The organism is Bradyrhizobium sp. HKCCYLS1011, assembly GCF_051167795.1.
In the GTDB taxonomy this organism is placed as follows: domain Bacteria; phylum Pseudomonadota; class Alphaproteobacteria; order Rhizobiales; family Xanthobacteraceae; genus Bradyrhizobium.
Genome location: NZ_JBNPTT010000003.1, coordinates 455,242 through 569,314, shown reverse-complemented (window position 1 = coordinate 569,314; position 114,073 = coordinate 455,242). Strand labels below are relative to the sequence as shown.

Sequence of the window (114,073 nt, the reverse complement as noted above, 5' to 3'; positions counted from 1 at the left end):
GGCGCCATGGCGCCGCCGGCTTCGTTCGCGAGCGCCTGATCCGGCTCGGCATTCCGCTTGCGGTGTATTTCTTCGTGCTGTCGCCCCTCACCAAGGCCCTGGCGCAAACCGCAAACGGGCGCTCCTTCCCTCGTGTGTTCGAATACGTCTGGGCGCATGGACAGCTCGAGCCCGGCCCGTTGTGGTTCGCCCAAGCCCTGCTCATCTTCGCTCTGGCCTGGCTGTTGTGGCAGTGGGTGCGTCCGCCGGCGCTAGCGATGGAGACGCGCGCGTTTCCGTCCAATAAGATGCTGCTGGCGGCTGCGCTGTTCACAGGTGTCGCGGCGTTCCTGCTGCGCCTGGTCTGGCCGGTCGGCGTCAATGTCGCCTTTCTGCAGCTCGGCTATTTCGCGTCCTACATCGTCCTGTTCGCCGCCGGCTGCGCCGAGGCTGACGGCCGCTGGCTTGAGCACATCCCCGATGCCCAAAGGAAAACATGGCTGCGAATGGCCCGGATCGCGCTTCCGATCTTTCCCCTGGCCGGATACGTCGCGCTCAGATTTCACCTGTTGACCGGACCCGCTGAGGGCGGCCTGAACCCGCAGGCGGTGCTTTATGCGTTCTGGGAGCCGTTCGTGGCCTGGGGATTCATCCTCGGGCTGCTGGCGCTGTTCCAGAGGCGCTTTGCGCAATTGAGCGGCCCATGGAAACACCTGGCCCGCCGCGCCTACCTCATCTACATCATCCATCCTCCGATCCTGGTCGGCGTCGCCCTGGCCTGGCGCGATATCGCAGCCCCTGCCCTCGTCAAATTCGTGGTCACCGGCACCATTACCTGCGCGCTTTGTTACCTCGTCGCGGGCGTTCTGCTGCGCGCACCGCCGGTCGCGCGCGTCGTGTAATCGACACGCAGGCCGCCTCGCCTGTTCGCCGGAATCGGCGCGATCCCCCGTTTAACGCCTATCGAATCGGAGGCGTTCATGGGGCAGGCCGCGCTGGATCAGCTGCTGCTGCAGGCGGCCGGGCACTACAATGCCGGCCGGTCGCAGCCCGCGAGCGCGCTGTGCGCCGACATCCTTGCCGCGGATCCCGGCCATCTGCCGACACTCCATCTTGCCGCCGTGATCGCCTTCGCCGCAGGCCGCATGGACGACGGCCGCGCGCTGCTCGCCCGCGTCTTCCAACGCGATCCGAACCACGTGCCGGCGCTGGCGACGCTCGGCGATGCGCTGGCCGTCAAGGGCGAGCATGAGGCTGCGACCACCGTATTTCGCCGTGCGGTGACCCTGCGGCCACGCGACGCGGCGCTTCACGCCAAGCTCGGCGTGGCGCTCTCCGAATGCGCCCGCTTTGCCGAAGCGGACGCCGTCTACCGCCGCGCGCTTGAGCTCGATCCGACCCTGGTTCAGGCGCGCTTCAATCTCGCGACCGCGCTTGCCGCGCAGCGGCGCTTCACCGAGGCCGAGCAAACATACCGCGCGGTGATCGCGCGTGATCCGTCCCACCAGGGCGCCCTGATCAATCTCGGCAACCTGCTCGCTGATCAGAACAACCCGGAAGCCGCCGTGGCTGCCTATCGCCAAGCCCTGAACGACAGCGATGAACGCGCGCTCTCGGCCAGTGATGTCGCCGCCCTGACCAATCTCGCCTCCTGTCTGTGCGAGCTCGGCCGGCTCGACCAGGCGAAAGCGAGTTGCGAGCGTGCCTTGGCGCAGGACGCGAACTACGCGCCTGCTCATACCAATCTCGGCATCATCCTCGACGCACAAGGCCGGTTCGAGGACGCGGTCGCCGCCCATCGCGGCGCGATCGCGGCAGACCCCAATTATGCGAAGGGTCATGCCAATCTTGCGGTCGCGCTGCGCATCACCGGCGCACTCGAGGAGGGACGCATGGCGTCACAGCGCGCCGTGGCGCTCGACCCCGATGATCCCGAGATCCGCTTCAACCATGCCCATGTCCTGCTGATGAACGGCGAGCTGGCCCGCGGCTTTGACGAGCTGCGCTGGGGTCGCAAATGCAAGGGCTGGTCGGACGGCTACCCGGCCTTTGCTGAGCCGGAATGGAGCGGCGAACCGCTCGCTGGCCGGACGCTGCTGCTCTATGCCGAGGCCGGGCTGGGCGACACCCTGCAGTTCGTGCGCTACCTGCCGATGCTGCGCGACAAAGGCGGAGAGATCGTGCTGCAGGTACAGCCTGCGCTGGTGCCGCTATTGCCCGCCAATACGGACGTCACGGTGATTGCCCGCAGCGAGCCATTGCCGCGCTTCGATCTGCACCTGCCGCTGATCGGCCTGCCCAGAGTGTTCGGCACCACGCTCGACACCATCCCGGCCGATATCCCCTATCTGCATCCGGATGTAACCAAGCTGGCGCACTGGCAGCGCATCCTCGGCAATGAGCCGTCGCTGAAGATCGGCGTGGTGTGGGCCGGCAATCCCCGTCACAAGGGAGACCGGCTGCGGTCATTGGCAGCCGAGCAGCTGCTGCCGCACCTTCTGGTGCCGGGCGTCAAGCTCTACAGCCTGCAGAAGGATCTGCGCGCAACGGACGCTCCAGCCGTGACGGCGACCGGCGCGACCATGATCGATCTGGCGCCGCAGCTCGATGATTTTTCCGATACGGCCGCGGCGGTGGCGGCTCTCGACCTCGTCATCACCGTCGATACTTCGGTGGCGCATCTGGCCGGCGCGCTCGGCCGCCCGGTCTGGCTGCTGCTGCCTTATGCGCTCGATTGGCGCTGGCTGCGCGATCGCGAAGAGACGCCCTGGTATCCGACCATGCGCCTGTTCCGGCAGCGCAGACCGCTGGCCTGGGACGATGTCATCGCCCGTGCATCTACGGAACTCGCTCGCGTGGCTTGCGGTGAGCGCGAATTGCTGTCGCCGCCATCCAGACGCGCGTCAATCGTGGTCCCGAAAAGCAGCGAGATCATCGCGCTCAGCGACGATTTTTCGCAACCGAAGACCCGGGAATTTTTCTGAAGCTCCGCCGTTCTCAGCGAGCGTCGATTCTGTTACTGAACTTGACGAGCGACTGATCGGCCGGTTTCGGCCCCTCCGACGGCGCAATGCATGCCGCCGGCTCGGCGCGAACAGCCCATGCTCACTCCGTCGCTCGTTCGAAGCAGACGACGGCCATCGACCACGCGCTTCGAACATGGATCTCACCCGCATGGCGCCCATCCAATACATCGTCGAGGGTGGACACCGGCTGAAGGGCGCCATCGAGCCGTCCGGCAACAAGAACGCGGCGCTGCCGATCATTGCCGCGGCCCTGCTGACCGAGCACCCGGTCACGCTGGACAACGTGCCGCGCATCCGTGACACCGAGACGCTGGTCGAGCTGATCCGCTCGGTCGGGGCCGCGGCCGAATGGCGCGGCCGCAATCGGCTGGCGATCCATGCCAAGGAGATCCGCGCGGCCGATCTCGACCCGGATCTGTGCGCGCGCATCCGTGCCTCGATCCTGCTTGCCGGTCCCCTGCTCGCGCGCTGTGGCCAGGTGGCGCTACCGCCACCGGGCGGCGACGTCATCGGGCGGCGCCGGCTCGACACCCATTTCCTGGCCTTCGAGCAGCTCGGCGCCTCCGTGACCGCGACCGACCGCATCGAACTGCGCGTCTCGCAACTGAGGGGCGCCGACGTTTTCCTGGACGAGCCGAGCGTCACGGCGACCGAGAACGCGCTGGTCACCGCGGTCGCCGCGCAGGGCACGACCTATCTGCGCAATGCGGCCTCCGAGCCGCACGTGCAGGATCTCGCGCATTTCCTGGTCGCGCTTGGTGCCAATATCGATGGCATCGGCACCAATACGATGACGATCCACGGCGCCAGCACGCTGGGACAGGCGAGCTACGCCATCCAGCCCGACCATATCGAGGTCGGTTCGCTGATCGGGCTGGCCGCGGTGACCCGCTCGCCGCTGCGCATCGTGCGCGCCGGCGTCGACCATTTGCGCTCGATCCGGATGGGCTTCGAGCGGCTCGGCATCGTCTGCGAGGTCGCCGGCGACGACCTGATCGTGCCATCCGACCAGACGCTCAAGATCAAAGACGATTTCGGTGGCCATGTGCCGAAGCTCGAGGACCAGCCCTGGCCGGCGTTTCCCGCCGACCTGATGTCGATCGCGATCGTCACCGCCACGCAATGCGACGGCGTGGTCCTGATGTTCGAGAAGATGTTCGAGTCGCGGATGTTCTTCGTCGACAAGCTGATCTCGATGGGCGCCCGCATCGTGCTGTGCGATCCGCATCGCGCCGTCGTCGCGGGGCCGAGCAAGCTGCGCGGCGCCTCGATGGTCTCGCCGGACATTCGCGCCGGCATGGCGATGCTGCTCGCCGCCGTCTGCGCCGAGGGCACGAGCACGATCAACAATGCCGACCAGATCGAGCGCGGCTATGAGCGCATCGACGAGCGGCTCAACGCGCTCGGCGCCAGGATCACCCGCGTGCCGGAGCGGGCACGGTAGACGTCGCCGGATCGCTGATGGTCGCTCCAGCGTCATTGCGACCGCAGCGACACAATCTAGACGTCCGTTTCTAAAGTCTCGGTCCTATCGATACAGCCCCAGCTGTCATCGTCCGCGAAGGCGGACGATCCAGTACGCCGTGACGTCTCTGTTCGATCTCTTCTGCCGCGGAATACTGGATGCTCCGCCTCCGCGGAGCATGACACTGTTGGAGATGGCGAGAGCTAAATCCACTCGACAGCCGATTTCATGGAAACGATGTTCTAGAATCCCACTGCGGAGACAGCCTGGATCGCTTCGCGCGCAATGACGAACTCATGGAGCACCCATCAAACTCGTCATGGCGCCGCGCGAAGATCGGACGATGTGTCGCAGTCCGTATGAATTTGCCCTCTCCCCTTGCGGGAGAGGGCGTGTAGGAATGAGCCGCGAACGCGGTCGGGTGAGGGGTATGCCTCCACACGGGTTGTTGCCGAGAGATACCCCTCACCCGACCGCGTGCGCGGATGGGCCGGCGATGCCCTCTCCCGCAAGGGGAGAGCGCGCCGTATCGCATCGCGCAGAGCGCCGGATGACCATCACATGTGAGGCTCACTGCACATGACCATCAGCGAGATCACTCCCGATGTCGACCGTGCCCGATGGCTAGCCGGCGCAGAGTTCGCCGACGCCTTTCGCATCACGATTGCCGGGGCCGCCATCGATGCCCGCACGGCCGCAGAGCGCATGCTCGGCCACCCGCCGCCCTGGATCGACGTCCTTGTGAAGCTGCGCAATGTGCTGGTCAGGCCCTTCGGCCTGAAGACGTCAGGTGCGGACCCGCGGAGCTCGCGTCCGATGATCGGGATCTTTCCGATCATCGACCAAACGCGGGAACGGCTGGTGCTTGGCTTTGACGACCTGCATCTGGATTTTCGGGTCGTCATCGATGTCGCGTCCCGTAGCACGGCCTCCCAGGTAACAGCGACCACCTTGGTGCAGACGCATAATCTGTTGGGCCGGTGCTATCTCGCGATCATCCTGCCGTTCCACCGACTTGTCGTCCGTACGATGCTGCGCCAGGTGGCGTAGGCTCATATTTGCGCCGGCGGCCTGCGCGGAAACACTCAATTCCACAGTCTGATCAACCGCGTGGATCAAACGAGACTTCGCGCCGGAATTTTCGACTTGCAGAAATTCCGAAAATCAGAAATATTGTGCCGGTCCTGCCCTCATGAGAGGGGCGCTTCGCGATCGTCACGAACGTTGAGGGCGGGATGCGGTGGACGTGGTGGCCTGCAGCGGGATCATCCTGCGGACGAACAGGCGACTACGTACGGTCAAGTCGCGCGGTCCTGATACTCCGACGCTAGTATCAAGTTCGCGACGAGGTTCGCCTCGCGCGGATGACGGTGGCCAGAAAGCCCGGCGCACCGGGGAGAACGCGAAGCAGCCGTTAAAGCCATCGCGCAGGGAATGCCGGGATCATCCGGCTGGACCTGTGGTTCCTGCCCCGTGCACTTCTTCACGCACGGGGGCCATGGGTATCAGTCGATACCCGGCATTCCCTGCGCCCTCTTCCTTCCGGGAGGGTCATGCTGATGCAAAACTCGAACGCGAGAGGCGTGGCGAGAACGCGGACTGGTGTCCGACGTCACGTGGTGAGATGCACCCGCGCGCTGGAACGACATGCTCCCGCGATGCACGGCGCGACCAAAAACTGCTATGATGACGATCATGACCTCCTCTGCCGGGACCAACCACGCGCCGCCAGCCGCGGCGCCGCACAGCTCTCTTGCGCATGAACTCTGGGAGACGATCCGTCTCGCCGCGCCGATGGCGCTGACGCAGCTGTCGCAGATCGCGATGATGTCGACCGACCTCGCTTTCATCGGCCGGCTCGGCGGGGAAGCGGTTGCGGCTGCGGCATTGTCCGGCACGATCTACTTCGTCAGTTTCACATTCGGCATGGGCCTGATGTCCGCGGTAGCACCGCTCGCTGCACAGGCTTTCGGTGCCGCGGAATCAGCGTTGGTGCGCCGGTCACTCGGCGCGGGCTTGTGGGCTGGGCTGCTGGTTGCGCTGCCGATCATGGTGATCTCGTTGAACGGAGAAGTCATCCTGATTGCGCTCGGCCAGGCCCGGGGCGTGGCACATCTGGCGCAGGACTATCTGCTTGGACTGGCCTGGGGCGTCGCGCCGGCGCTGTGGTTCCTGGCCCTGCGCAGCTTCATGGGCGCCGTCAACCGGCCGGAGCCGGTGCTCTGGATCACGCTGGCCGCGATTCCCGTCAATGCGCTGCTTGTCTACCCGCTGCTGTTCGGCCATTGGGGCCTGCCGCGGCTCGGACTGACAGGCGCTGGCCTCGCCACCTCGCTCGTCAACCTCGCAACATTCGCCATCGCGCTGTGGTTTGCGATCCGCAAGCCGCCGTTCCGCGACTATCACGTCCTGACGCGGCTGGTGCGCATCGACTGGCGACTGATGCGACAGCTCGTCGTCATCGGAGCGCCGATCTCACTCGCCTTCCTGCTCGAATACGGCCTGTTCTCCGCCGCCTCGCTGCTGATGGGGCTCATCAGCACGACCGCGCTCGCCGCCCACCAGATCGCGCTTCAGGTCACGGCGATCCTGTACATGATCCCGTTCGGCATCAGCATGGCCGCCACCGTGCGGGTCGGCCATGCGGTGGGGCGCAACGATGTCGGTGGCATCAGGCGCGCCGGCGCGATGGCGATGCTGCTCGGCTTGGGTCTCGCCGCCCTGCTCACGCTTATCGTCGTCGTTGCGCGGCTTTCGATCGTGCATCTGTTCCTTGGTGCAGGCATTGCCGACGCCGAGACGACCGGCGCCTTGGCCGCCACGCTGCTGCTGATTGGCGCGAGCTTCTTCATCACCGATGCGTTGCAGACCATCGTGGTCGGCGCGCTCCGCGGCATCAAGGACACCCGGGTGCCGCTGCTGTTCGCCATCCTGGGCTATTGGGTGGTCGGCTTCCCGGCCTGCTACCTGCTCGGCTTTCACACGCCGCTCAGCGCGGCCGGCATCTGGATCGGACTGTCCATCGGCACCGCCCTATATGCGAGCCTGCTGATCCTGCGCTTTGTGAAGCTGAGCGGTTAGATGTCACGCACCGGCCGTATCGGTCGACTCCTCGGTGCGTGCCGGCTCCTTCTTCGCCCGCGGCGGGGTATCCGACCACTCGGCCACGACACGCTCGAGATCGACCAGGTTCTGCCGCATCTGATCGAGCGAGAAGCCGAGCGCAAAGAAACGCTCGGCGGCGTCTGCCGGCAGGCCGCGCGTCAGGCCCTCGCTGCGCAGCAGCGCGACCTGCTCGGCATAGGTATTGACGGCAACATGCACAGGCCAGATCGCCGGCGGGTGAGTGCCGGCCCGCAAGGCAGCGGCACAGCCGCGCAGATAGGAGGCGATCGCCTCGCTGACCTTGGCGACCGGACCGGCGAGCCGTGCCTGCAGCTCGGATGGCAGCGGCACCACGCTGGCGCGGCCGATCATCACCACATCATGGCGCAGCCGCAGGATGGTGCGCAGCAGCGGCCCGGTGTCGGCGCCCGACGACAGCCGCGCCGAGCGCTCGCGTTCGGCCTCCGCGCCGGTGGCGTTGAGCTCCACCAGCGCGGCACCGATGCCATCCTGGATCCGATGCAGCGCGTCATTGTCGCGGCCACGCGACAGGCCGGCCAACAGCTCGGTCAATGCGGCCGCGATCAGCTCCATCAGCCGTCCGGCAGCGCTGCGGATCTGCACATGGGCGCGCGACGGCAGCACCAGGAACGACACCGCGAGTCCCGTGAAGGCGCCCACCGCCACCTCGAAGACGCGATCAACCGCCGAGCCCACCGGATCGAGATGGCCCATGGTGGGCACCAGCAGCACGATGACGGCGGTGACTGTGGCCGCATTCAGGCTCGGATTGAGCGCCGCAATGAAGGCAAGCGGTGCGACCGCCAGCACGAGCAGCGCCAACAGCTGCAGCTCGCCGGAATGCGGAATGAAGACGCCGATCGCGCCGCCATAGAGTGCGCCGCCGATGGTGCCGAACATGTAGTCGCGCGTCGCCTTCAGCGATCGTCCGACGCTGCCTTGCGTCACGATCAGCGAGGTCAGCACCGCCCACAGCGGCAGCATCAGATGCAGGGCGCTCGCGATCGCGAAGGCCGCCGTCGCGGCAACCGTGCCGCGGATGGCGAGTGCCAGCTGAGCTTTCCTGGCGCGCAACCGGCCGAACAACATGGAGAGAGCCATCATGCTTTCCGCTTGAGACAACAGACCGGCGCCAACGCAGATTCGGCATGGCAGCCTCTCGCCACGCCGAAGCCGCTTGAACTGGTGAATCGCCACGCCTACCCTGCCGGCAACACGAGGAAACACGATGGCCCAGGAAACCGCAACACTTGCCGGCTATGTCGCTGCGCTGAATTACGACGATATTCCTCCGGAGGTCCTGGACCGCGCCAAGGTCCTGACGCTCGATTTCCTCGGCAGTGCGATCCGAGCCCGGCGCGAGGCGGAATCGACGCCCTCCGTGCTCCAGATGCTTGCCGCATTGAAGCTGGACGCCACGGGCGAAGCCACCGTGTTCGGCGATTCCAGGACCTGGACACCGGCGGTCGCTGCGCTTCTGAACGGCACCATGGGCCATTCGCTCGATTTCGACGACACCCATGCAGATTCCTCGCTGCATCCGAGCGCGCCAGTGGTGCCGGCTGCGTTCGCCGTCGGCGAAATGGTCGGCGCCTCGGGCCGCGACGTGCTGACCGCGATCGTTGCCGGATACGAAGTCTGCTGCCGTCTCGGCAACGCGCTCGATCCGACCTCGCATTATGCTCGCGGCTTCCATCCCACTGCGACCGCCGGCACCTACGGCGCCGCCGCGGCCGCGGCGAAATTGTTCGGGCTCTCCGAGCAGCAGATCATCTCAGCCTTCGGCGTCTCCGGCAGCCAGGCCGCGGGCTCGCTGCAGTTCCTGGTCAATGGCGCCTGGAACAAGCGCTACCAGGTCGGCGCCAGCGCGATGAACGGCGTGATCGCGGCCACGCTCGCGAAGAACAATTTCGTCGGCGCGATCGAGTCGGTCGAGGGCAAACATGGCCTGCTGGTCGGCTATACCGACACGCCGCATCCCGAGAAGGCGGTCGCGGCGCTCGGCGCGGGCTATGAGACGATGAAGATCGGCGTCAAGCCGTATCCGAGCTGCCGCTACACCCATGCCGCGATCGATGCGCTGATCGCGCTCCGGCGCGAGCACAATCTGACGCCTGATCAGGTCAAGCGGGTCGAGATCGGCCTGCATCGCAACGGCATCACCCTGACCGGCGATGCCGCCACCAAGCGGCATCCGAGCTCGATCGTCGGCGGCCAGTTCTCGATGTTCTTCACCGGCGCGCTGGCGCTCGACCAGGGCCGCTTCGGCTGGGACGACTACAATCGCCTCGGTGATCCCGCGATCAACGCGCTCGCCGACAAGTTCGATGTGGTGCAGGACGACCGGCTGGAGATCGGCCGCAGCCATCCGTTCGGCGCGCGCGTGGCGATCACCACCGAACATGGCGTGCACGAGCGTCTGCATGGCGATCCCTCGGGCGAGCCGACCTCGTTCCCATCCGCGCAGGCGATGAGCGAGAAGTTCCTGACGCTGGCACGGCCCGTGCTCGACGGCCGCGCGCAGAAATTTGCCGACGCGATCCTGTCGCTGGAGCGGTTCGATCGCGTGGCGCAGGTGACGGAGCTGGGAAGGCAGTAATTGACCTCACTCTCGTCCCGCCACCTTCGTGTCCTTGGTCGCCGCGACGACATCGCGCACCAGCTCCGAGACGCCGTCAACATCGAGCGGCCAGTTCACGGTGCGGCCGAAGCGTGCGATCACCAGATGCTCCGATGGGATGACGATCACATATTGCCCGAGCGTGCCCTTGGCCAAGAACGCATCGCGCGGCCAGCCATGTGCGATGCGATGACGCGCGCCAAAACTGTCGTCGCGATTGGTCCAGAAGCCCGCACCGATGCCGACGAAGGCATTCGGCGTCGGCGTCGCCGAATAGTCGACCCAGCCCTCGGGCAGGATGCGCCGGCCACCAACTACGCCGTCATTGAGATAGAGCAGGCCGAAGCGCGCCCAGTCGCGCGCCGATGCGAGCATCTGGCTGGATCCTTCCGGCGTCCCGGCCGCATCGAATTCGAGCGTCACGTGGTGCATGCCGAGCGGATCGAACAGCTCGTGATGTGCAAAGCGCAGCACGTCGGCCGGCGTGCCGCCGCTGGCGTTCCGAAGGAGCTGCGACAGGATCAAATAGTTGCCGTCGTGATAGTTCCAGGCCGTGCCCGGCGCGGTTTCCAGCGGCATCGTTTCCGCAAACGCCGCCATGTCACTCTCCGCGAACTTCATGCGGTTGATCGGCTCCAGCGCCGACAACAGCGTGGCCTGCAGCGAGCTGCCGAGCGCCAGACCAGCCGTGTGACGCAGCAGCTGATCGACGGTGATGAGGCGGCGCGGATCGTTGGCATCCTGCCATGCGGCCACCGGCGCCGGCGCATGCAGCGCAAGCTTGCCTTGGCGCACCAGCACGCCGATCAGAGCCGATATCACCGATTTGGTGGCGGAGAAGCCGAGCAGCCGCGTATCGATGCCGACGCCCTCGGCATAGCGCTCGGCAATGATGCGGCCGTCCTTGACCACGACGATCGCGTGGGTGCGCTTGAACGGCGGCTCTGCGGGTTCGGCGAAGGCGCGATCGACCGCGGCCGCAAGCGCCGGGGTTGTCGGAACAACAACGGATGGTGGCCCGATCTCCGGCAACAGCGCCGGCTGCGGCGCCTCGGTGGCGGGCGGCGAGAGATCGACGCCATCGCGGTGATCGAGATGACAGCCGAGGCCATCACGATAGACCGCGTGGCTGCGCCCCATGCCGAGCAGGGTCACGGTGACGTCCTTCGCAGTCGCGTCGATTTTGGTCTCCATTGCCCAGGTGATCAGCCCGGTGCCGGGCATCGCGTCCGTGGTCTCGGTGAACACCCGTTGCGGGTCGAGGCCGGAGACGAAGGTCTCCGCGCACACGACGCTGGCGACGAAGCCGGTGGCGACCTTGGGCACGTCGCGGGCACGGGCTGCGCCAAAGACGACGGCGCTGAGGACGATGGCGGATGCAGCAACGAGGAACAGGCGGCGCTTGGTCATGGAGGTCTCCGGCATGGGTTGAACCGCGCCGAGAGAAGCCGGACACGGCGAGGCCCGCTCGCCGCAGTCGAAATCGAGCTGGCCAAAACCCTCAAGGCGCCAGCCGATTCTGGAATCTGCTCATGATTTCAATGACCGGCCGATCAGGCCGCCGAAACCTTCAGCCGCCGGTATTCGGTCGGCGTCAGGCCCGTCACGGCCTTGAAGGCACGATTGAACGGGCCGAGCGACTGGAAGCCGGCATCCAGCGCGATGGTCGTCACCGGCACATCGGCCTGCGCCGGATCGGCGAGCGCCGCCTTGGCCTCCTCGATCCGGTGATTGTTCAGGAAGGCGTTGAAGTTGCGGTAGCCGAGCCGCTGGTTGATCAGCCGCCGCAGCCGGTATTCCGGGATGGCGAGCCGGGTCGCCAGCGTCCCGATCGTGACATTCTCCTGGCGATAGATGCGCTCATCGGCCATCAGCCGCATCAGCGCGTCGACCAGCTTGCGCTCGGCGAGATTCGGGATCGCGGCTTCCGCCACCGCGGCCGACGGCGCTTCCGGCGCGAACACGTCGCCCGCCCTGACCTGGAGCAACATCAGCGCGAAGGCAGCAACCACGATCAGAAACATCCCCGCGTTGACCACATTGGCAAGCTCCGACGGACCGCTGCCGGCGGCAGCGATCTGCAGCAGCGCGTTGACGCCGCCGTAGGCCACCGCCGCGATCATGACAAAGGCGCGAACCCGCCGCCGCCCTTCGACGAGGTCAGCCGACCAGGTGCGGATGGTCTGCGCCAGCGTGAGAGCGACGAAGCCGAGCGCCAGCAGATTGTTCGCGACGATGACGAGCCGCGCGTGACCGGCAGGAACCAGCACGAGACAGCTGATCAGGCTGAAGCCGAAGGTCGCAAGCCAGATCAGGAGATGCGGCCAGCGCAGCGCAAAACCATCATCGAACAGCGCTCGGCAGAATAGCCAGAGGACCACGATGTCAGCTGTCGCCAGCGCGATCAACGGCTTGAAGGGGAGCGACGGCGCCGCCGCGGTGCCGATGTCGAGGGTCGCTGCATGCGCGGCCGATCCCAGCGCCAGGGCGATCGCGAGCCGTCCGACCACCTGCCTGCCGAGATCGCGCCACAGTGACACGGCGACCACTGCGAGCAGCGCAATCGCTGCGGCGCGGAGCGCAAGATCGAGGCTTTCGAGCGGCATCAATGCGTGTCCATTTTTCAGCCGTGGAACTCTAGGTCAGGGCGTCCATCCATTCAAATCGCCGCTATGCCGCCGCGACGCGATGCCCTGCCGGTGGCCATGTAAAGCTGCTAAGCTCACCCCATCATATCTCAGGAGGATTCCATGAGCTGGCAACCATCGAACGATCCCGTGCTCGGCGATCCCCTCAGCTGCGATGCGCTGGAGCTCGTGATCGTGCCACGCACCCGCGATCTCGGTGACGGCTTTGCCGTGCGCCGCGCGCTGCCGCATGGCCAGCGGCAAATGGTCGGGCCGTTCATCTTCTTCGATCATTTCGGCCCGGTGCAGTTCCTGTCCGGCAAGGGCATGGATGTGCGACCGCATCCGCATATCGGGCTTGCCACCGTCACCTATCTGTTCGACGGCGCGATCATGCATCGCGACAGCGAGGGCAACATCCAGGAAATCCAGCCCGGCGCAATGAACCTGATGACCGCCGGCCGCGGCATCGCCCATTCCGAGCGCACCCCGGACCTGCAGCGGCAGAACGGCCAGAACATGCTGGGACTCCAGAGCTGGATCGCGCTGCCCGTGGAGGCCGAGGAGATCGCACCGAACTTCCAGCACTATGCCGCCGATGCCCTGCCTACCGTGCAGGACACCGGCTTCGCCGCGCGCGTGATCGCGGGCAAGGCGTTTGGCAAGAGCTCGCCGGTGTCGATGGTGTCGCCCTGGTTCTATGTCGAGGTGACAGCGCAGGCCGGCACCAGCGTGCCGCTCGATCCCGATCATGAGGAGCGCGCGATCTATCTGGTCGACGGCGAGATCGAGATCGCGCGCGAGCGCTACGCGGGACCGCGGCTGCTGATCTTCCGTCCCGGCGACGCCATCACGGTGCGCACGATCACGCCGGCCCGGATGATGTTCTTAGGCGGGGATGCGCTGGAGGGCCCGCGCCACATCTGGTGGAATTTCGTCTCCTCGAGCAAGGAGCGGATCGAACAGGCCAAGCAGGACTGGAAAACTGGCCGCTTCGCGCCCGTGCCGCAGGAGCACGAGTTCATTCCACTGCCGGAATAGGCTAAAGGGAGCACAGCGCTCCCCGACCGAAAGCTACGTATGATGACCACGCTTCTCGCCAGCAATCTGCCGCTTCCCAAGCTCGGACGTGGCAAGGTCCGCGATATCTATGCCGTCGGCGAGGACCGCGTGCTGCTGCTCACCACCGACCGCATCTCGGCCTTCGACGTCGTCATGGCCGAGACCATTCCGATGAAGGGCGCGGTGCTGACCCAGATCTCTGCCTTCTGGTTCAATGAGCTCGAAGGCGTGGTGCCGCATCACATGATCACCGCCGACACCGACCAGATCATCGCCGAGGTGCCGGCGCTGAAAGACCACCGGGACGAGATCCGGGGCCGCGCCATGCTGTGCAAGCGCACCACCGTGTTCCCGATCGAATGCGTGATTCGCGGCTATCTCTCGGGCTCGGCCTGGAAGGAATATGCGACCCAAGGCACGCTCGCCGGCGAGAAGCTCGCCTCGGGCCTGGTCGAGAGTGAGATGCTCGAACCCGCGATCTTCAGCCCGGCCACCAAGGCCGAGACCGGTCATGACGAGAACATCACCATCGCGCGGATGCGCGAGGTGGTCGGCGACGACGTTGCTTATCAGCTCGAAAGCATGACGCGGGCGGTCTATACGCTGGGCGAAAAACTCGCCCGCGACCAGGGCATCATCATCGCGGACACCAAGTTCGAGTTCGGTCGCGACCGGGACGGCCGCATCATCCTGATCGACGAGGTCATGACGCCGGATTCCTCGCGCTTCTGGGCGGTCGACGCCTATCAGCCGGGCCAGCCGCAACCGAGCTTCGACAAGCAGCCGCTGCGCGACTATCTCGATGCCGAACGCCGCGCCGGCCGCTGGAACGGCGAGGCACCTCCGCCGCCCCTGCCGCAAAGCGTGGTCGACGCGACCAGCAAGCGCTATCTCGAAGCCTACCGGCGGGTCACCGGCAGGGAGCTTGCGATCTGAGCCGGCGAGCGGCGCTTCCCAAAGCTTCTGGTCTGATCTCCCAGGCCAATCTGCATTTGTCATAAAACTGCAATTTGTGCGTCATCTTTCGGTCGCTACCACTGCGGCCGGGGTTGTTGAGGGCATTTTCAGCATGACGAGTTTATCGGTCGACGCCAATCCGGCGCCGCGGCGGGGATTTGACGACGTGTTCGGCGGGTTGGCCGCCAGTGTTCTGACCATCACCTACGGCCTCTCCTACGCGCTCCTGATCTTCGCCGGCCCGCTGGCGCCCTATCTTGGCCAGGGACTCGGCATCACCTTCATCGTCTCGGCGGCGGTGGCGATCGTCCTGGCGCTCGGCAGCTCATTGCCGTTTGCGATCGGCGCGCCCGAGAGCTCGACGGCCGCCGTGACTGCGATCCTGGCTTCGTCGCTCGTCGACCGTATCGTCGCAGTCGATCCGAGCGCACCCGTGTTCGCACCTGTTGTCATCACTTTCGGCCTGACCAGCATCGCCACCGGCGCCATTCTCTGCGGCTGCGGCATGACCCGACTCGGGCGCGCGATCCGCTATGTGCCCTATCCCGTGGTCGGCGGTTTCCTCGGTGCCACCGGCGCTTTGATCGTGTTCGGCGCCATCAGGGTGATCACCGGCCAGCGGTTGCAACTGGCATCGCTCGGCTTGTTCGCCAATCCGCAGACCGGCTATGAGCTTGCGGCCGCCTGCGCCATGGCCCTCCTGCTCTATTCGACCTGGCACCGCTCGCGCAATCCGTTCGCGCTTCCGGTCATCCTAATCGCGGCCACCCTGGCCGCGCACGTCGCGTTCTGGCTTGCCGGCATCTCGCCGATGGACGCGCAGGCGCTGGGTTGGACCTTCCAGCCGCCCCCGCACGTCTCGCTGGTCTGGAGCTGGAACCTGCATGATCTCGGCCAGTACCCGTGGCGAACCTTGCCCGACATGTCCGGCGACCTGATCGCGGTCACCTTCGTCACTGCGGCAAGCACGCTGTTCAATACGGCTGGGATCGAGGTCGCGACCCATCGCGAGGCCGAGATCGAGCGCGAGCTCACCGTTACCGGGATCGCCAACCTGATCACGGGTGCACTTGGCGGCTACACCGGCTGTGTCTCGATCAGCCGCACGATCCTGAACGTCAAGGCTGGTGGCAGCGGGCGCCTGTCCGGCGCGATGGTCGCCGCCATCTCGGTGCTGATGCTGGCATTCGCGCCGCCGCTGCTTGGTTACATGCCAAAATTCGTGCTCGGCGGCCTGCTGCTCTATCTCGGCGCCGATACGCTGCACCGATGGGCTGTGCAGTCGCGGCGCCGATTGTCACGCACCGAATATGTCTCGCTGCTCGCGATCATCCTGATCATCCTGCAATGGGGCTTCATCGCCGGTGTTCTGAGTGGCGTCCTGATCGGATGCATGGCATTTGCGCTCAGCGCTTCGCGCATCAATCCTATCAAGTACAGCTTCGACGGCACTGAATATCGTTCCTCGCTGGATCGCTCGCGTGACGATCAGGCGCTGCTTGCCACGCATGGCAGCGAGATCCAGGGGCTCAATCTGCAGAGCTATCTGTTCTTCGGCTCCGCCAATCGGTTGTATCAGCACGTCAAGGCGCTGCTGATGCGCCGGACTGAATGCCGATTCCTCGTGTTCGACTTCAAGCTGGTGACGGGAATCGATTCCTCGGCCGCCTACAGCTTTGCCCAGATCAAGCGGGTCGCGCAGGAGCGCGGCATCAAGCTGGTGCTGGTGCATCTGTCGCCGGCAGTCGAGCGGGCGCTGCGGGCCAGCGAATTCATTACCGCCGACGTCTCCATCGCCCCCGAGCTCGATCACGGACTCGAACGGTGTGAGAACGCGATCATCGCGCGGCATCGCGGGCGCGAGCAGGACGAGGCGGATTTGCGCGACTGGTTCGGCCAGATTCTGGGAAGCCACGACGAAGCCGCAGAACTGATGCATCACTGCGAGCGGCTGGAAGTGGCCGCCGGCAGCACGATCGTGCGCGCCGGCGATGCCGCGTCCTCGATGCACTTCATCCTCGAGGGGCGCGTCGGGGTGATGATCCCGGCTGAGCATGGCGGCACCACCCGGGTGCGCAGCCTCGGGCGCTATACCACGATCGGCGAGATGGGGCTGGTCGCGCACGCGCCGCGCAGCGCCACGATCCAGGCCGAGGCCGACAGCGTGCTGTATGTCCTGACCACGGGGCAATTCGATGCCATCACCCGCAACCAGCCGACACTGGGACAGAAGCTCCTGATCTATTTCGTCACCGTGATGGCCGAGCGGCTGAACTTTGCCAACCGCACCATCGCCGTGCTGCGGCGATAGCGAGCCGCTCTCCGAGGCAACGTATCTCCTCCTCCGGCGTGGGACTTAGCCCCGGACCGCGCGCGCCGAGCGCCGTTGTGTTCACCCGGCTTCCGCCGTTTTGCGCCGGGCGCCGCTGCGGACGACCTGCTGCTGCCGCCCGGACGATACGAGCCGATCGAGAATTTGAAGCACTTCCGACCTGGTATCGATGCGCTGCGCCTCGTTTGCGAACGCGGCCGCCTTGTTGCGATAGGCCGGCTCGTCGAGGACCCTGCGGACCGCCGAACGCAGCGCGTCTGATGTCGGCGTGTTGGTGGCGAGATTGATGCCGACGCCCGACCAGGCAACACGCGCGCCAACGTCGCCGCGATCGGCCACAGTGCCCGCGGTCACGACCGGCACGCCGAAGCTCAGGGCCTGGTTGAGACTGCCATAGCCGCCATTGGTCACGAACGCGTCGATCTTGGACATCGCCCATTCGAACGGCAGATATTCGGCGACGCGGACGTTCGCAGGCAACTGGTCAGGCAGCGCATCGCGTGAACGGCCGCCCGTGGTCAACATTACCAGGATGTCGGGCTGATCGGCGAGCGCTGCGAGCGTCGGCAGCAGCAGCTCGCTGAAATCATGATTGGTCAAGGTGCCCTGGGTCACGAGCACCACCTTGCGCGACCCGTCCAGCTCGTGCGCCCAGGACGGCACCGGCGCCTGATTGGGCGTGATCGGCAGCGGACCGACGAACCGGACCGATGACGGAAGCTGGCGGCGCGGGAATTCGAAGCTCGGCACGGTGAGCTGCAGATAGGCATCCGGCAGCTCGACCATCGCGTCATACAGATTCATATGCAGCGGCGCGACACCGATTTTGCCGAGATATTCGTTGAGCCTGTCGCCCACCGGCCCAAACACCATCTCATCGTATTTCCGTGCAAGCGCGTCGTAGTCCGACCGTTGCTGATCACTGGTCGCGAGAGGCGCACCGGCATCGCCCGGTGCACCATCGTCACGAGCTGAGATCAGATAGGTCGTTCCCAGCAGCACGATCGGCGGCCGTTGCGCGCGAGGGCCGAGCAGCAGCGGCAGAACCCCGCACATCAGATGGTCGCCGAGGATGACATCGGCGGGGAAGTCCCGCAGCGTCTGCTTGATGCTCTCATATTGCGGCAGCATGAATCCGAGGAACGGGCGCTCCAGGATGAAACGCAACATATCGGGTCCCGGCGAGAGCTGCAGCAGTTCAGGAAACAGGGTCGACACATCCCTCGTATCGATATCGGCGGCCGGCAGGAAGCTGCGAAACCGCGCGCCGATGCTCTCGATACGATCCTGCAGGAAGCTGGACGACAGGCCTACGACCTCATGCCCCCCGGATATCAGGATGCGTCCGACACCCAGCAGAGGGTGAAGATGACCCATCGCTGGCGTAGAAACGAGCAGAGCTTTCATGGCGGCCTCCGGTGCGTTGACGTGACCGAGTCGCCGGTCCGGGCCAAGCCATTCCGACCAATCACGCGAGGCGAGAAGGCTGGCTGCAGACGATTACATCTCGGCTACCGCGCAGCAGACAAATGGCTGCAGCCGTAACACGCAGCGCGCATGGTTACGGATGCAACGCAATATCCGCGAATGGAGACCGAACCGAAATACGCGGCTGACAGCTTCACTCGGATGATCACTGTCGATGCTCGGGACCATCGTGCCGATCGGTCCGCCAGGATGAAGCCTGCGGAGTTTCCGGATGCTTTTACGGGGCACTGCGTTGCATAAGTCCGTCGCTCCGGCGCCATCGATTCTGCTACTCGGCTTCATGGCGAGTCTGCCCGGCTTTGGAGTCGACATGGCGTTGCCGGCGCTCGCCGACACCGCGGCTTCGCTTGGCGCTTCCGCACATGGCGCGAGCCTCGCCATCAGCAGCTACATGGCGAGCTTCGGCATAGCACCGCTGGTCTACGGGCCAATCTCCGATCGATATGGCCGCAAGCCGATCATCCTGATCGGATGCGTCGTCTTCATCTTGGCCAGCATCGGCTGCGCGCTGGCGCCATCGCTTCCGATCCTGTTGGGATGCCGGGTGATCGCGGGTCTGGGAGCAGCGGCCATGGCGCTCGCCATGGCGATGGCCCGTGACGTCTATGACGATAGCGTGTTCCGGCAAAAGCTCTCCACCATCGTCGTCGCGATCTACGTGTCGCCCATCGCGGCTCCGATCGCCGGTGCCGCCGTGCTCGCGCTTGCCGGCTGGCGAACGATATATGTGGGACTCGCTACATTGGGGATGCTGTTGCTGGTTGGTGTCTGGCTTGGCCTTCACGAGGGCTCCAAGAGCCGCCAGCCGGGCCGGCTCCGCATCCTGGCGATGATCAAGGACTATGGTCGCGTGTTGTCCCATCCGGCCTGCCGCTCCTATCTGCTGGCGAGCGCGACATCGTTTGGCGCCGTCGGGGCCTATGCGACGGGCTCCGCACTCTTCTTCATCAAGGCTGCGGGGATGAGTCCTAATCAGTTCAGCCTGATCTTCGGGTTGACTTCGCTGGCCAGCGCCGCTGGCGCCGTTCTCGACAGCCGGCTGGCCGCGCAGGGGATCGCCTCGCTGTATACCGTCGCCGGCGGCCTTGCGATTGTGGTGCTGGGATCCACGATCCTGACCGCGATGACGCTGGCCGGTTGGACGCCGATCGCCGTCACTGTTTCCTTGTTCGTTGCAATGACGTTCAGTGTCGGCGGGGCCGGGCCTGGCATCATGCAGGGCTCGATGCAGCAGCTTCCGGAGCTATCGGGCACGATCAGCGCGGCCGGCAATTGTCTGGCGATGGTGATGGGCTCGTTGTCCAGCGGGCTGGCCGCGATCTTCTTCGATGGAAGAACCTTGCTGTCGACGACGGTCGCAATGCTGTTGTGTTCGACGCTCGCGCTGCTGTCGTTCCTGGCCGCGGCGCGCGGAACGACCAAGCCATGCAGCGTACCCAGCTGAAGAGTCCCCGTCAGAGTTCTCGCCCATGAGCAACGTAATCGAACCGCACCCTCTCGGGTCCGACCAGGCTTTCTGGTGGCTGCTGGATCAGAACCATCCTGCCCATGTGGCCATGGTGGCGGAAGTTGTGGGTCCGACGACGATCGAGGACTGGCGAGGTGCATTGCAAGCGGTGCAGCGGCGTCACCCCAACCTATGCGGCAAGATCGTCGCGGACGATCGCGGCAGGCTCTGGTTTCATCATGTCGCCGATGCGCCGATCACGCTTCGCATTGCCGAGGGCGATCCGTCGACGTGGGATTCGGAGCTGCAGCGGGAGCTCATGACGCGCCTCGACATGCATCAAGCGCCGCTGGCCAAAGCGGCGTTGATCCATCGCAGCGATCGGTCGACGCTCATTCTCTCGATCCATCACGCTGTGGCGGACGCCAAATCGATCCTGTTTGCGGTCCGTGATGTACTCCTGGTGCTATCGGGCCAATCGGTCGAGCGGTTGGCACCGGTCGCCTCGCTGACCAGCCAGCTGTTCAAAGATGGAGGTGCTCGCGGGCTGGACGCCGCGCCCGAGCCTGCTTCGCCGCCATCCCGCATGAAGCCGGACATCTTCCGGAGCTTCGCCGGCGAAACTCCTGAGATCGCCCGCCTGACATTGAACCCATCCACCACCGCGGAACTGCGCAAGCGCGCCAGGGTCGAGCGCACCACGGTTCATTGCGCGCTCGTCACCGCGGCGGTCATGGCCGTGCGGCAGATTTCGCTCGAGTTGCGGAATGCGCCGATCACGATCATCTCGCCCAGCGACATGAGACCGCTGCTCGGCGCAGGCGAGGAGGTTGCTCCACTGGCTGGCGGCGCCGCCTTGACGATGCAGCCGGGTCAATATCCGGATGATTTCTGGCAGGCCGCCCGCGCCGTCCGCGAGGATCTTGTCCCGCCTCGCACGATCGAGCAGCTCGCGCAGGCGTTCAGTTCCACCGAACAACTGATGGCTACACGTCCGGGCCTGCAGCAGCTGATCGATTTGTTCGCAAGCAGAGGCGGGCAGAAGATCAGCATCAACAATCTCGGCGCAGCTCCATTCAAGGCCGAGTTCGGCCCGTTTGCGCTGAAAGCTCTGTGGGGGCCGGCGCTGCTGGTGGGATACGAAGGCGAGCGGCTAATCTCGGCCGCGACCATCGATGGATCGCTCAACCTCCTTCACGTGAGCTACACGCCAATCCCATCCGTTCTTGAGCTCACGCAGCAGCATCTCATCGCCGCGTGCGCAGCCGTGCCGTCATGAGCGCAGCCGAGGCGCCCACATGCTACGCGCGGCGAAGTGTCGCTGGGCGAGAAGTTTAACCGGCCGTTAACTAAGGTCGCCCTACCTGAATACTCTGAAACAATCAGAAACATCCGGAAAAGACGTTCAAGTCTTTGCAGCGCACATGACCGTCGTTCAAAGCACCAGCCAGATCTCTCCCGCCATGGAGCGGGTCTATCACCAGAGCAATCTGCTCGGTGAATGGAAGGGCAGTTGGACCGCCAACAATCAGGCCGTCAGCTTCAAGGTGGTGAACATCCGCGGCGCCCAGGCCACAATTGAATACACCCACAACGGACGCACTGAGCGCGGCATCGGCAAGGTCAATGGCGCAACCATCGACTTCGGCAATGTCACGCTCGGGACAAAAAACGGCAAGACCGCGGTGCTGCTGTTCTCTGCCGGCGGCGGCAAGGCGACCGCCACCCTCGAGAAGCAGGCGCCCGCCGGCGAGCAGAGCAACCTCACCGGCAGCTGGGCCGGCTATTCGGCCGACAACGGCAAGAGCGCCAGCTTTCGCGTGCTTTCCGTCAGCGGCAACGAGGCACAAGTCAGCGTCACCACCGATGGCATCACGCGCCAGGGGACCGGGATCGTCTACAAGAACGTTATCATGTTCGGCCAGTCGCAGATCTCGACCGACGACGGCAAGAACGGCAATGTCATCTACCAGTTCGGCAATAAGTCCTACATGGTTCCGGTGACCAAGCTCCCGCCGTTGGCCTGAGCTCACATGCCTGCCATCAGACTTTTGCGCTCGGGCGCATGGAAACTTCTCGGTACCATCTTTGCAGATGGCGAAGATGCGCGGGCGGTTCGAGCCTCGCCCGGGCCGCGAAATCGACGGTCACCATGGCGCTGATGTCCGCGATCGTAAAGTTCGGGCCACAGACGAACGCATTGTCAGCCAGACGCCCGTCGAGCCATGCAAAGAAATGCTGAAGCCGAAGACGTCCTCGCTCCGCCAGCGCCGGAATCTGTTCGAGCGGCAGCGGGCCCGGCAGGGCTTTTCCCTTCAATCCGGGAGCGGCATTTCGAAACGCTTCCTGGACTGCGTAAATTCCATCCCACTCGATCCGCCGCACCCAGCATTCGATGAGGGCTCTTTCCTCTGCGCTGCGTCCCATCAGAGCGGGCTCAGGGTGGAGCTCTTCGAGGTAACGGCATATCGCAATGATGTCGGTAATCGCAGCGCCGCTATCGAGTTCGAGCACCGGAACCGTGCAGTCGGGATTCAGGGCGCGAAAGGCGGGCATGAACTGTTCGCCATTGCGCAGATCGACCTGCACGGTCGGCAAGGCAAGACCTTTCTCGGCAAGGAATATGCGTACGCGACGAGGGCTGGGGGCCGTGGCACAGTCGTAGAATTTCATGGGGCGCTCTCTCCGCCGGATGCCTGATCTATGCCCTAGTGTCGTAGCTGGGCTCGGCCCGACGATCCACGTCTTTGCAAGCCTTGAAAAGAAGACGTGGACGCCGGGCCTTAGCCGCGCCGAAGCAGCTTCGGCCCCGCAGGGCCGTCAAGCCGAGAAATGACACGAGACCCATTAGCTCATCAGCCGCGCTCTCGTGGGAGCGGCCATAGACGGCGCTATCGCCCTCAAACCCCTGCCATCATCACATATTTGATCTCGAGATATTCCTCGATGCCGTGATGTGAGCCTTCACGACCAAGGCCGCTTTCCTTCACGCCGCCGAACGGCGCGACTTCGGTGGTGATCAGGCCGGTGTTGACGCCGACCATGCCGGACTCTAGCGCCTCAGCTACGCGCCAGACCCGGCCGAGATCGCGGGCGTAGAAGTAGGATGCGAGACCGAACGGCGAGGCATTGCACATCGCGATCACATCCGCCTCGTCCTTGAAGCGGATCACCGGCGCCAGCGGGCCGAATGTCTCTTCACGCGCGACCAGCGCATCGGCCTTCACGTTCGACAGCACGGTCGGCTCGAAGAAGGTGCGACCGAGCGAGGAGCGGTTGCCGCCGGTGACAACCTTGGCACCGCCGCCCACCGCATCGGCGATGTGGCGCTCGACCTTCTCCACCGCTTCCGCATTGATCAGCGGTCCCTGCACCACGCCGGGCTCGGTGCCGTCGCCGATCTTCATCGCCGCCACCTTGGCCGCGAGCTTCTCGACGAAAGCGTCGTAGATCTTGTCCTGCGCGTAGAGGCGGTTGGCGCAGACGCAGGTCTGGCCCATGTTGCGGTATTTCGAGACGATCGCGCCTTCGACCGCGGCGTCGACATCGGCGTCATCGAACACGATGAAGGGGGCGTTGCCGCCGAGCTCGAGGCCGAGCTTCTTCACCGTGCCTGCAGACTGTCGGTAAAGGATCTTGCCGACTTCGGTCGAGCCGGTGAAGCCGACAAAGCGCACCGCCGGATGCTCGCACAGGACCTTGCCGATCGGCGGCGCGTCGCCAGTGATGATGTTGAACACGCCTTTCGGCACGCCAGCCTTCTCGGCCAAGGCGACCAATGCCAGCGCGCTGAGCGGGGTCTCGTTGGCCGGCTTGAGCACGACCGTGCAGCCGGCGGCCAGCGCCGGCGACACCTTGCGCGTGATCATCGAGTTCGGGAAATTCCACGGCGTGATGGCGCCGCAGACGCCGATCGGCTGCTTGATCGCGAGCAGCCGGGCATCGGGCTTTTGCGTCGGAATGGTCTCGCCATAGACCCGCCGCGCCTCCTCGGCGAAGAACTCGATATAGGCCGCGCCGATGTCGACTTCGCCGAGCGCTTCCGCCAGCGGCTTGCCCTGCTCGGAGGTGAGGATCAGCGCCAGATCCTCGCGGTTGGCTGTGATCAGCTCGAACCATTTGCGCAAGATATTGGAGCGCTGCTTCGCGGTGAGCTTGGCCCAGGCAGGAAAGGCGCGGTTGGCCGCTTCGACTGCTTTCGTCGCATCCTCAGGCCCGAGCTGCGAGACCTTCGCCAGCTCGGCGCCGGTCGCGGGATTGTTGACCGCGAACACCGGCGTGCCGACCCAGGCGCCATCGATATAGCACTGCTCGCGCAGCAGCGAGGGATCCTTCAGGCGGTCTCGCAAACTCTGCTGAGAGGACTGAGATGCGCGTGCGGCGGCGGTCGGGGTCATGGACGTCTCCTCGCATGGTGCAGGTTCCGCCCACTATATATGCCGGTGACGTCGTCATACACCGCGCAAACGCGCAGACCTCCCCAGCCCACCACGAAAGAACAGAGTCCGGGCTCGGTTAAGTCTCGATGGCCGATGCAAGACGTTCAGGTTGCCGGCTCAGGCCGCGCCGCTCAGATAGGTTTCGCGCCGTCCGATCATCCGCTCCGCCGCAGCCTTGGCGTCGGCCTTGGTCGAGGTTGCACAGGTGCGATATTCGAGATCAGGCAGCGTCGCCGGGTCGCGGCGCCCGAACCAGGACTTCTGGCCGACCGGCAGCAGCGCCAGGGCCTGCGCGACGTTGTCGACTGCGCCGAACGAATAGAGCGCACCGGTGGCCGCCACCCGCACTTCGTAGATCCCGGGCGTGATCGGCGCCTCGATATTGTCGCCGCGGCCCGGTCTCGGATACCGCTTCCACTCGCTCCAGGTAGAGATCATATCGCCCCCTTGCGGCCGTGATGCCGCCGAAATCTTTGCTGCGGCCGGACGCCGGCCTGCTGAACGCCTTGACGCAAAAATAGTTTCAAACTGCAAGATCCCAAGAGCCGCGCGCGAGCATAGCGCCCATGCGGGTGCTCGAGCCATCCGCGCGCCCCCTGAGATCAAGGTGAGGATAAACCATGATTCTCCGAGATTTCTAAGACCGAGCCCGCGTTGTCCCCCGCCAGCCTTTTTGCGGCCGCACATCACGACATCGCGACCAGTCGCCGGCCCTGGAGTTCTTGCTGCCCTCGGCAGGCCAGATCACAATCCTCCCGCTGAGACAAACAACGGGAGGATAGTTATGCAGGGTCAGGCGGAGATCGATCGGCTGTTGCGGCAGAAGACCGATACGAGCGCAATTCCCGGCGTGGTCGCGGTGGCGGCCAGCGGGAGCGAGGTGATCTACCAGGGCGCGTTCGGCAAGCGCGACCTGGCCAAGGCGGATCCGATGACCACGGACAGCGTGTTCTGGATCGCCTCGATGACCAAGGCCATCACCTGTGCCGGCGCGATGCAGCTGGTCGAACAGGGGCGGCTGTCATTGGACGCGCCGATCGGCCAGCTGCTGCCCGACCTTGCCGCGCCACAAGTGCTGGAAGGGTTTGATGCCAAGGGCGAGCCGATGCTGCGGCCGGCAAAGACGGAGATCACGCTCCGCCAGCTCATGACCCACACCGCCGGCTTCTGCTACGACATGTGGAACGGCGACATGGTCACCTACCTGGAAAAGACCGGTCTGCCGGGAATCATCACCTGCAAGAACGATGCGCTGAAGACGCCGCTGGCATCCGACCCGGGCACACGCTGGGAATACGGCAGCAATATCGATTTCGTCGGCAAGGCCGTCGAGGCAACGAGCGGCCAGACGCTCGACAGATATCTGCATGAGAACCTGTTCGCGCCGCTCGGGATGAGCGACACCGGATTCAAACTCGGCGCATCGCAGCGGGAGCGGCTGGTCGGCATGCATGCGCGCGGGCCGGATGGGGCGCTCGCGCCGATCCCGTTCGAGATGGAGCAGGAGCCGGAATTCCACATGGGCGGAGGCGGGCTCTATGGCACTGCCGGCGACTACATCAAGTTCACGCAGATGATCCTTAACAAGGGTCGCGGCAACGACAATCAGGTGCTCAAGCCCGAGACCGTCGGCGCGATGTGCGAGAACCACATCGGCGAACTTGAAATGACGAAGATGACTGCGGCCGTGCCCGGCGTGACCAATGATGTCGATCTCTATCCCGACATCGTCAAGAAATGGGGCCTCAGCTTCATGATCAACACGGCGCGTACGCCCGAAGGCCGCAGCGCCGGCAGCCTCGCCTGGGCGGGACTCGCCAACACCTACTACTGGATCGATCCGGCGCGCGACGTCGCCGGCGTGATCCTGATGCAGGTGCTGCCGTTTGCGGACCGGCAGTGCCTCGAAGCCTTTGCCGGCTTCGAGCGCGGCATTTATGCGGGGCTCGATGCCGCGGGCGGCCAGAAGGCGGCATAACTTTGGACATCGTCATGGCCGGGCTCCCGGCCATGACGAGATTCAGGGATTAGAGTTATTCTAAGCTAAGCCGGCAGGCCGTTCTGCTCGGCGAGCTGCTTCAGCGACACCTGCGGCCGTGCACCGATGTGCTGGATCACCTCGGCGGCCGCGAGCCCGCCGAGCCGGCCGGCCTTCTCATAGCCCGCCTTCCGCACCAGGCCGAACAGGAAGCCGGCCGCGAACAGATCGCCGGCGCCTGTGGTGTCGATCAGAGTGTCGATCGGAAAGGCCGGCACCGAAATCACACCGTCATTGGAGACGACGACGCAGCCCTTCTCGCTGCGGGTGACGATGCCGAGCGTGGCATCCTCGCGCAGCTGCTTCAGCGCACCGTCGAAATCCGAGGTCTGATACAGCGAATGCAGCTCCGCCTCGTTGGCAAAAACCAAATCAACAGTGCCGCCGCGCATCAGCTCCAGAAACTCGTCGCGATAGCGATCGACGCAGAATGCATCCGACAAGGTCAAGGCGACCTCACGTCCCGCATCATGCGCGATGGTGGCGGCCTTCACGAAGGCATCCTTGGCGTCCTTCGGATCCCACAGATAGCCTTCGAGATAGGTGATGCGCGCGGCCGCGATCTGGCCGGCATCGATATCATCGGGCGTCAGCTTCTGCGCAGCGCCGAGGTAAGTATTCATGGTGCGCTCGCCATCCGGCGTCACCAGGATGTAGGAGCAGCCGGTGGCCGGACCATCGGTAGCCGGCAGGGTGTCGAAGGCCACGCCGGCGGCGCGGATGTCATGGGCATACATCCGCCCGATCTGGTCGTCCTTGACCTTGCCGATATAGGCGGTGCGCGCGCCGAAGCTCGCCAGGCCTACAATGGTGTTGGCGGCCGACCCGCCGGACATCTCGGTCGCCGGGCCCATGTCGCGATAGATCGCCGCTGCGCGGGCTTCGTCGATCAGCGCCATGCTACCCTTCGCCATGGCGTGCTTGGCGAGGAAGCCTTCGTCGGTCTGCACCAGCACGTCGAAAATGGCGTTGCCGATCGCCAGAACGTCGTATTTTGCGTCAGTCATCCACCGGCCCCGTCTACGGCGGTTGCGAAAGGCTGGGGCCTATCACAAGCCGCGCTGCTATAGAAGCCCGATGATCCGGTCTTTTCTCACTGTGGTGTCGGGGACACTGGCCTCGCGGCTGCTCGGCTTCGTCAGGGACGCGCTGATAGCGGCGCTGCTTGGCACGGGAGCGGTCGCCGATGCCTTTCTCGCGGCGTTCCAGCTCGTCAACGTCATCCGCAGGCTGCTCACGGAAGGCGCACTGAACGCAGCGCTGGTACCGGCCTGGCTGCGGCTGCGTCAGGACAAGGGCGCCGCTGCTGCGGCTGCCTTCGCCGGTCGCGTGCTCGGCACCTTCAGCGCCGGCCTCATCGCCGCCACAATGCTGCTGGCACTTCTGATGCCAATCGTCATGACCGTGCTCACGCCAGGCTTTGCCGGGCAGCAGACGTTGAGCCTCGCGGTCGATGACGCCAGGCTGATGCTGCCCTATCTCGCCTTTGCCGGGCCATCGACGGTGCTGCTTGCGCTGGCGAGTGCGCAGCGTCGTTTTGCGCTCGCCGCTTTCGCGCCGCTGCTGTTCAATGCCACGCTGATCGGCGTGACGATCGCGTTCCTCATCATGCAGGGCGATGCGGCATTTGCGGCGTCGATCCTGGCGGCGACCATCGGACTTGCAGGACTGCTGCAACTCCTCATCCTCGTGCTGCGCCGGGACCGCGACGTCGCGACGCCGTTGCGCATCTCGCTCGATCCCGAGCTCCGCGCCTTTTTCGGCAAGGCACTCCCTGGCATGGTCGCAAGCGCATCGCCACAATTGCTCGCCGTCGCAGGTGCAATCATCGCCTCGGCACAGCCCTCGGCCGTGTCCTGGCTCTACTACGCCAATCGTCTGATCGAGCTGCCGCTCGGCATCGTCGGCGTCGCGATGGGCACCGTGCTGGTACCTGAACTGACGCGCGCCTTCCATGCGGACGACAGGTCAACGCTGGCGCAGGCGCAATCGCGCGGCCTGGAGCTCGCGGTCGGACTGACGCTGCCGGCAATGCTCGGCCTGATGCTGCTCAGCGAGCCGATCGTGCGGCTGTTGTTCGAGCACGGCGCCTTCACCCGCGAGGACGGCGCGGCCACCGCGCGCATCCTGATGTGGCTTGCGGCAGCGCTGCCGGCGCAGGTGCTGGCGAAAGCGCTCTCGCCGGCTTTTTTTGCACGCCACGACACCCAGACGCCGCTTCGCGCCACCTTGATCGGTTCCGGCGTCGCGATCGCACTCGCTTTTCTGTTCGGACAGGTGCTGGGCGCAGCAGGGATCGCGGCAGGCCTTGCACTCGGCGCCTGGGCCAACACGCTGGTCCTGATCCGGCGCGGTATCACAAGCTTCGGCTTTGCGATCGAGCCCGCCTCACGGCGCAGGCTGCCGCGCATCGTGCTCGCCGCCGCGATCATGGGCGCGATGCTTTGGCTCGCGACCATGCTCATGATCACGGACACCCCGCAGCACGCCCTCGCCCAGGCCGCTTTCGTGACCGCGCTGATCGCGGGCTGCATCGCCATCTACGGCCTGCTCCTCGTCGCGCTGGGCGTCATCGGCTGGCGCGAAACCCTGCAGGCGATCCGACAAAAGCCGCGCCGCGACTTGCACCTTTAGGGCGCTCGTGCCAAACGACGCTGCAAATTCTGCAGGGAATATCGACCATGGCCTTCGTGGAACGGGTTTTTTCGGGCGTCCAGCCGACCGGCAATCTGCATCTCGGCAATTATCTCGGCGCCATCGTCAACTTCGTGAAGATGCAGGAGACCCACAACTGCATCTATTGCGTGGTCGACATGCATGCCATCACGATGCCGACCGATGTGTGGGGCGGCCCGACGGGATTGCCGCGCGCGACCCGCGAGGTCACCGCGGCCTTCATCGCCGCCGGCATCGATCCCAAGAAGCATATCGTCTTCAACCAGAGCCAGGTCTCCGGCCATGCCGAGCTCGCCTGGATCTTCAACTGTGTCGCGCGCATCGGCTGGCTGAACCGGATGACCCAGTTCAAGGAGAAGGCCGGCAAGGATCGCGAGAACGCGTCGGTCGGCCTCTACGATTATCCGGTGCTGATGGCGGCCGACATCCTGCTCTATCGCGCCACCCACGTGCCGGTCGGTGAGGACCAGAAGCAGCATCTGGAGCTTGCGCGCGACATCGCGCAGAAGTTCAACAACGACTTCGGCGACTCCATTCGCAGCAACGGTTTTGGCGACGGCTTGTTCTTTCCGCAGCCGGAGCCGTTCATCACGGGGCCGGCGACGCGGGTGATGTCGCTGCGCGACGGCACCAAGAAGATGTCGAAGTCGGACGCGTCGGACTATTCACGCATCAACCTGACGGATGATGCCGATATGATCGCGCAGAAGATCCGCAAGGCGAAGACCGATCCGGAGCCGTTGCCGACCGAGGAGAAGGGCCTGGAGACGCGGCCCGAGGCCGACAATCTGGTCGGCATCTACGCAGCGCTCTCGAACCGCAGCAAGGCGGAGGTGTTGCGTGAGTTCGGCGGCGGCCAGTTCTCCAGCTTCAAGAACGCGCTGGTGGAGCTCTGCGTTGCCAAGCTCGCCCCGATCGCGGCTGATATGAAGCGGCTCACGGCGGATCCCGGCTATGTCGATTCGGTTCTGATCGACGGCGCCGAGCGCGCGACCGCGATTGCCGCTGAGACGATGGCGATGACCCGGGACATCGTCGGCTTCATCCGCAAGCGCTGAAGGCGCGCGGCCGCGCTGGGGTGAACGACTGGGCCTCCCAAAATGGCGCCGGTTGTGGCAGCATGACTTGGTTTGGCCTGCGCAAGCGGAACCTCCATGGCCCAGCAGCGGCAAAGCTATCAGACCGGGCACGCGCCGAAATGCCTGGTCGTCGTCGATGACAGCGCCGAATGGGATCGCGCGGTGCGCTATGCGAGCCGCTGGGCGATCCGCAACAGCGGCGGCATCGTCATGCTGCGCATCATCGAGATCGAGGACCAGAACCAGCAATGGCTGGGGGTCGCCGACCTGATGCGCGCGGAGGCCCATGAAGAGGCGAATGCTGCATTGGATCGCGGCGCTGCGCTGGCAGGTAGCATCGGCGTGACCGCGCCGGAACGGGTCGTTCGCGAAGGTGACGCCACCGACCAGATCCTGGCCACCATCGAGGCCGATGCCGATATCGCGCTTCTGATGTTGGCCGCCAATTCGGGAGCGGAGGGGCCCGGTCCCTTGATCACGCAAGTCACGGACATCGCGGGGACGTTCCCGATACCGGTGCTGATCGTGCCCGGCGACCTCAAGGATGCCGATATTGACGCGCTGGCATAGCCGCAATGGCGCCCCCGCGGCTTGACCGTGCATCGGCGCACGCCATCTGTTACAACGACGCCCACACGCCGGCCTTGAACCGGCGCTGCCGGAGAAAATCATGTTCATTCAGACCGAAGCCACTCCCAATCCCGCCACCTTGAAGTTCATCCCGGGGCGCATCGTGCTCCAGACCGGTACGATGGAATTCAACAGCCGCGAAGCCGCGGCCCGCTCGCCGCTTGCCGCGCGCCTGTTCGAGATCGAAAGCATCACCGGCGTGTTCTATGGTTCCGACTTCATCACCGTGACCAAGGACGGCGGTGAATGGCAGCATCTGAAGCCCGCGATCCTCGGCGCCATCATGGAGCACTACATGTCGGGCGCGCCGCTGCTCGCCGATGGCAGCGCGGCGAGCGATGACCTCGCCGACGAAGAGGACGAGTTCTACAACGAAGCCGATGCCGAGACGGTCGACATCATCAAGGACCTGATCGAGACGCGCGTGCGCCCGGCTGTGGCCAATGACGGCGGCGACATCACCTTCCGCGGGTTCAAGGACGGCATCGTTTATCTCAACATGAAGGGCGCCTGCTCGGGCTGCCCGTCATCGACCGCCACCTTGCAGCACGGTATCCAGAACCTGCTGCGGCATTTCGTGCCCGAAGTGGTCGAAGTCCGCCCGATGTGAGAGACGCGAACGGCGAATAGGCGAATAGGGAGTAGCGATCGGCCAGATTGCTTGGACCTATTCGCTACTCGTCCTTCGCTATTGGCTCGCCAACCAAGCGCCCGCGAGCACCCCGGCGCCTGAATATTCCTGCCTAATCCCCCGTATTTTCAACGATTTAGACTTCCCTCGGAGACACCGAGGTGCGATATTGCGCGCGTTCTATTGGACGCCAATGCCTAGCTTTACTTTATTACCGTTAGAGCCCTGCACGGCTCGGGCGCGATACGCGAAACCGACACGATGTTGATTCTCGCCATCGATACCGCGCTGGATCATTGTGCCGCAGCAGTGCTGGACACTGACGTGGGCGAGATGCGCGCGCACGAATCGCAGCCGATGAAGCGCGGCCATGCCGAGGCTTTGATGCCCATGATCGCGCGCGTCGTGCGGCAATCGGGCGTGTCGTTTGCCGCCCTCGATCGCATCGCAGTCACGACCGGTCCGGGCAGCTTCACCGGACTGCGGGTCGGCCTGTCGGCCGCGCGCGGGATTGCGCTGGCCGCCCACAAGCCGGTCGTCGGCGTCACCACATTGTCGGCCTACGCGGCCCCCATCGTCAGCGAAGATAGCCCGCATCCTGTGATCTCCGCGATCGATGCGCGCCATGACCAGGTCTATTTCCAGGTCGTGGGCGGCGGCGGCAACGAGCTCGTCGCACCGCAAGTGGCTCCGATTGAGGACGCGCTTGCAGCTGCACATCTTGGCGCGGTGCATCTGGTCGGCAATGCCGCCGGCCTCCTCGCCGCGCGCTGGCCTGCCGATGCCGAAGCCCCCGCCAGCGTGGATATGCAAGCCGCTCCCGACATTGCCTGGGTCGCCTGGCTGGGAGCTGCGGCCGATCCGGAGCGAGCACCGGCGCGGCCGTTCTATCTGCGAGCCCCGGACGTCAAGCTCCCCGCGGACATGCCGCAAGCGGCCGCGCAGACGGCCGCTTCGTGATGACGTGGCTTTCGCGGTGGTTCGGCGGCGGCAAGCCGGCGATCGAGGCTGCCTCGCAGCGCGATGCCACGCGGCTCGCGCAGATCCATGCGGCATCATTCCACCGCGGCTGGGGCGAAGGCGAATTCGAGGCGATGCTGGCGGAGCGCAACACGCTGGTGCACCGCCTGCGGCTGGGACGCCGTACCGTCGGCCTCATCGTCTCGCGCATCGGCGCCGACGAGGCTGAGATTTTATCGGTCGCACTTGACCCAAATCATCGCGGCCGCGGATTTTCCCGTGATCTGCTTTTGACGCATCTGGGCCATTTGGCGGGCCGCGGCGTGCGGACGGTGTTCCTCGAAGTCGAGGAGAACAACCGGCCGGCACGTCGTCTCTACGAAAGGGCCGGATTTGCGACCGTCGGGCGGCGCGAACGCTATTATCTGCAACCCGGCGGGGAACAGCTGAATGCGCTTCTGATGCGCAGGGACTTGTCGTAGTATGAGCCGGTGTTCCGGCGCTCACATTCGCACCCCTTGGGAGCAACGTTTGCGAATGCGAGTGCCGAAGGAACACCAGCCAAAAACATAAGTGCTAGTAAAGCTCTGGATTGACGTTCGCATGTCCGATTCCTGGCAGCCAGGAGGTGAACGTCAAATCCGCTTCACTGGCTTGGCACCAAGCGGACCCCTGAGGCGAGAGATCATGACGTCCTTGAAAACCACCACGCCCGCGCTGCAGTCCTCCGGTATCGAGGCGCGCTGCGCCGCAACCGGCATGCGGATGACCGAGCAGCGCCGTGTCATTGCACGCGTACTGGCGGAAGCGGCCGACCATCCCGATGTCGAGGAGCTTTATCGGCGCTGCGTGGCGGTGGACGACAAGATCTCGATCTCCACGGTGTATCGCACTGTCAAGCTGTTCGAAGATGCTGGGATCATCGAGCGACATGATTTCCGCGAGGGCCGCGCCCGTTACGAGCAGATGCGCGACAGCCACCACGATCACCTGATCAATCTGCGCGACGGCAAGGTGATCGAGTTCACCTCCGAGGAGATCGAGAAGCTGCAGGCGGAGATCGCGCGCAAGCTCGGCTACAAGCTGGTGGACCACCGGCTCGAGCTCTATTGCGTCCCGCTTGATGAGGAAGCCAGCAACTGACGCGACCCTCGTCCTTCGTGGCCATCGATCTCGTCATCTTCGATTGCGACGGCGTGCTGGTCGACAGCGAGGTGATCTCCTGTCAGGCCCACGCCGACGTGCTCAGCCAATGCGGCTATCCGATCACCGCCGACCAGGTGTTCGATCGCTTTCTCGGCCGCTCGGCCAGGCAGGCGCGTCTGGAGATCGAGGCCGAGCTCGGTCGCAGCCTGCCGGACGATTTCAACGCGCTGCTGCAGGATCAGCTGTTTGAAGCTTTCGAGGCCGATCTGCAGGCGATCGACGGCATTGCCCCGGCGCTTGATGGCATCGATGTACCGGTCTGTGTGGCCTCATCGGGCTCGCACCGCCGCATGGGCGTCAGCCTCGGCGCAACAAAGCTGTATCAGCGCTTTGCGCCGCACATCTTCTCGTCGTCCCAGGTCGAGAACGGCAAGCCGGCCCCCGACCTGTTCCTGTTCGCAGCTGCGCAGATGCGGGCCGAGCCGGCCCGGTGCGTTGTCGTCGAAGACAGCGTGGCCGGCGTCAAGGGCGCCGTGGCGGCCGGGATGACGGTGCTCGGGTTTTGCGGCGGCAGCCATTGCCGGGACGACCATGCCGCGACCTTGCAGGCCGCCGGGGCGAGCTTAACCTTTGACGATATGAGCCAATTGCCAGCCCTGCTCGGCTGCGTCCGCGCCAAAATGGCCCCAATCGCTGGATTTTCAGCCGATCAGCCTATATCTGAGCCCTGATCGAGACTGGCGTCGGATGGGCGCCGCCTTTACCGCGAACCAGGGTCCAAGCGGGATTTATGACGCCGCCGCGCAAGCTGCATATCAAGTCCTATGGCTGCCAGATGAATGTCTACGATGCCCAGCGCATGGTGGACACGCTGCGGCCTGAGGGTTTTGTCGAGACCGCCAGCGTCGAAGACGCCGATCTCGTGATCCTCAACACCTGTCATATCCGCGAAAAGGCGTCCGAAAAGGTCTATTCGGAACTCGGCCGGCTGCGGCAGGCCAAGGACGACCCCGCGCGTGGCGGCCGCGCGATGCGCATCGCGGTGGCCGGCTGCGTGGCCCAGGCCGAAGGCGAGGAGATCATCGCCCGTGCGCCGGTGGTCGACATCGTGGTGGGACCGCAGAGCTATCATCATCTGCCCGACCTGCTGAAACGTGCAGAGAATGGCGAGCAGGCGGTCGAGACCGAATTTCCCGCCGAGGACAAATTCGGCTTTCTGGCCAAGCCCAGGCCGGACGCCATTCGCGCGCGCGGCATCTCGGCCTTCGTCACCGTGCAGGAGGGCTGTGACAAGTTCTGCACCTTCTGTGTGGTGCCCTATACGCGTGGCAGCGAGATGTCGCGTCCGGTCACCAGAATCGTCGATGAGGTGAGAGAGCTCACCGAGAGCGGCGTGCGCGAGATCACCCTGATCGGGCAGAACGTGAATGCCTATCACGGCGAGGGGCCTGATGGGCGCAGCTGGACGCTAGGACGGCTGCTGTACCGGCTCGCCGAAATTCCGGGGCTGGCGCGGATACGCTATTCCACGAGCCATCCGAACGATGTCGACGACAGTCTGATCGCGGCCCATCGCGACCTGTCCGCCCTGATGCCGTTCGTCCATCTGCCGGTGCAATCGGGCTCCGACCGGATTCTGGCGGCCATGAACCGCAAACATCGGGCGGCGGATTATCACAAAGTCATCGACCGGTTCCGGGCGGCGCGCCAAGACATTGCGTTTTCATCGGATTTTATCGTCGGCTTTCCGGGCGAAACCGAGGAAGATTTTCGCGCCACCCTCGCGCTTGTCGCACAAATCGGCTACGCTGCCGCGTATTCGTTCAAATATTCGCCGCGACCGGGCACGCCCGCGGCGGAGATGCGGGAGACGGTGTCTTTAAGCGAGATGGACGCGCGATTGGAGCGACTCCAGGCCTTGATCGACAGCCAGCAATCGGCCTTCAACAGGGCTTCGATCGGCACCATCGTGGATGTGCTGTTCGAGCGCGTGGCGCGCAATCCCGGACAGATCGTCGGCCGCACCGCCTATCTGCAGCCCGCCCATGTGATGGCCGGACCCGACATCATCGGCCAGGTGCTCCCCGTCAGAATCGACAGCCTCGAGCGCTACAGCCTGCTCGGCGAGCTCGCAAGCCCAGCCGCGCAGCAGACCGGGCAGGCCGCGGCATCCCCTATCACCATCGGAGCCTGAACTCTTGCCCAAGAGCGCATCGGAACAGCCTTCGCTCGCTCAAAGCCGCAAGTTCGACCGCAACATGTCCATTCCGCCTGAAGCACAGGTCGTCATCGATTTCGACGACAACCGGGCGGCTTCCGCCCTGGTCGGCCCCTACGGCCAGAATCTCGCGCTGATCGAGCGCCGGCTTGGAGTCGTCGTCGATTCTCGCGGCAACCACATCACCATCGGCGGCTCGCGCGACGGCTGCGACGCGGCGCGGCGCGTGCTGGAGTCGCTTTATGCCCAGGCGGTGAAGGGCCACGATCTCGCGCAAGGCGATGTCGACGGCGCGATCCGCGCCGTGGTCGCGCAAGGCTCGCTGTTCGAGTTCGACGCCAAGAACGCAAAGTCGGGCTTCGAGACCATCAACCTGCGCAAGCGCCCGGTGCGCGCGCGCACCGCCGCGCAGGATTCCTACATCCGCGCCCTGAAGCGCCACGAGCTCGTGTTCGGCGTTGGACCCGCCGGCACCGGCAAGACCTGGCTTGCGGTCGCCCATGCCGCGCAGCTGTTCGAGCGCAAGGAAGTCGATCGCATCATCCTGTCGCGACCCGCGGTGGAAGCCGGCGAGCGGCTCGGCTTCCTGCCGGGCGATCTGCGCGAGAAAGTCGATCCGTATCTGCGCCCGATCTATGACGCGCTCTACGACCTGATGGACGCGCGGGTCGTCGAGCGCGCGCTGCAGGCCGGCGAGATCGAGATTGCACCGCTCGCCTTTATGCGCGGACGCACCTTGACCAATGCCGCCATCATCCTGGACGAGGCACAGAACACCACGTCCATGCAGATGAAGATGTTCCTGACCCGGCTCGGCGAGAACAGCAGGATGATCATCACCGGCGACCCGTCGCAGGTCGACCTGCCGAACGGACAGACGTCGGGCCTTGCGGAAGCCGCACGGCTGCTCGACGGCGTCGATGGCATTGCACAAGTGAGATTCACCGGCGAAGACGTTATTCGCCACGAGCTGGTGGCGCGCATTGTCGCCGCCTATGAGGGCGCCAAGGAGCGCTGACGCGGGAGAGGATGCCGACGGGCGTGCTGATCGATCAGCGCCCGCTTCGCATAGACTTAGACCAAGATGCCACAAAGTAGCCTCCCAACGACCGAGGTCATCGTCGCCGCCGAGTGCTGGCAGGACCAGCCGGACGCCGAAGCAGTCATCCAGCGCGCGATCCTGGCCGCGGCCGAAATGGTCGATGCCGATATCGGCGAAGCCGAGATCGCGGTGATGCTGACGGACGACGCGGGAATCCGCACCCTCAACAGCAATTGGCGCGGCATCGACAAGCCGACCAACGTGCTCTCATTTCCTGCGCTGCAGCCGACCGGTCCGCGCGGCGACGACGATGCACCGCCTATGCTTGGCGACATCGCGATCGCCTATGAGACGATGCGGCGCGAGGCCGACGAGGAACAGAAGCCCTTCGACCATCACCTGAGCCATCTCACCGTGCACGGCTTCCTGCATCTGATCGGCTACGACCACGAGACCGATGACGAGGCCGAAGAGATGGAGACGCTCGAGCGGGAGATCCTGGCGCATCTGGGGATTCCCGATCCCTATGCGGATCGGGAGCGGATGAATTGACGATGACAGATTCCGAGCCGATCCACGACAATCCGCGCAATACGCGCAATCTGCCGGCCGTTGTGCCGCCGGGCGAGGCCGGGCGCGCACCGAGCGAGAATTGGCTGCTGCGCGCGTTCCGCAGCCTGTTCGGCTGGAAGGCCGGCAACTCGGTCCGCGACGATCTTCAGGTCGTGCTCGACGCCTCCACGCCCGACGATATCGGCTTCTCCGCCGTCGAGCGCACGCTGCTGCGCAACATCCTCGATCTCCACGAACGGCGGATCGCCGACGTGATGGTGCACCGCGCGGATATCGTGGCCGTGAAGCGGGACATCCCGCTTGGTGAACTAATGAGTTTGTTCGAGAGCGCTGCGCATTCGCGCCTCGTCGTCTACAACGATACGCTCGACGACCCCGAAGGCATGGTGCACATCCGCGACCTGCTCGCCTTGATGACCGCGCAAGCGCGCGTGCCCGACGCCGTCAAGGCCAAGCGCAAGAAGCCGCTGCCGGCCGGGCTCGACCTCAAAACGGTCGATCTTGCCATGCCGCTCGCCGACGCGAATATCATCCGCAAGCTGCTCTACGTGCCGCCTTCGATGCGCGCGATCGACCTGCTCGCGCAGATGCAGGCGTCGCGCATTCACCTTGCGCTGGTCGTCGATGAATATGGCGGCACCGACGGGCTGGTTTCGATCGAGGACATCGTCGAGCAGATCGTCGGCGAGATCGATGACGAGCACGACAGCGACGAGCCTCCGGCCATCGTCCGCCAGCCGGACAACTCCTTCATTGCCGATGCGCGCGCCAGCCTCGACGACGTCCGCTCCGTGATCGGCGAAGACTTTGTGACTGGGGAAGCCGGCGAAGGGGTCGAGACGCTCGGCGGCTATCTCGTGAACCATGTCGGCCGGCTGCCGGTGCGCGGCGAGTTGATCTCCGGCCCGGGCAATTTCGAGGTCGAGGTGCTGGATGCTGATCCGCGGCGCGTCAAGCGCCTGCGCATTGCACCGCGCAAGGAGCGGCCCGCGCCGCGCGGCCAGCGCGAAAGCCGGCGCCGCGAGCCGACCGCGGGAGCAGAGACGCCCACCGAGCCAGCCCAACCGCCCGATGCCGGGCAGGCGGCAAGCAACGAGGACCGCAGTTCTCAGGCCGGCGACGGAGCGGGCTCGCAGTGACCATGGCATCGAGGCTTCGCGGGCTCGCGCTCGCTGTCATTCTGTCCTGGGGATGGAAGCGGGCCGGCATCGCGCTCGCCGCCGGCGCCCTGTCAGCGCTTGCGATGGCACCATTCAATGCCTGGCCGGTGCTGTTCATCACCTTCCCGGTCGTGGTCTGGCTGATCGATGGCGCGAGCGCTGGGCGGCTCAACGGCGTGCCGGCCGCAGCCCTGACCGGCTTCTGGTTCGGCCTCGGCTATTTCGTGCCCGGCCTCTACTGGATCGGCTATGCGTTTCTTGTCGACGCGCAGACCTTCGCGTGGCTGATGCCCTTCGCCGTGCTCGGGCTCCCCGCTTACCTCGCACTGTTTCCGGCACTGGGCTTTGCGGCGGCGCGTCTGATCTGGAGCCGGGATTCCACCCGCGTTCTGGCGCTCGCGGTCGGCCTGACCGCAAGTGAATGGCTGCGTGGCCATGTGCTGACCGGCTTTCCCTGGAACGCATTCGGCTACGCGTTGGCCGAGCCGCTCGCCTTGGCCCAGACCGCCGCGCTGGTCGGGCTCTGGGGCATGACGCTGCTTGCAGTCACAATCTTCGCGAGCCCCGCGGTCCTGATCGACCGGACCCGGAGCAAGCGGACGCCATGGCAAGTTCCTGTTGCCGCGCTTGCTGTCCTGGCAACGATGGGAACCTTTGGCGCCATCCGCCTGTCCTGGCATCCCACGGCTTTGGTGAGCGGGGTCAAGCTCAGGATCATGCAGCCGAATCTGCAACAGGATATCAAGTTCAACTACTCGGCCAAAGCGGAGGTGATGCGGCAATATCTGACGCTGTCGGATCGCGCCTCCGGGCCGCACGCAATGGGAGTGCGCGACACCAACATCCTGATCTGGCCGGAATCGGCATTCCCGTTCTTCCTGACGCGCGAGCCGGATGCGATGGCACAGATCGCTGATCTGCTGCCACCGGGCGCAGCACTGATCACCGGTTCAGTACGTGCACCAGAACTGCCACCAAATGCACGAATTACACGCGCTTATAATTCGATCTACGTGATCGATCATGAAGGCAGCGTGCTGTCGCTCTACGACAAACAGCACCTAGTGCCATTCGGCGAGTATCTGCCGTTCCAGGACGCGATGGAAAGGCTGGGCCTCGAACAACTCACGCGAGTGCAGGGCGGCTTCATCCCGGGAACGATCCGGCGGAATCTGGACGTGCCGCACGCGCCGCGCGCGCTGCCCCTGATCTGCTATGAAGCAATCTTTCCTAATGAAATCGCTGGTGAATCGGGTGATCGTGCCGGATGGATGGTCAACCTGACCAACGATGGTTGGTTCGGATTTTCGACCGGTCCCTATCAACACCTGCAGCAGGCAAGATGGCGCGCGATCGAGCAAGGCTTGCCATTGGTTCGCGCCGCCAATACGGGAATTTCAGCTGTAATCGATCCGGTCGGCCGCATCATCGCGCGGTTGGACCTCGGCATCGAAGGTGTGCTCGACGCGCCGTTGCCAGCGGCAATCGCGCCAACGCCTTACGCGCGGAGCGGCGATCTCGCCTTTGTGATGCTGTTCGCGCTCGCTTTGATCGTCGCAATCCGCCGGGGCGTTGCACAAAAGCTCCGGTGAGAACTTCGTTGCGTCGTTTCTTTCATCTTCGTAAGATTTTTTTTGACAAGCAAAACTCCAAGTGTTGACAGATTGCCGCTGCAATTCGCATTCTCGCGCGGCAGTACGATCCCGTTCAATTCACTGCTCACCCGTCATCGTGATTAGGACTCTGAGCAGAGTTTGACGGTATTAGCGCCTGAGGCATACTGCGGTCGCCTCATTCCCCAGGCCTCATTCAAGGAGTTGAGAGATGTCGACGAAAGCGCCCAACCCTGTTGACAAACATGTCGGCAGCCGGGTGCGGATGCGCCGTATCATGCTGGGCATGAGCCAGGAAAAGCTCGGTGAGGCTCTCGGCCTCACGTTCCAGCAGATACAGAAATACGAAAAAGGCACCAATCGCGTTGGTGCGAGCCGAATTCAGCAGATTTCCGAGGTTCTGCAGGTCCCGGTGTCTTTCTTGTTCGAAGGAGTTCCAACCGGCGGGACTAATGGAGAGAGCTTCGGTGAAGGTGCTTCACCAGCCTACGTGTCCGACTTTCTCGCGACCTCCGAAGGCCTCGCTCTGACCCGTGCGTTCACCCGGATCAACGATTCCAAGCTCCGCCGCAGCATTGTCGATCTGGTCGAACAGATCGCCGATCGCGAAGCACCAGAAGATCGGTAGGCTATCTGTTAGCTGCGCTCTGTTTGCAGAGCCTGGCGTTCGCCGGACGATCGTCCAGCGAATGGACGAATAGACAAACCGTTCGGAAACCAATAGAGCGCGATAGCTTCCTTCGGGACTAGCCATCGCGCTCTTTTTTCGTCCCACAGGCCATGAGTTCTGCGCCCGTCGCGAGATGCGCCCAGACGGGGTTCAAGCGAAGAACCCTTGCTTGCGCAGCGAATTTGACGTTTGACCCTCCCTGCCGCAACACAGCAACTCCAGCGTCAAATCCAAAGCGGCACTGGAAACAATCATCTAGCTGGTGTTTCTTTGGCACCAATCATCGCTGAGGCGGCTCCCAAAAGGCACGCGAATGTTGGCACGCGAACATTAGTGGGCAAATAAGTGGGCAAGCCGTGTGGGCAATTGATCAAGAGGATAACGAAGCAACAACCATGAGCGCGACCACGGATCCCTTCGACAGCAGCGTCATCCTCGACGGCATCCGCCGCTGGGTCGAGATCGAAACCCCCACCGATGCACCCGACCAGGTCAATCGCCTGGCCGCGCTCGTCGCCGATGGTTATCGCGATCTTCCGGCGACGGTCGCGCGGATTGCCGGCCGCGACGGTTGCGGCGACCATCTGCTGGCGCGCTCCTCCTGGGGCCAGGATGCGCCGGGCATCCTGGTGCTCAGCCATCTCGACACCGTCCATCCGCTCGGCTTCATCGAAAGGCTGCCTTTCAGGATCGAGGGAGATTGTGCATACGGTCCCGGCATCTACGACATGAAAGGCGGAGCCTATCTCGCCTACTACGCGTTCCGTCAGCTCTGCTTGAGCGGCGAACAGTCCCCGCTCGGCATCACGCATCTCTTTGTCTCGGATGAGGAGATCGGCAGCCCGACCTCGCGCGCACTGATCGAGGAGGAAGGACGCCGGGCGAAATATGTGCTGGTGACGGAACCCGCCCGCGACGGTGGAAAGGTCGTGACCGGACGCAAGGGCGTGGCGCGCTTCGACGTTTCGATCACCGGCGTGCCGTCCCATGCCGGCACGCGGCCGCAGGACGGCCGCAGCGCCATCCGAGAGCTTGCCAATGTGATCCAGGCGCTGGAGGCGCTGAACGATCCCACGCGAGGCGTCACGGTCAATGTCGGGCTCGTGCGCGGCGGCACGCGCCCCAATGTGATTCCGGAGACGGCCTATGCCGAAGTGGATGCACGCCTCCCCACCTTCGCCGACGCTGACGAAATCGTAACCAAGATTCTGAACTTGAAGTCGCGCAGCGAAGGCGTCACCGTCGACGTGATGGGCGCACTGAATCGTCCGCCTTACGAAAAGAGCAATGCCGGCGCCGCGCTGTTCGAACATGCGCGAACGCTCGCCGACGAGGTCGGCTTCGACCTGGTCGGCACCTCGACCGGGGGCGGCTCGGACGGCAATTTCACGGCTCCCTTCACCGCGACGCTCGACGGTCTCGGTGTTGACGGCAAGGGCGCGCATACGCATTACGAACAGATGTACATCTCCTCGATCAAGCCGCGGACGCGATTGTTGCACCGGCTGTACCAGACCCTGCGATGAGTGCGGCGCCCCCCATATCGGACGATGAGGGCGCGGGCGGAGATGCGGGCTCGCATCGCCAAGGGTCGTTCTTTGGCCGCCGCAAAGGCCACAAGCTCCGCGCCCATCAGGCGGATCTCATCGCGCACCTGCTGCCCCACCTCGCGCTTGATCCGGCCACGCCGGCAACAGCGGTCGCCGATCTGTTTGACCCGCCGGCCCAGGAACTGAGGCTCGAGATCGGCTTTGGCGGCGGCGAGCACCTCGTTGCCGAAGCGCTGACCCATCCGGCAACTGGCTTCATCGGCTGCGAGCCTTACGTCAACGGCATGGCCAAGATCCTGGCGCAGATCGAGAGCCACAATATCAGCAATATCCGCCTGTTCGCCGGCGATGCGGCTGAGCTCCTGGCCTGGCTGCCGCCTGGATCGCTGGCCCGGATCGATCTGATCCACCCCGATCCCTGGCCGAAACGGCGCCACTGGAAGCGCCGCTTCGTGCAGGACGCAACCATCGCGGCAATGGCCTGGGCAATCCGGCCCGGCGGCGAGTTCCGCTTCGTCAGCGATATCGCCGACTACTGCGCCTGGACGCTGTGGCATCTGTTGCGCTCGCCGGAATTCGACTGGACGGCCGAGCGCGCCGACGACTGGCGCCTGCCCTGGCCCGGCTACACCATGACCCGCTACGGCCAGAAGGCCGCGCGCGAGGGCCGGGTCGCGAACTACCTGCGGTTTCGCAGGAAGTAGTCGCGGCGCGGAGACGACGTGACCAGCTCATGAGCTGGCCTCAATGCCGCGTCTTCCAGAACGTCACGACGCGCTCGGCGGTCGACGGCATCAGTCGCGCATAGTTGACGCGCGCGGCTTCGATGTCGGCCTGTGCCGGGATCCGCTTCGGCCCCAGCCTGAGCAGGATCAGCGCATGCACCGTCGCCCATTCGAGCCCGATAGTGCGGCCGATGATCAAAAGCGGGTCGTGACGATCGCCCGAAATCAGCCGGTCGAGCGTTGCGATGTTCAGGCCGGACATTGCCGCCAGCGCCGCGACCGTCTCCTCATACTCGTAGCTGCGCGCAAAGCTGAACAGCGCGCTTTCGTTGAGACCGCCGGATTCATAGAGCGCCAGAATGGTGCGCTGGGCCGGGACGAAGTTGCGGTTGCTCGCGACCGGGCCCGGCGCGCCGCTAAGCTCCGCAACGACCTGCCCGATCTTGGCTTGACGCTCCGGCTTCACCACATCGAACAGCCGTCGCCTCACCACCTCGAGCGAGTCCGCAATCAACGTCTTCAGGTGCGCGTCCGGCAGATCGTCGCGTTTGCCGACCGTCAGTGTCAGCACGCCGTCGAAGCTCGCGCGACTGATCAGCTCGGAATAGCCGAGTTCGGAAAACTGCGCCCCGATGTTGCCGGCGGCGCGCCTGACGACGTCACGATCGCCGCGCCGGACCAGGATGTCCGTCACGCTGCTCGAAAGCGTCGGACGCTCCGACATCGCCAACAGATGGTCCTGCCCGCGGTCGCGTGCGACGGCGATCAGATAAGATTCGTCGAGCACGGGCGAACGCCGCAGCAGCGGCCCGGCCACCATGATCTCGTCCTCGCCCGCAAGCTGTCGAACCAGAATCCGCGGTGCGCGCTCGAGCCGCGACAGCCGCTCGGCGAGGTCGATCCGCACATGGACGTCGGTCTGCGGCACCAGCTCGATCAAAAGCCCGTCAAACAGGTTGATGTGTTCGGGGCGAAGCCTGGCCACATCTTCGAAGAACAGGTCCGCAATACGGCGGGCGGCCTCGGTGCGGCGCTCGGGATCGCCCTGCCTGACGATTTGATCAAGCCCCGGGATCAGCAAGGTGGCGGCACTCATGGCAATTGACTCGATACGCAACGCAACAGCGTCCCGCGGAAGGGGCACCCGCCGGACAATCCGGAATTCCTGAACAGTTTAAGCGATCTTGATGAATGAAGGGTTAGGTATCCGGCGGATCTGTCCCACCGGATCCCACCCCTGAAAGGGGCCCAAAATTGCGCGTCTCGGGCTTTCTGGCTCTTGCCGGACCGCACCAGAACCGCTATATCAGCTGCAACTTACAGTATCTCATATACGATCGCGTAGTGAGAGTGGGGCCTCCGGGACCCGCTCTTTTTTATTACCTGGACCACCCGCACCCAACGGACGGACCGGATCAGGGGGCGCGATCGGACGGGCAAATGCCCGGTGAGCCGGAACTGCATCTACCCGCACCTTCAAAGACTGCATCTGACCGACGCTTGAGAATGACCGAACCCACGTTCGACCCTGTCGACGCCGACCTCTTGACCGAGCCCCGTCTCGTCGTCGAGCCGGGTGTGGCCGCTCGGGTCGCCGCGGTCGCCGAGCCGGTGCTGCAAGGGATGGGCTACAGGCTGGTGCGAATCCGCATCTCCGGTGAAGCCGGCTGCACGGTGCAGGTCATGGCGGAACGGCCCGACAGCACGATGCAGATCGAGGACTGCGAAGCCGTGTCGCGTGCGCTGTCCCCGGTGCTGGACATTGCCGACCCGATCGACCGCGCCTACCGGCTCGAAATATCATCGCCCGGTATCGACCGGCCGCTGGTGCGTCGCTCGGATTTTGTCCGTTACAGCGGTCATCTCGTGAAGATCGAGATGGCGGTCGCGCATCAGAACCGGAAGCGGTTCCGCGGCGTTCTGAACGGTGTCGAGGGCGAGGCCGTGCGGGTCACCCGTGACGACGTGCCGAAGGATCAGGAGCCGGACGTGCTGCTGCCGATGGCTGATATCGGCGAGGCCAAGCTGGTCCTCACCGACGAGCTGATCGCGGAATCCATGCGGCGCGGCAAGGCCGCCGAGCGGGAACTGAAGCGGGATCTGGGTCTGGCACCGCCTTTGGCGCCGCATGCCAAGCCGTCCGGCAAGGCCAAGGCCCCGGTCAAGGATACGGACAAGCGTCCTGAGAAGAAACCGGCAAAGAAGCCTTTGCCTCAAAACACCAAGCAACATCGCCTCGCCGCGCAACGCGCGCGCAGGGGCGAGATCGATCCTGATTAGAGGAGACTGAACCATGGCTGTCAGCGCCAACAGGTTGGAACTGCTGCAGATCGCCGACGCCGTCGCGCGCGAAAAGTCGATCGACCGTGGCATTGTGATCGCGGCGATGGAAGACGCCATCGCCAAGGCCGCCCGCGCCCGTTACGGCAGCGAAACCGACGTGCATGCCGAGATCGACCCGAAGAAGGGCGAGCTGCGGCTGTCGCGCCATATGCTGGTGGTCGACAAGGTTGAGAATGCGTCGAACCAGATCTCGCTGGACGACGCCCGCCGTGCCAATCCGGGCGCGCAGATCGGCGACACCATCGCCGACACGCTGCCGCCGCTCGAATATGGCCGCATTGCCGCGCAGTCGGCCAAGCAGGTCATCGTGCAGAAGGTGCGCGAGGCCGAGCGCGACCGGCAATATCAGGAGTTCAAGGACCGCATCGGCGACATCGTCAACGGCACGGTCAAACGCGTCGAATATGGCAGCGTGATCGTCGATCTCGGACGCGGTGAGGCCATCATCCGTCGCGATGAAATGCTGCCGCGCGAGGTGTTCCGCAACGGCGATCGCGTCCGCGCTTACATCTTCGATGTGCGCCGCGAGACGCGCGGCCCGCAGATCTTCCTGTCGCGCACCCATCCGCAATTCATGGCCAAGCTGTTCGCGCAGGAGGTGCCGGAGATCTATGACGGCATTGTCGAGATCAAGGCGGTGGCCCGCGATCCAGGCTCGCGCGCCAAGATCGGTGTGGTGTCGCGCGATTCCTCAGTCGATCCGGTCGGCGCCTGCGTCGGTATGCGCGGCTCGCGCGTGCAGGCCGTGGTGAACGAGCTGCAAGGCGAGAAGATCGACATCATTCCGTGGTCTCCGGATATCGCGACCTTCGTGGTCAACGCGCTGGCGCCCGCCGAAGTCACCAAGGTGGTGATCGACGAGGATCGCGAGCGCATCGAGGTCGTGGTTCCCGACACCAACAATCAGCTGTCGCTGGCGATCGGCCGCCGCGGCCAGAACGTTCGTCTGGCTTCCCAGCTGACCGGATGGGACATCGACATCCTGACCGAGCAGGAGGAATCGGAGCGTCGCCAAGCCGACTTCGAGAACTCCACTCGCGTCTTCATGGAATCGCTCAATGTCGACGAGGTGGTCGGACAGCTGTTGGCTTCCGAAGGCTTCACGTCGGTGGAGGAACTTGCGCTGGTCGATCTGAAGGACTTGGCCGGCATCGAAGGCTTCGACGAAGAGACGGCCACCGAGCTGCAGACCCGAGCGCGCGAATTCCTGGAGCAGCAGGAGGCCGAGCTCGAGGCCAAGCGCAAGGAGCTCGGCGTCGAGGATGCCTTGAAGACCGTTCCCGGCGTCACGTCCAAGATGCTGGTCAAGTTCGGCGAGAACGACGTCAAGACGGTCGACGACCTCGCCGGTTGCGCCACCGACGATCTGGTCGGCTGGACCGAGCGCAAGGACGGCGGCGAACAGACCAAGCATGCCGGCATTCTCGACGGCCTGGATGTCTCCCGCGACGATGCAGAGGCAATGGTCATGCAGGCCCGCGTCAAGGCTGGCTGGATCAGCGAGGCTGATATCGCCAAGAAGACCGAAGAGGATGAGGTCCCTGAAGGACAGCCTGCCTGACCTATGACGACAGCGATGATGCCTGCCATGACGCCGTTCGCATAAAATGAGGAGCCGCCCGACCGCATGCTCGCTTTGGCCGACCCTGAGCTCGACAATGGACCGCGGACTGAGAAGTCCGCGACCATGCGGACGTGCGCGGTCAGCCGCGAGGTGCGGCCGACCGGCGAACTGATCCGCTTCGTCGTCGCCCCGTCGGGCGAGGTCATACCCGACATCAAGCGCAGGCTTCCTGGCCGCGGCCTTTGGGTTTCGGCAACACGACAGGCCGTTGCGGAAGCGGTCCGTCGTCACCATTTCAGCCGAGGTTTCAAGCGCGACGTCCGCGTCAGCCCGGCGCTCGCCGACGAGACCGAGGGTCTGCTGGCCCGCAGCGCCATCGACGCGCTCGGGATCGCCGCCAAGGCGGGACAGGTGGTCTCCGGCTATGCCAAGGTCGAGGCGGCGCTGTCGCAGCGGGCATCGCGGGTCGCGATTGCGGCGCTGATCCACGCTGCGGATGGCGCTCCCGACGGAATCCGTAAGCTCGACGCGCTGACGCGGCCAAATGCCGGGGACCCCAGTGCCGGGGGCCAGGGGCAAGCCCCGCCATTTCCAATCATCAGCTGCCTCACATCGGCAGAATTGGATTTGGCACTAGGGCGGTCAAATGTGATACATGCTGCGCTGCTCGCGGGCCCGGCGAGCAGGACATTCCTGTCGCGCAGCCAGACACTGGTCCGATACCGGTCGGCCGACGCGGACAAGACTGCCGGAACCGCGGCCAGGACTTCGAAGATATAGCGACGATTGCACGAATGGGACGGTGCGGCTTGCCGCACGAAGGTAACAGGATTAGGACGACTGAATGGCCGACAACAACACTCCGGGCGACAAGAAACTGAGTGTCCCGAGCAAGACCTTGACGCTGAAGCCGCGCGTCGAGACTGGCACGGTGCGCCAGAGCTTCCCACACGGCCGGAGCAAACAGGTGGTGGTCGAGAAGCGCGGCACCAAGCGCCGGGTGGGCGATGGCGGGCCTGAGGCGCCGCATGCGCCCGAGCCGATCGTTGCCAAGGCGCCGCCCGCCCCTGCCCCACGGCCTTCGGGACCGCGGCCATCAGGTCCGGCGCAGCGCGGCGGATCGGGCGTGGTGCTGCGTACGCTGACCGAGGACGAGCGCTCCGCACGCGCCAGCGCGCTGGCGGACGCGCGTCAGCGCGATGTCGAGGAGCGCCGTCAGGCCGAAGAGGAAGCCCGCCGCCGCGCCGAGCGCGAGGCTGCTGAACGCGCTGAGCGCGAGGCTGCCGAAGCCCGTCGCAAGGCCGAAGAAGAGCGCCACCGCCACGAAGAAGAAGCCAAGCGGAAGGCCGAGCTCGAGGCCAAGAAGCGGTTTGGCGAAGGTGAAGCGCGCCCGCAGGCCGCCGCGGCAGCAGCACCGCAACCGACAACGGCCGCGACGGCCCGCCCAGCGGCCGCGACGGCCCGACCCCAGACCGGCGGCGCCCCCGGCGCCCGGCCCGCAGGGGGCCCCGGTGCCCGCCCTGGAACGGCGCAGCCGGCTGGCGCGCGTCCCGCCGCCGCCAGGCCCGCGGGAGGCCCTCTCGGTCGGGCGCCTGGCGTTGCTGCAGAACCCGAGGAGGATGAGGGTCCGCGCCAGATCCGCCGTGGTCCCGGCGGCGCGGCCCGTCCTGTCGCTGCGCCGAAGACCACCCACAAGCCGGCCCCCCAGAAGCAGCGCGGCCGCTTGACCGTCGTCACGGCGCTGAACGCCGACGATGTGCGCGAGCGCTCGATCGCGTCCTTCCGCCGCCGCACCCAGCGCCTGAAGGGTCATTCCGCGAACGACCAGAAGGAAAAGCTGATCCGCGAGGTGACGATTCCGGAAGCGATCACGATCCAGGAGCTGGCGAACCGCATGTCGGAGCGCGCGGTCGACGTCATCCGCCTGCTGATGCGGCAGGGCGCGATGCACAAGATCACCGATGTGATCGACGCCGACACTGCGCAGCTGATCGCCGAGGAGCTCGGCCACACCGTCAAGCGCGTCGCCGCGTCGGACGTGGAAGAAGGCCTGTTCGATGTCGTCGACGATTCGACTGATACCGAGCCGCGCTCGCCGGTCGTGACCGTGATGGGCCATGTCGACCACGGCAAGACCTCGCTGCTCGATGCACTGCGCCACGCCAATGTGGTCTCCGGCGAAGCCGGCGGCATCACGCAGCACATCGGCGCCTATCAGGTGACCGCGCCGGATAGCGGCAAGAAGATCACCTTCATCGACACGCCCGGCCACGCCGCGTTCACCGCGATGCGTGCCCGCGGCGCCAAGGTCACCGACATCGTCGTGCTGGTGGTCGCGGCCGATGACGGCGTCATGCCGCAGACGATCGAGGCCATCAACCACGCCAAGGCGGCCAAGGTGCCGATGATCGTCGCGATCAACAAGATCGACAAGCCCGACGCACGTCCCGAGCGCGTCCGCACCGAGCTGCTGCAGCACGAGGTGCAGGTCGAATCGCTCGGCGGCGACGTGGTCGACGTCGAGGTCTCCGCAAAGAACAAGACCAATCTCGATCGTCTGCTCGAGATGATCGCGCTGCAGGCCGAAATTCTCGATCTGAAGACCAACTCGCATCGTCCGGCGGAAGGCACCGTCATCGAAGCCAAGCTCGATCGCGGCCGCGGCCCGGTCGCGACCGTGCTGGTCCAGCGCGGCACGCTGCATGTCGGTGACATAATCGTCGCCGGCGCCGAGATGGGCCGCGTCCGCGCGCTGATCTCCGACCAGGGCGAGACCCTGGAGGAGGCCGGTCCGGCCGTGCCGGTGGAGGTGCTCGGCTTCAACGGCCCGCCAGAAGCCGGCGATCGTCTCGCCGTGGTCGAGAACGAGGCCCGCGCCCGCCAGATCACCAGCTACCGTGCGCACCAGAAGCGCGAGAATGCCGCCGCCAACATTTCCGGCATGCGCGGCTCGCTCGAGCAGATGATGTCGCAATTGAAGACGGCGGGCCGCAAGGAATTCCCGCTGGTCATCAAGGCCGACGTGCAGGGCTCGCTCGAAGCCATTCTCGGCTCGCTGGAGAAGCTCGGCACCGAGGAGGTCGCCGCCCGCATCCTGCATGCCGGCGTCGGCGGCATCAGCGAGTCCGACGTCACGCTCGCGGAAGGCTTCAACGCCGCGATCATCGGCTTCTCCGTCCGCGCCAACAAGGAGGCGGCCGCGGCCGCCAAGCGCAACGGCATCGAGATCCGCTACTACAACATCATCTACGATCTCGTGGATGACGTGAAGAAGGCGATGAGCGGTCTCCTTGCTCCTACGCTTCGAGAAACCATGCTCGGCAACGCGCAGATCCTGGAGATCTTCAACATCTCCAAGGTCGGCAAGGTCGCGGGCTGCCGGGTCACCGACGGCACCGTCGAACGCGGCGCCAATGTCCGCCTGATCCGCGACAACGTCGTGGTTCACGAGGGCAAGCTGTCGACGCTGAAGCGCTTCAAGGACGAAGTGAAGGAAGTGCAGGCCGGCCAGGAATGCGGCATGGCGTTCGAGAGCTATGGCGACATGCGTGTCGGCGACGTGATCGAGTGTTATCGCGTGGAGACGATCCAGCGCTCGCTGTAAGTCCAAATCTTACGAGCGTTGGAACCTGACTGCGATTGCCCCGCTTCTCGCGGGGCGTTCGTAGTTTTTTGAACGCGACGCAGCTTTTGAACTCGACAGACCGTTGAACAAAAGCCCGCGTCGTTGAACTCAACCAACATGGGCTCGATCACCCGCGTTTCAGCGGGCGATTGCCAATTGGATTTTTGCAAAATGCCTCGCCATCATCAAAAAGGAAGCGCAGCTTCCGGCGGCTCGCAGCGCCAGCTGCGCGTGGCCGAGACCGTGCGCCACGCTGTTGCCGAGATTCTTTCGCACGGTAGCGCGCATGACCCGGACCTTGAGGGCCACATCATTACGGTGCCCGAAGTCCGGATGTCGCCCGACTTGAAACTTGCCACCATTTACGTGATGCCGCTCGGAGGACGCGACACGGAGATCGTGCTCGCGGCGCTGGAGCGCAACAAGAAGACTTTGCGCGGAGAGATCGCGCGTCGCGTTAACCTGAAATTTGCACCCGAGATTCGCTTCCGCGTCGACGAACGATTCGACGAGGCGGAACGGATCGAGAAATTATTGCGAACGCCAGCGGTGCAAAAAGATCTTCATTCGGATTCGGAAGACAACTGATGAACATTCCCCCGGAAACCGGTGCCGGCATTGCACCAGAAGTCGAAGCCGGCGAAATCCGACTTAACAAATCCATCGAAGTACGCACGCCGCCGCGCGACAACAATGATCCGCGCAACAAGCAGCGTCAGGGCAACCAGCCGCGACGCGATCGCCGCGACATTCACGGTTGGGTGGTGCTCGACAAACCGATCGGCATGACCTCGACGCAGGCGGTGGCGGTCGTCAAGCGGCTGTTCCAGGCCAAGCGGGCCGGACATGCCGGTACCCTCGATCCGCTTGCCTCCGGCGGTCTGCCGATCGCGCTGGGTGAGGCCACCAAGACCGTTCCCTTTGTAATGGACGGCCGCAAGCGCTACCGCTTCACCGTGTGCTGGGGCGAGGAGCGCGACACTGACGACACCGAGGGCCGGGTGGTGCACACCAGCGAGCTCAGACCGAACGCAGATGCGATTCAGGCGCTGCTGCCGCAGTTCACCGGGCTGATCGCACAGGTTCCGCCGCGCTATTCGGCGATCAAGGTTCAGGGCGAACGCGCTTATGACCTGGCGCGGGACGGCGAGGTCGTCGAGCTGGCCCCCCGCCCGGTCGAGATTCACGAATTAACGCTTGTAGAACAGATAGATAACTCGCATTCGGTGTTCGAGGCCGAATGCGGCAAAGGAACCTATGTCCGGGCGCTGGCCCGCGACATCGGCCGCCTGCTCGGCTGCTACGGCCATATCTGCGCGCTCCGGAGGACCCTGGTCGGTCCGTTTACCGAGAACGACATGATTCCGCTGGAACAGTTGGAGGCTTTATGCAATAGAGCCGCGTCCGGCGAGGGTAGCCTCGCCGACGCGCTTTTGCCCGTTGAGACCGCGCTGGACGACATCCCGGCACTGGCCGTCACTCGGGCTGATGCGGCAAGGCTCCACCGGGGCCAGGCCGTTTTGTTGCGCGGACGGGATGCGCCCAATAGTAGCGGCACAGTCTATGTCACGGTCGCAGGCCGCCTTCTGGCGCTTGCCGAAATTGGCAATGGCGAACTCATCCCCAAGCGCGTGTTCAACCTGACCGGACTGACTGCCAGCACCGGTCGCAACGAAAGAGATTGACGATGTCGATTACCGCAGAACGCAAAGCGGAAGTCATCAAGGACAATGCCACTAAGCCTGGCGACACCGGCTCGCCCGAGGTTCAGGTCGCGATCCTCTCGGAACGCATCACCAACCTCACCGGCCATTTCAAGACCCACGGCAAGGACAATCATTCGCGCCGTGGCCTGTTGAAGCTGGTCTCGACGCGCCGCTCGCTGCTCGACTACCTGAAGCGGACCGATGAGGCGCGCTACAAGGCGCTGATCGAGAAGCACAACATTCGCCGTTAAGGCTGTGTTTGGAATGACGCGCGCAATGTGGCGCGCGTTTTTGCATGAACTTGCGAAAGCCGCCGGTTCGCGGCTGTCAGGCGCGGGTTCGTGTCGTTGGGCGTGATCGGCGAGGAACAGCAGGCCGCTGTCTCAACCGGGCCGCCCACAGTTCATGCAGTATGTCCAGCAGCAATCCGGCCGCTGGGCGTGACGGGCAAGGTGCCCGTTACTTACCGAAAGGATGGACGCCATCCGAAAGATAAAAACCATGGCAGGATCGCAGGGCGCTGATCGCACGTCAGCGTCCTGCCATCTTGCGCATGGTTTTTTTGTTTCTGGAGCGTCCTCCTTCGTCAATCCGAAGAAAGAAGATACCGATGTTTACGACGCATTCCGTTGAGATCGACTGGGGTGGACGGCCCCTCAAGCTAGAAACCGGCAAGATCGCTCGCCAGGCCGACGGCGCCGTGGTCGCCACCTATGGCGAGACCGTGGTGCTCGCGACCGTCGTCGCGGCCAAGGCGCCGCGCGAGGGAGTCGACTTCCTGCCGCTGACCGTCGACTACCAGGAAAAGGCCTATGCCGCGGGCCGCATTCCCGGCGGCTATTTCAAGCGCGAGGGACGCCCGACCGAGAAGGAGACGCTGGTCTCCCGCCTGATCGACCGCCCGATCCGCCCGCTGTTCGTCGATGCCTGGCGCAACGAGACCCAGGTGATCATCACCACCCTGTCGCACGACATGGAGAACGATCCGGACGTGCTGGCGATGGTTGCGGCCTCGGCCGCGCTGACGCTGTCCGGCGTGCCGTTCAAGGGCCCGATCGGCGCCGCCCGCGTCGGCTTCGCCAATGACGAGTACATCCTCAACCCGACGCTCGACGAGATGGCCGACACCCAGCTCGACCTCGTCGTCGCCGGCACCTCCGACGCCGTGCTGATGGTGGAATCGGAGGCCAAGGAGCTCAACGAGGACATCATGCTCGGCGCGGTGATGTTCGGTCACCGCCACTTCCAGCCGGTGATCAACGCGATCATCGAGCTCGCCGAGAAGGCGGCCAAGGAGCCGCGCGAAGTTACGGTCATCGACAATGGCGAGCTCGAGAAGGAGATGCTCGGCATCGCTGAGCAGGAGCTGCGCAAGGCCTATGCGATTCCGGTCAAGCAGGAGCGCTATGCCGCCGTCGGCGCCGCCAAAGAGAAGGTGATGGCGCACTTCTTCCCTGAAGGCGCCGAGCCGAAATACGAGAAGCTCCGCGTCGCTGACGTCTTCAAGGAGCTCGAGGCCAAGATCGTCCGCTGGAACATTCTCGACACCGGCCGCCGTATCGACGGCCGCGACGTCAAGACCGTCCGCAACATCGTCTGCGAGGTCGGCGTGCTGCCGCGCGCCCACGGCTCGGCGCTGTTCACCCGCGGCGAGACCCAGGCGCTGGTGGTCACCACGCTCGGCACCGGCGAGGACGAGCAGTACATCGACGCGCTGTCGGGAACGTACAAGGAGACGTTCCTGCTGCACTACAACTTCCCGCCCTATTCGGTCGGCGAGACCGGCCGCCTCGGCGGCACCAAGCGCCGCGAGATCGGCCACGGCAAGCTGGCCTGGCGCGCCATCCACCCGGTGCTGCCGCCGCACCATGAATTCCCCTACACGGTGCGCGTCGTCTCGGAGATCACCGAGTCCAACGGCTCCTCGTCGATGGCGACCGTCTGCGGCTCGTCGCTGGCGTTGATGGATGCCGGCGTGCCGCTGAAGCGGCCGACCGCGGGCATCGCCATGGGCCTGATCCTGGAAGACAAGCGCTACGCGGTGCTGTCGGACATCCTCGGCGACGAGGACCATCTCGGCGACATGGACTTCAAGGTCGCGGGCACCGAAGGCGGCATCACCTCGCTGCAGATGGACATCAAGATCGAGGGCATTACCGAGGAGATCATGCGGGTGGCGCTGGCGCAGGCCAGAGACGGCCGCATCCACATCCTCGGCGAGATGGCGAAGGCGTTGACCGCCGCCCGCGCCGAGCTCGGCGAATATGCGCCGCGCATCGAGACCTTCAAGATCGCGACCGACAAGATTCGCGAAGTGATCGGCACCGGCGGCAAGGTGATCCGCGAGATCGTCGAGAAGACCGGCGCCAAGGTCAACATCGAGGACGACGGCACCGTGAAGGTCGCCTCCAACGACGGCGAGGCGATGAAGGCCGCGATCAAGTGGATCAAGTCGATCGCCTCCGATCCTGAGGTCGGCCAGATCTATGACGGCGTCGTGGTCAAGGTGATGGAGTTCGGCGCCTTCGTGAACTTCTTCGGCTCACGTGACGGCCTCGTCCACATCTCTCAGCTCGCCGACAAGCGGGTGCAGAAGACCACCGACGTCGTCAAGGAAGGCGACAAGGTCAAGGTCAAGCTGCTCGGCTTCGACGATCGCGGCAAGACTAGGCTGTCGATGAAGGCGGTCGACCAGGCCACCGGCGAGGACCTCGAAGCCAAGCAGAAGGCGGAAGCCAAGGAAGCGGCCGACGCGCCGCGCGAGGCCGCCGGCGAGTAAGCCGCAGCCACGATCGACGACATCAAGGGCGGCCCATTCGGGTCGCCCTTTTTTTGGTGGTGTGACCGTCGCAGCGATCGACTCAAGGAAGGCCAAGCTCCGCCATCGTTGCGAGCGCAAGCGATGCAAGGGCTTCGGCGGACAAATCGGCGTCGTTGCCGAGCGAGACGCTGCTCACCTATCTGAAAGAGCGGCTACCGCGCGAAATGGCGAACGGCTGGAGCCTTTATGTCGCCGACGATGCCGGCGAGCTCGCCGCGATGCTGGCCGTGCACGTGCCGAAACTCTATCTCGATCAGCTCATGATCGCGCCGGCCTGTCAGGGCCGATCGCTCGGCCGGCAGCTCCTCGCCTTCACCCGCGAATTGCTACCGAATGAGATCTGGCTGCGCTGCGTGCGCGCAAACGAAAAGGCCTGGCGCTGGTACGAGCGCGAGGGCTTCGTGTTCGAGGGGGAAGAGGTCGAGCCCTCGCACGGCCGGATGATGAAATATTATCGCTGGCGGTGCCCGGCTGAAAACGCCTGATGCATGCGTGCACAACGTTCCGCTTGCCGGTTCCATGAACACGCTCTAGTTTCACGAGGCCGGAATAACTCGTTTCATCAGAGGCGGCAGTCCGCCGCGGGTCTAATCATGCTGCGTGTTGCGCTTGTTGTGTTCATTGCCTCTTGGTGGTCGGTCCCTGCATCCGCCCAAGCTCCCTCAACCCAAGCCCCTTCAGCGCAGGTATCCTCATCCCAAGCCACATCAGCGGCACCGGCCAAAACGGCCGCAAAGAAGTCGGCGAGCAAGGCCAAGAGCGGGGCTAAACCCGCCGCCGCGGTGCAAAGCGGTCCCTGCACCCTCGGCGTAATCTCGGTCGTTGAAGACCGCTTTGAGGTGGACAAATTCGGCGTAACGATATTCGAGACCGAGGTGAACGAAGTACCGATCGCGGGGTGGGGACTCGATGACCTTGTGGTCGCACGCGTACGCGCCGCGACCCGCGGCGATCCAAATGTCCGAAGGATCACCTATCCGAAAGGAGCGTTCGAGCCGTACTACAATCCAAAATCAAGATTCCTGCCCGATCCGCATGAGAGCCTCCCGGCTATTGTCCGCGACGTGACCGCGAATGCGAATTGCGAGCGCTATCTGGTCGTAACCAAGTTCAAGGGAGAAATCCCTGGCACCCGTCTCGTCGTGAACGGGATCGGGACCTACAATCAAGGCCTCGGACAGCTCATCAGGCACTCGCATCTGTTTGCGAACATCGCCATCAGCCTGATCGATGGAAAGTCCTACGAGCGGATCACCAGCTTTGCTGCGGATACCGGCGCAAGACTTGCGGAGTCTATGAGGATCACTGAGGATCCTCTCAAGAAGCTCGACAATGCGGATTTTCCCGATCCTCCCTCGGCCGCTTCGAACAGTCCCCTCCTCCGGGAGCGAATCCGGACGCTTGTTGCCGACAAGCTCGACCGTGACTTGCCAAAATACCTGGAGACGCATTGAGCCCGTAACCGCGCAGCCTGTTCCCACTGAACTAACAACCCAGGAGGATTCAGCCATGATGCAGCTCTATTGGGCACCGCGCACGCGCTCGTTCACCGCGCTCTGGATGTTGGAAGAAACCGGTCAGCCCTATGAGCGGGTTCTCGTCGATGTCACCACCGGCGCACAGAAGGCACCGGATTATCTCGCGATCAATCCAATGGGTAAGGTGCCCGCGCTGAAGGACGGCGAGGCGAGCTTGGCCGAGGCGGCGGCGATCTGCGCCTATGTCGCCGAGCGCTGTCCGGACGCGAAGCTCGCGCCCGAGATCGGCGATCCCAAGCGGGCGAAATATCTCCAATGGCTGTTCTTCGCCCCCGGCTGCATCGAGCCGGCGATCGTGCAGGTCGCGACCAAGCTCGAGATGAACCCGGTCGCCGCGGGATGGGGCGAGGCGACGCGCGTGTTCGACGTGCTCGACCGGACGCTGGCGAACGGCCCCTGGATTCTCGGCGAGAATTTTTCCGCGGCCGACGTCGTGATCGGCTCCGGGCTGAACTTTGCGATCCGCATCTTCAAGATGGTGCCGTCGCAGCCATCGTTCGAGGCCTATATCGCGCGCTGTGCAGCGCGGCCTGCATTCCAGCGCGCCGAGAAGATGGCGTCCGGGTTAGTAACCACTATTCCGATGGCAGGTTCTCCGGCCGTGGCTGCAGCACCACGTTGAACCCGGAATCGACGTAGTGGATCTCGCCGGTGACGCCGCCGGCGAGATCGGACAGCAGATAAAGCGCGGAGCCGCCGAGCTCGTCCAGCGTGACGCCGCGGCCGAGCGGGGAGTGCTTCTGCTGGAACGCGAACATCGCCCGCGCATCGCCAATCACGGAGCCCGCGAGCGTGCGCACCGGCCCCGCGGAGATTGCGTTCACGCGAATCCGCTGCGGACCGAAATCGGCTGCGAGATAGCGGACCGAAGACTCCAACGCCGCCTTCGCGACGCCCATCACATTGTAGTTCGGCATCGCCCGCATCGCAGCGCCATAGGTCAGCGTGATCATCGACCCGCCCTCGGTCATCAAGGACACGGCACGCTTCGCCACCTCGGTAAAGGAGAAGCAGGAGATCAGCATCGTGCGCAGGAAATTCTCGCGGGTGGTGTCGGCATATCGCCCGCGAAGCTCGTTCTTGTCGGTGAAGCCGATGGCATGAACGAGAAAATCGAGGCGGCCCCACACCTTGCTCAGCGCCTCGAACACACTATCGACGCTCGTGATGTCCTCGACGTCGCAGGGCAGCACGATGTCCGATCCGACCGTCTGCGCCAGCGGCCGCAGCCGCCTGGCCTGCGCGTCACCCTGATAGGTGAAGGCCATCTGTGCGCCGTGGGCGGCGAGCGTCCTGGCGATGCCCCAGGCGATCGAATGATCATTGGCGACGCCCATGATCAGCCCGCGCTTGCCGTTCATCAATAGGGTCATGACGGAATTTCCGTAAGTCTAAACGAAGCCGCTTCAGCTTCGATCATGCCGCCAAACATACAAACGACCAGAATCTCAGTGTCGGCCGTTGTATGTAGACGCATGAAGTCGATGTTTCCAGCAGATCGGTTGCGTAGAAGCCTAACAACATCTCCGCTCAACAAAAATCGCGCGAGACTCATGCCGGTGCAGAGATAGCGCTTGCGCCCACTGTCTGCGCTCTTGCCGCTGTAGAGGTCAAGAATCAACCTAAGTTCCTGACTCTCCTGCGCCAGCCCAGACACTTGAACGTCGATGAGAATCCCGTCGTGCCAATCGATGTCATCAACCGCGATCAGCACGATCAGATTCTTAGGCGTCGAGCTGCTTGAAGACGAGCGTGGCGTTGGTACCGCCGAACCCGAACGAGTTCGACAGCACGGTGCCGAGCTTGGCGTTGTCGATGCGCTTGCGCACGATCGGCATGTCCGCAAACGCCGGATCGAGCTCGGTGATGTTGGCGCTTTCGCAGATGAAACCGTTCTTCATCATCAGAAGCGAGTAGATCGCCTCCTGCACGCCGGTGGCGCCGAGCGAGTGGCCGGTGAGCGCCTTGGTGGCCGCGATCGGCGGGCACTTCTCGCCGGTGCCGAACACCTTGCGGATCGCTTCGATCTCCGGCGGATCACCGGCCGGAGTCGAGGTGGCATGCGGGTTGATGTAGTCGATCCTGGTCTTCACCGTCGACAGCGCCATCTGCATGCAGCGCTCCGCCCCTTCGCCGGACGGAGCGACCATGTCATAGCCGTCGGAGGTCGCGCCATAACCGACGAGCTCGGCATAGATCTTGGCGCCGCGCGCCTTGGCGCGCTCAAGCTCCTCCAGCACCACGACGCCGGCGCCGCCGGCGATCACGAAACCGTCGCGCGTGACGTCATAGGGACGCGAGGCTGTTGCCGGCGTTTCGTTGTGCTTGGACGACATCGCACCCATCGCGTCGAACAGCACCGACAGGCTCCAGTCAAGCTCCTCGCAGCCGCCGGCAAACATCATGTCCTGCTTGCCGTACTGGATCATCTCGTAGGCATTTCCGATGCAGTGATTCGAGGTCGCGCAGGCCGACGAGATCGAGTAGTTCACGCCCTTGATCTTGAACCAGGTCGCCAGCGTGGCGGAGGCCGTCGACGACATCGCCTTCGGCACTGCGAAAGGCCCGACGCGCTTCGGCCCCTTGGTGCGGGTGATATCGGCGGCTTCCACCAGGGTGCGGGTCGAAGGCCCGCCGGAGCCCATGATGATGCCGGTTCTGACGTTGGAAACCTCGTTCGCTTCCAGCCCGGAATCCAGGATCGCCTGCTCCATCGCGACATGATTCCAGGCCGCGCCTTGGCCAAGAAAGCGCATCGCGCGGCGATCGACGACATCGGACGGATCCAGGGTCGGCGCGCCCTGCACCTGCGAACGGAAACCGAGCTCCGCATATTTCTCGGCACGGGTAATGCCCGACTTCGCCTCATAGAGGCTCGCCAGCACTTCCTGAGTGTTGTTGCCGATCGATGAGACGATGCCCATCCCGGTGATGACAACCCGCCTCATGTCCGCCTCGCCCTAACCTTTTCTTGCGCGATCACGCCTGCTCCAATGTCTATCTTGGCCCTCCGCCGGTTCAAGACGGCGCGGCCCCTTGCTTGAACAAGCCGACCTTCAGATCCTTGGCGCGATAGATAATCTCGCCGTCCATGGAAAGCCACCCGTCGGCAATACCGAGCACCAGCTTTGAGCGCATCACGCGCTTGATGTCGACTTGGTACACAACCTTGCGGACCGTCGGCATGATCTGGCCGGAAAATTTCAGCTCACCCAGGCCGAGCGCCCGGCCGCGGCCTTCACCGCCGATCCAGCCGAGGTAGAAACCCACCATCTGCCACAGCGCATCCAGGCCGAGGCAACCCGGCATCACCGGGTCGTTCTTGAAATGGCAGCTGAAGAACCAGAGATCCGGGTTGACGTCGAGCTCGGCCCGCACCAGGCCCTTGCCGAATTCACCGCCCGTTTGGGTAATTTCCGTGATGCGGTCGAACATCAGCATCGGCGGCAGCGGCAGCTGGGCATTGCCGGGCCCAAACAGCTCGCCACGCCCGCAAGCCAGCAGATCCTCGTATTCATAACTGCCGCGCCGATCCAGCATGCTCAAATAGTCTCCTCAACGATCTCCGATGGAGATTTTTGCGCGAAATCGGACCTGTGTCGCCGTTCAAGCACCCGTTTACCAAACTCGGCACGGACAGCTTGTGCCAGGCTCCATGAGGCAAAAATACCTTTAGGCAAACACCTGACGACAGCGACGCCAGACGGCAAGCTCAAGGCAAGATGGCGCTCGTGCCCCGGCTCCGACAAGTAAATGTCCGATCCGCCACACCAGCCCTTGCCGAAACGGGCCATTCCGGTCCGGCCGCTCTCTAACATAGGGGCGCTCCGTGGCAAAGCGCCGTGATCCAGGTAAATCGCCGCATCCAAACCGCAGCGCCCAGGACGCCAGTGCAATTTAGGGGCGTTCTAGATAGGGTCAGTTGCGAAGCGCTTGCATGTGAAGCATTTCCTCTCCATATATCAAAGCGGGTAAGTATGAATTGCGGTGCTTGAAGTGGACGCGAGCGGCAACGCATCGATCGTGAGGGATGACCGGTCCGGCCATGAAAGGGCGGGAAAGGCGCGGGAGCCTGCGCTTAACGGCTGTCCCTGGCACGACGTGAATGAAATGCTGCAGGCCGCCGGCCTGCGTCCGACGCGCCAGCGCATGGCGCTGGGCTGGCTGTTGTTCGGCAAGGGCGCGCGGCATTTGACCGCAGAAATGCTCTACGAGGAAGCGACGCTGGCCAAGGTTCCGGTGTCGCTGGCAACCGTCTACAACACGCTGAACCAGCTCACTGACGCAGGCCTCCTGCGCCAGGTCAGCGTCGACGGCACCAAGACCTACTTCGACACCAACGTCACCACCCATCATCATTTCTACCTCGAGAACAATCACGAGCTGGTCGACATTCCCGATCAGCATCTGGCGCTGACCAAGCTGCCCGAGGTTCCCGAGGGTTACGAAATTTCACGGATCGACATGGTGGTGCGCCTGCGCAAGCGACGCTGAGACACCGCGACAACGAGAATGTCTGCATCATGGCCGGGCTCGCCCCGGCCATTTGATTTTGAAGCAGAACGCCTCAGTTCACCTGCTCGTCGGCGTAGACGCCCCAGAGCCGCTGCTGCTCGATCCAGCCATCGAAGCCGTTACCGGCGACGTGGCACCAGCCGCCATCGCATTTCTTCACTTGCGCGATCACGCCCGCCTGCAGGCGCGCCGTCACCGAACTCTTCGGGTCGGCGATCTCGTAGAGCGAAGCGAGATCATCCTTCTTCTTCATGGTCACCACCGCAGTGCGGCGGCCCGACAACAGCGAGTGATACACCCAACCTTCGGCGCCTTCGGAATCGCGTACCCGGCGCCAGTTCTCATATTCGGCGGTGATCTCGACCGGCAGACCCGAGCGGGTATAGACCCAGGCCACGTCATTGTCCTTGGTCGGACCGGCCCGCACATTCACGTGGTCGGATTTCAAGCTGACATAGCGCGGCACCGGCAGGCCGCTGGTGGTGGGTGTGGAATCCTTTGCCGACGCATCCGGGCTGACGGCAATGCCCAGCAAGCCCGTGACGAGCAGCACGAACGAAGACAAACGCCCCAACGCCATCAAACGCAACTCACTCTCCCTCGTCAGATTGACGCCTCGGCTCAAGTCGAGTGCATGCAATCTTTCGCCCAATCCCCATCGACCCCGCCGGATACCCCCCTTGTACGTTCGGGGGCTTGCCGGGGTTGGTCCTGCGCCTTGTCTTGAGCCGGTCTTCTGCTACAGAGGACCGACACAACGGCCAGGACGCGGCTTAACGTCCGGCGACTCCTTGCAAGGGACGGATCGGGAACCCACCACAGATCCGAGGAGACCATCCCAGGGAACGCCGGCACAGGCTGCGACGGTAGTTTCGGCGAACCGGGTTAATGAGGTCTGAAGGATCTCATGAGAGCAGGACATGTCGGTTAGGAAAAAGCCTCTCGTCGTCGTCACGCGCAAGCTGCCGGACTCGATCGAAACCCGCATGCGCGAGCTGTTCGACGCGAGGCTCAATCTCGACGACGAGCCGATGAGCACGGAGCAGCTGGCGGAGGCCGTGCGCACCGCGGACGTGCTGGTTCCTACGGTGACCGACCACATCAGCGCCGACATTCTGAATGTGTCCGACGGCAAGCTGCGACTGATTGCCAATTTCGGCAACGGTGTCGACAATATTGACGTAACGGCAGCGGTCGCGCGCGGCATCACGGTGACAAACACGCCGAAGGTGCTCACCGAAGACACCGCCGACATGACCATGGCGCTGATTCTCGCCGTGCCGCGGCGGTTGATCGAAGGCGCCTCGATCCTGACCGAGGGCAAGAACTGGGCGGGCTGGTCACCGACCTGGATGCTCGGCCACCGCATCGGCGGCAAGCGGCTCGGCATCATCGGCATGGGGCGCATCGGCCAGGCGGTGGCGCGCCGCGCCCGCGCCTTCGGCCTACAGATCCACTACCACAACCGGCGTCCGGTGGCGCCGCGCATCGCCGAAGAGCTGGGCGCGACCTATTGGGAAAGCCTCGATCAGATGCTGGCGCGCATGGACATCATCTCGGTGAATTGTCCGCATACGCCGGCGACGTTTCACCTGTTGTCGGCGCGGCGTCTGAAGCTGATCCGCAAGGACGCCTACATCGTCAATACCGCGCGTGGCGAGGTGATCGACGAAGAGACGATGACGAAACTGATCGAAGCCGGTGATATCGCCGGCGCCGGGCTCGATGTGTTCGAGCACGAGCCCGCGGTCAATCCGCGTCTGGTTCGCCTCGCCAAGGCCGGAAAGGTGACGCTGCTGCCGCATATGGGCTCGGCCACGATCGAGGGCCGGGTCGAGATGGGCGAGAAGGTCATCATCAACATCAAGACCTTCCTCGACAACCACAAGCCGCCGGATCGCGTGCTGCCGAGCATGCTGTAGGCCACGGCTTCTACATCATCCTCGATGTCGTGATCGCGCACGTCATGATGTGCGTCGGTGCCGTCACACTGCGGGTGTCGTCCTCGCGAACGCGAGGACCCATACCCACCAGCAAACGTGGTTGAGGCAAGCTGGAGCTGCAGCCATCGCAACGTCAGCTTCACGGATTATGGGTCCGGGCGTTCGCCGGGACGACACTGAGCGAGGTCAGCCGGCCGTCGATCCACGCTTCCGCCATTCCGCAACGAACGCGACGAAAGCCGCGAGCGCCGGCGGCGGCTGGCGCCGGCTCGGATAATATAGAAACGGTCCGGGAAACGGCGGGCACCAGTCTTCCAGCACGCTGACCAGCGTGCCCGCGGCGACGGCCTCGCGCACATAGCCGTCGAAGGTCGCCCAGCAGCCGACGCCGTCACATGCGGCGCGAAACGCAAGCCCGGAATAGATCGCGATCAGCTGCGCGGGCGGCGAGAGCTTGATCACATGGCCATCCTTCTCGAACTCCCAGTCCAGCATCGCTCCGGACGAAAACCGCGTACGAATGCAGGCATGCCGCAACAGATCGCGCGGATGCGCGGGGCGCCCGTGACGTGCCACGTATTGCGGTGAAGCAACGATGGCATAGCGCTGCTCGCCGCCAAGCGAGACCGCGATCATGTCCTGCGCCAGATGCTCGCCATAGCGGATGCCGGCATCGAAGCCGGCCCGCACGATATCGACGAAACCGCTGTCGGCCACGATCTCGAGCTCGATCCGGGGATGGGCGGCCAGGAACGGCGCCACCATCGGCGCCAGCACGAGATCGACCGCCGGCGGGGGCGCGTTGATCCGCAGCCGCCCGGCAGCGACCTCGTGCAAGCCGCGCACCTGGTCGATCGCGGCGCTGACCTCGCCGAGTGCCGGCCCGAGCCGCGCCAGCAGCAATTCACCGGCTTCGGTCAGCGCCAGGCTGCGCGTCGTCCGGTTCAGCAACCGCACCCCGAGCTGTTCTTCCAGGTCTTTGAGACGCTGGCTCAGGCTCGAGACGGCAACCCCCTGCTCACGCGCCGCACGGCGGAAATTGCCGCTGCGGGCGACCGCGACGAAGGCCTGGAGATCGCGCAGGTCGGGCTCTCTCATTGTTCGCCAATCTGAACACTGCATTCGCAATTGTCCAGCTTATCGAACCAAGGAAATGGGCCGATATCCGCGTTGTCCAGGCGGCCCGCCGCGGCTGCCGTTACAGCGAAGGAGAACAATCATGAAAACCCGTCAGCTCGGTGCGACTGGCCCCACTGTGTCCGCCATTGGTCTTGGCTGCATGGGCATGTCGGACTTTTACGGTCCGGCCGACCGGTCCGAGAGCATTGCGACCATCCATGCCGCGCTCGATGCCGGCATCACCCTGCTCGACACCGGCGATTTCTACGGCATGGGCCACAACGAGATGCTGATCCGCGAGGCGCTCGCGTTAGTCGGACGGCACAACGTGCAGATCTCGGTGAAATTCGGCGCGCTGCGCGGCCCGGACAAGAGCTGGCTCGGCTATGACAGCCGTCCCGCAGCCATCCGCACCTTCCTGGCCTACTCGCTGCAGCGGCTCGGCGTCGAAGCGATCGACATCTATCGCCCCGCGCGGCTCGATCCGGCGGTGCCGATCGAGGAGACCGTCGGCGCCATGGCGGAGCTGAAGCAGGCCGGCTACATCAAGCATATCGGCCTCTCCGAAGTCGGCTCCGAGACGATCCGCCGCGCCCACAAGGTGCACCCGATTTCCGATCTGCAGATCGAATACTCGCTGATCTCGCGCGGCATCGAGAGCGACATCCTCAAGACCTGCCGCGAGCTCGGTATCGGCATCACCGCCTATGGCGTGCTGTCGCGCGGCCTGATCAGCGGCCACTGGTCGAAGGATCGCGCGGTCAGCGATTTCCGCAGCAGCGCCCCACGCTTCTCCAGCGACAATCTCGGCAAGAACCTCGCCCTCGTCGAGACCTTGCGGGGGATCGCCGATGACATCGGCGCGTCCCCAGCCCAGGTCGCGATCGCCTGGGTCGCAGCGCAAGGCCAAGATCATGGCGACGATATTGTCCCGCTGGTCGGCGCCAGGCGTCGCGATCGCCTGTCGGAAGCGCTCGGCGCGTTCGACGTGAAGCTGACTGCGGTGCAGCTCGCCGAGCTCGACAAGGCGTTCCCGCCCGGGATTGCGGCCGGCGCGCGCTATCAGGCCGCGCAGCTCGTGCACATGGACAGCGAGCGGTCGGCGACGGCCTGACGCGTCGCTTCGTCTCACGGTGCACTGGCACCGCTCTTGCTCCAGCGTGTCTGGCCAGCAAGTAACGGATCTCGCAAGGCGCGCGGGATTCCAACAGATTGCGGCTCGCTGAGTAAGCTCATGGCAGTTTTGACACCGACATTCGCAAACGCGGCTTCGAAAACGCAGCGAATGTCGGCGTCGGACCACCAGGAGCGAATTGGCGGGTCGCGGGGTAGGAATTCAAATCGACCGGCACCGGGCAAAAGGCTCCCATTGCGCCTTTGCTGTCCGGCAATTCTTGCATGAAGGGAAGACCATGATCGACGCCGTCGGCTCTGCAACCTCGCGCACCAATCTCCGCTCGGCCAGCCAGGGCGCCAATGATGGCGATTTCGGCAGCGCGCTTTCCTCAGGCACGGATCAGCCGCCTGCGACGACTTCGGATGTTTCCCCCTCCGACAAGGCCGCGCCAACGGTCCTCGGCTCGGGCTTGAGCCTGTTGTTTGCCAGCCCGCAGGAAGAACAGGCTTTCGCGAGCAACCTCTCGCGACGCCTTCGGGAGGCCGGCGTGGACACCTCACACGCCATCAATCTGACGGTCGGGGCCGATGGCGAAGTCAAAGCCGAGACCGGCACCAAGGATGCGGACAAGATCGATGCCGTCTTCGCCGCTGATCCTGCGCTTGCAAACGAGTATCGGAAGATCTCCAATACGGAGCTCTCCAACGCCATCGGCAAGCAAATCGCCAACTACATGAAGACGAACTCCAACGGCCACGACGCGATATGGCAGGCTTACGCGAACAACATCGCGACCATCAAGGGTGCGGCGGGCGAGCTGTCGTTGAATGGCGGCACGCTGCAGGCGGCAGTGGATCTGAGCGCGTGAGGTGCAGCGCGGCCGATCTGCATCTCGGCGCCATGTTGGACCGAAGAGCCAGTCAGCGATGCGCGCTCAGATCGGCGATCACCGGACCATCGCCGTTGAGCGGGTTGCTTGGATCGCGGCCGTAGCGCAACGTCTCGAAGCGCATGGTGCGCGCATCCAACATCAGGAGCCGTCCGACCAGGCCCTCGCCGAAGCCGACGATCTCGCGAATGGCTTCCAGCGCCATCATCGAGCCCAACACGCCGGCCAGCGCGCCCATGACGCCTGCCTCGGCGCAGGCCGGCACTGTGCCGGGCGGCGGCGGCTCTGGGAACAGACAACGATAAGTCGGATTGAAAACACCTTGCGCATTGGTCTCGTGTGCACGGATCGTCGTCAGCGAGGCATCGAAGGTGCCGAGCGCGCCCGTGATCAAGGGCTTCTTGGTCAGGAAGCAGGCGTCCGACACCAGATAGCGCGTTTCGAAATTGTCGGAGCCATCGAGCACGAGATCATAGCCACCGATCAGATCGAGCGCGTTGTCGGCGTTGAGCCAGGTGCGATGCGCAACGACATCGACATGCGGATTGAGCGCAGTGATCCGCTCGGCGGCGCTCTCGATTTTCGGCCGGCCGATGTCGGGCGTCGCATGGATCACCTGGCGTTGCAGGTTGGAGAGCGAGACGACGTCGTCATCGACGACGCCGAGCGTGCCGACCCCGGCGGCGGCGAGATACATCAAGGCCGGCGCACCGAGCCCGCCGGCGCCGATCACCAGCACCGAGGCCCGCTTCAGCGCGGCCTGCCCGGGCCCGCCAACGTCGCGCAGAACGATGTGGCGGGCATAGCGCTCAAGTTCTTCCTCGCTCAGCATCGTCTGACCAGTCCCTCGCAGAATCCAGAACGGCGCGCCCTTCACGTGCCTGAACCCAGGCTCGATTCGACCGACCAAGCAGATGTGGCTGGATTTCGCCGCCGCAAGAGCTTGGGATTTGTCATGAGACTGCTGGGCTGGGCAACATCGATCTCCGCAACCGTGCTGCTCTGCGGCGCGCCGGCGCTGGCGCAGATGACCCCGCCAGCTTCCACAGGCGCCAAGCCCAAGACGGTCGCGACCGTGCCGGTGCGACCTGCGGTGCAGGCGCCGGCCGGTACCGCCAATGCGATGGCCCAGGCCGAACGGCTCGCGCTGCAATCCGATCTTGCCTGGGTCGGGCAATACAACGGCGCAATCACCGGCGAGGCCAGTGATCGCATGGTCAATGCGGTCAAGGAGTATCAGAAGCTGAAAGGCGGCAAGCCGACCGGTTTGCTCAATCCGCAGGAACGCAGCGTGCTCGCGGATAGCGCGCGGCGCAAACAGGAGAGCGTCGGCTGGAAAATCGTCACCGAGCCTGTGACGGGTGCACGTGTCGGAATTCCGACCAAGCTGGTGCCCCAGCAGGCCAGTGACGCCAATGGATCCAAATGGAATTCGCCGACCGGAACCGTGCAAATCGTCCTTGCGCGGCGCAAGGAGGCGAATCCGACCACGGCAGCGCTGGCCGAGCGCGAGAAGACGGAGCCGGCCGGACGCACGGTCGACTACACGGCGGTGAAGCCGGATTTCTTCGTGCTCTCAGGCCAGCAGGGCCAGCAGAAGTTCTACATCCGCGGCACCTCCAAGGGCGACGAGGTGCGCATTCTCACCATCCTCTACGACCAGACGATGGAGACCACGGTCGGGCCGGTGGTGATCGCGATGTCGAGCGCATTCAACGCGTTCCCCACACCCACTGCATCGCCTCCGCCGCGGCGTATGGTCGACTATGGCACCGGCGTCGTAGTCAGCGCGGATGGTGCCGTCGTCACCGACCGCGAGATCACCGATGGGTGTCTGGCGATCACGATCGCGGGCATCGGCCATGCCGACCGCGTGGCCGAGGACAAGGAGCACGGCCTGGCGCTGTTGCGCGTCTATGGCGCGCGCGGGCTGATGCCGCTCAATCTTGCCCCCGGCAGCGCCAAATCCAGCCTGGACATTATCGGCATCGTCGATCCGCAAAGTCAGGGCGGAGGCGCGGCGGTCAGCAGCATCAAGGCCCAGGTGGCCTCCGCCGGAGACGGCGAGGCTCCGCTGGCGCCTGCGTTGGGGCTCGGCTTTTCCGGCGCAGCAGCGCTCGATGCCAACGGCAAATTCGCCGGCCTTGCGCTTACGAAACAGACGACGGTCGCCGGCGCGACGACGGTTCCGAACCCGCAGGCCGTCCTGGTGCCTGGCGAGATCGTGCGCGCCTTCCTCACCGGCAACGGCGTCAGCATCGATGGCAAGTCATCGGACGCCAGGGCCGCCACCCTGCGGGTGATCTGCGTGCGAAAATAGCCCGCGACCGGGCCCGACGCGCACGACGCTGTTGGCGCCGGAACGCTGGCTCGGAGCGCCTCAATCACCGGTTGTGATCTACTCAAACCGGCACGCCGGATGGGCTCCGTTTACCCAAAATTAAGCAAGTCATTTTACAAAAAATTAGGAAGCTCTTGGCGTTGCGGAGCCTGTAGCCAGCGAAGACCAGATCATCGCGGCACGGCTTTTAAGGTCCCGAGCGCCCGATCGGCGGCGCGTTAAGCCGTTGGACCCCGACGCACCTTGCTATCAACTCAGAACGAGTCCTGCCGTAGTCAACCGGAATGTGAAGACATCACCGAGGCATGACATAGTTCGGTCAGTTTTGTTGGCGTGCTGATTCGGACCACCGCGATTCCAATTTCCTTTGGATCGGACCGGGACCGTCCTGAGCGAGAATAGCTCCGCATCGCGAGTTGCGCGGTGCAACTCAGCTGGCGTTCCCATCAAGTTCCGTCAACATCCGAAGGACTGTCTCCCGATGTATACGATCGTTCTGGCCACCCAGAAAGGCGGCAGCGGCAAGAGCACGCTGGCCATGGGCCTCGCCGTGGCCGCTCAAGAGGCCGGACACAATGTGCGCGTGATCGAGACCGACCGTCAGGGCACGTTGTCGAAATGGCAGGCCAGGCGCCATCAGGCCGAGCCCATCGTCGAAGCCGTGTACGACGCCAAGATGATCGAACAGCGCCTGGAGGCGCTCGCGCGCGGGGGTGTGACGGTCTGTATCATCGATACCGCAAGCGGCATCAACGCGGCGACGACGGCTGCGATCCGCCATTGCGATCTCTGCCTGATCCCGACCCGCCCGAGCGTCGCCGACATCGAAGCCACCGCACCGACATTGAGCGTGGTGCGCGCCTGGCGCAAAGCGTTTGCCTTCGTGCTCAACCAGACGCCGATCCGCGGCGGCCATCGCGTCAGCGACGCCACCACGGCGCTCGACAATGACGCTCCGCGCGACATCGCCGAAGTGTTGGCACAGCCCTTCATCATGATGCGCAACGACCATCAGGATGCGCTTGCTGCCGGCCTCGGCGTCAACGAATTCGCGCCCGACGGCAAATGCGCGCAGGAAATCCGCAGCCTGTGGCGCTGGACCCTCGGCAAGGTCGCCGGCGATCAGGTGGTGCAGGAGGCGAACGAGCTGATGGAGGTCCAATTCCCCATCCTGCTTCGGCCGACGGTCGAGGAGCATGAAGCCACCGCGGCGCGCGCCTATCCCACCTGGGCCGACAGCAACATCACCTGGGACACCGGTTTATAGGATCACCTTCGCAGGGACCTCTCACGCGCGTCGCGTGAGACACGGGCAGCCCCGGCCCAGAACGGGCGCTCCCTTCTGGCACTTCAGATCCCGGAAGGTCGAGCGTCCGTTCTGGGTTAATTTTGCAGCTGCGGCGCATTAGCGATCGTCGAACAGCCATAGGCGTAAGGCGCGGGGCAAGAGGTCGATGCCACGCGAATCGATCAGGCGGATACGATCCGCCTGCGAGGGCTCACGCGCGTAGCGCAAAAGAAACAGCGCCATCATCGCGAGCCAGAGTCCCCAAAGACCATATTGGAGCGCTCGCCCCACGCCGGGAAAACCTGTTCCCAACGCGAGCACGATGATGAATGCGACAAAGACCAGCCATGCCGTCGGTCGAGCGCTCATAGCAACCTCCGCTTGACAGACCTGCAGGAGGATCTAGGCGCGGCGCAAGGAGATTCAATCGGCGCCCGGGCGACGAAGCCTGCGCGTCACCCATCCGGAATTCGTTACTTCTGGCACTTCGGGCACCAGAAGGTCGAGCGTCCGTTCTGGGTGAATCGCTTGACCACGCCGTCACAACCCCTGGTGCGACAGGGCTGGCCTTCCCGATCATAGACCTGGAACGAATGCTGGAAGTAGCCGAGCTCGCCGCTCGTCTGGCGATGGTCGCGCAATGACGATCCGCCGGCCTTGATCGCCTCGTTCAGCACCGCATGGATCGCCTCGACCAGTTTCCCGGCGCGTTCGGTGGGCTCGGCTTTCTTCGTCGCCAGTGTCGCGGCGAGCCGCCGCGGCGACAGCTGCGCGCGAAACAGCGCCTCGCAGACATAGATATTGCCCAGACCCGCCACCACCCGCTGGTCGAGCAGGGCGGCCTTCAGGCTGGTCTTCTTGTTGGCGCACGACCGCGCCAGCATCGCCGCATCGAATTCGTTGCCGAGCGGCTCGGGCCCGAGGTCCTTCAGGAGCGGCTCGCCGTCCAACGCGTTGCGCGGAATCACCTTCATGTAGCCGAAGCGGCGCGGATCGTTGAACACGATGTCGGCCCCGGACGACATGCGAAACATGACGTGGTCGTGGCTCTCGTCCTTGCCGCGCGGATGATGAAATTCACCTGGCGTCGTCGCGTCATCCGGCTTGAGCACGCGAAACGAGCCGGACATGCCGAGATGCATCAAGAGCACGTCGCCGGAGCCGAGATCGGCCAGCAGATATTTGGCGCGGCGGCCTAGTCCCGTCACGGTTTGGCCGGTCAGGCGCGCGACGAAATCCTTCTGGAACGGAAACCGCAAATCCTTGCGCCTGGTCTCCGCAACCACGATCCTTGCCCCCTCCATCACCGGCTGCAGGCCGCGGCGGACCGTTTCGACTTCGGGCAGTTCAGGCAATCAATTCACCTCTGTCGCCATTCACCTTATCGAAGTGACGTGATAGCGCCATTGTAACGGGCACGCTATGGTCCCGTATCGGAGTAGGGTGATGGATCGGCCGGACCAAACCACGCATTTCGGCTTCAGGGATGTGCCCCTGGGCGAGAAGCAGACGTTGGTAAACGACGTATTTCACAGCGTGGCGTCCCGCTACGACCTGATGAACGACCTGATGTCGGGCGGACTGCACCGGGTCTGGAAGGACATCATGATCAACGCGCTGAGCCCGCCGAAGGGCGATCAGCCGTTCGCGCTGCTCGATGTCGCCGGCGGCACCGGCGACATCTCATTCCGGGCAGCCAAAACCGCGGGCCCGGGCTTCCACGCCACCGTCTGCGACATCAATACCGACATGCTCGAGGTCGGACGCCAGCGCGCGCTCAAGCAATATCTCGAGGACAAGGTCTCCTTCGTCGAGGGCAATGCGGAGGCGCTTGCCTTCCCGGACCGCTCGTTCGACGCCTATACGATCGCCTTCGGCATCCGCAACGTGCCGCAGATCGATCTCGCTCTGCGCGAAGCCTATCGCGTCCTGAAGCATGGCGGCCGCTTCCTCTGCCTGGAGTTCTCGACCGTCCAGGTGCCCGGCCTCGACCGGCTCTATGACCTGTTCTCCTTCAACGTGATCCCGCAGCTCGGCCGCGCGGTGACCGGTGATGCCGAGTCCTACCGCTATCTGGTCGAGTCGATCCGCAAGTTTCCAAACCCCAGCCTGTTTGGTGAGATGATCTCCAACGCAGGCTTCTCCCGCGTCTCCTGGCGGATCCTCTCCGGCGGCATCGTCGCGCTCCATTCCGGTTGGCGTTTGTGATCTCTGCATCTGTCCACATCCTGCGGCTCACCCGGGCCGCCTTCGTCTTCGCGCGCGAGGGCGTGTTCGGCGTGGTCGATCCGGTCCTGGTCGCGCCACCTGGTCAATGGGCGCTGAAGCTCGCCCGCCTGGTCGAGCGGCACGGTGCCAAATCCGGCCCGCGGCTGTCGCGGGCGCTGGAGCGCATGGGCCCGGCCTATCTGAAGCTCGGCCAATTCCTGGCAACCCGACCCGACGTCGTCGGCGTGGTCCTGGCGCGCGACCTGGAAGCGCTGCAGGACCGGCTGCCGCCGTTTTCGCAGATCGAAGCGGAAGTGGTGATCGCGACCGCGCTCGAGCGCCCGATTCACCAGGTGTTCTGCCAATTCGGCCCGCCGGTTGCCGCGGCGTCGATCGCACAGGTTCACCGCGGTGAGGTCGAACGCGACGGCATCCGCACGCCGGTCGCGGTCAAGGTGCTCAGGCCCAATGTCGCCTCGCGCTTCCGCCGCGACCTCGCCGACTTCTTCTTCGTCGCCGAGAAGGCCGAGGCGCATTCGCCCGAAGCGCGCCGGCTCCGGCTGATCGAGGTCATCAACACCATGTCGCGCTCGGTCGCGATGGAAATGGATCTCCGCCTCGAAGCGGCCGCGCTCTCTGAGATGGCGGAGAACACCAAAGACGACCCGGACTTCCGTGTACCGACCGTCGACTGGGACCGCACCGCGCACAACGTGCTCACGATGGAATGGATCGACGGCATTGCGCTGAACGACCGGGCGCGGCTGGAGGCGGCCGGTGTCGATCTGCCTGATCTGGGCCGCAAGGTGATCCAGAGCTTTCTCCGCCATGCGCTGCGCGACGGCTTCTTCCATGCCGATATGCATCCCGGCAACCTGTTCCTCGACAAGGAAGGCCGGCTGGTCGCGGTCGATTTCGGCATCATGGGCCGGCTCGGCCTGAAGGAGCGGCGCTTCCTCGCCGAGATCCTGCTCGGCTTCATCACCCGCGACTATCGCCGCGTGGCCGAGGTGCATTTCGAAGCCGGCTATGTGCCGCCACACCATTCGGTGGAGAATTTCGCGCAAGCCATCCGTGCTATCGGTGAGCCGATCCACAATCGCACCGCCGAAGAGATCTCGATGGCCAAGCTGCTCACGCTGCTGCTCGAGGTCACTGGCCTGTTCGACATGCGCACCCGGCCGGAGCTCATCCTGCTGCAGAAGACCATGGTCGTGGTCGAAGGCGTCGCACGCGGATTCGACCCCAGGCTCGACATCTGGAAAGTCGCCGACCCCGTGGTACGCGAATGGATCGAGCGCAATCTCGGGCCGATCGGCCGCATCCAGAGCGCGGCCTCCGGGGTCGGCGATCTGGCGCGGCTGGCATCGACGTTGCCGGAGCTGGCCTACCGTGCCGCCTCGGTGCTGGAGCATTTCGAGATCATGACCCGCGACGGCCTGCGGCTCTCACCGGAGTCGATCGCCGCCATGGGCCGCACCGAGGGCAAGAAGAGCCGCTGGCGCGCCATCGCGCTGTGGATCATCGCCGCCACGTTCATCGGGATTCTGATCGCAGTGCTCAGACTGGCCTAGCGCAATGATTGCAATGCAATCACAATGTGATAGCATTGCAATCATAAGCATGGTGCTTCCGGGAGGCCGCGATGGCCAGCCTGACCATCCGCAAGCTCGATGACGCGCTAAAAGCCTATCTTCGGCTGCGCTCGGCGCAGAATGGCCGCTCGGTCGAGGAAGAGGTTCGCGTGATCCTGCGCGGCCTGATCGAACCGGTCGATCCGGCCGAACAACGCGCCACTCCGACGCCGTCAGATCCCCCGGAACCTGCGCCGGCCGCCCTGCCCGGCGCCGCGCGAGAGCCTCGCATCACCCTGATCATCGGCGGCGGCATCGCCGCGTACAAATCGCTCGACCTGATCCGGCGGCTGAAGGAGCGGCACATCAAGGTCCGCTGCGTGCTGACCAAGGCCGCGACGCAATTCATCACCGAATTGTCGGCCAGCGCGCTGTCCGGCGAGCGCGTGTTCACCGACCTGTTCGATCCCCGCAGCGAATTCGATGCCGGCCACATCCGCCTTGCGCGCGACTGCGACCTGATCGTGGTGGCACCGGCAACCGCCGACCTGATGTCCAAGATCGCACATGGCACGGCCGACGATCTCGCCAGCGCGATCCTGCTTGCGGCGAGCCGACCGATCCTGCTCGCGCCGGCCATGAACCCGATGATGTGGAGCAATCCGGCGACGCGACGCAATGCAGCGGCGCTGCAGCGTGACGGCATCCATATGGTCGGGCCGAATGCGGGCGAGATGGCGGAAGCGGGCGAGGCCGGTGTCGGCCGCATGGCCGAACCGCTGGAGATCGCCGATGTCGTCATGCGCATGCTGAGGCCGGGCGCGCCGCGACCGCTGGCCGGCAAGCGCGTGCTGGTCACCGCAGGCCCAACCCACGAGCCCATCGATCCGGTGCGCTACATCGCCAACCGTTCCTCCGGCAAGCAGGGCTACGCGATCGCTGCCGCCGCCCAGACTGCCGGCGCCGATGTGCGGCTGATTTCAGGGCCGGTGGAAATCGATGCGCCGAAGGGCGTGACGGTGACGCATGTCGAGTCCGCGCGACAGATGCTGCAGGCGGTGGAGGCCGTGCTGCCGGCCGATGTTGCGATCTTCGCGGCCGCCGTGGCCGACTGGCGTGTGGCGAACGAAGGCGGCCAGAAGCTGAAAAAGACCGCCGCCGCGATGCCGCCGCTGCAGCTGGTCGAGAATCCCGACATTCTTGCCACCATCTCCCACCTGACGGAGAACCGGCCACCGCTCGTGGTCGGCTTCGCTGCCGAGACCGAACATCTGATCGAGAATGCAAGAGCGAAGCTCGCGCGCAAGGGCTGCGACTGGATCGTCGCCAATGACGTGTCGCCGGCGACCGGCGTGATGGGCGGCGATCGCAACACCGTGCACCTCTTGACCCGCGACGGCGCCGGCATCCATGTTGACTCCTGGCCGATCATGACCAAGGACGAGGTCGCAACCGCATTGGTTGCCGAGATCGCCAAAGCCGTAGGAACCACGCCGCCGTGAACAGCACCATCGCCATTGATGTCGAAATCCTGCCGCATGGCGAAGGTCTGATGCTGCCGACCTATCAGACCGCGCATGCCGCGGGCCTCGACCTGCTGGCTGCGGTTCCCGATGCCGAGCCGCTTGTGCTCGCGGCTGGCCGCCACGCGATGGTGCCGACCGGACTCCGCATCGCGTTGCCGGAAGGCTATGAGGCGCAGGTGCGGCCGCGCTCGGGGCTCGCCGCACGCCATGGCGTCACCGTGCTGAATTCACCAGGCACGGTCGATGCCGATTATCGCGGCGAGATCTGCGTGCTCCTGATCAATCATGGCGAGGAGCCGTTCACGATTCGCCGCGGCGAGCGGATCGCGCAAATGGTGATCGCGCAGGTCGCGCGCGCCGAGCTCGTCGTTGCGGCATCGCTGTCGACGACCGCGCGCGGGCACGGCGGCTTCGGCTCGACGGGCCGTTAATCCACGGGCATTGCGCGCAATTTCGTTTGTCCACAAACACATGCGCCGCATTTTCCTCAGGCCATATTGCCGTTCACGGTCTGGACTCTTACCGCTGGAGTCCCGAAGCGGGTATTGTTGATTGATTCGCGAAACGGCGCGATCGACGCGATCGGCGCCGCGCGGAATTTCGTGCGGTTTTGGGGCAAAGATGTCAGGCGTGATCGTGGTGATGCGTCGGACGCTGCTGTCGTGCACGTCTCTCGCGCGCGTCGGGCCCTTGGGCCTGGCAGCGGCCGCGCTTGCGTCGGCCGAGCCAGCCTTGGCCGGCGACGGCATGCCGATCGACGTCGTCGCAAACCTCGTCGAGCTGAGCCGGCAGGACGCTGCGGTGGTCGCAGCGGCGCTGGCGCTGCTCGGCTTCTCCGTGGTTGCCGCAATCGCGTTGGTGCGCACGCGAATCCACGCCGGGCGGAAAGAAGCGCGGCTGCGCGCCGACATCGCCCAGCTGCAGCTGCGGGCTGACCGCTACCGCGCATTGCTGTTTGCCGAGCCTCAGATCCTGATCTCATGGCCGGCCGGCGGCCATCGTCCGCAGATTTCCGGAGACACCTCGCTGCTGGTCCCGCCCGACCAGCCGCAACGCATTCTCGCTTTCGGCACCTGGCTGCCGGCCGAGCCGGCGCTCGAGCTCGACCGCGCCGTCGATTCGCTGCGTGAGATCGGCGAGAGCTTCCTGGTGCAGCTGACCACCACGCACGGCCACGTGGTCGAAGTGATGGGTCGCGCGATCGGCGGCCAGGCGATCGTGCGCATCCGTGAGCTCGCCGGGCTGCGCCGCGAATTCGCCGAGACGCAGCTCCGGCTCAAGGCGCTGTTCGAAGAGACCGAGCTGCTCCGCGGTCTGGCCGCAGCCCTGCCCTGGCCGGTCTGGGCCAAGCAGGCCGGTGGCGCCCTGCTCTATGCCAATCCGGCCTATGCGCGCGCCATCGAGGCCAAAGACGTTCTCGATGCGATCAACCGCAACCTCGAACTGCTCGACAGCGACGATCGTGCCGAGATGCAGCGGGCGCTCGGAAGCTCCGGCAGCTTCGGCGCACGGCTGCCGATCGTCACCGGCGGCGAGCGGCGCATCTACGACGTCCGCGCCTTTACGCTTCCCGGCGGCAACGCCGGCATCGCGGTCGATGCCAGCGAGGCGGAGGAGCTGCGCGCGGCGCTGGTGCGCATGGCGGATGCACACCGGCGCACGCTCGACCAGCTCTCGTCCGGAGTCGCGGTCTTCGACGGCCAGCGGCGGCTCGCCTTCTACAACGATTCCTATCGCCGGCTATGGGATCTCGAGACCAGCTTCCTCGACAGCCAGCCGGACGATTCCAATGTGCTCGACCGGCTGCGCGCCGCCCGCAAGCTGCCGGAACAGGCCGACTTTCGCGCCTGGAAGGCCAAGCTGCACGAAGCCTATCGCGCCGTCGAGACCGCCAAGGATACCTGGTTCCTGCCCAACGGCCGCGCACTCTCCGTCGTCACCACACCCAACCCCGAAGGCGGGGTCACCTACCTGTTCGACGATGTCACCGAGAGCTTCGATCTCGCCCGCCGCTATGACGGCCTGATCCGGGTTCAGCGCGAAACGTTGGACAGCCTCGCCGAGGGCGTCGCCGTGTTCGGCAGCAACGGCCGCATCGAGCTGTTCAATCCGGCCTTCGCCAAGATGTGGCGGCTCGCGGCCGAAGCCTTGCGCGAGCGGCCGCATATCGACACCGTGGAAGCCTGGTGCCGGCCGCTCTATGACGACGTCACCGACTGGCGCAGCCTGCGCGAGGCCGTCACCGGTATCGAGAACCGCCGCGACCTGACGCTGAAGCTCGAGCGCAAGGACGGCAGCGTGCTGGACTGCATGAGCCGGCCCTTGCCGGACGGCGCCACCATGCTAACCTTCCAGGACATTACCGATACGGAGAATGTCGAGCGTGCGCTCCGCGAGAGCAACGACGCGCTGGAAGCCGCCGGCCAGATGAAGATCGACTTCGTGCACCACGTCTCCTACGAGCTGCGCGCGCCGCTGACCACGATCATCGGCTTCGCGCATTTCCTCTCCGATCCCTCGACCGGGCCGCTGACGCCGAAGCAGGCCGAATATCTCGACTACGTCACCAAATCGACCAACGCACTGCTGGCGCTGACCAACAACATTCTTGATCTTGCCACCATCGATGCCGGCGCCATGAAACTGGAGCTCGGCCCGGTCGACGCGGCGAAGGCGATCGACGCCGCCGCCGAGGGCGTGCAGGACCGGCTCGCCACTGACCGCATCCGCCTCAAGGTCGAGGTCGCTCCCGATGTCGGCTCCTTCATCGGCGACGAACGCCGCGTGGTGCAAGTGCTCTACAATCTGCTCGCCAACGCGGTCGGCTTCTCGCCACCTGACACACTGGTGGTCGTCAGCGCACGGCGCACCGACCACAGTGTCAGCTTCGCGGTGACGGATTCCGGTCCCGGCATTCCGCCCGAGGTGAAGGACAGGGTGTTCGAATGGTTCGAAAGCCATTCGCAGGGCTCGCGCCATCGCGGCGCCGGCCTCGGGCTGTCGCTGGTGCGCTCCTTCGTCGAGTTGCATGGCGGCAAGGTGCGGATGGATTCGGTGGTCGGCAAGGGCACCACGGTGACCTGCGATTTCCCGACCGACCAGATCGCGCAGCGTAACGCCGCGGAATGATGGACAGGACCACATTCACCGTTGCGCTGGCGGACGAGACCGCGACCGCGAGCCTGATGGCCGATCTCGCGCTCCTGATCGGCCCGGGCGATCTGATCACCCTCTCCGGCGACCTCGGGGCCGGCAAGACCGCCGCTGCGCGGGCGATGATCCGCTATCTCGCCGGCGACGGCGAGCTCGAGGTGCCGAGCCCGACTTTCACCCTGGCACAAAGCTACGACCTGCCGTCATTTGCGCTCGTTCATGCGGATCTCTACCGGATCAGCGATCCGTCCGAACTCGAGGAGATCGGGCTGGCGCCGCTGCCCGAGGCCACGGTGGTGCTGATCGAATGGCCGGAGCGGGCCAACGGCAGCTTGCCGCGAGAGCGAATCGACATCGCCTTCCGCCATGACAGCACCAAGGGCGACACCGCACGCAGCGCTGAGATTACAGGCTACGGCAAGTCCGCCGCGATCGTCGCCCGCCTGCAGGCGCTGCGGCAATTCCTTACCGAAGCCGGCCACACCCAGTCGCGACGCCAGCGCATGGCCGGGGACGCATCGATCCGTTCCTATGCGCGGCTGTTCAAGGGCGAGCGCGCCTTCATCCTGATGAATTCGCCGAAACGGCCCGACGGTCCTGCGATCTATGACGGCAAGTCCTACAGCGCCGCCGTGCATCTGGCCGAAGACGTCCGTCCCTTCGTCGCGATCGCCGGGAGCTTGCGCGCGCGCGGCATCTCCGCGCCCAGGATCAACGATGCCGATCTCGAGCATGGTTTTCTGATCACCGAGGATCTCGGCAATGACGGCGTCGTCGCGGGCGCGCCGCCGCAGCCGATCCTCGAACGCTACGAGGCTGCGACTGATCTCCTGGCGAAGCTGCACGGCGAGGACACGCCGGGCGTGCTGCCACTGGCGCCGCAGGTCACCTACACGATTCCGATCTTCGACATCGAGGCCATGCTGATCGAGATCGGCTTGATGCTGGAATGGTATCTGCCCGACCGCGACGTGCAGCCGTCAGACGATTTACGTTCCGCCTTCATGACGATGTGGCGGGAGCGTCTCGCAGAGCCGCTTGCGGCCAAGCGGACCTGGGTGCTGCGCGACTATCACTCGCCCAATCTGCTGTGGCTAGCGAGCCGCGAAGGCACGGCAAGGGTCGGCGTCATCGATTTCCAGGACGCGACGATGGGGCCTGCGGCCTATGACCTCGTGTCGCTGCTGCAGGACGCACGTGTCGATGTGCCGGAGCAGATCGAGCAGGTCCTGCTGGCGCGCTATATCGCCGCGCGCGAGGCCGCTGACGAGAGCTTCGATGCACAGACGTTCCGCGCGCACTACGCGGTCATGTCGGCGCAACGCAACACCCGCCTGCTTGGCACCTTCGCCCGGCTCAACCGCCGCGACGGCAAGCCGCATTATCTGAAGCACCAGCCGCGGATCTGGACCTATCTCTCCCGCGCGCTCGCGCATCCCGCGCTGTCGCCGCTGCGTGACTGGTACGCGGCCAACGTGCCGCCGCCGCTGTCCTGAGCTACACCGCCGGCGCCGGCAGTCCGGCGATGGCGCAGGCCGCGCGCAGCGTATTGACCAGCAGGCAGGTGACCGTCATCGGGCCGACACCGCCCGGCACTGGCGTGATCGCACCGGCAACTTCAGAGACTTCGGCGAATGCGACGTCACCGACTAGCCTGGTCTTGCCCTCGGCTGTCGGAATCCGGTTGATGCCGACGTCAATCACCGTCGCACCCGGCTTGATCCAGTCGCGCTTGACCATCTCGGGGCGGCCGACCGCGGCATAGACCAGGTCGGCGCGCGCGGTGATTTCAGGCAGATTGCGGGAACGCGAATGCGCGATGGTCACCGTGGCATTCTCGTTGAGCAGCAATTGCACCAGCGGCCGGCCGACCAAATTGGAGCGGCCGATCACGACGGCGTTCATGCCTTCAAGTGACGCGTGCACGGTTTTGCTCAGGATGATGCAACCGAGCGGCGTGCATGGCGACAGCGCGGACAAGCCGCCGGCCAGCCGGCCGGCATTGTGCGGATGCAGACCGTCGACATCCTTGGCCGGATCGATCGCATTGACGATGGCTTCCGTCACCAATCCCTTCGGCAGCGGCAGCTGCACCAGGATGCCGTGCACGGCGGGATCGCGGTTGAGCTTGCCGATCAGCGCCAGCAGCGCATCCTGCGACACGTCGGCAGGCAGCTTGTGCTCGAACGAGGCCATGCCGGCGGCCTGGGTCTGCGTGTGCTTGCTGCGGACGTAGACCTCGCTCGCCGGGTCGTTACCGACCAGCACCACGGCAAGGCCCGGCGTCAGGCCATGGTCGCGCTTGACGCGTTCGACCTCGCCCGCCACCCGCGCGCGCAGATCCGCGGCAATCGCCTTTCCGTCAATGATCTGCGCGGCCATGTCCCGATCCTTTGCTCATCTGCTCTTGGTCGGCTTATTCACTGACGTGAGCCCGCGCAAGACTTGTTCGAGATGAGTCGGATCGCCCTCGATTGCCACCTGCTTCAGCCGCGAGGTCGCCCCCGACGTCAGCCGCACTGCCGCTTTGGGCACACCGAGCGATTTCGCCAGCAATTCGGTGACGGCGCGATTGGCCTCGCCTCCGTCGGCCACCGCGCGCACCCGCACCTTCAGCACGGCTCGGCCATCGGAGAGGAGCTCGACGCCGTCGATCGCGTCGCGACCGCCGCGCGGCGTGACCCGCAGCGCCAACCTCAGTCCGCCGGCGGCCGCGCGCCAGGGAACAGGCGAAGGATCAGAAGACGACGGGGTAGATGTAATAGGTGATCACCCGCTGGAGGAACATGATGATCAGGATCACGATGATTGGCGAGATGTCGAGCCCGCCGAGGTTCGGCAGCATGGAACGGATCGGCGCCAACACCGGCTCGGTGATTCGGTACAGGAACTCGGCGACCGCCGCCACGAACTGGTTGCGCGTATTGACGACGTTGAAGGCGATCAGCCAGGACAGGATGGCCGACGCGATCAAGAGCCAGACATAGAGATCCAGAACGATCAGAATGATGTCGAGAACGGCACGCATGCGGGATGACTCGGGGGCTCGGTCGCGGATTCGACCTTGGTTGAGGCTAGATATCGGTTCCGCCCTGCACAAACAAGGGAAGCCGCCCGTCAAGGATAATGAGCGATGTGACGTTCTTGACTTGCCCGGGGCTCGGACTGTAAATGGCCCGACTTGCCGGTCGCCATCCCAATCATCTGCAGCGACCGACATATGATCCGGACATTGCTCGCGGTTTTCGGCTGGCGGTGTCCCGGTCAATCATGACAAGCTCATGGGGCCATAGCTCAGCTGGGAGAGCGCATCGTTCGCAATGATGAGGTCGGCGGTTCGATCCCGCCTGGCTCCACCAGCCTTCGCTGGCTTCGCCAGCTTCGGCTCGGCAAGCCTTTCGTAGCGAAGGCTGTCGCGCCGTAGCCCACCGGGCGAAGGCGGACCTAAGCTGCACAATCGGATCGCAGGCAGCTCCACCGGAGTAGGCTACGCGTGGCACGGCCACGCAAGAGCCTGAAGGGCGAAGCGTGGTGCCCGGCGAAGCCCAACGGGCGAAGACGGGCTGCTGGTTGAACTCCTAAGAGATTTGGCGGGACGCGCGAACGCTGCCGCACGCTCCCTACTCCGCTGCCTCCGCCATCATTTGCATCGGCTCGCGCTTGAGCCACCCCTCGATGAAGTGCGTCAGCCAGGCTCGCTCGGCGAGGTCGTGCACGGCGCGGCCTTCGAAATGGTGATGCCGCGGCCGCGCACCCGGGGTGGCCAGCCGGTCATGACCGCGCGTGGTCCAGCGGCACATCATGGCGTAGGTCACATCGGGATGAAACTGGAGGCCGAAGGCATTGTCGTAGCGGAACGCCTGGATCGGGAAATCATCGCCCTCGGCCAGCAGCTCGGCGCCTGACGGAAGCCCAAAGCCTTCGCGATGCCAATGATAGACGTGGTCCGGCCAATGCGGGCACAGCTTGCGGCCGATCCGCGTCGGCCGGATCGGATAATAGCCGATTTCGGCGCGACCTTGCGGATGCGGCGCCACGCGCGCTCCGCATTGCTTCGCCAGCATCTGCGCCCCCAGGCAGATGCCGAGGAACGGCCGCTGCTCGCGAAGCGGTATTTCGATCCAGTCGATCTCGCGGCGGACGAACTCATCCGGGTCGTTCGCGCTCATCGGACCGCCGAAAATGACGGCACCCGCGTGCCCATCCAAGGTCTCCGGCAAGGCATCGCCGAAGCGGGGCCGGCGGATATCCAGCGCATGGCCGAGCGCGCGCAGCGCGTTGCCGACCCGACCAGGACTTGAGCTTTCCTGATGGAGAACCACGAGGACCGGCCGCTTCGGCACACGTGCGGTGCCTGAGGTCGGGAAAAGCTGCCGAATGTCGGCCTGGGCGGCCCCGTTCGGCCGGAGCGAAGGGTTTTGCCTGAGCACCACCTGTTGATCGTAGCTAAGCAGAGGTTAATGGCGCGTGAGCAAGCGCATTTTTTAAAGCAAACCCCGGGCCAGACCGGATCAACTTCGCTTTAGCTGCAGGCGACCGACCGCCGCCAGGATGAAGCCGCGCGGGAACCAGCGCAGCATGAAGGGCACGATCTTGATGCCGATGCCGGGCAGGACCACGCGCTTGTCCGCCATCAGTCCGCGATAGGCGGCTTCCGCCACCGCCCGAGGCGGGACGTTGAGGATCGCCGAATCGATCCCAGGCGTGAAGCCGGCGCGGGCCTGGAATTCCGACGGCACCGGGCCCGGACAGAGCACGGTGACGCGGACACCTTGGCGGCTCAGCTCCTGGCGCAGCGCCTCCGTGAAGGAAATCACATAGGCCTTGGAGGCGTAATACACGGCCATCCCCGGCCCCGGCAGGTAGCCTGCAACAGAGCCGACATTGAGAATGCCGCCGCGATTCCTGATCAATTGATCGGCAAAGCGTAGCGACAGGTCGGTGAGCGCGCGGATGTTGACGGCGATCATGTCGAGCTGCTCGGTGCGGTCGAGCTGGATCGCCTTGCCGAACAGACCGAAGCCGGCATTGTTGACGAGGTGATCAAGCTCGACGCCTGCGGCCGCCAAGCTTGCAGCAATGTGGTCGCCCGCGTCCCGCGCGGTGAGATCGCAGGGAATGATGATCGGCGCCGGTCCACCCTTGGCGGTGATCTCGCGCGCCAGTGCCGCAAGCCGGTCCTCGCGCCGCGCCGTCAGAGCGAGCCGGTGCCCGTTCGCGGCGAAGACGCGGGCCAATTCGGCGCCGATGCCTGCGGAGGCGCCGGTCACGAGGGTCACACGTTCACTCACGACATAAAGCTCTTAGATCAAATTTCGGACATCATCTCCCGAGCAGAAAGAGCATAGGCGAGAGGGAACATGCAAGCCACTCGGAACCGCCTGCGGCGGTCCCGAACAGGAGGTTAATGCCTGTAATTCTACGGGCTTAGCAGGTCCGCCCGAATCGAAGTCACATTAAACTTTATCCATGAACAGCTGCGGCGCTTGGCCTCGGGGCTAAGGCGCGGTCGATTTTTCCGAGGACGCATCCGACTGTCTGGCGACCACGCGTTGCTTCAAATCGATGCGGTCGCGCGAGGAGATGCCGAGCAGTTCGGAGGCGCGCCACACCACATTGTCCTCGAACTCCGTTACCTTGCCATCGGCATAGACGAGCTCCCACATCATCTCGACGATGCGCAGCCGCCCGGCTTCATCGAGCTCCCGCATGATGACGCTGGTGAAGCGGTAGAGATCGACGGCCTCGCCCTCGGCCAGCATGGCCGAGCTGATCAGCCGGTCGGCCGTTCCCGGATCGAGCCCGAAACGTAATTCGATCAGGCTGTGCAGCTTGCGCTTTTCAAGCGCGCTCGGCTGGCCGTCGAGCGAGATGACGTGAATCAACAGCGCGGTCGCGGCGAGCTGGTAGCTATCGTCGTCGAAGGCCGGCGTCTCATGCGGCGAGACCACATCGGCAATGAATTGGCGCAGTCCTTCCAGCATGGGTGCTCGTGCTCTTTGGTCTCGCTGTCGCGGCGACCGCCGGAATGGCGACGCTCTTTCCAATATGCGTTGACCCCATGGCGCAGGCAATCCGCTGCGACCTTTCGACCGCATGACATTTCGGTAAGTGTCTGGAGAACTGATGCCGGCCCGCCACTGCGTCGCACCGTGACACCCACGCGCGCGACAATGGCTTTGCGATTTGCACAGAGCGGTGAACTCAGCGTACCGAAGATACCACCAGATCCCGGTTCGACTGCTGCCGCGCTGGCGTGGCGTATCACGGAATCTCGTACACCATCATCTTGTCGGCGATGCCGCGCAGTGCGGCGCGCTTCTGGATCGGCGTGATATGCGCTTTCTCCAGAATGTCGACGACGCCGGGCGCCTCGATCACCGGCGCGGTCAGATGAATCTCCTGCGCGGTCGACAGGCTCTGCACACGTGCGGCGATGTTCACCGTCTGGCCGAAATAATCCTGACGGTCGTTCAGCATCACCGCCAGGCACGGCCCCTCATGGATGCCGATCTTGACCACGAGATCCTCGGTACCGCGCTCCCGATTGAGCTTTTCCATCGCCGCGCGCATCCGCAAGCCCGCGGACAGCGCGTTCTCCGGCCGGATGAATGTCGCCATCACGGCGTCGCCGATCGTCTTCACGACCGCGCCCTTTTCCGAATTGATGATCTCGAGCAGCGCGCGGAAATGCGCCCGCACCAGATCGAAGGCGGCGAGATCGCCGACGCGCTCATAGAGCGCCGTGGAGCTCTTCAGATCCGTGAACAGGAAGGTCAGCGAGGTGATCTTCAAGCGCTGATCGATGTTGAGCTGATCGGCCTTGAACACGTCGCGGAAGGTCTGGTTCGACAGCATCCGCTTGGCGGTCAGGAACGGCTTGCGCCTGCCGATCAGGTGATGCAGCGCGTCGGCCGCGACCATCACGGTCGGCAGCACGCGCAGGCCCGCTTTGTTGTCCAGCGTGAGCTGTAGTGGTCCGGGGCGCAGCACCGTGGTCTCCACCGCAGACCGCGCGCCGTCATATTTCAATGCAAGCTCCTGCACCTCCCCGGTCGGCTCGCCCTGCACGTCGATAAAGCGTGCGGCATGCGTCACCGGCTCGAACACGATGATGAATTGCGGCGGCAGATCGAGCGAGACGGTTGCGTGGTCGCCCGCCGGCAGCTCACGCGCGTCGAGCACGACCTCGTCGGACAGCGAGGCCATCGATGCCTCGTCGAAGTCGACGCCCGAGCTCCAGAACACCTGCTTGAAATAGTCCCAGATCGGCAGCGAATGCGGATCATGCGCCGCGATCCGCCGCACACGCGGGCTGACGGTGAAGGCCGCCTCGACCTGCTGGTCGACGGTCGCCTCATAGCCGCACGCGCACAGGCCGCAATGATACTCGTCCGAGCGCAGCGATTTCAGCGTGCCGTGGGCGTCGAGCACGCCGCCGCAGCCCGGACACAGCACGTTCCAGGTCAGGTCGAACAGGCCGGCCCGGGCCGCATGGATGAAGCCCGAGATCACGCGCTCCTCGTCGAGCCCGGTGCGCTTGGAGAAATCGAGCGCATTGATGCGATTGAGCTCGTGGTCGGCACCGCCGTCGATCAGCTGTGCGATCGCGTCGGCCACGCAGGGATCGGTGGATTCCTTGAGAGCTGAAAACTGGATTGCCGTGGCGTTCATGGATCAACCAACATCTATCTTGCGCGCAGACATATGGGCATGCACGCGTCGGAAAGCGAGAGAAGCATACCTCCGTTGCCCCGTGATGTAACCGCGTCACCCTCTCGATCACATGACACGACGGGTCAAGCCACCCGTTTAACGGGGGATGATCCGGAACGCCGGCGAACGGTCCGGCTGCGTCGTCACCACGCCGACCGGCGTCACCGGCGCCTTGTCCAACAGCTCGATCCGGAACGCGCCGACGAGCCGCGACAGCGCAAGCACCGCCTCGGTCAGCGCGAAATGCGCGCCGATACAGACCCGCGGGCCGGCGCCGAACGGCAGATAGGCGAACCGCTCGGGCGGCGGCGCATCCGGCAGGAAGCGCTCCGGCAGGAACGCATTCGGCGCCTGCCACAGCTTCTCATGCCGGTGCAGGAGCCAAGGCGAGATCATGATGACGTCGCCGCGCCTGACCGGCAAACCCGCGATGACATCCGCCCCCAACGCCGCACGCGCGATCAGGAAGGCCGGCGGATAAAGCCTGAGCGCTTCGTCGATGACAGCGCGGGTGAACGGCAGGCGCTCCGGATCTTTGGTCGCGGCGGCCTCCCTCGCCTCCAGCGCCAGCTTCTCCTGCGTGACCGGATCGAGCGCGAGCAGATAGAGCGCCCAGAACAAAGCGGTGGCGGTGGTCTCATGTCCGGCGAGGATCATGGTCGCAACTTCGTCGGCTAGCTGCGCGTCGGTGAACGCAGCCCCGGTCTCGGGATCGCGTGCTGCGCCCATGAGGTCGAACAGGTCGCGCGGCGGCGCGTCCTCGCGCTTGCCGGCCGCCCGCCGCTCCGCCATCAGCATCGCGATGAAACCTGTCCAGCGCTTGCGGAAACGGCTCCGTGCAAAATCGCGCGGCGTCGGCCAGGACACCGGCAGCACGATATCGAGCAGATGCGGGCTGGCCAGCCGCGCGCCATATTCGAACACGAAGTCGCGCAAGGTGGTGCCGTGTCGGCCCATCTCGAACGAGAACATGGTGCGCCCGGCGATATCGAGCGTCATGTGCTGCATGATCTCGCGCAGATCCAACGGTCTGTTGCACTCGCCTTTGAGCCGCGCCACGGTGTCGTCGATCACATCCGCCATCAGCGGGATCAGGTTCGAGACCGCCCGCGGCGTGAAGGCCGGCGCCAGCGTACGGCGCTGATGTTTCCAGGCCTTGCCCTCGGCGATCAGGACACCTTCGCCGAGTACCGGCCGCAACACACGGATGCCGGCGGCCGTGCGGGTGTAGTTCTCGTAATTGTCGATGAGCACATGTTTGATCGCATCGGGCGCGTTGAGGGTGAAGCTGGACCGGCCGAAGAAGCGGCCGCGCAGGATGTCTTCCTCGTAGGCCCGCTGGCCCCAGGTCGCGATGGCGTTTTCGCCCATCTTCAGAACGCGGCGCAGCACGCCCATGCTGTCCGGCGCCCGCGGCGGCATTGGCGGCACCAGCGGCGAACGCGCACGAGGGAGATAATGGACGTCGGCGATGCTCATTGGTGACCTCACAATCAGCCCCGCAGCTCAAGGTCGATTGGGACCACCCCCAGCTCCCCAGAGCTATGTCGTCAGCTCGATCACCGCAATCCTGCCCTCGGATGCCGGCCAAAGCCGGGCAGCGATACGCTCTTCGTTGAACTGGCCGATGACGGTACGCCCGATCTCCCCGGCAGCCAGCCGTAACGTGGTTGCTGCGTCGGTGGGCACGCCCTTCTGCACGTCCGTGGGCTCCTTGGCGTCGAGCAGCACGATATCGCGCGGCAGGCCGAAGTAGCCGCGCGGCCGCGACATGATGAGAATGGCACCTGCTCCGGCGTCAGCAGGCCCGATCGGACGCGCGGCCCGCAGATGCACGACCTCCGACGAGCGCGGGAAAGGCGAGCGATAGAAATGCGTGGTCGGCGCGCCGGCGGAGGTCAGCACCATCTCGAGCCAGGATGCCGAATCCACCTCCGCAGGCCCCCAGCGCCCATCGGCCGCAGTTTGCCCGCGATACACTATCTCGCCGATGCGCGCGCCGGTGTCAGGCGACACACGGTAGACCTCGACCATCGCCTCGGAAACCGGGCGATTTGTTGGCACCCCGCCGGGCGTGCCGGTCACCAGGCCGCTGAGCCGGACCTGCTTCTCAGGCATGATCGCGATGCGCTCGGGCTCCCGACCGGCGATGAACTTGTAGATCTCGCGGAAGGCGCGCGGATGGAACGCCACTTCGCGATGATCGAGCGCACCGAGCACGAGATTGGTCGCGCCCTTCAACCCCGGACCTTCGGCGGTTATCCCGGTCGGCACGCCGGGTTTGCCGATCAGGCGGCCGTCGGGTTGCGCGTATTTGTCCAAGCCGTCGCTGCGCAAGGTCAGGAACGCGGTGCCTTCAGTCACTTCGGTGTCACCGGCATTCAACCCGCGCAGGAACGCGCCGCGGCCGTTGAATTCGCTGCCGGGATTGTCGTCGGTATCGAAGACGCCGTGATTGGGTGTCCCGCACAACACGGCGTGGCTGACGTCGGCGCCGCCGCCATTCTTGACCACGTTGCGGATCGCGTTGCCGCCACGGGAACTGCCGACCAAAGCGACACGGGGCGCACCGGTTTCGCTCTTCAGCGCCTTGATGGCGTAGGCAAGTTCGCGGCGCTGATCATCGGTCGAGGACCGGTTCGTCTGGGCCACGGCGTCGTCATTGCGCGCCAAAGGATCGGTGAAGTTCATCGCTGCCATTCGGCCGCGGGCCACGCCGTTTGATTCCATCCGCCACAGTGTCGTCATCCACAATGCGGCGTGATCGCCATTGCCGTGAACGAACAGCACCGGCGGAATCTCGCCACCCGGAGTTGCCAGCGCCTGCGCAAATGCTGCAACGGAGAACGTGCTCGAGAGCAGCGGCAGGCTGCCGAGGCCTTGCAAGAGAGTGCGTCGCGTCAGGCTCATTGGCGTCTCCCCATGGATTGATTGCGCGCGCGGCTCCGCGCGTAGGCCGCTCCCCGAACGGGTCCGAAGAGCGGTGCCTGCCGCTTGGTGTATTTCTCTGCGCTTTGCCGACGGGCCGATCAACAGGCCCGGAGATCACATCGCAGCCAAGCCGGCCTCTTCGGTAAGACCGACCGCACTCACTGCCCATGCTCGGTCATGATCTTGTCGCAGGCCTTGGACAGCCGCGCCCGGTGCTCCTTCAGGCAGGCGAGCACGGCCTGGTCGCCGTTGCCCATCACCGATCGGCAGAATCGCGAGACGTCCCGCGCGCAGGCGTCGTGGCCGACCTGCTGCTGCGCGGATGCCGCGGAGGCCAGCACGACGAAGGAAATGCTGAGAAGAATTCTGCCCATGGTGACCCCTCACTCCCGATGCTTGCTTGTTCCACGCGTTCTAAATAGGACCGGAACCGGCTGCAAGCGGGGGACGATCGACCGGGAACCGGACTTTGATACCTCTCGATCATGATGCGATTAGAAGGAGTCGCATCATGATCTCATCTCTTTGATTGAGCATGATCTTTTTGGAAAACCGGTTTCCATTTTTCCGGATCATGCTCTCACTCACTCGGCGTCACCAGCCCTGCCCGGCCTCCGGCCGACCTCGCGGTCGAGCACGGCGCGGCAGCCGGCGGTCAGGTCGGAGCGATGCTTGATCATGCAGGCCGTAACGGCGGGAATGTTCGGGATCTCGCTGCTGCAAAGACGGAAGGCGTCGCCGCTGCACATCTGCTGCGCCTCGGCGCTGAAGGCGAAACTCTGCCGCGGGGCAAACATCGTCACGGCCGCCACGCAGGCGGTTGCAATGACGACCTGACGCAGGGTCAAGACGGAGACGGTCATGGTCGGTTCCCTCATGCCATCGTGGCTCGCGACGCCCGGTGTTGACTAGGCAGGATGATGACGGCGGCCTCATGGAACAACCGTGACGATGGTCGCGTGGCGGTCTGCCTGCGACATCAGGGCGCGTTCGGAGATCACTGGAAATCTTCGTCAATCGGACCCGTGTTGGCACCGCGTTAAGACTTCGTTGTCATTAATCGAACCTAATCACGTTGCGCCGGACGACCGCGCGTCCTGCGTCTCGAGTGTCGCGTTTTCGGGAAAAGTAACATGCGTAATGCGTTGGGCTTGATGCTGGCCGCGATCATCGCGGCGGTGGCAATCACGGGTGTGTGGCGCTACGTGTCCGCACCGCATGCGGTGCAAGCCGCGCCGCAAACCACAGCTGCGCGTATTCCGGAACCAGCTGCGCCGCCGCCAAAGCTTGCGGCCAAGGATGATGTCGAGTTCACCGGGACGGTGCCGGCCAAGCCGACCGGATCTGCCGCCCCGTCCTTGGCGAAGTCGACCTGCGCCAATCCGGATGCACTCGGCATCTCGCGCACCGTCGTGGTCGATACCACCGGTGGTCCCGGCTTCGGCCTCGATCACTTCAAGCAGTTCGACTTCCTGACCGATCACGAGGTCGTTCTGACCTTCGACGACGGTCCGTGGCCGAACAACACGCCGGCGGTGTTGAAGGCGCTGGCCGACGAATGCACCACCGGGGTGTTCTTCCCGATCGGCAAGCACGCGACCTATCACCCGGAGATTCTGCGCCAGGTCCTGGCGGCCGGCCATACCGTCGGTGCCCACACCTGGGCGCATGCCAATCTGAACGGCAAGAAGATGACCGATCAGGTCGCGAAGGACGAAGTGGAGAAGGGTTTTAGCGCGGTGAAATTCGCGCTCGGCAGCGACCCGTCGCCGTTCTTCCGCTTCCCGCAGCTGCAGCACCGCCCCTCCGCCGTCGCCTATCTCGGCACCCGCAACGTCGCGATGTTCTCCTGCGATGTCGATTCGTTCGATTTCCGCTCCAAGGACGCCGACCAGGTCGTCAACACCGTGATGACGGGGCTGGAGAAGAAGGGCAAGGGCATCATCCTGATGCACGACTTCCAGAGGCACACCGCAGAGGCGCTGCCGACCTTGCTGCGGCGGCTGAAGGCCGGCGGGTTCAAGGTGGTCGCGATGAAGGCCAAGACCTCATTCGAGACCTTGCCGGAATATGACGCGATGATCGGCCAGGATCCAAAGCTGCCGACCACAATGACCAATGCGCGGCCGATCTCGAGCGTGATCCAGACGATTTCTCAGTAGCAGACGCGAGACCTGCGCTCTCCATTTGCAGAAGGCCGGGCTCCGCCCGGCCTTTTCATTGGGGAAATGTCATTGGGGAAATGCGCGACAAACAATGTTGCTGCGTCACGACCGCCCGAAGCGCGACATCTCCGCACGTCATCCCGGGGCGCCCGCAGGGCGAGCCCGGAATCCATACTCACCAGCGGCAATTGGGAGCGAGCTTGCCGCATGGGCCTCAATCCATCGCAAAGATTGGTGGTTATAGATTCCGGGCTCGCGCTTTTGCGCGCCCCGGAATGACAGCGGTATACGACCCGCACCTCTAATGTCCCCCTCCGGCCGCCGCGCCGCCCTTCGGCTTGGCTGTCAGCAGGATCGCGATGGCCGAGAGGATCAGCACGACGCCGATCACCGCGAAGGTGTCGCTGAAACCCAGCACCAGGGCCTGGCGCTTGACCGCATTGCCCAAGGCGATGATCGCCTGCTGGCGCGCGCCGGTCGGGTCGACCGTACCGTGGGCGAGAAAATAGTCCGTCATCTGTGCAATCCGCGTGCGAACCTCGTCACGGCCGAGGTCGACGGACTGGCCGATGATGTTGGAGTGAAACTGCTCGCGCTTGGTGACGATGGTGGCGAGCACGGCGGTGCCGATGGCGCCGCCGAGATTACGCATCATGTTGGAGATGCCGGAGGCCGCAGGCGCATCCTGCGGTGCGACGCTGCCCAGCCCGATCGCGCTGAGCGGCGCCAGCGTCAGCGCCTGGCCGACGGCGCGCACCATATTCGGAATCCAGAACTGATCGCCGGAATAGTCGAGCGACATCGCCGTGTTCATGAACGAGCTCGCGGCGAACAGCAGCAAGCCTGTGACCGCGATATAGCGGGCATCGAACCGCTGCATCAGCTTTGGCACCAGGGGGATCAGCAGGAGCTGCGGCAATCCGGTCCAGGCCAGCACATTGCCGATCTGCTCGGCATTGTAGCGCTGAACCTGGCCGAGATAGGCCGGCAGCAGATAGATCGAGCCGAACAGAGCAAAGCCGAGGAAGACGGCGGAGATCGTGCCGAGCCCGAAATTGCGCTGCGTCAGCAGCCGCAGGCGGACCAGCGGCTTGTCGATCAAGAGCTCGTTGGCGACGAACAGCGACAGGCTGACTGCGGCCACGATCGCGAGCTTCACGATGAAGGGCGAGCCGAACCAGTCATCCTTGTTGCCCTCCTCCAGCACCGCCTGCAGCGATGCGAGCCCGACCGCCATGGTCGCGATCCCGAACCAGTCGCCCTCCTTGAGCAGCGCAAGCTGCATCGGCTGGCGCTCCAGGGTGACATAGAGCGTCGTGACCATCACCGCGGTCGGCACCACGTTGACGAAGAAGATGGTCTGCCAGCCGTAGTTCTCGGTGAGATAGCCGCCGATGGTCGGACCGATCGCGGGCGCGAAGGTCACGGCGAGTGCGAACATCGCAAGCCCGATCGGCTGCTGTGCCTTCGGCAGCTTGGTGAAGACCAGCGTGAACGCCATCGGGATCAGCACGCCGCCGAAAAAGCCCTGGAAGCCGCGCAGCGCGATCATGGTCGGCAGATCATGGGCGACAGAACAGGCCACCGAGAACGCCGCGAACAGGGTCGCGAACGACAGCATGACGTTGCGGAACGACAGCATCCGGCTGAGATAATCGGTCAGCGGGATCACCACGATCTCGCCGATCAGATAGGAGGTCGAGATCCAGGAGCCGTTGTCGACTCCAGTGCCGATGCCGCCCTCGATGTTGAGCAACGAGGCGTTGGTGATCTGGATGTTCAGGATCGCCATGAACGCGCCGATCATGGCGGCGGTCACGGAGATCCAGATCGCGGCGCTGGCGCGCTCGGGACTGGTGGCCGCGACCGGCGGTGAGATACGACGGCTGTCGGCCGCCGGCGACGTGGAAAGCGCAAGGTCGGACATGGCATCACCTCTTGCCTTATCTCTGGTCCGCGAGCAGCGCGACGCTCGCATGGCGATCGCCATGCGGCGCCGCGTCGGCCTCGGTCTGCTTCCGGGTTTGAATGGTCGGGATCACCGACATGCCCGGACGAAGCGCGACGCTGGCGCGGTCCAGCGCGATCTTCACCGGGATGCGCTGCACCACCTTGGTGAAGTTGCCGGTGGCGTTATCCGGCGGCAGCAGCGCGAATTCCTGGCCGCTCGCAGGCGCCAGGCTGTCGACGTGTCCATGCACGGTCTGGCCCGGGAACATGTCGATCGCGATGTCGACGGGCTGCCCTGGTCGCACGTCGGTGAGCTGGGTCTCCTTGTAGTTCGCGATCACATAGGCTCCGGTGGACGGCACCAGCGACATCAGCTGCGTGCCTGCCTGCACAAACTGGCCGGTGCGCAAGGTGCGATTGCCCACCACGCCGTCGATCGGCGCGACGATGGTCGTGTAGGAGAGATTGAGCTCGGCCTGCTGCTGCAAGGCAATCGCGCGGGCGGACGCGGCAACCGCCTGTGCAATCTCCGCCTTGAGCAATTCTTCCTGCTTGATCGCGGAAGCAATGTTGGCCTTGTCGCGCGCAATCGCGGCGAGCGCGCCGGCATTGCGCGACTGCGCGGCTTGCGCGTTCTGCAGGCTGCCGAAGCCCGTCGACGCGAGGTCGCTGTAGCGCTTGTCTTCCTGGGCCGCGAACGTGGCCGCGGCGCTGTCGACATTCAGCGTCGCCTTGGCCGCTTCGATCACGGCCTGCTGCACGTCGAGCTGGGACTTCTTGCTGGCAATCGCAGCGTCGGCGGCAGCAACGTCCGCCTTGGCCTGATCGAGCGCGACCTTGAAATCGCGATCATCGATCCGCGCCAGGACCTGCCCCGCTTTCACATGTTCGTTATCGCCGACCTGGACCTCGTGCAGATAACCCGAAACCTTGGGCGCAATGGTGGTGTTGTCAGCCTTCACATAGGCGTCGTCGGTGGAAACCTGGAACCGGCCGACGGTCCAATAATCCCAGCCATACCAGGCTGCGCCGGCAAGCAGGGCCACGGCGGTTCCGGCCATCAGGAGGCGGCGGAATCCGTTCTTTGTTGCCCCTTGCGGCTTCGGCGCGGCGAGCTGCGCGGGGGTCGGCGGCGGGGAAACCAGCTCCTCGACGGTCTTGGATGGAAGCTTCTGTTCGGCCTCGAAAGACATGGAATGGCGGCTCATGGCGACCCTCGCTTCGTTTCATCCCCCTGCCGGACAAGGCGAATTTTCTGTTCAGCCCGGCAGATCCGGAGAATTAGGAAACTTGACATTTTCCAAAATAGGCCACATATCTGGACTGTCAATGGAATGACAACCATCATTTAAAAGCATGGCTCGCAGCACGAAGACCGAGATGCAGGCAGAGGCGACCGGTGAGGCGCGCCGCGGACGCGGACGGCCGCAGGCCCGATCGGACGAGGAGACACGCGCGATCATTCTGGAGGCCGCGCGCAAGGAATTCTCGTCCAGCGGCTACGCCATCACGAGCATGGACGCCGTGGCGCGTCGCGCCGGCGTCTCGACCAAGACGCTCTACCGCCTGATCCCGAACAAGGCAGCGCTGTTCGAAGGGATGATTACCGAACGCATTGACCGGTTCGCGTCGGTGGTCCGGTTGCGCGGCTGCGACGGCAGGGACATCGAAACTGCCTTGCGCGACGCGCTCATGGTCTGCGGCGAGCTGATCCTCGATCCGGATGTGATCTCGCTCCAGCGCGTGATCCTGGGCGAAAGCGACAAATTTCCTGAGATCGCCGGGACGTTCTATCACAAGGCCATCATGCGAACCCAGTCGACGCTGGCCTCATGGCTGCAAGCGCAGCACGAGCGCGGCCTGATCGCAGTCGACGATGCCGACGCGTCCGCCGGCATGCTGCTCGGCATGCTCGCGTTTCAGCCGATGCGCGCAGTCCTGTTCGGTCATGCGCCGGCGCCGAACCGCAAACAGCTCGCGCAACGCGCGGAGGTCTGCGCCAAGCTCTTCCTGCAGGGCTGCGCGCGATGATCCGATCTTAGTGCGCCGCGCGATGTGACCGAGGTCACGTCGCGGCATCGGCGCAGGAATTAGACTGTGCTCGACGCCACACTTAAGGTTGTTTCTGGTTTCACGATCATCTTTCGATTGAGGTATGATTGTATGCATGGACACAACGCGTTGGCGCGGTTCAGCGGACGGCGCGAATGGGCTAGGTGGAGCTTGGAAGCCGCGGCGCGAGAGCAAGCCGCGAGCAAAAGGGGGGCTCGCACATGTGCCGCGTCGGACTCGCGCTATCGTTGATCGCCAGCACATTATGGTTCGCCCAGGCATGGGCCCAAAGCGGCGAGAGCGAAGTCGAGGAGATCTATATCACGCGGTCGGTGCGCCAATCCCGCGTGGTGCCCTCCGAGTTCTGTGCGCCGAACAAGACCGGCTTTGCGCCCGCGCTTGAAGATCAGCTCGGCATCAAATCCGTCAACACCCGGCCGTCCGACGGCCGCATGACCGGCACCAATGACGCGGATGTCGGCGACATGCGCATCTGCGTCGGACAGGCGATGGACCCGACCGTTCTAGGCACCTATGCCGAAGGCCATGTGGCCGGCGTCGCCTTCACCGGCGTCGGCGATTGCCGGCTGGTGCGCGGCAATCTGCCGGAAGAGGGCCTGCTCACCCATCGCTGCTTTCTGGCGCTGTCGGGACTTCCGCAACCCTATGTCGGCGGGTTCATGGTCTCCAGCTCGGTCTATTCGCGGACGCCTTTCGGCGAGCAGAGCTCACCGCCGGGCTATGCGCAGGCCGGGCTGATGATCTTCCGGCTGTTCAAGCGGCGGCAGCCGTGAGGCAGCTTGGATTCTCTGATGGGAAATGATCGGGCATCGCCACGAGACTGGTGCCGCAAGAGGGACTCGAACCCCCGACCCCGTCATTACGAATGACGTGCTCTACCAGCTGAGCTATTGCGGCGTACCGAAAGGCCGCGGCCGGCAATGGCCGGCGCGGGTGCGCCTCTGATATCGGGCGAGCGGCCGATTGGCAAGGACAAGCCGGACCCCACGGGTCCGGCGCCCTCGATTTTTACCGGTGCGGGCCGTGCCCGCACGCGAAACCCACCGCCTCAGCCGCCGAAGCGGGAGAGGAAGCCGCGCCAGCCACCGGCCTGCTCCTTCGGGGCAATCTGCTCCGCGAACTCGTCCCGTGGCACCTCTTCTTCCTCGATCCCGGGATCGTCGGGCGGGCGCACGATCGGAACGATCGCCGGAATCGGCGTTTCCGGCGGCTTGCCGAAATCGTTGCGCGGCCGGAACAAGGCGGTCGGCGCTGAGGGCGTGGAACCGGCTGCGGGTGTCGAAGCGGCCGAGGCGGCATTGACCGGCGGCGCAGCTTGTATCGGTGCCGCTCCTGGCGGCTCCTCGGGCGCAGCCGCCTGCAGCGGCGGCGCCGGCTCGGGCGCCTCGGGGCGTGCCGAAGCCAGGGGCACAGCGACAGCCGCAGCCGGCCTGGGCGCCGCGTCGGCCGCCTTGTCGACAATGATTTCAACAGGCTTATCCGCAGGCTTCTCAACAGAGTCGTCCACCGACTCATCCACCGGCTGACGCGGCGGCATATTGTCCTGCGGGGTCGGCTGCGGCGCGACCGGCTCCGCCGGCGCGGTCTCGCGCGGCGGCTCGGCCAGGCCTTCGCCGATCGCCGGCCGCGGAGGCGCCAACATCGCCTCCTCGAACGCCTGCGACTCGATGGTGCCGCGCTGGGCCGAGGGCAGGCTCGCCACCGGGGTCTGCCATTGAAAGGCATCGAGCCGGCCGGTGACCGGCGACACCGGCCGCCAGCGGTCGCTGACATAGCCGTCGGCCGTCCAGGCCGGATCATGGCGGGCGCGCACCGCGCGCAGGGTCCATTCGCGCGCCCTGCCGGCGTCGCCATGCTCGCTGCGCTCCAATTCCGCCATCAGCATCGCCACCCGCTGGGTCGGATCGGCGACGAAAGGCTCCAGCGCGTCGCGCGCGCGCTCGAATTCGGCGGCATCGATTGCGGCGCGCGCAATCGCCAGCGCGCCCTCGACATGTCCCGGCGTCTTGCCGGCCAGATTCTCGACGCGCGACAGCCGCTGCCGGGCGGAATCGCCGAGCCGCACATGGGCGTAAGCGTCGGCCAGATCCGGATGCGGCTGCGCCACCCAGGCGGCCTCGATGATCTTCATGGCGCGGCGCACCTGATGCGCCTCGCTCTCATATTTCGCGGCCTGCACCGCGGCCGGAACCAAGGTCGGCGCCAGCTTCACCGCCTCCATGGCGCTGGCGCGCGACAGATCGCGGTTCTTGCCTTCGAGATCGATGGCGCGTGCCGTCAGCAGCACGCCGCGCTGGCGGCGATAGGTCGGCTTGTCGATCAGGCCGGCGGTGTAGTTGCTGTCGAGGATCGCCAGCGCACCGTTCCAGTCGCCTTGCGCGCAGCGGAAGCCGAGCACGGCTTGCGAGGCCCAGGTGGCCTGCGGTGCGACCCTCAGCGCTTCATCCGCGATCATGACGGCGCCCAGCGCATCGTCGGCGCGCTGTGCCTCGATGAACAGGCCGCGCAGGCCGAGCAGCCGCGTGTCGTGACGCTCGGCCATGACGCGGAAGGCCCGCCGCGCGCCGTCGGGATCGCCTTCGAGCTGCGCGGCTTGCGCGTGCAGCAGCAGGGTCAGGGGATCGTCACCGGCCAGCCGGCGCGCCACGTCGGCGTGGCGGCGCGCCGCAGTCGGGTCACCATGGCCGATCGCGAGCAGGCCGTGGGTGATGGCATGACGGCCGCGGGCATGGCGCCGCGCATGATGATGGCGGCGGATGCGGCCCGGCGCGCGCCACAGCGTGCTCGCGATCCACCATGCCAGCATCGCCGCGACAACTACCAGGCCGAACAACAGCACGAAGACAGGCAGGCCCATCTCGGCCTTCCACGGGCCCCAGGTCAGCACGACATTGCCGGTCTGCTCGGCGACCCAGGCCGCGCCGGCCGCAGCCAGGCCGACCAGGATGAGGAAAAAGACGATCCGGATCATGGTCCCTATTGCTCGGCTTTGGCTTGCGCGGGTTTGGCGAGGGCGGTCATGGCCTCATCGGCGAATTGGCGCGAGGCGGCGAACGCCGCATCACGCGCCTTCGCCTTGTCGAGCCAGGCTTGCGCCGGGGCACGGTCGGCCTCCGTCAGCGACATCAGCTCGCGCCGCGCCTGGGCGACATCGTTGCGCACGGCAGCGGCAGTGACACGCGCTACGACAGCGCCGCGATCAGTGCCGGTGGTGTCGGTACGCTCGATATGCACCAGCTTCGCCGCGCCGGCCTGCAACCGGTCGACGATCGAGGTGCCGCTCGTCGCGGTCTCAGGTTGCGGCGGCGCCAGCATGGGCACGATGGTCAGCAGCTCGCGCGCGAGCACGGGCGGGTTCGGCACGCCGGTCGTGGCGAAGGGATCGAGCGGCTTCAGCGCGTCAGCATCGGGCGCCAGCGATTTGGCTGTCGCGAGTGCCGCAGCATAGGGATCACCGTGACGGACCGCGACGTCGAGCAACGCGGCCGCCACGACACGGCGCAGCGGCGTGTCATCGGCCGGCTTGACAGCGGCGATCTTGCTGGTGTCCTGCGCGATCGCCGCGCTCTGGCTGCGGCTTAAACGTTCGAGCTGGTCGATCCGCGCGGTGAGGCCGGAGAGATCGACCGGCGCGGAGCCGTCGCGCGGCGCGGCCTTGAGCTCATTGATCGCCGCCGCCGTCTTGTCGGATTGCGCGCGCAGCGCGGCCACGTCGTTGCGCGTTGCAGCGATCACCTTGTCCAGCGCATCGATGCGTCCCGTCAGCGCGCTGTCCGGCTTGCCGATCTTGGCTTCGAGACCGGCAACGCGGCTGTTCAGCTCGTCGACCACGCCGGAGAGTTGCGGGGCCGCCGTGGGCGGCTGCACAGGCGGCCAACCCAGCATCCAGCCGACGCCGATCACGAGCGCGGCCGCCACCGCCCCGGAAAACGGCGCGATCACCCAAGGCGAAATGGGCCGCGAAATCGGCCGCGCCGCGCGCGGCGGCTCGCTTGCGGCTGCCGTCTCTTCGACAGGCTCTTCGGTCGCCGAATCACCCGGCGCCGGTTCAGGCTCGGGCGCGACATGGGGATGTGATTCGCTCGCCGCCTCGGACGAGCCCTCCGCGACCGCCTCGGCCGGCGCCGGATGGGTCTCGCTCGAGGTCGGTTCGAGATCGATGGTCGGCGGCGGACGCTTCGGCCGCGTGGTCTCGGAGACCGGACCAGCGGTATCAGACGGATCATCGACCATGGCGGGAGTTCCCTTGGGTAGACATTGGGCAGGCCCTCTTACGCCATTCAGGACCGCAACGCACGAGTCAGCCCTTCCAACAATTTTTGTTCATCCGGGTGCTCGGCCACCGTCACCCGGACGGCCTCGGCCTCCCGCAGCACTTGCGCCACCGAATCGGAGATGCAGCATTGCGGCACCGACAGCGCCGAGATTTCGACGCCCTCCGCACGCGCGGCCGCCACGAAGGCGGCTGCACTCCGGCGCGAATAATGCAACACCGCCTCGATCTCATCAGCTGCAAATCCGTCGCAGACCTCGCGCGGCAGTGCCTTGACCGGCGCCATCCGGTAGACGGTCTCCGTCACCACGTGAAAGCCGCGCTCGCTCAGTTCGGAGGCGAGGTCGCGCGAGATGTCGCTGCCGGCGAGATAGAGCAGGCTCCTGCTTGGATCGAACACGCGCCTGACCGCGCTGTCGACGATCAGCTCACGCAAGCGCTCCGCATCGCCATCGGCCGAGATCACCTCGGCAAAGCCGGCGTCGCGCGCCGCGGCGGCGGTCTGCGCCCCCACCACGAACAGCGGCAGCGATGTCAGCGGCGAGCCGGACAGCTGCGGCACGACCGCCCGCAACGCGTTGGCCGAGGTCGCGATCACGGCGCCGAGGTCGCCGCTCGGTTTGGCTGACAGCGGCAGCGGCTCGAAGCGCAGCATCGGCGCCAGCATCACGTCGAACCCCAGCGCGCGCAGGGCGTCTGCGGTGCGGAGATTGTCGGGAGAGGGGCGGGTCACCAGCACGGCCATGTGCTATGCTCCCGCTAGACGCGTCGCCGAGCCGCAATTGACAGACGATTGCACCTTGCGACCTCGTGGTGATAGGCGGTTCCAGACCGCGTCCCTCATAATAGCCGAAGGGTTGAGATTGGGTAACGATTCACAAGCGCTGGTGCTGGGCATCGAGACCACCTGCGACGAGACCGCCGCGGCGGTGGTGGTGCGTGATTCGGACGGCACCGGACGGATCCTTTCCAATGTGGTGCGCTCACAGGTCCAGGAACACGCGCGCTATGGCGGGGTGGTTCCTGAGATTGCCGCGCGCGCCCATGTCGATCTCCTGGACGGCATCATCGACGCTGCGATGCGCGAGGCCGCAATCGATTTCGCACAGCTCCATGGGGTGGCGGCGGCGGCCGGGCCCGGCCTGATCGGCGGCGTGATCGTCGGGCTCACCACGGCGAAGGCGATCGCGCTGGTGCACGACACCCCGCTGATCGCGGTCAACCATCTGGAGGCGCATGCGCTGACGCCGCGCCTGACCGATCAGATCGATTTTCCCTATTGCCTATTCCTGGCCTCCGGCGGCCACACCCAGATCGTCGCGGTGGTCGGCGTCGGCGAGTATGTCCGGCTCGGCACCACCGTCGACGACGCCATGGGCGAGGCTTTCGACAAGGTCGCCAAGATGCTCGGCCTGCCCTATCCCGGCGGGCCGCAGGTGGAAGAGGCCGCGCGACGCGGCGACGCTGCGCGTTTTGCCTTGCCGCGACCGATGCAGGGGCGGGCTGATGCCAATTTCTCGCTCTCCGGGCTGAAGACGGCGGTCCGCAACGAGATCGGCCGGATCGATCCGCTGACGGAGCAGGACATCGGCGATCTCTGCGCCAGCTTCCAGGCCGCGGTGCTCGAATCGACCGCCGATCGGCTGAGCGTCGGATTGAAATTGTTCCGCGAGCGGTTCGGTCTGCCGACCGCGCTGGTCGCGGCCGGCGGCGTCGCCGCCAACCAGGCGATCCGCGCCGCGTTGGATAATGTCGCGATCGCAGCCGGCACGAAGCTGGTGATGCCGCCGCCGGCGCTGTGCACCGACAACGGCGCCATGATCGCCTGGGCCGGCGCCGAGCGGCTCGCGCTCGGCATGGTCGACGGCATGGAGTCGGCGCCGCGCGCCCGCTGGCTGCTCGATGCCAATGTCAGCGTGCCGGAGAAGTTCTCGAACACGCGCGCGGGGTTTTGAGCGGTGACCGCGGTGCGCTTTCATCATTTCTCTCGCCGCGGGCACACTGCACTCCCTCCCCCCTTGCGGGGCAGGGTTGGGGGTGGGGGTAGCCCCACGACGATTCTTGCGCGTGGCACCCCCCTCCCCGACCCTCCCCCGCAAGGGGGGAGGGAGCACTGAGAGCGCCCGTGCGTCCTTCTTTCCAATCCATCTCCATCATCGGCGCCGGCGCCTGGGGCACCGCGCTGGCCGCCGTTGCCGCGCGCGCCGGCCGTGACGTCACGCTCTACGCCCGCGACAGCGCGCATGCGGCGGAGATCGCGGCACGACGCGAGAACCCGCGCCTGGCAGGCGTTCCGCTCGCATCCACCATTGCCATCACCAGCGATCTCGGGGCAGCCGCCCGCGCCGATGTGGCGCTGATTGTCGTGCCGGCGCAGCATCTGCGCGGCGCGGTCATGCATCTGGCACCCTTGCTCAGGCACGGCACGCCGGTCATCGCCTGCGCCAAGGGAATCGAGCACGGCACCCACAAATTCATGACCGAGGTGATCGCGGAGGCCGCGCCGAACGCGCACGCAGCGATCCTGTCCGGCCCGAGCTTCGCCGACGATGTGGCGCGCGGCCTGCCGACCGCGGTCACGCTCGCCGCGCATGACGAGCAGCTTGCTGCCGCGCTGGTCCAGGCGCTCGGATCGGCGACCTTCCGTCCCTATCACTCGACCGACGTGCGCGGCGTCGAGATCGGCGGCGCCGCCAAGAACGTGCTGGCGATCGCGGCCGGCATCGTGGTCGGCCGCCGGCTCGGCGCCTCGGCGCTTGCCGCACTCACCACGCGCGGCTTTGCCGAGCTCGCGCGCCTGGGCCGTGCGCTCGGTGCACGCAGCGAGACGCTCACCGGCCTCTCGGGGCTCGGCGACCTGATCCTGACCTGCGCCGGGCCGCAATCGCGCAATTTCGCCGCCGGCCTTGCACTCGGCCGCGGCGAGCGACTGCCCGCAGGCAAGCTTGCGGAAGGACAATACACTGCGCCCGTGCTGGTCGAGCTGGCGGCTTTGAGCGCCGTCGAGATGCCGGTCTCGCAGGCGGTCGCCGCGATCCTCTCCGGCGCCATGACGATCGACGCAGCCATTGAAGGCCTGCTCACGCGCCCCTTCAAGGCCGAGGAGTGAGCGGCGCTTCCCGCCGCACACACGCTGTAATAGCCTGCGTGCGATCCGACGGATTCCGGACAAATCAACCAACAAAGAATCCTGCAGAGGAAGCGCATGCGCAGATCACATCTTGCGATCGTATCGATCGGTCTTGCTTGGGCGGTCACCACAACCGCCACCCACGCCCAGACCACCACCTCCTATGACGAGCTCGCCAAGAGCGAGACCGCGGCCAATGCCGAGAATGGCAAGCGGGTGGCACCGCAGAAGACGATCGGCAACCCGACCGACGAGGTCAGCCCCACAATGCAGGCGATGATCGGCGCGCCCTACCCGCCGCATTTCAACGCCGATCCGAAAACGCCGGCGGAATGGAAGGAGCTGATCGACCGCCGCGCCAAGCTGGCGATATCAGGCATCCCGGCGATGAAGGAGAAGCTCGGCGTCAAGGTCGAGGAAACCAAGATCGCCGGCGTGCACTGCTTCATCGTCACGCCCAACAAGATGCCATCGGACAATCGCCGGCGGCTCCTGGTCCATGTCCACGGCGGCGGCTATGTGTTCGGCCCCGGCGAAGCGGCGCTGCCGGAGGCGATCATGATGGCCGGCTTCGGCGGCTTCAAGGTGATCTCGGTCGACTACCGCATGCCGCCGGACTTCCCCTATCCCGCCGCGATGGACGATGCGATGGCGGTGTGGAAGGCGCTCACGAAGACCAATGACCACCGCCGGATGGCAATCTTCGGCACCTCGACGGGCGGCGCGATGACGCTCGCCATGGTGCTGCGCGCCAAGGATGAGAAGCTGCCGCGACCGGCTGCGATCGCACCGGGCACGCCGTGGGCCGATATCGACAAGATCGGCGACAGCTATGCCGACAATGAGTGGGTCGACAATGTGCTGGTGACCTGGGACGGCTGGCTCGGCCGCGCGGCAAAGCTCTACGCCAACGGCACCGACCTGAAGACCCCCTACATCTCGCCGATCTATGGCGATTTCAAAGGCTTCCCGCCGACCATCCTGACATCGGGCACGCGCGACCTGTTCCTCTCCAACACGGTGCGCACTCATCGCAAGCTGCGTCGTGCCGGCGTGATCGCCGACCTCAATGTCTATGAGGGCCAGTCGCACGCGCAGTACCAGTTCAACGTCGATGCCCCCGAAACCAAGGAGGCCTTCACCGATATCGCGAAATTCTTCGACAAATATCTTGAGGAATAGCGCGCGAGCCTCTTGCTCAATCGTCATGCCCGGGCAATAGCGCCAAGCGCGTCTAGACCATTGACCCGGGCATCCACGTCTTGCCTATGTTAAGCTGACAGAAGCGTGGCCGGCCGGTCTTTCGACATCGGCCATGACGCGTGGAGAGAGTGTCGTCATGAACTACTGGCTGGTGAAATCCGAACCCTCGGTGTGGTCCTGGGACCAGCAGAAGGAAAAGGGCGCCAAGGGCGAAGCCTGGACCGGCGTGCGCAACTTCACGGCGCGGCAGAATCTCGTCGCCATGAAGAAGGGCGACCTCGCCTTCTTCTATCACTCCAACGAAGGCAAGGAGATCGTCGGCATCGCCGAGGTGATCAAGGAGGCCTATCCCGATCCCACCGACAAGACCGGCAAGTTCGTCTGCGTCGACATCAAGGCTGACGAGGCCTTCAAGACGCCGGTGACCTTGGTCGCAATCAAGGCCGAGACGAAGCTCGCCGAGATGGCGCTGGTCAAGCAGTCGCGCCTGTCGGTGCAGCCGGTGACACCGGAGGAATGGAAGCTGGTCTGCAAGATGGGCGGCCTGTAAGGCAAAGGCCGTCGCCGTCCGGGGCTTCAGTCCTCCGGCACGGCGAAAACCGCGCAGGGAGATGCGATGCCGCGCAGGTGATGCGTTCCCAACGCGATCAGCGGCATCTCGGTTTGTGCGGCAAGCGCACCTGAGACGAGGACCCGCTTTCCAAGTGGCCGGCACAGGCCTTCCAACCGGCTGACAAGATTGACTGCCGGGCCGATGGCGGTGAAATCCAGCCGATCTGCAGCCCCGATATTGCCCCAGAAGATTTCGCCGACGTGCAGGGCGACGCCGAATGGCAGCGGTCGCAGCCCCTGTCGCTCGCGCTCGCTGTCGAGACGCGCCATTCCAAGCCGCGCTGCCAATGTCGCCTGCAATGCCGCCGCGCAGGCGGCGCGCGGGGAGTCTCCGACCACCGGAAAGATGGCCAGCACACCGTCGCCGATAAATTTCAGTACCTCGCCACCGAACGCATGAACCGCGCCGGCAATACGATCGAACCAGGCACCAAGCGCCGAAATGACATCTGACGGAGGGTGGCTTTCCGATAGCGCCGTGAACCCGCGCAAATCGGCAAACAGCAACGCGGCCTGAATGGTCTCGCCGACATTGCGCCGGAGCGGCGACGCCAGCACCCGCGCGGTGCTGCGCCGGCCGAGATAAGCTTCGAGCGCGGCCCTCAAGGTGTCGCGCGCCGCAATGGCGGCAAGCGGCGCGGCGGCGAACCGCGCGGCCCGTTGCAGCTCATCGATTTCATCGGGCGCGAACGCACGCGGACCGATCCAGGCCAGCAACGGCCCGTCGGACCGTGGCCCGACACGATCCTGCTGCACCACGCCGTCCGCTATGCCGGTGAGCCAATGCCGGCCGGGATCATCGGATGGTGTACTCCCGAACGCCGCCGGAAATCCGCCCGGCGCAAAACCCAAGGCAGAACCCGAGGCAAAACCCAAGGCCTCGATGATCTCTCCGCTCGCGGCCCGCCAGAGCCAGGTCCGTTTGGCAATGAGCGGGTGCGGAACCGCCAATGTCAGCGCGCCGCCCGCCAGTGGCAGACCATCCTGGACCAGATGCGCACCGAGTTCCGCGAGCAGCCGGTCGGCGCCCGGGGCCTCGCTGGCCGCATCAACAAGCCAGCAGAGCGTTGAGGAGAGCTGCATGATAGGATCATGAGGCGCCGTTGTGGCGTTGTCACGGGCTATCCTGGCGATCAGGCACGCGGCCATCGCCGCTGAGTTTGAGGAGGTGTCGATGACCGAGCCGCTTGTGGTTCGACGCGAAGTCCAGATCGCAGCCCCGCCTGCCACCGTATTCGCGTTCCTGACCGACCCCGAGAAGATCATGAGTTGGATGGGCGCGGAAGCGACGACCGAGCCGCGCGCCGGCGGGCTCTACCTCATCAAAAGCGTCGGCCGGCGCAATACGGCGCGAGGCGAATTCCGGGAGGTGATCCCGGTCCACCGCCTGGCCTATAGCTTCGGCTGGGAAGGTGGCGAAGAGGTGCCGCCGGGATCGAGCCTGATCGAGATCGATCTTGTGGACCATGACGGCGGCACATTGCTGCGGATGACCCATAGCGGTCTTCCCAATGAAGCGCAGTGCGCCGCGCACGCCCGGGGGTGGACTCATTACCTCGGCCGGCTGGCCATCGCAGCTACCGGCGGCAATCCCGGCCCCGACCAAGGCGCCGCGCCGGCCGACGCCTGAGCTCGGATCTGCTGAAACGCTTCCGCTGGTGACATTGGCCGGCATCAAGGCCGTGAAGAAAGTTCGTTGACATCGCGCGGCTCAAGCCGTCGCGCTGATTGGTGCAGCCGTTGACGTCGAAGAATGCAAGCTCCTGCAGGACGGGCGAGCGATCGCTCGCGCAAGAGCTTGTGAGACAAGCAACGCGCGAGCGCCATTCGTAGTAGCACCGGGCCATGCCGGGCTGCGTTCTTTCGGGCCCGGCATCATGATGCTACGCTCGCCTGTAGCAGGGAGCACCTGCTTCCTGCTCATACCGGACAGGAGAACGATATGCCTGACAGTGTCTACAAGGTCATCGAGCTGATCGGTACTAGCAGCGAATCCTGGGAAAGGGCGGCCACCAACGCCGTCGAGCAGGCGGCGAGGTCACTCCGAGACCTCCGGGTCGCAGAGGTCGTCGAACTCGATCTGCAACTCGACGCCAAGGGAAAAGTGGAGGCCTATCGGGCCAAGCTGAACGTGTCGTTCAAGTTCGAAGGCACATGAGCTGAGCTGACCATCGACTCGCGGCATATCTCGCGCGAGCCGATCGGCCGGCGGCGAGGTTGAACGTCGTCTTCCGGTGTGATGCCCCGCCACGCGGGGCATCACCATCTCGCGGCTTCTCGATTCGACGTCCCGGAAATCACGCGGCGGGACGGACGCGACTGCAGCCCCGCCATGCGCAAACGGCCCGTCGTGTTAGTTTGTCGCAGCACTGCGCGCTTGCCATGTCGGGCAAATCAAAACGATCATCCCGCACATCCTGCTGCCGCATGAGGGGCGTTTCGCGACCGTCACGATCCGTTGGCAGTGGGATGCGATGGGCGAGTGTTGCTGCAACGCGGATCTCTCGCGTGGACGAACAGCGATGCTCGCACGGTCAAGTCGCGCGGTCCTGGCATCCCGACGCTGATGCCAAGTTCGCGACGAGGCTTCGCCTCGCGCGGACGACGGTGGCCAGAAAGCCCGGCGCACCGGGGAGAACGCGAAGCAGCCGTTAAAACCATCGCGCAGGGAAGGCCGGTCGTTCCGGCTCGTACCTGTGGTGACTGCCGCCTGCTTTCTTTTCTGCAGGCGGGCCATGGGTGCGGCCAGCGCCCGGCCTTCCCTGCGCCCTCTGTATTTCGAGGGCGATGAGATCAGCACAGCTCGGGCGCGGATGCGCCGCGAGAACGAGAGCACGCGCGTTCGATGTGCCCGTGGAATTTGACAGTGCGTACGCCAATCACAGCTGTCGTCCCGGGTAAGCGCGAAGCGCGCAGACCCGGGACCCATAACCACAGACCTCAGCTATGTGCGCGATACTCGCAGCATGCCTGCTTCGAACATCACGCGGTATGGGTCCCCGCCTTCGCAGGGACGACACCAGCGATTTGGCGAGCAAATCGATCTCACGACCAGCCGGCAAACAAAGAAAGGGGCCCCAGCTTGCGCTGGAGCCCCTCAACGGTCGGGGCATTGCCGGGTATCTGCCCGAACCGAAGTTGTGGCTGGGCCCTCGTGAGAGCCCCGCCCCGGGAGAACTCAGTAGTTGTAGGCGCGCTCGCCGTGGTCGGTGATGTCGAGACCCTCGCGCTCCTGCTCCACGGTGGGACGCAGCCCGATGATCACGTCGACGACCTTGTAGAGGATCGCCGAACCGATGCCCGACCACACCAGGGTGGCCAGCACGGCCTTGCCCTGCGCGATCATCTGCGTGACGAGGTCGTAGGTGCCGGCATTGTTGCCGGTGATGTTGGTGTAGTCGGTGATGCCGACGCCACCGAGCGCGGGGTTGACCAGGATCCCGGTGCCCAGCGCGCCGATGATGCCGCCGATGCAGTGCACGCCGAACACATCGAGCGCATCGTCATAACCGAGCGAGTTCTTCACGGTGGAGACGAAGAACAGGCAGATCGGCGAGACGACGAGGCCGAGCACCAGAGCGCCGATCGGACCGGCATAGCCGGAGGCCGGGGTGACGGCGACGAGGCCGGCGACCGCGCCCGAGCAGATGCCGAGCAGCGAAGGCTTGCCCTTCACGGCCCATTCGCACAGCAGCCAGGACAGCGCCGCACCGGCGGTCGCGACCATGGTGTTGACGAAGGCCAGCGAGGTGGTGCCGTTGGCTTCCAGGTTGGAGCCGGCGTTGAAGCCGAACCAGCCGACCCACAGCAGCGAGGCGCCGATCATGGTCATGGTCAGCGAGTGCGGCGCCATCAGGTCCTTGCCGTAGCCGGTACGCTTGCCGATGATCAGCGCGCCGACCAGGCCGGCGATGCCGGCATTGATGTGCACCACGGTGCCGCCCGCGAAGTCGAGCGCGCCAGCGCCGGCGAGCCAGCCGACTGCGCCGGTGACTTCATCGAGCTTGGCCTGCGCCGCGGTCTTGGCGGCGGCGTCGGTCGCAGCGGCCAGCGCCTTGGCGGCGTTGGCGACGTCGTCCGGAGCCGCGACGAACCAGACCCAGTGCGCGATCGGGTAGTAGATGAAGGTCGACCACAGCAGGATGAACAGCATCACCGCCGAGAACTTGATGCGTTCGGCGAAGGCGCCGACGATCAGGGCCGGGGTGATCATCGCGAAGGTCATCTGGAACACGAAGTAGGCGAGCTCCGGGATCACCACACCGTTCGAGAACGTCGCCGCCGTCGAAGAGGCATCGACGCCGTGCAGGAAGGCCTTGGAGAAGCCGCCGACCCACGAGGTCATGCTGCCGCCATCGGTGAAGGCCATCGAGTAGCCGTAGATGGTCCAGGTCACGCCGATCATCGCGACGATCGCGAACACCTGGGTCAGCACCGAGGCCATGTTCTTGGTGCGAACCAGACCGCCGTAGAACAGGGCGAGGCCGGGGATCGACATCATCAGAACGAGCGCGCTGGACACGAGCATCCAGGCGACATCGCCCTTGTTGGGAACGGGCGCGGCTGCAGCGGCTGCGGCCGGCGCGTCTTCGGCAAACGCCACGTCGGCAAGTCCTGCGACGCAGAGGCCTGCGATGGCGAGCGTTATCCATCCCGCGCTGGTTGGACGCTTAAACGTCATTTTCTTCTACTCCGTAAGTGTTTAAGTTTGTGCGCGAAATCAAAGGGCCGCAGCGTCGGCCTCGCCGGTGCGGATGCGCACGGCGTGCTCGAGACTGATCACGAAGATCTTGCCGTCGCCGATCTGGCCGGTTTTCGCGGCCGAGCTGATGGCGTCGATGGTCTTGTCGACCTGATCGGACGGGATCGCGACTTCGATCTTGATCTTGGGCAGAAAGCTCACCGCGTATTCAGCACCGCGGTAGATTTCCGTATGGCCCTTCTGCCGGCCATATCCTTTGACTTCCGTCACAGTGAGACCATGAACGCCGATGGCGGTCAGGGCATCACGGACCTCTTCCAGCTTGAATGGCTTAATGATCGCCATAACAATTTTCATGAGTCCTATCCCCGCTTGGGCCCGGCACGGACGTTACCGAGCACTTTTGTGCGACTGAGGTCCCCGACGCGGAGAAATCTTCACAACGCGGGCACAGCCGCGAGCCCTAGAATCAAATGCCGTGCCAGACGGGTGACGAGGCCTAACGAACTATGAATGCGGACCTTTTCCGCTGTTGGCCGGTGGGCTGCCCCCTGCGCTATTCGGTCGCGCCTAAACGATGGGCATATGTGAGCAAAAGTTATGCACGACCGCTTCCAGCGGTCGGGCTGCCCATGCGAAGGGCAGCTCTCCCCTGCTCATATCGGATCAATTGGCGACAATTACTGCAGCGCTTCGCCATGCTGCGAAATATCGAGGCCCTCGAGTTCCTGCGCGCGGGACACGCGCAAGGGAACGACAGCACCCACCAGCTTCAGCAGGGCGTAGGTGACGCCGCCCGACCAGACCAGGGTCACGGCGACGCCGTAGAGCTGGACCAGGAGCTGCCGGGGATGGCCCTCGAGCAGCCCGGCGACACCGCCGATCGCGGCCGTCGCAAAGACGCCCGCGAGCACGGTCCCGGTCAACCCTCCGATACCGTGCACTCCGAACACATCGAGCGAATCGTCATATTTGAAACGGTGCTTGAGCCAGGTACATGCCCAGTAGCAGACGGCGCCTGCGATCACGCCGATGACGATGCCGTGCCAGGGCGCGACGAAGCCCGAGGCCGGTGTGATGGTGCCGAGGCCCGCGACGGCGCCGGAGATCATGCCGAGCACCGACGGCTTGCGGCGGGCGGACCATTCGATCGCACCCCAGGTGATCGCGCCCGCGCAGGCGGCCAGATGCGTCGCCAGAATCGCCATCACGGCATGCGAATTGGCGCCGAGCGCCGAGCCGCCATTGAAGCCGAACCAGCCGACCCACAGCAGGCCGGTGCCGATCACCGCCAGCGACAGGTCGAACGGCGCCAGGTTCTCGGCGCCGTAGCCCTGCCGCTGCCCCATCACCAGCGCTGCGACCAAGCCACCGGTGCCGGCCGACAGATGCACCACCAGGCCGCCGGCGAAATCGATCACGCCGATACTGGCGAGAAAGCCGCCGCCCCAGATCCAGTGCGCGAGCGGCACATACACGAAGATGAACCAGCCGATCGAGAACATCAGATAGGCCGAGAAGCGCATGCGGTCCGCGACCGAGCCTGCCACCAGCGCCACCGTGATGATCGCGAACGTCATCTGGTAGAGCATGAACAGCGATTCCGGGATGGTCTTGGCTGCAGGATGCACGCTGTCGAGAGAAAGCCCGGCAAGGAAGGCGCGATCGAGCGAGCCGAGCCACGGGCCGTCACCGACGAAGCTCAGCGAATAGCCGAATGCGACCCAGAGGATCGAGATGATCACCACCGCCGCGAGACTCTGCGCCATGGTCGCGAGCACGTTCTTCTTCCGCACCATGCCGGAATAGAACAGCGCCAAGCCGGGGACCGTCATCATCAGCACCAGCGCGGTGGCCACCATCATCCAGGCGGTATCGGCCGCATCGATTCCGGGCGTCGCGGCAAGGGCTGGCGATGTGCTTGCGACCGCAGCCAAGGCGGTCGCCGCAGGCACGCTGATAGCGCGAGACGAAAATGCCCCCATGATGGTCCCCGGCAGATCGAGAAGAAAATTGGCCGCGGCAGCACTGCCGCGCGCGAGCAGAAGGGTCGGAGCTTAGAGCGCGTCGGCGTCGGTTTCGCCGGTCCTGATGCGGCGGGCGTGATCGATCGGGGTCACGAAGATCTTGCCGTCCCCGATCTGGCCGGTCCGCGCCGTCGACGTGATGACCTCGACCGCCTTGTCCGCGATGTCGGAGGCGACCGCGATCTCGATGCGCAGCTTGGGCAGGAAGTTCACGACATATTCGGCACCACGATAGATCTCGGTGTGGCCCTTCTGCCGTCCGTAACCCTTCACCTCGGTCACGGTCATGCCATGGACGCCGATCGCCGTGAGGCCCTGGCGCACCTCGTCGAGCTTGAAAGGTTTTATGATCGCAACAACGAGCTTCATGGCGATGCCTTGGGTTCCTCGAAATCCGGCAGCCTGATAAAGAGGCAAAGCTCCGCCCCCTCCGCTGGCCTATTGGTAGGCACATGGCACAAATTTTCTGCAGGGTTAAGCAAAAAACGCCCGGGTGTCCCGGAGTCCACTGAACGCGCGGCGCCTTCGTCAGACACAAGGGAGAAAACGTCAGTCCGCCCCCGCCCTCACGCCTCAAGGAAACAAAATGTCGAACCGAGCCTGGTATTACGCGGCACAAGGCCAGCAACAGGGGCCCATCTCGGAAGAACAGCTCCGCGACTTCGTCGCCCGGGGCGTGGTCAATGCGGACACGCTGGTCTGGACCGAGGGCATGGCGGGCTGGGAAAAAGCCGGACGCATCCCCGGCCTGATCTCCGACGTTGCCGATCAGTCGCCTGCCCTGCCCCCGGATTTTGCGGCCGACAGCGAAGGGCCGCTGTCGGTCGAGCTCGATCTCTGGACATTTCTCGGCTGGGCTGTGCTGTTCGTGATCGGCGCCGCCTTCATCATTCCGGCGCCGTGGACCGCGACCTATTTCTACCGCTACGTGATCGAGCGGATCCACGTGCCCGGTCGTGGCTTCCTCGCCTTTACCGGGCAGCCGCTGGACATCTGGTACGTCTTCATCGGCCTGGGCGTGCTGAGCTATGTCGGCACCAGCCACCGGGCGATCGTGGAATTGCTCGCGCTGGTCGGCCAGGCCTTCCTGTCCTGGATGGTCATCCGCTGGTTGGCGGCCAACGTCGTGGCCGACAAGCGGCCTGCCGAGATCCGCTTCGAAGGCAGTCCGCTGGCCTATGTCGGCTGGTATGTGCTGATGATCGTCTCCACCATCACCATCATCGGCTGGGCCTGGGTGATTCCGGCCTGGATGCGCTGGATCTGCCGCAACATCCAGGGCACGCGGCGGGAGATCATCTTCACCGCCTCCGGCCTCGAGGTGCTGTGGCGGACAATCGTGTTCGCGCTCGGCTGCGCGTTCATCATCCCGATCCCGTGGGTGCTGCGGTGGTATACCCAATGGTATGTATCGCAGTTCGGGCTGGTCGCCCGCGGCTCGGCCTTGGCTTCAGACGCTTAGGCCGGCGCCCTGCGCTCCCGCAACGAGCCCTCCTGCGCGACGGATGCGACCAAGGTGCCGTCCGGTTTGAAGATCAGGCCGCGGGTCAGCCCGCGGCCGCCCTGCGCGCTCGGCGAATCCTGCGCATAGAGCAGCCATTCGTCGGCGCGGAACGGCCGGTGAAACCACATTGCGTGATCGAGGCTCGCGGGCATCATCCGCTTATCGAACAAAGTGCGGCCGTAGCGCGCCATCGCCGCATCGAGCAGCGAGAAGTCGGAGGCATAGGCCAGCGCACAGAGATGCAGCGCCGGGTCATCCGGCAGCTTGGCCGCAGTCCTGATCCAGACATGGATGCGGCCGTCATCGATCTTCTGGCCGAAATAGCGGCCGAGCTCGACCGGGCGCAATTCGATCGGCCGGTCGGATTCGTAATAGCGGCGGATGAAGTCCGGCATCTCCCGGAACATCGGCTGCTTGGCAACCTCTTCCGCGGTCAGCTTCTCCGGCGGCGGCACATCCGGCATCTTGTCCTGGTGATCGAAAGCGCTCTCCTCGTCGGTGTGGAACGACACCATGATCGAGAAGATGGCATTGCCGTGCTGGATCGCGGTGACGCGGCGGGTCGAATAGCTCTTGCCGTCGCGGAGACGTTCGACCTGATAGATGATCGGCACCTGCGGATCACCCGGCAGGATGAAATAGCAATGCAGCGAATGGGGCAGCCGGCCTTCGGCGGTCCGGCAGGCGGCAACCATCGCCTGGCCAATCACCTGGCCACCGAACACGCGCTGCCAGCTCGTCTTCGGGCTGTTGCCGCGGAACAGGTTGACCTCAAGCGGCTCGATATCGAGGATCGAGATCAGGTCGATCAGGCCCTTGGACATGGTTGTAAGCCTTTGCTTTGGCAGACCGATTTGGTCGATACAAGAGCGAGTGAGCCAACGGTTCACCGCCCCGTCTGGCCCAGCTATACTCTGCCTGCAAGAGTAATGGTGAGCAGGTTGGCATGACAACACAGCGAAGCATCGTGATCGGCGGCGGCGCCTTCGCCGGCCTGGCCCTGGCATTGGCCCTGCGGCAGGGTCTCGGACCGGAAGTCCCGGTGATCGTCGCCGACCCCGCATTGGGGACGCGTCCAAGCCGTGATCCCCGCGCCAGCGCCATTGTCGCGGCCTGCCGCAAGCTGTTCGACGCGATCGGGATCTGGGCCAGCGTGGCGGACCAGGCCCAGCCGATCCTCGACATGGTGATCACCGATTCGCAGCTCGACGACGCCACCCGGCCCGCCTTCCTGAGCT

The 114,073-nt window shown here is 64.9% G+C and carries 103 protein-coding genes and 2 tRNA genes (2 of these 105 running past the window's edge); 64 read left to right on the top strand and 41 right to left on the bottom strand.

The genetic code is table 11. From position 1 onward, the window contains the following. From ACQR1W_RS11530 to ACQR1W_RS11510, 5 genes are all read left to right on the top strand, one after another. Positions 1-881, top strand: the 3' portion of a protein-coding gene (locus tag ACQR1W_RS11530) for an acyltransferase family protein (RefSeq protein WP_434850870.1). 334 nt of this gene lie to the left of the window's left edge; the window shows 881 of its 1,215 coding nt (coding positions 335-1,215); its start codon lies beyond the left edge, outside the window; its stop codon occupies positions 879-881. A gap of 78 nt (positions 882-959) precedes the next feature. Further along, positions 960-2,963, top strand: coding sequence for a tetratricopeptide repeat protein (locus tag ACQR1W_RS11525; protein ID WP_434850869.1), 2,004 nt, complete (start codon positions 960-962; stop codon positions 2,961-2,963). A gap of 190 nt (positions 2,964-3,153) precedes the next feature. Beyond that, complete coding sequence (murA, locus tag ACQR1W_RS11520; protein ID WP_434850868.1) at positions 3,154-4,449, top strand: UDP-N-acetylglucosamine 1-carboxyvinyltransferase; 1,296 nt, start codon at positions 3,154-3,156, stop codon at positions 4,447-4,449. A 600-nt stretch (positions 4,450-5,049) separates the two neighbouring features. Continuing rightward, positions 5,050-5,520, top strand: a complete 471-nt coding sequence (locus ACQR1W_RS11515; protein ID WP_434850867.1) for a DUF2867 domain-containing protein — start codon at positions 5,050-5,052, stop codon at positions 5,518-5,520. A 645-nt stretch (positions 5,521-6,165) separates the two neighbouring features. Continuing rightward, on the top strand, positions 6,166-7,551 hold the full coding sequence (locus ACQR1W_RS11510) for an MATE family efflux transporter (RefSeq protein ID WP_434850866.1): 1,386 nt from the start codon (positions 6,166-6,168) through the stop codon (positions 7,549-7,551). Between the two features lie 3 nt (positions 7,552-7,554). Here ACQR1W_RS11510 and ACQR1W_RS11505 read toward each other — a convergent pair whose 3' ends face one another. Continuing rightward, positions 7,555-8,697 carry an FUSC family protein gene (locus ACQR1W_RS11505; protein ID WP_434850865.1) on the bottom strand — a complete coding sequence of 381 codons (1,143 nt, stop codon included), beginning with the start codon at positions 8,695-8,697 and terminating at the stop codon, positions 7,555-7,557. Between the two features lie 127 nt (positions 8,698-8,824). On the opposite strand from ACQR1W_RS11505, the gene ACQR1W_RS11500 reads away from it, so the two are divergent. Further along, positions 8,825-10,195, top strand: coding sequence for an MmgE/PrpD family protein (locus ACQR1W_RS11500; RefSeq protein ID WP_434850864.1), 1,371 nt, complete (start codon positions 8,825-8,827; stop codon positions 10,193-10,195). Between the two features lie 6 nt (positions 10,196-10,201). Here ACQR1W_RS11500 and ACQR1W_RS11495 read toward each other — a convergent pair whose 3' ends face one another. Further along, positions 10,202-11,626: a serine hydrolase domain-containing protein gene (locus ACQR1W_RS11495; RefSeq protein ID WP_434850863.1), complete on the bottom strand. Its 1,425-nt coding sequence runs from the start codon at positions 11,624-11,626 to the stop codon at positions 10,202-10,204. A 143-nt stretch (positions 11,627-11,769) separates the two neighbouring features. Next, the gene (locus ACQR1W_RS11490; protein WP_434850862.1) at positions 11,770-12,822 is read right to left on the bottom strand and encodes a helix-turn-helix domain-containing protein; all 1,053 of its coding nucleotides are present in this window, start codon (positions 12,820-12,822) and stop codon (positions 11,770-11,772) included. Positions 12,823-12,966: 144 nt separating this feature from the next. Between ACQR1W_RS11490 and ACQR1W_RS11485 the strand changes: the two genes are divergently transcribed. From ACQR1W_RS11485 to ACQR1W_RS11475, 3 genes are all read left to right on the top strand, one after another. Beyond that, on the top strand, positions 12,967-13,884 hold the full coding sequence (locus tag ACQR1W_RS11485; protein WP_008971039.1) for a pirin family protein: 918 nt from the start codon (positions 12,967-12,969) through the stop codon (positions 13,882-13,884). 42 nt (positions 13,885-13,926) lie between these two features. Next, complete coding sequence (locus ACQR1W_RS11480) at positions 13,927-14,841, top strand: phosphoribosylaminoimidazolesuccinocarboxamide synthase (protein ID WP_434851151.1); 915 nt, start codon at positions 13,927-13,929, stop codon at positions 14,839-14,841. 133 nt (positions 14,842-14,974) lie between these two features. After that, the gene (locus ACQR1W_RS11475) at positions 14,975-17,173 is read left to right on the top strand and encodes an SLC26A/SulP transporter family protein (RefSeq protein ID WP_434850861.1); all 2,199 of its coding nucleotides are present in this window, start codon (positions 14,975-14,977) and stop codon (positions 17,171-17,173) included. An 81-nt stretch (positions 17,174-17,254) separates the two neighbouring features. Here ACQR1W_RS11475 and ACQR1W_RS11470 read toward each other — a convergent pair whose 3' ends face one another. Further along, positions 17,255-18,601, bottom strand: coding sequence for a glycosyltransferase (locus ACQR1W_RS11470; RefSeq protein WP_434850860.1), 1,347 nt, complete (start codon positions 18,599-18,601; stop codon positions 17,255-17,257). Positions 18,602-18,914: 313 nt separating this feature from the next. Here ACQR1W_RS11470 and ACQR1W_RS11465 point away from each other — a divergent pair, with 313 nt between their 5' ends. From ACQR1W_RS11465 to ACQR1W_RS11455, 3 genes are all read left to right on the top strand, one after another. Then, positions 18,915-20,126 (top strand): Bcr/CflA family efflux MFS transporter, encoded by a 1,212-nt coding sequence (locus ACQR1W_RS11465; RefSeq protein WP_434850859.1) that lies wholly within the window; start codon positions 18,915-18,917, stop codon positions 20,124-20,126. 25 nt (positions 20,127-20,151) lie between these two features. After that, the gene (locus ACQR1W_RS11460; RefSeq protein ID WP_434850858.1) at positions 20,152-21,408 is read left to right on the top strand and encodes a condensation domain-containing protein; all 1,257 of its coding nucleotides are present in this window, start codon (positions 20,152-20,154) and stop codon (positions 21,406-21,408) included. A 145-nt stretch (positions 21,409-21,553) separates the two neighbouring features. Next, complete coding sequence (locus ACQR1W_RS11455) at positions 21,554-22,156, top strand: hypothetical protein (protein ID WP_434850857.1); 603 nt, start codon at positions 21,554-21,556, stop codon at positions 22,154-22,156. A 16-nt stretch (positions 22,157-22,172) separates the two neighbouring features. Here the strand turns inward: ACQR1W_RS11455 and ACQR1W_RS11450 are convergent, their stop codons facing one another. The 3 genes from ACQR1W_RS11450 to ACQR1W_RS11440 form a co-directional block, all read right to left on the bottom strand. Continuing rightward, a complete protein-coding gene (locus ACQR1W_RS11450; protein ID WP_434850856.1) occupies positions 22,173-22,802 on the bottom strand; it encodes a glutathione S-transferase family protein in 630 nt (209 codons plus the stop codon). A 227-nt stretch (positions 22,803-23,029) separates the two neighbouring features. Further along, entirely contained in the window at positions 23,030-24,526 is a 1,497-nt protein-coding gene (locus ACQR1W_RS11445) for an NAD-dependent succinate-semialdehyde dehydrogenase (protein ID WP_434850855.1), read from the bottom strand. A 159-nt stretch (positions 24,527-24,685) separates the two neighbouring features. Continuing rightward, entirely contained in the window at positions 24,686-25,006 is a 321-nt protein-coding gene (locus ACQR1W_RS11440; RefSeq protein WP_008969240.1) for a hypothetical protein, read from the bottom strand. A 346-nt stretch (positions 25,007-25,352) separates the two neighbouring features. Here ACQR1W_RS11440 and ACQR1W_RS11435 point away from each other — a divergent pair, with 346 nt between their 5' ends. Beyond that, positions 25,353-26,546, top strand: coding sequence for a serine hydrolase domain-containing protein (locus ACQR1W_RS11435; protein WP_434850854.1), 1,194 nt, complete (start codon positions 25,353-25,355; stop codon positions 26,544-26,546). A gap of 65 nt (positions 26,547-26,611) precedes the next feature. Here ACQR1W_RS11435 and ACQR1W_RS11430 read toward each other — a convergent pair whose 3' ends face one another. Further along, positions 26,612-27,613, bottom strand: a complete 1,002-nt coding sequence (locus ACQR1W_RS11430; RefSeq protein WP_434850853.1) for an adenosine kinase — start codon at positions 27,611-27,613, stop codon at positions 26,612-26,614. A gap of 70 nt (positions 27,614-27,683) precedes the next feature. Between ACQR1W_RS11430 and murJ the strand changes: the two genes are divergently transcribed. From murJ to ACQR1W_RS11350, 16 genes are all read left to right on the top strand, one after another. Continuing rightward, on the top strand, positions 27,684-29,240 hold the full coding sequence (gene murJ / locus ACQR1W_RS11425) for a murein biosynthesis integral membrane protein MurJ (RefSeq protein ID WP_434850852.1): 1,557 nt from the start codon (positions 27,684-27,686) through the stop codon (positions 29,238-29,240). A 47-nt stretch (positions 29,241-29,287) separates the two neighbouring features. Next, positions 29,288-30,340 carry a tryptophan--tRNA ligase gene (gene trpS, locus ACQR1W_RS11420; protein WP_434850851.1) on the top strand — a complete coding sequence of 351 codons (1,053 nt, stop codon included), beginning with the start codon at positions 29,288-29,290 and terminating at the stop codon, positions 30,338-30,340. Positions 30,341-30,436: 96 nt separating this feature from the next. Further along, positions 30,437-30,931 (top strand): universal stress protein, encoded by a 495-nt coding sequence (locus tag ACQR1W_RS11415; RefSeq protein WP_434850850.1) that lies wholly within the window; start codon positions 30,437-30,439, stop codon positions 30,929-30,931. A 100-nt stretch (positions 30,932-31,031) separates the two neighbouring features. After that, positions 31,032-31,601 (top strand): NifU family protein, encoded by a 570-nt coding sequence (locus ACQR1W_RS11410; protein WP_434850849.1) that lies wholly within the window; start codon positions 31,032-31,034, stop codon positions 31,599-31,601. A 282-nt stretch (positions 31,602-31,883) separates the two neighbouring features. Then, entirely contained in the window at positions 31,884-32,582 is a 699-nt protein-coding gene (tsaB, locus tag ACQR1W_RS11405) for a tRNA (adenosine(37)-N6)-threonylcarbamoyltransferase complex dimerization subunit type 1 TsaB (protein WP_434850848.1), read from the top strand. After that, complete coding sequence (gene rimI / locus ACQR1W_RS11400) at positions 32,582-33,064, top strand: ribosomal protein S18-alanine N-acetyltransferase (RefSeq protein ID WP_008969232.1); 483 nt, start codon at positions 32,582-32,584, stop codon at positions 33,062-33,064. The genes tsaB and rimI overlap by 1 nt, the downstream gene beginning before the upstream one ends. A gap of 205 nt (positions 33,065-33,269) precedes the next feature. Next, positions 33,270-33,725: a Fur family transcriptional regulator gene (locus ACQR1W_RS11395; RefSeq protein ID WP_008969231.1), complete on the top strand. Its 456-nt coding sequence runs from the start codon at positions 33,270-33,272 to the stop codon at positions 33,723-33,725. A 17-nt stretch (positions 33,726-33,742) separates the two neighbouring features. Continuing rightward, positions 33,743-34,459: an HAD family hydrolase gene (locus ACQR1W_RS11390; protein ID WP_434850847.1), complete on the top strand. Its 717-nt coding sequence runs from the start codon at positions 33,743-33,745 to the stop codon at positions 34,457-34,459. Positions 34,460-34,518: 59 nt separating this feature from the next. Then, positions 34,519-35,922 (top strand): tRNA (N6-isopentenyl adenosine(37)-C2)-methylthiotransferase MiaB, encoded by a 1,404-nt coding sequence (miaB, locus tag ACQR1W_RS11385; protein WP_434850846.1) that lies wholly within the window; start codon positions 34,519-34,521, stop codon positions 35,920-35,922. A gap of 64 nt (positions 35,923-35,986) precedes the next feature. Further along, on the top strand, positions 35,987-36,964 hold the full coding sequence (locus tag ACQR1W_RS11380; RefSeq protein ID WP_008969228.1) for a PhoH family protein: 978 nt from the start codon (positions 35,987-35,989) through the stop codon (positions 36,962-36,964). Between the two features lie 66 nt (positions 36,965-37,030). Then, entirely contained in the window at positions 37,031-37,540 is a 510-nt protein-coding gene (ybeY, locus tag ACQR1W_RS11375) for an rRNA maturation RNase YbeY (RefSeq protein ID WP_434850845.1), read from the top strand. A gap of 2 nt (positions 37,541-37,542) precedes the next feature. Further along, the gene (locus ACQR1W_RS11370) at positions 37,543-38,700 is read left to right on the top strand and encodes a hemolysin family protein (RefSeq protein WP_008969477.1); all 1,158 of its coding nucleotides are present in this window, start codon (positions 37,543-37,545) and stop codon (positions 38,698-38,700) included. 2 nt (positions 38,701-38,702) lie between these two features. Beyond that, on the top strand, positions 38,703-40,313 hold the full coding sequence (gene lnt, locus ACQR1W_RS11365; RefSeq protein ID WP_434851150.1) for an apolipoprotein N-acyltransferase: 1,611 nt from the start codon (positions 38,703-38,705) through the stop codon (positions 40,311-40,313). Positions 40,314-40,545: 232 nt separating this feature from the next. Next, positions 40,546-40,962, top strand: coding sequence for a helix-turn-helix domain-containing protein (locus tag ACQR1W_RS11360; protein ID WP_008969475.1), 417 nt, complete (start codon positions 40,546-40,548; stop codon positions 40,960-40,962). 437 nt (positions 40,963-41,399) lie between these two features. Next, complete coding sequence (locus ACQR1W_RS11355) at positions 41,400-42,530, top strand: M20 family metallopeptidase (RefSeq protein WP_434850844.1); 1,131 nt, start codon at positions 41,400-41,402, stop codon at positions 42,528-42,530. Next, positions 42,527-43,258, top strand: coding sequence for a tRNA (guanine(46)-N(7))-methyltransferase TrmB (locus ACQR1W_RS11350; protein WP_434850843.1), 732 nt, complete (start codon positions 42,527-42,529; stop codon positions 43,256-43,258). The genes ACQR1W_RS11355 and ACQR1W_RS11350 overlap by 4 nt, the downstream gene beginning before the upstream one ends. Positions 43,259-43,298: 40 nt before the next feature. Here ACQR1W_RS11350 and ACQR1W_RS11345 read toward each other — a convergent pair whose 3' ends face one another. Next, positions 43,299-44,375, bottom strand: a complete 1,077-nt coding sequence (locus tag ACQR1W_RS11345; RefSeq protein WP_434850842.1) for a DUF2336 domain-containing protein — start codon at positions 44,373-44,375, stop codon at positions 43,299-43,301. Between the two features lie 410 nt (positions 44,376-44,785). On the opposite strand from ACQR1W_RS11345, the gene rimP reads away from it, so the two are divergent. The 11 genes from rimP to ACQR1W_RS11290 all read left to right on the top strand — a co-directional run bounded on the left by rimP (position 44,786) and on the right by ACQR1W_RS11290 (position 57,498). Next, complete coding sequence (gene rimP / locus ACQR1W_RS11340) at positions 44,786-45,559, top strand: ribosome maturation factor RimP (protein WP_434850841.1); 774 nt, start codon at positions 44,786-44,788, stop codon at positions 45,557-45,559. 13 nt (positions 45,560-45,572) lie between these two features. Next, entirely contained in the window at positions 45,573-47,183 is a 1,611-nt protein-coding gene (gene nusA, locus ACQR1W_RS11335) for a transcription termination factor NusA (RefSeq protein WP_434850840.1), read from the top strand. Between the two features lie 66 nt (positions 47,184-47,249). Next, a complete protein-coding gene (locus ACQR1W_RS11330; RefSeq protein WP_434850839.1) occupies positions 47,250-47,966 on the top strand; it encodes an RNA-binding protein in 717 nt (238 codons plus the stop codon). Positions 47,967-48,030: 64 nt separating this feature from the next. Beyond that, positions 48,031-50,790 (top strand): translation initiation factor IF-2, encoded by a 2,760-nt coding sequence (gene infB / locus ACQR1W_RS11325; protein ID WP_434850838.1) that lies wholly within the window; start codon positions 48,031-48,033, stop codon positions 50,788-50,790. Positions 50,791-50,982: 192 nt separating this feature from the next. Beyond that, on the top strand, positions 50,983-51,399 hold the full coding sequence (gene rbfA / locus ACQR1W_RS11320; protein WP_008968203.1) for a 30S ribosome-binding factor RbfA: 417 nt from the start codon (positions 50,983-50,985) through the stop codon (positions 51,397-51,399). Next, positions 51,399-52,496, top strand: coding sequence for a tRNA pseudouridine(55) synthase TruB (gene truB, locus ACQR1W_RS11315; RefSeq protein ID WP_434850837.1), 1,098 nt, complete (start codon positions 51,399-51,401; stop codon positions 52,494-52,496). Before rbfA ends, truB begins: the two co-directional genes overlap by 1 nt. A 2-nt stretch (positions 52,497-52,498) precedes the next feature. Beyond that, positions 52,499-52,768 (top strand): 30S ribosomal protein S15, encoded by a 270-nt coding sequence (gene rpsO / locus ACQR1W_RS11310; RefSeq protein WP_434850836.1) that lies wholly within the window; start codon positions 52,499-52,501, stop codon positions 52,766-52,768. A 359-nt stretch (positions 52,769-53,127) separates the two neighbouring features. Continuing rightward, the gene (gene pnp, locus ACQR1W_RS11305; protein WP_434850835.1) at positions 53,128-55,296 is read left to right on the top strand and encodes a polyribonucleotide nucleotidyltransferase; all 2,169 of its coding nucleotides are present in this window, start codon (positions 53,128-53,130) and stop codon (positions 55,294-55,296) included. Between the two features lie 155 nt (positions 55,297-55,451). Further along, entirely contained in the window at positions 55,452-55,823 is a 372-nt protein-coding gene (locus ACQR1W_RS11300; RefSeq protein ID WP_434850834.1) for a GNAT family N-acetyltransferase, read from the top strand. Positions 55,824-55,931: 108 nt separating this feature from the next. Continuing rightward, positions 55,932-56,792, top strand: a complete 861-nt coding sequence (locus tag ACQR1W_RS11295; protein WP_434850833.1) for a hypothetical protein — start codon at positions 55,932-55,934, stop codon at positions 56,790-56,792. Positions 56,793-56,847: 55 nt separating this feature from the next. Then, positions 56,848-57,498, top strand: a complete 651-nt coding sequence (locus ACQR1W_RS11290; protein ID WP_434850832.1) for a glutathione S-transferase family protein — start codon at positions 56,848-56,850, stop codon at positions 57,496-57,498. Here the strand turns inward: ACQR1W_RS11290 and fabI are convergent. The 4 genes from fabI to fabA form a co-directional block, all read right to left on the bottom strand. Next, the gene (fabI, locus tag ACQR1W_RS11285; RefSeq protein WP_434850831.1) at positions 57,452-58,249 is read right to left on the bottom strand and encodes an enoyl-ACP reductase FabI; all 798 of its coding nucleotides are present in this window, start codon (positions 58,247-58,249) and stop codon (positions 57,452-57,454) included. The genes ACQR1W_RS11290 and fabI overlap by 47 nt on opposite strands. Continuing rightward, positions 58,246-58,590: a hypothetical protein gene (locus ACQR1W_RS11280; protein WP_434850830.1), complete on the bottom strand. Its 345-nt coding sequence runs from the start codon at positions 58,588-58,590 to the stop codon at positions 58,246-58,248. The genes fabI and ACQR1W_RS11280 overlap by 4 nt, the downstream gene beginning before the upstream one ends. 10 nt (positions 58,591-58,600) lie before the next feature. Beyond that, positions 58,601-59,824, bottom strand: coding sequence for a beta-ketoacyl-ACP synthase I (gene fabB, locus ACQR1W_RS11275; RefSeq protein WP_434850829.1), 1,224 nt, complete (start codon positions 59,822-59,824; stop codon positions 58,601-58,603). A 70-nt stretch (positions 59,825-59,894) separates the two neighbouring features. Beyond that, the gene (gene fabA / locus ACQR1W_RS11270; protein WP_434851149.1) at positions 59,895-60,416 is read right to left on the bottom strand and encodes a bifunctional 3-hydroxydecanoyl-ACP dehydratase/trans-2-decenoyl-ACP isomerase; all 522 of its coding nucleotides are present in this window, start codon (positions 60,414-60,416) and stop codon (positions 59,895-59,897) included. Positions 60,417-60,896: 480 nt separating this feature from the next. Between fabA and irrA the strand changes: the two genes are divergently transcribed. Then, entirely contained in the window at positions 60,897-61,370 is a 474-nt protein-coding gene (gene irrA, locus ACQR1W_RS11265) for an iron response transcriptional regulator IrrA (protein WP_434851148.1), read from the top strand. Between the two features lie 73 nt (positions 61,371-61,443). Here irrA and ACQR1W_RS11260 read toward each other — a convergent pair whose 3' ends face one another. After that, positions 61,444-61,971: an SH3 domain-containing protein gene (locus ACQR1W_RS11260; RefSeq protein ID WP_434850828.1), complete on the bottom strand. Its 528-nt coding sequence runs from the start codon at positions 61,969-61,971 to the stop codon at positions 61,444-61,446. Positions 61,972-62,311: 340 nt separating this feature from the next. Between ACQR1W_RS11260 and ACQR1W_RS11255 the strand changes: the two genes are divergently transcribed. Then, a complete protein-coding gene (locus ACQR1W_RS11255) occupies positions 62,312-63,313 on the top strand; it encodes a 2-hydroxyacid dehydrogenase (protein WP_008968215.1) in 1,002 nt (333 codons plus the stop codon). Between the two features lie 207 nt (positions 63,314-63,520). On the opposite strand, the gene ACQR1W_RS11250 is transcribed toward ACQR1W_RS11255, so the two are convergent. Then, positions 63,521-64,432 carry a LysR family transcriptional regulator gene (locus ACQR1W_RS11250; protein ID WP_434850827.1) on the bottom strand — a complete coding sequence of 304 codons (912 nt, stop codon included), beginning with the start codon at positions 64,430-64,432 and terminating at the stop codon, positions 63,521-63,523. A 121-nt stretch (positions 64,433-64,553) separates the two neighbouring features. Between ACQR1W_RS11250 and ACQR1W_RS11245 the strand changes: the two genes are divergently transcribed. Further along, complete coding sequence (locus ACQR1W_RS11245; RefSeq protein ID WP_434850826.1) at positions 64,554-65,567, top strand: aldo/keto reductase; 1,014 nt, start codon at positions 64,554-64,556, stop codon at positions 65,565-65,567. 298 nt (positions 65,568-65,865) lie between these two features. After that, positions 65,866-66,438 (top strand): hypothetical protein, encoded by a 573-nt coding sequence (locus tag ACQR1W_RS11240; protein ID WP_434850825.1) that lies wholly within the window; start codon positions 65,866-65,868, stop codon positions 66,436-66,438. A 52-nt stretch (positions 66,439-66,490) separates the two neighbouring features. On the opposite strand, the gene ACQR1W_RS11235 is transcribed toward ACQR1W_RS11240, so the two are convergent. Next, positions 66,491-67,291 (bottom strand): HesA/MoeB/ThiF family protein, encoded by an 801-nt coding sequence (locus tag ACQR1W_RS11235; protein ID WP_434850824.1) that lies wholly within the window; start codon positions 67,289-67,291, stop codon positions 66,491-66,493. A gap of 123 nt (positions 67,292-67,414) precedes the next feature. On the opposite strand from ACQR1W_RS11235, the gene ACQR1W_RS11230 reads away from it, so the two are divergent. Further along, positions 67,415-68,779 carry a serine protease gene (locus ACQR1W_RS11230; RefSeq protein ID WP_434850823.1) on the top strand — a complete coding sequence of 455 codons (1,365 nt, stop codon included), beginning with the start codon at positions 67,415-67,417 and terminating at the stop codon, positions 68,777-68,779. A 502-nt stretch (positions 68,780-69,281) separates the two neighbouring features. Then, positions 69,282-70,067 carry an AAA family ATPase gene (locus ACQR1W_RS11225; protein WP_434850822.1) on the top strand — a complete coding sequence of 262 codons (786 nt, stop codon included), beginning with the start codon at positions 69,282-69,284 and terminating at the stop codon, positions 70,065-70,067. Between the two features lie 138 nt (positions 70,068-70,205). Here ACQR1W_RS11225 and ACQR1W_RS11220 read toward each other — a convergent pair whose 3' ends face one another. Both ACQR1W_RS11220 and mutM read right to left on the bottom strand, forming a co-directional pair. Next, positions 70,206-70,457 (bottom strand): hypothetical protein, encoded by a 252-nt coding sequence (locus tag ACQR1W_RS11220; protein WP_434850821.1) that lies wholly within the window; start codon positions 70,455-70,457, stop codon positions 70,206-70,208. Between the two features lie 104 nt (positions 70,458-70,561). Next, positions 70,562-71,443, bottom strand: coding sequence for a bifunctional DNA-formamidopyrimidine glycosylase/DNA-(apurinic or apyrimidinic site) lyase (mutM, locus tag ACQR1W_RS11215; protein ID WP_434850820.1), 882 nt, complete (start codon positions 71,441-71,443; stop codon positions 70,562-70,564). 91 nt (positions 71,444-71,534) lie between these two features. Here mutM and ubiE point away from each other — a divergent pair, with 91 nt between their 5' ends. From ubiE to tsaE, 6 genes are all read left to right on the top strand, one after another. Then, on the top strand, positions 71,535-72,296 hold the full coding sequence (gene ubiE / locus ACQR1W_RS11210; protein WP_434850819.1) for a bifunctional demethylmenaquinone methyltransferase/2-methoxy-6-polyprenyl-1,4-benzoquinol methylase UbiE: 762 nt from the start codon (positions 71,535-71,537) through the stop codon (positions 72,294-72,296). Further along, positions 72,293-73,870 (top strand): 2-polyprenylphenol 6-hydroxylase, encoded by a 1,578-nt coding sequence (ubiB, locus tag ACQR1W_RS11205; protein ID WP_008969672.1) that lies wholly within the window; start codon positions 72,293-72,295, stop codon positions 73,868-73,870. Before ubiE ends, ubiB begins: the two co-directional genes overlap by 4 nt. A gap of 71 nt (positions 73,871-73,941) precedes the next feature. Continuing rightward, a complete protein-coding gene (coaBC, locus tag ACQR1W_RS11200) occupies positions 73,942-75,372 on the top strand; it encodes a bifunctional phosphopantothenoylcysteine decarboxylase/phosphopantothenate--cysteine ligase CoaBC (RefSeq protein ID WP_434850818.1) in 1,431 nt (476 codons plus the stop codon). Next, positions 75,369-75,827, top strand: coding sequence for a dUTP diphosphatase (gene dut, locus ACQR1W_RS11195; RefSeq protein ID WP_434850817.1), 459 nt, complete (start codon positions 75,369-75,371; stop codon positions 75,825-75,827). Before coaBC ends, dut begins: the two co-directional genes overlap by 4 nt. A 190-nt stretch (positions 75,828-76,017) precedes the next feature. Beyond that, positions 76,018-78,525, top strand: a complete 2,508-nt coding sequence (locus tag ACQR1W_RS11190; protein ID WP_434850816.1) for a PAS-domain containing protein — start codon at positions 76,018-76,020, stop codon at positions 78,523-78,525. Further along, positions 78,522-80,045, top strand: a complete 1,524-nt coding sequence (gene tsaE, locus ACQR1W_RS11185) for a tRNA (adenosine(37)-N6)-threonylcarbamoyltransferase complex ATPase subunit type 1 TsaE (RefSeq protein WP_434850815.1) — start codon at positions 78,522-78,524, stop codon at positions 80,043-80,045. Before ACQR1W_RS11190 ends, tsaE begins: the two co-directional genes overlap by 4 nt. A 1-nt stretch (position 80,046) precedes the next feature. On the opposite strand, the gene folD is transcribed toward tsaE, so the two are convergent. The 3 genes from folD to ACQR1W_RS11170 are packed head-to-tail and all read right to left on the bottom strand — an operon-like array spanning position 80,047 to position 81,577. Beyond that, entirely contained in the window at positions 80,047-80,931 is an 885-nt protein-coding gene (gene folD / locus ACQR1W_RS11180) for a bifunctional methylenetetrahydrofolate dehydrogenase/methenyltetrahydrofolate cyclohydrolase FolD (protein WP_434850814.1), read from the bottom strand. A 15-nt stretch (positions 80,932-80,946) separates the two neighbouring features. After that, entirely contained in the window at positions 80,947-81,312 is a 366-nt protein-coding gene (locus ACQR1W_RS11175) for a DUF167 domain-containing protein (protein WP_434851147.1), read from the bottom strand. After that, positions 81,287-81,577 carry a YggT family protein gene (locus ACQR1W_RS11170; protein ID WP_008969679.1) on the bottom strand — a complete coding sequence of 97 codons (291 nt, stop codon included), beginning with the start codon at positions 81,575-81,577 and terminating at the stop codon, positions 81,287-81,289. Before ACQR1W_RS11170 ends, ACQR1W_RS11175 begins: the two co-directional genes overlap by 26 nt. Before the next feature lie 255 nt (positions 81,578-81,832). Between ACQR1W_RS11170 and ACQR1W_RS11165 the strand changes: the two genes are divergently transcribed. Beyond that, a tRNA-Ala gene (locus ACQR1W_RS11165) sits at positions 81,833-81,908 on the top strand. A gap of 261 nt (positions 81,909-82,169) precedes the next feature. Here ACQR1W_RS11165 and ACQR1W_RS11160 read toward each other — a convergent pair. From ACQR1W_RS11160 to ACQR1W_RS11125, 8 genes are all read right to left on the bottom strand, one after another. Beyond that, the gene (locus ACQR1W_RS11160) at positions 82,170-82,928 is read right to left on the bottom strand and encodes a glutamine amidotransferase (protein WP_434851146.1); all 759 of its coding nucleotides are present in this window, start codon (positions 82,926-82,928) and stop codon (positions 82,170-82,172) included. Positions 82,929-83,060: 132 nt separating this feature from the next. Then, positions 83,061-83,840, bottom strand: coding sequence for an SDR family NAD(P)-dependent oxidoreductase (locus ACQR1W_RS11155; protein WP_035981737.1), 780 nt, complete (start codon positions 83,838-83,840; stop codon positions 83,061-83,063). A gap of 207 nt (positions 83,841-84,047) precedes the next feature. Further along, the gene (locus ACQR1W_RS11150) at positions 84,048-84,533 is read right to left on the bottom strand and encodes a TerB family tellurite resistance protein (RefSeq protein ID WP_434850813.1); all 486 of its coding nucleotides are present in this window, start codon (positions 84,531-84,533) and stop codon (positions 84,048-84,050) included. A 280-nt stretch (positions 84,534-84,813) separates the two neighbouring features. Continuing rightward, positions 84,814-86,223, bottom strand: coding sequence for an adenylate/guanylate cyclase domain-containing protein (locus ACQR1W_RS11145; protein WP_434850812.1), 1,410 nt, complete (start codon positions 86,221-86,223; stop codon positions 84,814-84,816). A 138-nt stretch (positions 86,224-86,361) separates the two neighbouring features. Then, positions 86,362-87,744 (bottom strand): cytochrome P450, encoded by a 1,383-nt coding sequence (locus ACQR1W_RS11140; RefSeq protein ID WP_434850811.1) that lies wholly within the window; start codon positions 87,742-87,744, stop codon positions 86,362-86,364. 63 nt (positions 87,745-87,807) lie between these two features. Continuing rightward, complete coding sequence (locus ACQR1W_RS11135; RefSeq protein ID WP_434850810.1) at positions 87,808-89,175, bottom strand: hydrolase; 1,368 nt, start codon at positions 89,173-89,175, stop codon at positions 87,808-87,810. 179 nt (positions 89,176-89,354) lie between these two features. After that, complete coding sequence (locus ACQR1W_RS11130; RefSeq protein WP_434850809.1) at positions 89,355-89,570, bottom strand: cysteine rich repeat-containing protein; 216 nt, start codon at positions 89,568-89,570, stop codon at positions 89,355-89,357. Between the two features lie 210 nt (positions 89,571-89,780). Next, positions 89,781-90,059 carry a hypothetical protein gene (locus ACQR1W_RS11125; RefSeq protein WP_434850808.1) on the bottom strand — a complete coding sequence of 93 codons (279 nt, stop codon included), beginning with the start codon at positions 90,057-90,059 and terminating at the stop codon, positions 89,781-89,783. Positions 90,060-90,329: 270 nt separating this feature from the next. Here ACQR1W_RS11125 and ACQR1W_RS11120 point away from each other — a divergent pair, with 270 nt between their 5' ends. Further along, positions 90,330-91,358 (top strand): polysaccharide deacetylase family protein, encoded by a 1,029-nt coding sequence (locus ACQR1W_RS11120; protein ID WP_434850807.1) that lies wholly within the window; start codon positions 90,330-90,332, stop codon positions 91,356-91,358. Positions 91,359-91,662: 304 nt separating this feature from the next. Here ACQR1W_RS11120 and ACQR1W_RS11115 read toward each other — a convergent pair whose 3' ends face one another. Both ACQR1W_RS11115 and ACQR1W_RS11110 read right to left on the bottom strand, forming a co-directional pair. Then, complete coding sequence (locus tag ACQR1W_RS11115; protein ID WP_434850806.1) at positions 91,663-93,288, bottom strand: DHA2 family efflux MFS transporter permease subunit; 1,626 nt, start codon at positions 93,286-93,288, stop codon at positions 91,663-91,665. Positions 93,289-93,304: 16 nt separating this feature from the next. Next, positions 93,305-94,519 (bottom strand): HlyD family secretion protein, encoded by a 1,215-nt coding sequence (locus ACQR1W_RS11110; protein ID WP_434850805.1) that lies wholly within the window; start codon positions 94,517-94,519, stop codon positions 93,305-93,307. A gap of 148 nt (positions 94,520-94,667) precedes the next feature. Here ACQR1W_RS11110 and ACQR1W_RS11105 point away from each other — a divergent pair, with 148 nt between their 5' ends. Together ACQR1W_RS11105 and ACQR1W_RS11100 are read left to right on the top strand one after the other, a co-directional pair. Continuing rightward, the gene (locus tag ACQR1W_RS11105; RefSeq protein WP_434850804.1) at positions 94,668-95,342 is read left to right on the top strand and encodes a TetR/AcrR family transcriptional regulator; all 675 of its coding nucleotides are present in this window, start codon (positions 94,668-94,670) and stop codon (positions 95,340-95,342) included. Between the two features lie 242 nt (positions 95,343-95,584). Beyond that, positions 95,585-96,157, top strand: a complete 573-nt coding sequence (locus ACQR1W_RS11100) for a hypothetical protein (protein WP_434850803.1) — start codon at positions 95,585-95,587, stop codon at positions 96,155-96,157. 48 nt (positions 96,158-96,205) lie between these two features. Here the strand turns inward: ACQR1W_RS11100 and ACQR1W_RS11095 are convergent. The 4 genes from ACQR1W_RS11095 to ACQR1W_RS11080 form a co-directional block, all read right to left on the bottom strand. Next, positions 96,206-96,281: transfer RNA gene (locus ACQR1W_RS11095), tRNA-Thr, on the bottom strand. 151 nt (positions 96,282-96,432) lie between these two features. After that, positions 96,433-98,355: a heme biosynthesis HemY N-terminal domain-containing protein gene (locus ACQR1W_RS11090; RefSeq protein WP_434850802.1), complete on the bottom strand. Its 1,923-nt coding sequence runs from the start codon at positions 98,353-98,355 to the stop codon at positions 96,433-96,435. Positions 98,356-98,360: 5 nt separating this feature from the next. Beyond that, positions 98,361-99,617 carry a hypothetical protein gene (locus tag ACQR1W_RS11085; protein WP_434850801.1) on the bottom strand — a complete coding sequence of 419 codons (1,257 nt, stop codon included), beginning with the start codon at positions 99,615-99,617 and terminating at the stop codon, positions 98,361-98,363. A 47-nt stretch (positions 99,618-99,664) separates the two neighbouring features. Continuing rightward, entirely contained in the window at positions 99,665-100,402 is a 738-nt protein-coding gene (locus ACQR1W_RS11080) for a uroporphyrinogen-III synthase (RefSeq protein ID WP_434850800.1), read from the bottom strand. 142 nt (positions 100,403-100,544) lie between these two features. Between ACQR1W_RS11080 and tsaD the strand changes: the two genes are divergently transcribed. The 4 genes from tsaD (at position 100,545) to ACQR1W_RS11060 (ending at position 104,540) form a co-directional block, all read left to right on the top strand. Further along, positions 100,545-101,612, top strand: a complete 1,068-nt coding sequence (tsaD, locus tag ACQR1W_RS11075; RefSeq protein WP_434851145.1) for a tRNA (adenosine(37)-N6)-threonylcarbamoyltransferase complex transferase subunit TsaD — start codon at positions 100,545-100,547, stop codon at positions 101,610-101,612. Between the two features lie 170 nt (positions 101,613-101,782). After that, the gene (locus ACQR1W_RS11070) at positions 101,783-102,766 is read left to right on the top strand and encodes an NAD(P)H-dependent glycerol-3-phosphate dehydrogenase (RefSeq protein ID WP_434850799.1); all 984 of its coding nucleotides are present in this window, start codon (positions 101,783-101,785) and stop codon (positions 102,764-102,766) included. A 96-nt stretch (positions 102,767-102,862) separates the two neighbouring features. Continuing rightward, positions 102,863-103,969 carry an alpha/beta hydrolase gene (locus ACQR1W_RS11065; protein ID WP_434850798.1) on the top strand — a complete coding sequence of 369 codons (1,107 nt, stop codon included), beginning with the start codon at positions 102,863-102,865 and terminating at the stop codon, positions 103,967-103,969. Positions 103,970-104,126: 157 nt separating this feature from the next. Continuing rightward, positions 104,127-104,540: an EVE domain-containing protein gene (locus ACQR1W_RS11060; protein WP_434850797.1), complete on the top strand. Its 414-nt coding sequence runs from the start codon at positions 104,127-104,129 to the stop codon at positions 104,538-104,540. A 26-nt stretch (positions 104,541-104,566) separates the two neighbouring features. Here the strand turns inward: ACQR1W_RS11060 and ACQR1W_RS11055 are convergent, their stop codons facing one another. Next, positions 104,567-105,685: an adenylate/guanylate cyclase domain-containing protein gene (locus tag ACQR1W_RS11055; protein WP_434850796.1), complete on the bottom strand. Its 1,119-nt coding sequence runs from the start codon at positions 105,683-105,685 to the stop codon at positions 104,567-104,569. Between the two features lie 91 nt (positions 105,686-105,776). On the opposite strand from ACQR1W_RS11055, the gene ACQR1W_RS11050 reads away from it, so the two are divergent. Both ACQR1W_RS11050 and ACQR1W_RS11045 read left to right on the top strand, forming a co-directional pair. Continuing rightward, a complete protein-coding gene (locus ACQR1W_RS11050) occupies positions 105,777-106,232 on the top strand; it encodes an SRPBCC family protein (RefSeq protein WP_434850795.1) in 456 nt (151 codons plus the stop codon). A 312-nt stretch (positions 106,233-106,544) separates the two neighbouring features. Then, a complete protein-coding gene (locus ACQR1W_RS11045) occupies positions 106,545-106,760 on the top strand; it encodes a dodecin family protein (protein ID WP_434850794.1) in 216 nt (71 codons plus the stop codon). A gap of 1,020 nt (positions 106,761-107,780) precedes the next feature. Here the strand turns inward: ACQR1W_RS11045 and ACQR1W_RS11040 are convergent. From ACQR1W_RS11040 to ACQR1W_RS11025, 4 genes are all read right to left on the bottom strand, one after another. Continuing rightward, positions 107,781-109,283, bottom strand: coding sequence for an ammonium transporter (locus ACQR1W_RS11040; RefSeq protein ID WP_434850793.1), 1,503 nt, complete (start codon positions 109,281-109,283; stop codon positions 107,781-107,783). Between the two features lie 39 nt (positions 109,284-109,322). Further along, positions 109,323-109,661 carry a P-II family nitrogen regulator gene (locus ACQR1W_RS11035; RefSeq protein WP_008971557.1) on the bottom strand — a complete coding sequence of 113 codons (339 nt, stop codon included), beginning with the start codon at positions 109,659-109,661 and terminating at the stop codon, positions 109,323-109,325. A 323-nt stretch (positions 109,662-109,984) separates the two neighbouring features. Next, on the bottom strand, positions 109,985-111,289 hold the full coding sequence (locus ACQR1W_RS11030; RefSeq protein WP_434850792.1) for an ammonium transporter: 1,305 nt from the start codon (positions 111,287-111,289) through the stop codon (positions 109,985-109,987). Between the two features lie 72 nt (positions 111,290-111,361). Further along, positions 111,362-111,700: a P-II family nitrogen regulator gene (locus ACQR1W_RS11025; RefSeq protein WP_008971559.1), complete on the bottom strand. Its 339-nt coding sequence runs from the start codon at positions 111,698-111,700 to the stop codon at positions 111,362-111,364. A 217-nt stretch (positions 111,701-111,917) separates the two neighbouring features. Between ACQR1W_RS11025 and ACQR1W_RS11020 the strand changes: the two genes are divergently transcribed. Beyond that, positions 111,918-112,793, top strand: a complete 876-nt coding sequence (locus tag ACQR1W_RS11020) for a DUF4339 domain-containing protein (RefSeq protein ID WP_434850791.1) — start codon at positions 111,918-111,920, stop codon at positions 112,791-112,793. Here ACQR1W_RS11020 and tesB read toward each other — a convergent pair. Beyond that, positions 112,790-113,659, bottom strand: a complete 870-nt coding sequence (tesB, locus tag ACQR1W_RS11015) for an acyl-CoA thioesterase II (RefSeq protein ID WP_434850790.1) — start codon at positions 113,657-113,659, stop codon at positions 112,790-112,792. The genes ACQR1W_RS11020 and tesB overlap by 4 nt on opposite strands. Positions 113,660-113,781: 122 nt before the next feature. On the opposite strand from tesB, the gene ACQR1W_RS11010 reads away from it, so the two are divergent. Continuing rightward, positions 113,782-114,073, top strand: the 5' portion of a protein-coding gene (locus ACQR1W_RS11010; protein ID WP_434850789.1) for a ubiquinone biosynthesis hydroxylase. 929 nt of this gene lie beyond the right edge of the window; only the first 292 of its 1,221 coding nucleotides appear in the window; the start codon lies at positions 113,782-113,784; its stop codon lies beyond the right edge, outside the window.

What these genes read in the sequence shown, in the direction of transcription:
- ACQR1W_RS11525 (WP_434850869.1), top strand. Translation starts at nt 960, where the DNA reads ATGGGGCAGGCCGCGCTGGATCAGCTGCTGCTGCAGGCGGCCGGGCAC.
- murA (WP_434850868.1), top strand. Translation starts at nt 3,154, where the DNA reads ATGGCGCCCATCCAATACATCGTCGAGGGTGGACACCGGCTGAAGGGC.
- ACQR1W_RS11515 (WP_434850867.1), top strand. Translation starts at nt 5,050, where the DNA reads ATGACCATCAGCGAGATCACTCCCGATGTCGACCGTGCCCGATGGCTA.
- ACQR1W_RS11510 (WP_434850866.1), top strand. Translation starts at nt 6,166, where the DNA reads ATGACCTCCTCTGCCGGGACCAACCACGCGCCGCCAGCCGCGGCGCCG.
- ACQR1W_RS11505 (WP_434850865.1), bottom strand. Translation starts at nt 8,697, where the DNA reads ATGGCTCTCTCCATGTTGTTCGGCCGGTTGCGCGCCAGGAAAGCTCAG.
- ACQR1W_RS11500 (WP_434850864.1), top strand. Translation starts at nt 8,825, where the DNA reads ATGGCCCAGGAAACCGCAACACTTGCCGGCTATGTCGCTGCGCTGAAT.
- ACQR1W_RS11495 (WP_434850863.1), bottom strand. Translation starts at nt 11,626, where the DNA reads ATGACCAAGCGCCGCCTGTTCCTCGTTGCTGCATCCGCCATCGTCCTC.
- ACQR1W_RS11490 (WP_434850862.1), bottom strand. Translation starts at nt 12,822, where the DNA reads ATGCCGCTCGAAAGCCTCGATCTTGCGCTCCGCGCCGCAGCGATTGCG.
- ACQR1W_RS11485 (WP_008971039.1), top strand. Translation starts at nt 12,967, where the DNA reads ATGAGCTGGCAACCATCGAACGATCCCGTGCTCGGCGATCCCCTCAGC.
- ACQR1W_RS11480 (WP_434851151.1), top strand. Translation starts at nt 13,927, where the DNA reads ATGACCACGCTTCTCGCCAGCAATCTGCCGCTTCCCAAGCTCGGACGT.
- ACQR1W_RS11475 (WP_434850861.1), top strand. Translation starts at nt 14,975, where the DNA reads ATGACGAGTTTATCGGTCGACGCCAATCCGGCGCCGCGGCGGGGATTT.
- ACQR1W_RS11470 (WP_434850860.1), bottom strand. Translation starts at nt 18,601, where the DNA reads ATGAAAGCTCTGCTCGTTTCTACGCCAGCGATGGGTCATCTTCACCCT.
- ACQR1W_RS11460 (WP_434850858.1), top strand. Translation starts at nt 20,152, where the DNA reads ATGAGCAACGTAATCGAACCGCACCCTCTCGGGTCCGACCAGGCTTTC.
- ACQR1W_RS11455 (WP_434850857.1), top strand. Translation starts at nt 21,554, where the DNA reads ATGACCGTCGTTCAAAGCACCAGCCAGATCTCTCCCGCCATGGAGCGG.
- ACQR1W_RS11450 (WP_434850856.1), bottom strand. Translation starts at nt 22,802, where the DNA reads ATGAAATTCTACGACTGTGCCACGGCCCCCAGCCCTCGTCGCGTACGC.
- ACQR1W_RS11445 (WP_434850855.1), bottom strand. Translation starts at nt 24,526, where the DNA reads ATGACCCCGACCGCCGCCGCACGCGCATCTCAGTCCTCTCAGCAGAGT.
- ACQR1W_RS11440 (WP_008969240.1), bottom strand. Translation starts at nt 25,006, where the DNA reads ATGATCTCTACCTGGAGCGAGTGGAAGCGGTATCCGAGACCGGGCCGC.
- ACQR1W_RS11435 (WP_434850854.1), top strand. Translation starts at nt 25,353, where the DNA reads ATGCAGGGTCAGGCGGAGATCGATCGGCTGTTGCGGCAGAAGACCGAT.
- ACQR1W_RS11430 (WP_434850853.1), bottom strand. Translation starts at nt 27,613, where the DNA reads ATGACTGACGCAAAATACGACGTTCTGGCGATCGGCAACGCCATTTTC.
- murJ (WP_434850852.1), top strand. Translation starts at nt 27,684, where the DNA reads ATGATCCGGTCTTTTCTCACTGTGGTGTCGGGGACACTGGCCTCGCGG.
- trpS (WP_434850851.1), top strand. Translation starts at nt 29,288, where the DNA reads ATGGCCTTCGTGGAACGGGTTTTTTCGGGCGTCCAGCCGACCGGCAAT.
- ACQR1W_RS11415 (WP_434850850.1), top strand. Translation starts at nt 30,437, where the DNA reads ATGGCCCAGCAGCGGCAAAGCTATCAGACCGGGCACGCGCCGAAATGC.
- ACQR1W_RS11410 (WP_434850849.1), top strand. Translation starts at nt 31,032, where the DNA reads ATGTTCATTCAGACCGAAGCCACTCCCAATCCCGCCACCTTGAAGTTC.
- tsaB (WP_434850848.1), top strand. Translation starts at nt 31,884, where the DNA reads ATGTTGATTCTCGCCATCGATACCGCGCTGGATCATTGTGCCGCAGCA.
- rimI (WP_008969232.1), top strand. Translation starts at nt 32,582, where the DNA reads ATGACGTGGCTTTCGCGGTGGTTCGGCGGCGGCAAGCCGGCGATCGAG.
- ACQR1W_RS11395 (WP_008969231.1), top strand. Translation starts at nt 33,270, where the DNA reads ATGACGTCCTTGAAAACCACCACGCCCGCGCTGCAGTCCTCCGGTATC.
- miaB (WP_434850846.1), top strand. Translation starts at nt 34,519, where the DNA reads ATGACGCCGCCGCGCAAGCTGCATATCAAGTCCTATGGCTGCCAGATG.
- ACQR1W_RS11380 (WP_008969228.1), top strand. Translation starts at nt 35,987, where the DNA reads ATGTCCATTCCGCCTGAAGCACAGGTCGTCATCGATTTCGACGACAAC.
- ybeY (WP_434850845.1), top strand. Translation starts at nt 37,031, where the DNA reads ATGCCACAAAGTAGCCTCCCAACGACCGAGGTCATCGTCGCCGCCGAG.
- ACQR1W_RS11370 (WP_008969477.1), top strand. Translation starts at nt 37,543, where the DNA reads ATGACAGATTCCGAGCCGATCCACGACAATCCGCGCAATACGCGCAAT.
- lnt (WP_434851150.1), top strand. Translation starts at nt 38,703, where the DNA reads ATGGCATCGAGGCTTCGCGGGCTCGCGCTCGCTGTCATTCTGTCCTGG.
- ACQR1W_RS11360 (WP_008969475.1), top strand. Translation starts at nt 40,546, where the DNA reads ATGTCGACGAAAGCGCCCAACCCTGTTGACAAACATGTCGGCAGCCGG.
- ACQR1W_RS11355 (WP_434850844.1), top strand. Translation starts at nt 41,400, where the DNA reads ATGAGCGCGACCACGGATCCCTTCGACAGCAGCGTCATCCTCGACGGC.
- ACQR1W_RS11350 (WP_434850843.1), top strand. Translation starts at nt 42,527, where the DNA reads ATGAGTGCGGCGCCCCCCATATCGGACGATGAGGGCGCGGGCGGAGAT.
- ACQR1W_RS11345 (WP_434850842.1), bottom strand. Translation starts at nt 44,375, where the DNA reads ATGAGTGCCGCCACCTTGCTGATCCCGGGGCTTGATCAAATCGTCAGG.
- rimP (WP_434850841.1), top strand. Translation starts at nt 44,786, where the DNA reads ATGACCGAACCCACGTTCGACCCTGTCGACGCCGACCTCTTGACCGAG.
- nusA (WP_434850840.1), top strand. Translation starts at nt 45,573, where the DNA reads ATGGCTGTCAGCGCCAACAGGTTGGAACTGCTGCAGATCGCCGACGCC.
- ACQR1W_RS11330 (WP_434850839.1), top strand. Translation starts at nt 47,250, where the DNA reads ATGCTCGCTTTGGCCGACCCTGAGCTCGACAATGGACCGCGGACTGAG.
- infB (WP_434850838.1), top strand. Translation starts at nt 48,031, where the DNA reads ATGGCCGACAACAACACTCCGGGCGACAAGAAACTGAGTGTCCCGAGC.
- rbfA (WP_008968203.1), top strand. Translation starts at nt 50,983, where the DNA reads ATGCCTCGCCATCATCAAAAAGGAAGCGCAGCTTCCGGCGGCTCGCAG.
- truB (WP_434850837.1), top strand. Translation starts at nt 51,399, where the DNA reads ATGAACATTCCCCCGGAAACCGGTGCCGGCATTGCACCAGAAGTCGAA.
- rpsO (WP_434850836.1), top strand. Translation starts at nt 52,499, where the DNA reads ATGTCGATTACCGCAGAACGCAAAGCGGAAGTCATCAAGGACAATGCC.
- pnp (WP_434850835.1), top strand. Translation starts at nt 53,128, where the DNA reads ATGTTTACGACGCATTCCGTTGAGATCGACTGGGGTGGACGGCCCCTC.
- ACQR1W_RS11295 (WP_434850833.1), top strand. Translation starts at nt 55,932, where the DNA reads ATGCTGCGTGTTGCGCTTGTTGTGTTCATTGCCTCTTGGTGGTCGGTC.
- ACQR1W_RS11290 (WP_434850832.1), top strand. Translation starts at nt 56,848, where the DNA reads ATGATGCAGCTCTATTGGGCACCGCGCACGCGCTCGTTCACCGCGCTC.
- fabI (WP_434850831.1), bottom strand. Translation starts at nt 58,249, where the DNA reads ATGACCCTATTGATGAACGGCAAGCGCGGGCTGATCATGGGCGTCGCC.
- fabB (WP_434850829.1), bottom strand. Translation starts at nt 59,824, where the DNA reads ATGAGGCGGGTTGTCATCACCGGGATGGGCATCGTCTCATCGATCGGC.
- fabA (WP_434851149.1), bottom strand. Translation starts at nt 60,416, where the DNA reads ATGCTGGATCGGCGCGGCAGTTATGAATACGAGGATCTGCTGGCTTGC.
- ACQR1W_RS11260 (WP_434850828.1), bottom strand. Translation starts at nt 61,971, where the DNA reads ATGGCGTTGGGGCGTTTGTCTTCGTTCGTGCTGCTCGTCACGGGCTTG.
- ACQR1W_RS11255 (WP_008968215.1), top strand. Translation starts at nt 62,312, where the DNA reads ATGTCGGTTAGGAAAAAGCCTCTCGTCGTCGTCACGCGCAAGCTGCCG.
- ACQR1W_RS11250 (WP_434850827.1), bottom strand. Translation starts at nt 64,432, where the DNA reads ATGAGAGAGCCCGACCTGCGCGATCTCCAGGCCTTCGTCGCGGTCGCC.
- ACQR1W_RS11245 (WP_434850826.1), top strand. Translation starts at nt 64,554, where the DNA reads ATGAAAACCCGTCAGCTCGGTGCGACTGGCCCCACTGTGTCCGCCATT.
- ACQR1W_RS11240 (WP_434850825.1), top strand. Translation starts at nt 65,866, where the DNA reads ATGATCGACGCCGTCGGCTCTGCAACCTCGCGCACCAATCTCCGCTCG.
- ACQR1W_RS11235 (WP_434850824.1), bottom strand. Translation starts at nt 67,291, where the DNA reads ATGCTGAGCGAGGAAGAACTTGAGCGCTATGCCCGCCACATCGTTCTG.
- ACQR1W_RS11230 (WP_434850823.1), top strand. Translation starts at nt 67,415, where the DNA reads ATGAGACTGCTGGGCTGGGCAACATCGATCTCCGCAACCGTGCTGCTC.
- ACQR1W_RS11225 (WP_434850822.1), top strand. Translation starts at nt 69,282, where the DNA reads ATGTATACGATCGTTCTGGCCACCCAGAAAGGCGGCAGCGGCAAGAGC.
- ACQR1W_RS11220 (WP_434850821.1), bottom strand. Translation starts at nt 70,457, where the DNA reads ATGAGCGCTCGACCGACGGCATGGCTGGTCTTTGTCGCATTCATCATC.
- ubiE (WP_434850819.1), top strand. Translation starts at nt 71,535, where the DNA reads ATGGATCGGCCGGACCAAACCACGCATTTCGGCTTCAGGGATGTGCCC.
- coaBC (WP_434850818.1), top strand. Translation starts at nt 73,942, where the DNA reads ATGGCCAGCCTGACCATCCGCAAGCTCGATGACGCGCTAAAAGCCTAT.
- ACQR1W_RS11190 (WP_434850816.1), top strand. Translation starts at nt 76,018, where the DNA reads ATGTCAGGCGTGATCGTGGTGATGCGTCGGACGCTGCTGTCGTGCACG.
- tsaE (WP_434850815.1), top strand. Translation starts at nt 78,522, where the DNA reads ATGATGGACAGGACCACATTCACCGTTGCGCTGGCGGACGAGACCGCG.
- folD (WP_434850814.1), bottom strand. Translation starts at nt 80,931, where the DNA reads ATGGCCGCGCAGATCATTGACGGAAAGGCGATTGCCGCGGATCTGCGC.
- ACQR1W_RS11170 (WP_008969679.1), bottom strand. Translation starts at nt 81,577, where the DNA reads ATGCGTGCCGTTCTCGACATCATTCTGATCGTTCTGGATCTCTATGTC.
- ACQR1W_RS11150 (WP_434850813.1), bottom strand. Translation starts at nt 84,533, where the DNA reads ATGCTGGAAGGACTGCGCCAATTCATTGCCGATGTGGTCTCGCCGCAT.
- ACQR1W_RS11145 (WP_434850812.1), bottom strand. Translation starts at nt 86,223, where the DNA reads ATGAACGCCACGGCAATCCAGTTTTCAGCTCTCAAGGAATCCACCGAT.
- ACQR1W_RS11140 (WP_434850811.1), bottom strand. Translation starts at nt 87,744, where the DNA reads ATGAGCATCGCCGACGTCCATTATCTCCCTCGTGCGCGTTCGCCGCTG.
- ACQR1W_RS11135 (WP_434850810.1), bottom strand. Translation starts at nt 89,175, where the DNA reads ATGAGCCTGACGCGACGCACTCTCTTGCAAGGCCTCGGCAGCCTGCCG.
- ACQR1W_RS11130 (WP_434850809.1), bottom strand. Translation starts at nt 89,570, where the DNA reads ATGGGCAGAATTCTTCTCAGCATTTCCTTCGTCGTGCTGGCCTCCGCG.
- ACQR1W_RS11125 (WP_434850808.1), bottom strand. Translation starts at nt 90,059, where the DNA reads ATGACCGTCTCCGTCTTGACCCTGCGTCAGGTCGTCATTGCAACCGCC.
- ACQR1W_RS11120 (WP_434850807.1), top strand. Translation starts at nt 90,330, where the DNA reads ATGCGTAATGCGTTGGGCTTGATGCTGGCCGCGATCATCGCGGCGGTG.
- ACQR1W_RS11115 (WP_434850806.1), bottom strand. Translation starts at nt 93,288, where the DNA reads ATGTCCGACCTTGCGCTTTCCACGTCGCCGGCGGCCGACAGCCGTCGT.
- ACQR1W_RS11110 (WP_434850805.1), bottom strand. Translation starts at nt 94,519, where the DNA reads ATGAGCCGCCATTCCATGTCTTTCGAGGCCGAACAGAAGCTTCCATCC.
- ACQR1W_RS11105 (WP_434850804.1), top strand. Translation starts at nt 94,668, where the DNA reads ATGGCTCGCAGCACGAAGACCGAGATGCAGGCAGAGGCGACCGGTGAG.
- ACQR1W_RS11100 (WP_434850803.1), top strand. Translation starts at nt 95,585, where the DNA reads ATGTGCCGCGTCGGACTCGCGCTATCGTTGATCGCCAGCACATTATGG.
- ACQR1W_RS11090 (WP_434850802.1), bottom strand. Translation starts at nt 98,355, where the DNA reads ATGATCCGGATCGTCTTTTTCCTCATCCTGGTCGGCCTGGCTGCGGCC.
- ACQR1W_RS11085 (WP_434850801.1), bottom strand. Translation starts at nt 99,617, where the DNA reads ATGGTCGATGATCCGTCTGATACCGCTGGTCCGGTCTCCGAGACCACG.
- ACQR1W_RS11080 (WP_434850800.1), bottom strand. Translation starts at nt 100,402, where the DNA reads ATGGCCGTGCTGGTGACCCGCCCCTCTCCCGACAATCTCCGCACCGCA.
- ACQR1W_RS11065 (WP_434850798.1), top strand. Translation starts at nt 102,863, where the DNA reads ATGCGCAGATCACATCTTGCGATCGTATCGATCGGTCTTGCTTGGGCG.
- ACQR1W_RS11060 (WP_434850797.1), top strand. Translation starts at nt 104,127, where the DNA reads ATGAACTACTGGCTGGTGAAATCCGAACCCTCGGTGTGGTCCTGGGAC.
- ACQR1W_RS11055 (WP_434850796.1), bottom strand. Translation starts at nt 105,685, where the DNA reads ATGCAGCTCTCCTCAACGCTCTGCTGGCTTGTTGATGCGGCCAGCGAG.
- ACQR1W_RS11050 (WP_434850795.1), top strand. Translation starts at nt 105,777, where the DNA reads ATGACCGAGCCGCTTGTGGTTCGACGCGAAGTCCAGATCGCAGCCCCG.
- ACQR1W_RS11045 (WP_434850794.1), top strand. Translation starts at nt 106,545, where the DNA reads ATGCCTGACAGTGTCTACAAGGTCATCGAGCTGATCGGTACTAGCAGC.
- ACQR1W_RS11040 (WP_434850793.1), bottom strand. Translation starts at nt 109,283, where the DNA reads ATGACGTTTAAGCGTCCAACCAGCGCGGGATGGATAACGCTCGCCATC.
- ACQR1W_RS11035 (WP_008971557.1), bottom strand. Translation starts at nt 109,661, where the DNA reads ATGAAAATTGTTATGGCGATCATTAAGCCATTCAAGCTGGAAGAGGTC.
- ACQR1W_RS11030 (WP_434850792.1), bottom strand. Translation starts at nt 111,289, where the DNA reads ATGGGGGCATTTTCGTCTCGCGCTATCAGCGTGCCTGCGGCGACCGCC.
- ACQR1W_RS11025 (WP_008971559.1), bottom strand. Translation starts at nt 111,700, where the DNA reads ATGAAGCTCGTTGTTGCGATCATAAAACCTTTCAAGCTCGACGAGGTG.
- ACQR1W_RS11020 (WP_434850791.1), top strand. Translation starts at nt 111,918, where the DNA reads ATGTCGAACCGAGCCTGGTATTACGCGGCACAAGGCCAGCAACAGGGG.
- tesB (WP_434850790.1), bottom strand. Translation starts at nt 113,659, where the DNA reads ATGTCCAAGGGCCTGATCGACCTGATCTCGATCCTCGATATCGAGCCG.